Consider the following 115,343-nt stretch of genomic DNA (forward strand, 5'->3'; position numbering starts at 1 on the left):
AAAAGCTAACAATTCCAATTCTTTATCGAAATCTATCGCTCCAATCTTCAATTTTATACAATTGAATCCTTGGGCTAATTTTTCCTCGATTTGCTCCTTCATAAAAGAAGGTTCTCCCATCCATACAAGTCCATTGATTTGAATTGATTTTTCACCCGCAACAAAGTCCGAAGGAAACAATTCAAAAGGTGTTACACTTGCCAAAGATTGAAAGGCCATTTCCACCCCAAACTGTATTGAGGGAAACTCAATTAAAGCTTCCCAAAGTTGCTCTTCACCCAGATGAATATTAGCACAAGTCCATCGCAATTTAATTTCATAATCTGGTCGATCATCCATACTCAAACCGCGCAAAACACCACACTCTCCTATTCCTTTTTTACCGTCTTTTTCAAGCACAATAAACCAAGTTTCTTTTTGAGTTAATACGCCACGAGAAGTCCCAGACGGACGCTTGAAGTCGAGAATATATTTGTGGTAAGTAGCTTTCATTTTAATGCGAACTAAATTGTTTTTAAAGAATTACGATTTTGGTTTCATCAAGTAGGAGATTCCAATTAATAAAATTCCGAAAAAACTCAATATAGTAAACATATAGGTTGGACTTTCCACCAATAGATACATTTTAAGATTTAAAACCACGCCAATAAATAGCATAAATATCCCAAAATAACGTGTAATTGTAATTGCTGTTTTCATAAATTATTTATTTTTTAAAGCATTTAAAGTTCTTAGCTCTATAATTCAAACGTATAAGTCATATAAGTTTTATTATTGCAATCGAAAACCTATTTTAAGTAATAAATCTAAAACTATATAAGCCATTTAAGGACATCTGAGTTTCCTCAACATCTGCTAAACTTAAATGACTTATATGGTTACAAAAACTATTTTTCCATCAACTTCAAAACTCTTTCAAAATCTCCCGAAGGCAAACCTACTTTCTTGAAGATAGCAAAGTCACTATTGATTTTTTGAATCCAACTTAAGCTATCCGTTACGTTTTGAGTTTGATATTCTTTGTAAATAGTTTTAGCACTTCTATACTCGTCATTGAATAAATAAGCATGTGCTAAATTTAGTTTAACTAACAGTTCAGTATCATCTAGCTTCACTCCTTCTTTTAAAGATTTGATTGCTTTACCATATTGCTTGGTTAAAATATAAGTGTACCCAATTGCATTATAATCTAATGCTGTGGCTTTACCTTCATTGATAATTGTATTGTATTGTGCAATTGCGTTGCCATAATCTCCTTTTTTAATGAAATTGGATGCTTGTGTACGTAAATTATCCAAAACACCTTTAGAACCGTTTATTTCATTAAAACAACTATTGCCAAAATCTTTGTATGCTTTTGCTTGTTCTATAGCGAGTAGTTTTTGGAATTCCTGAAACTTGTACTGCTTTTGAATTTTTTCTTCAATACAAATACAAAAATCATCCGAGTTAGATAGTTTTCTAGCCAAAGCAGATGTTTTACATTGATTGATAATGTATTTTCTATTTTCTAAAGTCCATCCTCTACTAAGCTTATTATCTACCCAAGGCACTACTTCAAGAATTATTTTTTGTTTCATAATCCAGTTGCTGCTTTTGAAACCAAACCATAAATTAGTCGTATTGGATTTCAAGCAACTTGATTTATCGATGGACAATCGGTTAGCATCTTTGCTTAATGGTACATCTTGAACTACACAAGCCTTATCTGTTTTATCGTCTTTTTGATACGCTAAAGCGAGCTCATTTGATGAAAAAACAGCATAATTACATTTATCCGTTCCTGAAATTTTAGATAAAATAAAGACCGCTCCTGCTGAGCCTTGACTAATACCTGTTGGGTCAGGAATGGCTTTCAATAGAGAAACTAAACTACTGGCCATTTGTTGATTTTCATCCAATAAAGTAATGCGATAAATCAACTCTGTAGTTCCTACAGGAAAATCATCTGTTTTTACAATGACTCTGTCTCGTGCTGAAACAATAATTTCCTTAGTAGTTGCTCTGTCTTTGTCCCAATAGCCTTCTTTTTGAGCAAAAGCCGACTGATAAAAAATGCTAATAAATAGCAATGCAATGATTTTTTTCACTTTGGTTTCTTTTATTGCAATTGGCGTAGCTCAGATGGAAGTGAAAATCCTTATGCGCCAGGTTTTGGCACATAAGATTACTCCACTTAACTTTCATTTACATAGGAGTTCAGTGAACTTTGTTTGTAACAAACAGCTGGAAATAGCTCCTTCCTTCGACTACGCTCAGGATAAAAATTATAATTCGATACTATCTCCTATTTCCAGAAGCATTAGGTCTTTCCCTTTATCAAAAAACTTTTGAATACTTTCCTTATGATCAATTTTGATATAACCAAAAGTATCGTAGTGATATCCTAGGATTTTGTCACAATCAAGAAAGTCTGATGCAATAATCGCGTCACCAACATTCATGGTGAAATTATCACCAATTGGCAAAATCGCTAGATCTAATTTGGTTCGCATTGGAATTAATTTCATATCCATTGTCAAAGCAGTATCTCCAGCTATATAAATATTTTTATGTTCTCCTTCAATTACAAAACCTCCTGGATTTCCACCGTAAGATCCGTCAGGAAATGAACTGGAATGAATCGCATTTACATACTTCACTTTTCCAAAATCAAAATTCCAACTTCCGCCGTGATTCATAGGATGCGCGGTAAAACCTTTGGCTGCATAGTGACCCGCAATTTCAGCATTTGAAACAATAACGGCTCCAGTTCTTTTGGCGATTACTTCTACATCTAGAATATGATCTCCATGAGCATGCGTCAATAAGATATAATCAGCTTTTAAAGTTTCGATATCAATATGTGCGGCCAATGGATTTGCTGTGATAAATGGGTCCACTAAAATGTGTTTCCCTCCTACTTTGATCCCTAAAGATGCGTGTCCGTAAAATGTTATTTTCATAGTTTTATTTTTTATCTACCCCCCATAAATGTGTTCACAATAATATCCGAAAAAAAGTAAATCATACACAAAGAAAGCAATACTGAAAGTGCAAATGTACTTAGTGCTAGTTTTTTTAATTCAGGATCTAATAACTTTGGGTCTTGGTTTTTATAAACGTTAATTAAATGTTTTGTTAAAGGTATGTATGCCAGTAGGAATAAGTATTGGTCAAATTGAAAGCTATTGAGTAAAGCAAAAATCAAGACTAAAGCCATTGAAAAAAGAATTAAAAAGTAATGGTATAATTTTGCTTTTTTACCTCCAATTTGTACAACCAGCGTATTCTTCCCTACTTTTTTATCAGATTCTTCATCCCGCATATTGTTTAAATTCAACACTCCTACGCTTAAAAAACCTATTGCCATTGCTGGTAAAAAAAGTTCTACATCAATTTGTTTTGAATATAAAAAGTTCACGCCCAAAGTACTTACTAATCCGAAAAAGATAAATACAAATACATCTCCAAAACCACGATATCCGTATGCTTTACTTCCTACTGTATAACGTATCGCCGATGCAATTGCTAAAATTCCCAGTACTAAATAGAAAAAAGAATAGAACAGGTTTGTATCACCAAAAGCAAAATAAATTAGTAACATCGCTGAAAGCAACGTAAGTCCCGAAGTAATGATTATAGCTCGTTTCATGGCTTGTGGTGAAATTACTCCACTTTGTATGGCACGTTTTGGTCCCACACGATCTTCATTGTCGGTTCCTTTCATTCCATCGCCATAATCATTGGCAAAATTAGATAAGATTTGTAATCCAAGTGTAGTTAGTATTGCAAAACCAAAGAGTCTCCAATTAAAAACTTCAGTTGGGGTAAGTATATTATCTGTTGGGTTAGCCAAGGCGTACATACTTCCCACAATTATTCCTGATACCGATAAAGGCAACGTGCGCAAACGGGCCGCTTCAATCCAATGTTTCATTTTATATATTTAGTTTAATGTTTAAAGTTTAATCGTTTAAAGCGTTTTAAATAACTTTAAACATTAAACCTGAAGCTATTTTTATGGTAACCATTTTTTTTCAAAATTAGGTTTTCTTTTTTCCAAAAAGGCATTTCTTCCTTCTTTGGCTTCTTCAGTCATATACGCTAATCGAGTAGCTTCGCCAGCAAAAACTTGTTGCCCTACCATACCATCATCGGTAAGATTCATGGCAAATTTTAGCATTTTTATTGCCATTGGCGATTTTCCTAAAATTTCCTGCGCCCATTCGTAAGCCGTATCTTCCAATTCAGCATGAGGAATTACAGCATTCACCATTCCCATATCCATTGCATCTTGAGCAGAATAATTGCGTCCTAAGAAGAAAATTTCACGGGCTTTCTTTTGTCCCACCATTTTAGCCAAATATGCCGACCCGTATCCTCCATCAAAACTCGTTACATCAGCATCTGTTTGTTTGAAAATAGCGTGTTCTTTACTAGCTAAAGTTAAATCACAAACTACATGCAAACTATGTCCTCCTCCTACGGCCCAACCGGGAATTACAGCGATAACTACTTTTGGCATGAAACGAATCAAGCGTTGTACTTCTAAAATATTCAAACGATGTTGCCCATCTTCACCAACATATCCTTGATGCCCGCGTGCATTTTGATCTCCTCCACTACAAAAAGAGTACACACCATCTTTAGATGATGGCCCTTCAGCTGATAGCAAAACTACACCTATCGAAGTATCTTCTTGTGCATCATAAAAGGCATTGTATAGTTCTGAAGTAGTTTTAGGACGGAATGCATTGCGTACATCTGGCCTATTAAAAGCAATTCGTGCAACACCATTGCATTTTTTATAGGTTATATCTTCATATTCTTTTACAGTAATCCAATTCATTATAATTGTTTTAATTATTATAGTGTAAAAATAAATCATTTTTTAGACTTTTAGCAATTGTATGGGAGTCTATATGTAAGTAAAATTTTATCTAGTATCCATTTTAAGAAAAAAAAATCAACTAATCTTTAAATTTAACAATCCCTAAAAAAAATATTTATTATCTTTAAACATTACTAATCAACATTGTATGATTTTTTTGAGACCTGATTGGTAAAATTAGTTCACTGATTTATTAATTAAAAAAAAAGAATAATTTGAATTCAATTCATTTTTTTGTCACTCCTTTTTCCTTGGTAGTAAGTTATAAAAATATTTCTAAAGCTAAGATTAATGAGTATAAAGGTATAAGCATTTGCCCTAAAGTAAATAATAAAGAGTAACACCTACGGTTAAAATAAAATTTCTATTTGATTGCAAAAATAAGTTTAGCATTTAGCATAATTATTATTTTCGAGAAAACTGATCTTTCAATATATATACAAAACCAATGGCTTTAACGTGAAATTAATTCTTAACTCAAAAAGCATCTATTTGTGCACTTAACGACAATCCATTTTATAAAGTAATTTGCGCTTAATTCGATATTTTTAAAATAGTATTAGCATACTATTCCTTCTAAAAGTGAATAAATCTACTTTAAAGAATGACAATACATTTATTTTATTGTTGTCTTGCATTTTTATAATCCAAACCAACATAAAAGAAGAAAGACTAACCGGTATGATTAGTCTTTCTTTTTTTATGTATTAAATTGTATTTAATTATTCTTTAACCAAATAAATTCCGTCTTCTTTTATTTCAATTAATTTCTCTCTATATAAAGCACCTATCGCCTTCTTGAAAGTTTTTTTACTCATTTTCAATACCGTCTTGATATCTTCTGGATGCGAATTATCGGTCAAGCGTAAAAAACCTCTACTCGCTCTTAACTCATCTAGTATTTTATCCGCATTAGGTTCAATACTTTGATAGCCTTGAATTTGTAGTGCTACATCAATTTTATTGTCAGGACGAATGTTTTTTATGTATCCTCGCATACGATCTCCTGTACGAATAGCATCATCATAAACCTCATCTTTATACAACAACCCTTTATGGCGCTCATTAATAATAACGTTAATTCCTAATTCAGTAATGTGTGAAACAATCAAGTCGACTTCTTCTCCTTTTTCAATAGTCAATTCGTCATTTTTTAAGAATTGATTGGTTTTACTTGAAGCTACTAAACGATTCGTTTTTTCATCCATATAAAGATAAACCAAGTAACGTTTTCCTTTTTCCATAGGACGCGCTTGCTCTTTAAATGGAACCAAAATATCTTTTTCCATTCCCCAATCCATAAAAGCACCTATCTGATTGACATAATTTACACGTAAAAGTGCAAATTCATTCAATAAAATATATGGTTCTAATGTAGTAGCAACAGGGCGTTCTTCATGATCTAAATAAACAAAAACAATAAGTTCTTCTCCTATTTCAAATTCATTTGGCACATATTTATTAGGTAAAAGCACATCGTGAATTCCCTCTGGATCAGTTTGAGGACTACCCAAAAATAAACCAACTTGGGTATCACGAAGTATTGTAAGCGTATTGTATTTTCCTATTTCAATCATTTTATTCAATTTTCTAAGGCGCAAAGGTACGAAGTTTGAAGATGGGATAGCAAAAAATTACTTCACAAAAAAAGCGCCTCTAAGGCGCTTTTACATTTTTATATCAATTTACTAATTGTAAACACTTTCTTTTTTAAAATGAACTGCTAATAAATAATAAACTACTGCTCTGTATTTATTTGCATTTGAGCGACCATACTTTTCAATAACTGCATCAATTCCGGCATCTAAATCCGGACCATCTTTAAGACCTAATTTTTTGATTAAAAAGTTATTCTTCACTGTATCCAATTCTGATTGTTGACTTCCTGCAACAGTTGAAGAGTCTTTATTATAGATTGAAGGCCCACAACCAATAGTTACTTTTGTCAATAAATCCATATCTGGATTAACTCCGCATTTGTCTTTTAAATCCGCGGCATACTTTACAATTAAATCTTCTCTTGCACTCATAAATAATAGTTTACATTTTTTGTTAATATTCGAATAGACTCAAATTTAAAAAATAAATCTTTATAAACCCATTTAAAGACAAAGAAAAAAGTGATTTTACATTAAAATAAACTCCCATTAAACTAATTCCTTAAAATATTGAAGTAAAATTCGATCATTATCTAAAGTTGGAGTGAAAATCTCTAAAATAGACGGTTTTTCATTCTGCTCGTATAAATTACTTAAACTATTTTTTAACGAAGTTTCATCACTGGCGATACTATATTCAAATCCATACATTTTAGCCAAATGTTCAGCAGTAAGACAATGCGATGTTTCAAAAAAGGTATTAAAAACGGGAGTTTCCTCATGTCCAGGTAAAATTCTAAAAATTCCCCCTCCACCATTATTAATCAAAATTATCTTAAAATCCTTAGGAATATAATTATTCCACAACCCATTACTATCATATAAAAAACTAATATCTCCGGTAATAAAGGTAGTTTGTTTTTTATTGGCAACAGCCGCACCAATAGCCGTAGAAGTACTTCCATCGATTCCACTTGTTCCTCGATTGCAATACACTTCAATCGAAGGATCAATATCGATTAATTGTGCATATCGAATGGCAGAGCTATTACTGATTTGTAATTGGCTGTTTTTAGGTAAACTAGGAATTACGGTTTCGAAAACTTTAAAATCTGAAAAAGGAATTTTAGCTAAATAAAGATTGCTTTTTTGCTTTCGCAAAAGGGTAACTTTTTCTGTTTTTTCAAAATAATCACTGACAACTATTTTGGTAAGTGGTAAAAACGCATCAAAAAACACATTGGTATCTGCTTCAAAATGCTCCGTTAAAACACCAAAAGTATCGTAAGCCCTTAACGGATCAATATGCCAATGGTGTTTTGGTTTGTATTTACGTAGAAAGGCTTTAATGCGTTTGGACACAATCATTCCTCCAAAAGTTACTAAAATATCTGGACAAAATTCTTCAAAATCTTCATTTGAGAATGGTGTAATAATAGTATCAATATTGTTGATAAAAGAGGGATGATGCAGATTGGAAGTGGTTTCTGTTAAAACAACTACCGAATTGTCATTGGCCAAAGCCTCTACTGTTCTCTCGTTCAAAACGTTTGGATCATTGACACCTACCAAAACCATTTTCCGATGAGAATTGTTCCAAATAGTTGCGAATTTTGCTAAATCATCATTAGAAATCGTCTGGGTTTCATTTGCGGAAGCAAAAACATTGACAGCAACTGAAAGTTCAGAAACCGTTTCGTATAAGGGTTCTTCAAAAGGAGCATTAATATGAACTGGACCTTTTTTATCTATTGCAGTATTTATTGCCGCATTTATTTTTTGATCGTTTTCAGTCGAGGGTCCTTCTTGTAAATTAGCATTATAAACGGAATGATTTTGGAATACATTTTCTTGACGAATCGTTTGTCCGTCGCCGATATCAATCTTACTCTGTGGACGATCAGCCGAAATTACAATCAATGGAATCTGACTGTAAAAAGCTTCCGCAAAAGCAGGGTAATAATTCAACAATGCGGATCCCGAGGTACAAACCAGGGCTACTGGTTGCTTCGTTTGTTGCGCTATCCCTAGTGCAAAAAAAGCCGCGGAACGTTCATCGGCAATACTATAACATTTAAAAGCTGAATTACTAGCAAAACCAATTGTCAACGGGGCGTTACGAGAACCTGGAGATATAACTATTGTGGTGATTCCTTTGCCCAAACAAGTTTGAATGATACTTTGAGCTAAAGGTATTTTGGGGTAAATCATTAAAATTTAGTTTAAAGTTCGAGGTTCAAAAAACAATAAATTGTTTAAATCCTCAATAACAGCAAAGTTACAAACTTGCGTTCTCTTTTTAGTTCGTTTTAGTTGATTTTTATTAATTTTGACAACAAATAATTACTCTATGAAAATCAAGTTAAGAGCTTATAAAACAGAAGACACACAAGCGATATTAGATATCATCAATTATAATATTCTGAATTCAACCGCTTTGTATGATTATAACCTCCGAAATTATGATCAACAAAAAGCCATTTTAGAAGACAAAATAGCGAAAAACTTCCCTGTTATTGTAGCGGAATTGAATGGTGTAGTCACTGGTTTTGGGATGTATAGCGAGTTTCGATTTCGCGAAGCATATAAATTCACTGTAGAGCATTCTGTGTATGTGAATAATGACTTCCATGGTCAAGGAATTGGAAAAATATTGCTTCAGGAATTAATCGAACTGGCTAAAAAACAAGGTTTACACACTATGATTGCCGTTATTGATGCCGAAAATCAAAGTAGCGTAGACTTTCACGAAAAATTTGGTTTCAAAACAGTAGGAATAATAAAAGAATCAGGATTTAAATTTGACCGTTGGTTACATTCTGTTTTTATGCAGTTGATTTTAGAATAAAAAAAAAGCTAATTCACTATTTGGATATCCAAATAGTGAATTAGCTTTAACTCTATTTTTTTTATTATTAGGCTTTAATCCAATTGATAACAGAAGCATCTGTTGGTAACGTTTTTGGAGAAATTACTTTTTCAAGTTCCCCTTTTTCATTTATTAGATATTTTTGAAAATTCCATTCTACATCAGAATCCTGCAATCCATTTTTAGATTTTTGTGTCAAAAACTGATACATAGCACACATATCATCACCTTTTACGGATACTTTGTCCATCATAGGAAAAGTTACTCCATAATTTAATTGGCAAAAAGAGGCAATTTCTTCATTTGTTCCTGGCTCTTGTGAAGCAAAATTATTTGCAGGAAAACCAACAATTACAAATCCTTTATCCTTGTATTCTTTATAAATAGCTTCCAAGTCTTTGTACTGTGGTGTCAATCCACATTTTGAAGCCGTATTTACAATCATTACCTTTTTTCCTTTCAAAGAGGCAAAATCAAAAGTATTTCCTGATAAATCTTCTACCTTAAACTGGTAAATGTTTTGTTTTTCCATAGCCATTTCGGTTTTGTTTTTATCTGCTTTTTTGCTTTGAGCTTCATTTTTGCAACTAAAAAGTAATAGTGCTGAACAAGCTATAAATAATAGGTTTTTCATATTTAAATTTTTTATAAAAATAAACAAATTGTATTTAGAATAGTTCGTATTAACTTTTTATTAATAATGAACAACTGTTAAAAAAAACCTAGTGCCAAACAAAAAAACACTAGGTTTTCCAACCAAAAACAAACTATCACTTTTATTATTATTAGAATGCATAAGTAATCTTTCCTTTCATATAAAACGGTGTTCCAGGGGTAAAGTGAATTTCTTCTACACTATTGGGCTCGTTTTGTAATCTTGATTCTGTTGCAAACTGTGTTTCGTTCCATTTTGAATTCAATATATTCTCAATAGACACCCCAAAAGTCACCTTGCTATAGGTATAGTTTATATTGAAATCTGCTATAGCATATCCTTTTGCCACTATAGAATTATCTTCATTGGCAGGGCGACTTTTTAAATAACGATACCTCACTCCTCCCGAAAATCCGTTCCATTTTTGAAAACTCAATCCACCAGTAGAGGTGAAATCTGGAGCCAATGGAATGTAATCTTGACCTTTCGGCTCATCAATACTTCGAGCATAAGTATAATTTGCATCAGCATCAAAATACAAATAGTCATTTAGCTGATAACGCAAACCTAAATCGACTCCCATGCGTTTTGATTTCCCGCTTGGTTCAATGATTCCAGCATCACCCACATAAACAAATTCTTGTTCTAAATACAAATACCACAAAGCAGAATTCACAATTAGTTTAGGAAATGGTTTCCAAATGGTACCAATATCAGTACCAATAGCTGTTGGTAGAATTTCTTTTCCATTATTTTGAACCACAACGCGTGTATCATTAGAATGAAAACCAATACCCGATTTTACAAAAAACTGCAAATCATTATTTTGAGAATAGATAAAATTCAACTTTGGCGAAATTTTCACTTCCGTTTCTAACTGTGTTTTATAAATTGCAGCTAATTTATCTTGGTAATTGAATTTAAAATAGTCTAAACGTACGGCTGGATTGATTAGCAGTTTTCCGAATTTAATTTCTGAATTTAAATACGTAAACCCATTTGCTTCATCAATATCACCTAATTTTATTCTTTCTAATGTTGTACTTCTATTTAAAGTATGTGACAATTCGGTATCCGTTGTTGCATCGGCACGAAAACCTACACCCAACTGAAACAATACATCCCAATCGCTACTTTTTAGTTTTTTGTTTAACTCTGCATTCATACCGTAAATATTTCTGTTTTCTTTTTGTCTAATTTGATCTCCATTGATAGGATCATCTAAGAAAAAAGTAAAGTTAGAATACAATTCAAATTCATACTTAGAATAAAAAGCATTTGCTTTCAAAAACGTATTTTCATCAATGGGTTTACTTAATGTCGCAATGATATTAGTTCTTGCCGTAGTTCCGCCCTCCGTATCATCAACTGATCCAAATCTAGAAATAGTACCGTTATCTACCAATCGTTGTGGTATTTGGCCACTAGCATCCCACTTACTGGAAAAACGGGAAGCAGAAATAGAAAATTTACTATTATCATCTAATATAGCTGAATATTTTCCTAACAGATTGACCCTATTAAAATTTTGGGGGGAATCAAATGGGCCATCTGTTAGAATATATTCAGTAGCTAGATAGGCGGATTGTTTTTTTTGTTTACCCAATAAGTTGAATAAACCTACTGTTCTTAGTGTATTAAACTGGCCCGCTTCGACACTGATGCTACTTTTGTCTAATTTTTCTTTAGTTTGGAAGGCAACGTATCCTGCGGTTGCAAAATCCCCTTTGTCCGCATAATACGTGCCTTTTCCAAAATCTATTTTTTCTACTGTTTCAGGAATCACAAAATGCAAATCGGCATAACCTTGCCCATGCGCATGCGAAACCATATTTACTGGCATACCATCTACCGAAATGGCAATATCAGTACCATGATCAATGTCAAAACCTCTCAAGAATATTTGTTCAGCCTTCCCTCCACCAGCATGTTGTCCTATGAATAATCCAGGTACTTTTCTAAGAATTTCTTGAGAAGAATTCACTGGAGTAGTTTGCAAATCTATTTTTGAAATAACATTCATCGCTGATAACTTTTGCTGAATAACAATTTCATTCAGTCTAAAAATATCATCTCCCAATACGATTCTAATTTCAGAGTTGGTAATGGTATAATTCTGTTTTTTATAACCCAATGCGCTAATCTTTAAGACATCTGCCAATACCGTTTTATCAATACTAAACATTCCTAATTCATTCGTATGTGCATGACTTTCTGAATTTGTATTTACTACATATGCGTTCTCTATTGGGTTACCAAATTCATCAACTATAGTTCCTTTTTGAACTTGACTGTGGGATACTAATCCAGTTATAGACAGTAGAAGTGCTAAAAAATATCTCATCTGTTTTATAATTGATTTACCTTTTTTTCAAAATTGGGTCCCAATTCATATATACTAGAAAGCAATTCATTTTTTATAGGAGCTACTTTTTGAGTGTCATTATTCGCTTTGTAAATCATAGCCAAATGGTATTGGACATTAGGTTCAAAAGATTTTCCTAGTACATGTTCTTTAGCAATTTCTAAAGCTTTTTCCTGCTGCCCCATGTTTAAATAAGACCAAGCCAATAAGTCATATGAATCTGGTGTAGGTCGATGATCTACTTCAATTTTTGCAATTTCTAATGCTTTTGCAGCATTTGCTTGATCGTCGGCATAAATTAAAGTATTGTACTTATTATACATTGCACCATAATTAGTAGCATTCAACATATCGAAATACGCTTTTTTATTTAGATCAGCTTCTTTTTTATCACCTTCAAATTGAGCAATTTGAGCTTTCAATAAAAAGAAATCTGGGGCATTATGTGTAATTTCAATAGCTTCCACAATTCTTTTTGCTTCGGTTGTATTTCTTTCATGAGAAAATACAATCCAAGCAATTCCTTTTAAAGCATAGGAATAATTGGGATCTATTGCTAATGTTTTTAAATAACTATCATATGATTCCTGGATCATTCCGGCATGACCGTAAAAATCTCCAAGATTTGAATAAGACCATATTTTTAGTGTTTTATTGTCTTCTTTTTCTGCTATATCTCTTGCTTTTTCCATGAAAGTAATAGCGGTTTTCAAATCGCCTTTATGGTCATTCCATTTCGCTAAGCGAATCAAATAATCATAATCATTCATGTCTTTTAAAGCATTCAAATTTGTTAATGCTTCAGGAAAATTCCCTAATTCCATTTGAACATCAAAAAGTAATTTTTGAGTTTCGTTACGTCCTTCACCAATGGCAAATGCTTTATTGGCCAAAACTAACGCTTCTTTAAAGCGATGTTGTGCAATATAATTTCTTCCTAAAGACCGTAAAGTTGAAACTTTTGAATAGTTATTTGCTTCATTTGATTGGATCAATAAATCTTCGGTTTTATATAAGTTTTTTATATCACCATTATATTCAAAAAGGGTAGCATATTTTGATGCAATTACATCTAAAAATGTTTTTTGATTTGGTGCTACATCATATTTAGATTGCCAAAATTCAATTTCTTTATTTGCAAAATCTATTGATTCATTTCCTGTAATATGCAAGTATTTATTGTAGTCAGCGGCTTTTGTAATTTGAGTTGTTTTATTATCGCAAGCAAAAATAAAAAGGATTGTAAAAACAAAAATGGGGATTAATTTATACGTTTTCATAATCTATTGTTTGTTATTCATTATTAAAAAAAACAGAGTACTTAATTTATAAAAGCACTCTGTTTTTTTGTTTTCTATTACCAAGCAGCTGCTAAGTAAGGGAATGAAGCTGTAAATGGTTTATCATTTGCATCCACGTGATCAGAAGTAAGTCCAGAGTTAGCTGCACCATTTGTACCTCCAAAGATCAATATCAATTCTACATCAATAACGTCATCAGCCAATGCTCTACCTGTTAAAACATTTGTTCCATCGAAGAACGTAGTTTTACCAGTAGTTTTTACGTTTAAAACATCTGTTGCTAGTACTCCAGTAAATTGAGCAGCTGTTAAACCTAATGCATTAGTTGTAAATGCAGGGTTTAAAGCCATTAATCTAGATTGAAAAATAGATTGGTATTTTGCTCCCATTGCAGAAGGAATGGCTGCATTAAAATCGTCTTTAGGTTGACCTGAAGCGATAAAAACAGTATTTATTGCTGGTCTAGCCATTTGATCTTGTTGTACATATGTTCCTGAGAAGTCGGCACTTGCCATAGGATCATTATTATCGTCTTTGTTACAGCTTACTGTAGCTACTGCACATACAAGTGCAAAAGTTATGATTTTGAATTTATTTGATTTCATAATTTTCAATTTTTAAAATAAAATTTATTATTGTTTTTTCTTAGTTTCTGCCCATACATTTAAAGTACTTGCTGTACCTAACATTGCTTTTGGAACCTCAACAACTACTGAAAGTACATTAGATCCTGCAAAAGTATCTGTACCTGGATTGTTGAATCCTGAAGCTGTCCCTCCAAGGATTGCTTGAAATTGACCTAAGTCAAAAAAGAATGGATCGTCTCTTGGTCCAGCGAAAAATTTCATTCCGTTTTCTGTTGAAGTTACAGCTGAAGCTCCGTATTTAGAAATTGCTACACTTCCAGAAGCTGCACTTGTTTTAATCGTACTAGATGTACCAGTTGTTGTAGGTGCATATGGTCCGAAGAAATACATTTTATCTCCTTTTCTAATTGCTTGTATTACTAAGTCTTCTACATTATCACCTGTATTATCGATATTAATTTCAATCATTACATTTTCATTAAAGGAAGCAGCTGCTGTAGCATTCGGACTTAATAATCCTTGTGTGTTAACTGCAAAAACTAAATTACTAGTTTCTTGTCCTTGAAAAGTGTATACGTCTGTAATGTCTGCTGCATTACCTGTTACTGATGGAGCATCTACGTGATCCGCTGCTACTAGAATTAGACCTGAAATCGCAATTAGCGACAGACCCAATATCATTTTTGTTTTTTTCATTTTGTTATAATTTAAAAGGTTATAAAAGCATTTACGGGAATGTTTCCGATTTGGTTTTAAAATAATTAAAAAAAACTTAATTTTTTAATCAACTTATTGTAAATCAGTATTTTACAATATTAAAAAAAACACAAAATTTTTAAATCCCATTTTTTTTAAATTAGATATTGAATTATTTAATTTAAATCTGAATAAGTTTGTATAAGTTTGTAATAGTTAAACTTATACATTATGACCCAAGAAGATTTATTAGTATTGATTTACAAAAAAGACGAAAGAGCATTTACACATCTATATGATATGTATTCAAAAAGTTTATTTTCTGTCATTAATGTTTTAGTTAGAAATAGAGAAGAGGCCGAAGACGTTCTTCAAGAAGTCTTTGTCAAAATATGGAAAAACATTGATTCCTATAATGAAAGCAAAGGCCGATTTTATACTTGGATTCTAAATATTGCCAGAAATACTTCTATAGATAAACTAAGATCTAAAAATTTTAACAATAGCCAAAAAAACCTTTCTTCAGATAATTTCGTAAATCTATTAGACGACAGTAACAAACTCGTTAATAAGGTGGATACAATAGGGATTCAAGAATTTGTAAAAAGATTGAAACCCAAATGTATTCAAATAATAGATTTACTGTTTTTTAAAGGATATACTCAACAAGAAGCTTCGGAAGAGTTAAATATCCCTTTAGGAACGGTAAAAACACACAATCGAAATTGTATAAATGATTTAAGAACTTATTTGAAAGTATAATGGAAAATAAAGAATATATAGACTCCGGTATTTTAGAACTTTACGTGTATGGTCTTCTTAGTGAAACCGAAAGTGAAGCCATTGCCACTAAGGCAAAAAACGACAATGAAATTAATGATGAAATCATCGCAATTGAAAAGTCAATTGTAGCATTATCATCTAGCTTCTCCCCTTTTCATTCGGTCGCAAATTATGAAAAAATTAAAGCCAAACTCGAATTAAAACATGCTAAAGTAATCGAATTGGAACCAACTAGAAATTGGTCACAATATATTGGTTGGGCTGCAGCTATACTCGTAATGGTAGGTGTAGGTTACCAGTACAATCAATTAAACCTGACTAATAATCAAGTCGTTAAAACTGAAGTGGAAAAAGTAAAAATGGAGAAAGAACTTCAAACATTAGAACTTCAAAATAAAGCTACTGAAACTAGTTTAGCTGTAGTAAGAGATGTGAAAAATACGGTAGTAGCACTTGGTGGTCAAGCGGTTGCACCAGAGTCGTCTGCCAAAGTATATTGGAATAAAGAGACACAAGTGGTTTATGTAGATGCTGCTGGATTACCAGAACCTCCAAAAGGAATGGTGTATCAAGTTTGGGCATTAAAACTAAATCCTTTAACTCCTACAAGTATTGGATTACTTGATAATTTTGATAAAAACAACCAACGTATTTTTGCTGTAAACAGTACTGGTGATGCTGAAGCTTTTGGAATTACGCTGGAGCCTGCCGGAGGAAGCTTGACTCCTACAATGGAACAATTATACACGTTAGGAAAAGTATAATTATTATAAAATTTCAATTCATAAAAAAGCCAGACTTTCTATTTAAAGTCTGGCTTTTTCCATCTTATCAACTTCTTTTTTTAGATGCATTAAAAAACCTAAAAAGACCTCAAATAACATAACTGTTAAATGAAAAGCATTACAATCTAAAGTATGTTATATTTGCATTTTTAAATACTACATGAACTACACCTTACTTTCCTCCCCTTTACAAGGATTTACCGATTTTCGTTTTAGAAACGCACAAAACAAGATTTTTGGTGGAATTGACACTTATTATGCTCCTTATATCCGTTTAAATGGAAAACTAGTTATAAAATCCTCTTATCAGCGTGATTTATTGCCAGAGAACAATTCCGAATTAGAAGTTATTCCACAAATCATAACTAATGATGCCGATGAGTTTTTGTTTGTTTCAAAGTATGTTCAGGAACTAGGCTATAAAGAACTAAACTGGAATTTAGGTTGCCCCTACCCAATGGTTACTAAATGTGGTATGGGATCAGGTTTAATTAGTAACACCGAAAAAATCGAACAGATTTTGCATAAAGTGCAAAACGAATCAGACATTATTGTTTCGATGAAAATGCGCTTAGGCTATGATACTACAGAGGAAATCCTGGATGTATTGCCAATTTTAGAAAAGTACGCAGTAAAAAATGTGGCTATACATGCACGATTAGGGAAACAATTGTACAAAGGTGGAGTACATTTAGATGCTTTTCAAACTTGCGTAGATCAAAGCAAGGTGAAACTGTATTACAATGGAGACATTACATCCGTAACTAAATTCCATGAAATGCAAGAGCGCTTCCCATCTATTGACCATTGGATGATTGGAAGAGGTTTAATAGCCGATCCCTTTTTACCTAGCATGATTAAAAATAACACCACCGAATATCCAAAAAATAAAATGGAGCTATTTAGTGAATTTCATGAAACATTGTATCAAGGATATAGTGAATCGTTATCTGGTTCCACGCATATTCTATTGAAAATGCATCACTTATGGGAATACTTCTCTGTTATTTTTTCTAATCCACACAAAGTGCATAAGAAAATCAAAAAAGCGAAAAGCATCCGGAATTATGAAGCGGCTGTTAAGGAGGTTATAAAAGAGGGCTAAATAATGTACTAAACATGAGTTATGCAATTTTTATATAATTATAATTTGCAGTAAATTTTAAACCACAGCTACAGGCCATACCTTATTTTAAAATGGTTAAAATTTTGAGCAACCTCTGCTGGAGTCAAAACTCTATTATGAGCTTGGAAATTCCCAATAGCACCGTCCCACTGATATCCACCGGTAGTACCTCCGATATATAAGTTAGTATTAGCCGAGGCATTTTTATAAACGGCAGTTCCATAAAGCACTCCGTCATAATACACTTTTGCTGTATTAGACACAGCATCGTTAACCACCACATAATTATGCCAATTACCATTTGCTGAAGTTGCAGGTATATTTCCAAAAGGATTATTGGAGCTATCCCAGGTATTCCAACTCAGAACGTTGCCACTGAAAAATAAATCTGGACCAGCACCATCATTTCCAGCGTTAAACAACATTTTATTTGAATTAGTATTAGTTGATTTTGCCCAAACTGAAAATGTACATGAAGCTGTTTTTGTAAGTGGTGCATTTACATAAGTATTGGAACCATTAAACACTAGTTTACCACCATCAGAAGAATTATAAACAGGGTTATTTATTAATATCCCATTATTTCCCAAACCACTTAAATCCGTCCAAGTCGTTCCAGAACCAGGATAACTGGCGGTATTGCCAGCATCTAAATGCATAACCAAGTCAGTTGTTAAATCGTACGTTTTTGATTGTATAGTGAGCCCATTTTTATCAACCCCAAAATTACCACCTATAGCTCCATTTTTATTTACATAATTAGTTTTAGAGGTCGTTAGCTCCCCATTTTTAGTTAAAACTGAAATATTATTTACCGTCAAAATAGATGTGATACTTCCACTACAATAGGTTCCATCAAGATCTTGAGTAGCTGTTATTGTTGTACTCCCAGCGGAAATAATATTTATTGTTGTTCCGCTTACTGTAGCTACTGATAAATTACTACTAGTATAAGTAAAGGCTCCAGAACTATTACTAGTTGGCTGATAAACAGTATATTTACCATCAAAATATGTCTTATTAACAGCATTAAAATTACTAAGAGCAGGCGATAAACAGCTAATAATAGTTACTGAAATTGCTTTTCTTGTACTTTCACAACTACTAACCGTTTGAGTTACATAATAAGTCGCTGATGTTAAAGTAGTATTTGCTTGCAAAGGACTTCCTCCTGTATCAGCTAAGTACCATTTAATATTTGTACCTGTTGCAACCAAATCTGCAACCGTAGCTGGAGAATTATGATTTTGATCGCTTGCTATAGGCTCTGATGGTGGGGTGCAAGGAGTAGTTCTAGAGTACGAAAATCCACCTCCATTTCCGGAGTCAGTCCATGAAAGAAATTTTAATTCTAAAAAAATATTTTCAGCTATTAAATGAACCACATACGTTTTATTTACACTAGTAGGAGGAGAATAATTAACAGCTTGTTGCCAAGTTCTATAAGTTAAGTTTGCATAGTTTGACAATAAACCCTCTGCCCATTCCGTATTTGAAGGAGAACTTCCTCCGAACCTACTTTCTGCAGCGATATTAAATAAGCCTTGGTCATCTGCTCTAGTAATCTTTACCGTATTAGTTAGAACATCCTGATTTTGAACTAGGTTATAATTAGCATAGTCAGCCTTACTAAACGTTATTATATTTCCATTCCAAATTATAGGATTTGTAGTAATTTTGATTGCTCCTGATGGATTACTTACCAAAACAGTATTATTACCAGAGATAACGACGTAGTAATAATTAGTACCTAAATCAGTACTATCAGGGGTATAAGAATTATTTGTAGCTCCAGTAATTAGTGTTCCACCAGTATTGGTTTTACTTACGTTTTTATACCATTGATAAGTAATACTACTTCCTGTTGCTACAACACTTAAACTATTTACAGTATTATTTTGAATTACTGTTTGATTACTAGTTGAAGGCTGACTAGTAATTTCAATACCAACTCGTACATATCCAGAAACATTGCTAGAACAGGTAATTGTTGCTGTGGAAATAATTGCATAGTAGTATAAAGTTCCCTCATTAGTGGCACTTGGTGTATAATTGTTATTTGTTTCTCCAGAAAGTAATGTTCCTCCTGAATTAGATTTTATATTATTACTATACCATTGATATGTTGCTGTAGGATCATTAGATAAAACACTTAAAGTAGTAGGAGACCCCCCCAACACAACTGACTGGTTATTTGAGTTAGGTTGGGTATCTAATAAGCAAATACTGTAGTAATTACCTTGATTGTTTTCAATTTTTTGACGTGGGTTAGCTAATACTGCCGCAAATAATATTAACTCACTAACATTTCCATTGTAAAATACTTGTCCACCACTAAAAGTTTGATTTGCCCCTATTGCTACCGATGTCACAGCAGAAGAAGTTCCAGTGTTAAGATTTACAGTGCCATCACTGGCACTATTGGCATATAAATTCATTTGCCCATTTATACTATTTCTGGTCCAGGAATGTATCCTTATAACATTATCGTTTACTGCGGCATTTCCTCCTAATGACTTATCAGAGGGACCGTTTCCTGCAGTGAATTTATTATTGTAAATACCGTACGCGAAGTCAGTAGTACCGCCAGGTTGTTCAGAACCAAAGATACCGTTCATATTATACCAACTTCCGCCACCGCCACTTCGTGTGTTTAAACTCGAGGCTTTATAAACAAGACAACCTGTTAAATCATTATTAAACGTAGTGGATGTTACGACTAAAAATTGCGAACCTGAAAAAATAATACTAGGTAATCCATTCGCTCTTTCAATAACTCCTGCAGTAATAATTTTTGGTTGATTTAGGAGTATATTTTGAACTGCATTTTTACCATTACCACTTTGATCATACCATATAGTTACAAAACCATCATTAGCTCCTACAAAGGCCAATAATGAAGCTGTATCTAAATCTCCATTACCCTCAAAACTTATACCTTGAGTAGCGTTATCGTTACTACGACGAACTTGAATGGCATCGCCAACGTAGGAGGAACTTAATTTCCGTAAACTATAGGCTACAGCAGCTGGTGTTGTGTTGTCTAAACCTAAAACATCTAAAGAATTTTGAGCATATCCTTGAGAAATGACAAAAATCAAAAAAAAGTAAAATATTTTTTTATAAAACTTCATAGTGTAACTATTTTATTAGTGCTGTATTAATAAAAATAATCAAACTGAATTCTATCACTTACGGATAATGAATATCCACCATTATTAGTTGGATTATACGTTAATGTACCAGTTGACAAGGAATAAGCTGTATTACTAATTCTAATTCCATTCACATACATCTTTACTATACTATTTAATGATGGAACTTGAGTCAAAGTAAAACTAGTTTGACTAGCTGTTGCCGAAAATTCATCTGCAACTTCTCGAACAGGAGTTGCTGCCAAAGAGACAGAACCATCAGCCATTAAATATTGTGATGATGTACCTCCTGATTTTATATAAGAAGCCGCGGTTAGGTCTCCGCTAGTATTTAAATCTGAATCAAATGTCTTAGTTCCAGATATTGTTTGGGTAGTTGTCAGGTCCACAAAATTTTGACTTGACGACCCCGTTCCTCCATTAGCAATTGCAACTATTCCTGTTACATTAGTAGCATTATCACTGCTTGTGAGGTAAACATTAGTATCAGTACTTCCATCTGCTTTTAAAAATTGGGAAGAAGTTCCTCCATCCATTATAAAAGAAGTTGCAGTTACCGAACTAGTGAATCGGCCATCACCTTCAACATCTAATTGATACAATGGGGTATAGTTTGCTCCTATACCAAATCTTCCATTATTATCAATTGTTAATCTTCTACAACAACCGCCCTGAACCAATGTAACTCCAGATCCAAACGGTGCAAAATCCCATAAACTAGATCCCATTAAAGTTAATGACGAAACTTTAAAATTAGATGAAAAGTCTCCCGTTGTACCGCTTAAAGAACCACTTAAGGCTCCACCGGTCAAGGGTAAAAAATTACTACCAGAAGTGGTAATTGCACTTGTTACATATTCAGTTGTTGCTATTTGTGCCGAATTAGTTGAAGATGCAGCTGTTGGAGCAAATGGAGTTCCCGTAAAGGTTGGTGAATCCAAATCAGCTTTCAATAAATCAGCATTGATACGATTTGTAGTTTCTGTAGCCAAATTGGTCTCGATAGCAGATTCAGAGGCTAAGGCTCTACTGCTTTCGTCTGCGATTGCTGTAGTATTTGCCGTTTCAGCGGTTGTTGCTCTTGTGCTTTCGTCTGAGATTGCTGTAGCATTTGCCGTTTCAGCTGTTGTTGCTCTGGTACTTTCGTCTGAAATTGCTGTAGCATTTGCCGTTTCAGCCGTTGTTGCTCTGGTACTTTCGTCTGAAATAGCTGTCGAATTCGCCGTTTCGGCTGTTGTTGCTCTAGTAATTTCGTCTGTGATCGCCGTAGCGTTTGCAGTTTCTGCTGTTGTTGCTCTAGTACTTTCGGCTGTAATGGATGTAGCGTTCGCCGTTTCAGCGGTTGTTGCTCTAGTGCTTTCGTTTGAAATACCTATAGCATTTGCGGTTTCGGCTGTCGTTGCTCTGGTACTTTCATCTGAAATTGCGGTAGCGTTCGCCGTTTCAGCTGTTGTTGCTCTAGTGCTTTCATCTAAAATAGCTGTGGCATTCGTCGTTTCGGCTGTCGTTGCTCTAGTGCTTTCGTCTAAAATGGATGTAGCATTTGCCGTTTCAGCTGTTGTTGCTCTAGTGCTTTCGTCTAAAATGGCTGTGGCATTTGCGGTTTCGGCTGTCGTTGCTCTGGTACTTTCGTATGCGATTGCTGTAGTATTTGCCGTTTCAACTGTTGTTGCTCTAGTACTTTCATCTGAGATTGCTACGGCGTTTGCCGTTTCGGCTGTCGTTGCTCTGGTACTTTCATCCAAAATGGCTGTAGCGTTCGCCGTTTCTGCCGTTGTTGCTCTTGTGCTTTCGTCTGAAATTGCTGTAGCGTTCGCCGTTTCAGCTGTTGTTGCTCTTGTGCTTTCGTCTGAAATTGCTGTAACATTCGCCGTTTCAGCCGTTGTTGCTCTGGTACTTTCGTCTGAAATAGCTGTCGCATTTGCGGTTTCTGCCGTTGTTGCTCTAGTACTTTCGTCTAAAATGGCTGTAGCGTTTGCCGTTTCAGCTGTTGTTGCTCTAGTACTTTCATCTAAAATGGCTGTAGCGTTTGCCGTTTCTGCTGTTGTTGCTCTAGTATTTTCATCTGAAATGGCTGTAGCGTTCGCTGTTTCAGTGGTTGTTGCTCTAGTGCTTTCGTCTGAGATTGCTGTAGCATTTGCCATTTCAGCTGTTGTTGCTCTTGTGCTTTCGTCTGAAATTGCTGTAGCGTTTGCCATTTCAGCGATCGTTGCTCTAGTACTTTCGTCTGAAATGGCTGTAGCGTTTGCCGTTTCAGCTGTTGTTGCTCTAGTACTTTCGTCTGATATTGCTGTAGCATTTGCGGTTTCAGCGGTAGTAGCTCTGGTACTTTCGTCTGAAATAGCTGTAGCGTTTGCCATTTCAGCGGTCGTTGCTCTGGTACTTTCGTCTGAAATGGCTGAAGCATTTGCCGTTTCAGCGGTTGTTGCTCTTGTACTTTCATCTAAAATAGCTGTGGCATTAAATGTTTCAGCTGTTGTTGCTCTAGTGCTTTCGTCTAAAATGGATGTAGCATTTGCCGTTTCGGCTGTTGTTGCTCTAGTACTTTCGTCTAAAATGGCTGTAACATTTGCCGTTTCAGCCGTTGTTGCTCTGGTACTTTCGTCTGAAATAGCTGTCGCATTTGCGGTTTCTGCCGTTGTTGCTCTAGTACTTTCATCCAAAATGGCTGTAGCATTTGCCGTTTCAGCGGTTGTTGCTCTAGTTGTTTCTGAACTAATTGCAGTAGCATTTGCCGTTTCAGCTGTTGTTGCTCTAGTACTTTCGTCTGAAATAGCTGTAGCATTTGCGGTTTCGGCTGTCGTTGCTCTGGTATTTTCATCTGAAATTGCGGTAGCATTTGCCATTTCAGCTGTTGTTGCTCTAGTACTTTCGTCTGAAATAGCTGTAGCATTTGCGGTTTCGGCTGTCGTTGCTCTGGTACTTTCGTATGCGATTGCTGTAGTATTTGCCGTTTCAACTGTAGTTGCTCTAGTACTTTCATCTGAGATTGCTGTAGCGTTTGCCGTTTCAGCGGTTGTTGCTCTGGTGCTTTCATCTGAAATTGCTGTAGCGTTTGCCGTTTCTGCTGTTGTTGCTCTAGTTGTTTCTAAACTAATTGCAGTAGCATTTGCCGTTTCAGCTATAGTTGCTCTAGTTGTTTCTGAACTAATGGCTGTGGCATTTGCTGTTTCGGCAGTTGTTGCTCTTATTACTTCTACAGCTAAAGCTAGTGAAGCAGAACTTGAACTAGCATCAACATATGTTTTAACTGATTTTACACTTGGGTACTTTGTATCTGATGCCCCATCAGTAGTAACATCTAAACTTTTATTAACTAAATCTTCTTTTAATAAATCTGCATTTGTACGACTAGTAACCTCTGTAGAAAGCACCGTAGCGTTTGCCATTTCGGCTGTCGTCGCTCTGGTGCTTTCATCTAAAATGGCTGTAGCGTTTGCAGTTTCTGCAGTTGTTGCTCTGGTACTTTCGTCTGAAATGGATGTAGCGTTTGCAGTTTCAGCTGTTCTTGCTCTGGTACTTTCGTCTGAAATGGCTGTAGCGTTTGCCGTTTCAGCGGTCGTTGCTCTAGTGCTTTCGTCTGTAATGGCTGTAGCATTCGCCGTTTCCGCTGTTGTTGCTCTGGTGCTTTCGTCTGAAATGGCTGTAGCATTTACTGTTTCTGCTGTTGTGGCTCTGGTACTTTCATTTGAAATTGCCGTAGCATTTGCCGTTTCAGCGGTCGTTGCTCTAATTACTTCTGCCGCTAAGGCTACTGAAGTAGAATTTGAACTATTATCAATATATGTTTTAACTGATTTTACGCTTGGGTACTTTGTATCTGATGCCCCATCAAAAGCAACATCAATGCTTTTATTAACTAAACTTTCTTTTCCATTTAAAGAAGATAGTGTTAAACTACTTATTGGTTTATCTAAATCGCTGGTATTGTCAACATTTTCAATTTCAAAATTAGTTTTAACACCATAAACCGTAGTCGCATTTGTTCCACCATTTTCAATAGAAACAATACCTGTGACGTTTTCAGCATTTTGAGACGAAAAAGCAAATGGAACGTAGTTAAACGGCTGGTTGCTAATCTCTGTATAACTAGAACAATTCCCATCTGTACCTATTCCAACAACTAAACTTTTATTTGATGAGTTCCAAACCACTGCTTTGAAAGAATCGGCATAGCCACCTGTTTGTATACCCGAACCAATAATTAAGTTAACCATTCCAAATAGATCGGTTGTGGTTTGAACTGTTTCCTGGTATTCAATATTTGAAAATTCATCAATGAATTTAAAAACCATACAAATATCTTTTTCAACTAAAGGCAGGTTGGGATTGATTACCCCAGAAGATTGGTTAGCCTGAGTATTCATTATTACGGCTTGGTATGTAATTCCATTAGTTTGTGCAAAATTTTTAGTTGCAACAAAAAACAGTAATAGTATAATTATTTTTTTCATGATGAAATGAATTAATATTGAAATGAACTTTTAGAACTAATTGATGTGTAGTTAATAATGATCTTATAAAATCATGTTGATTTATGATTCAACCCAAAATATAATCTACTATTTGGTTAAAACTATCTCAACAAAAATCAACTAATCCCCTTAGTGTAATTAAAGATTAGTTTAGGAAAGGTTTTTTTCTTATTATGTTTTGTAGATTTTTCATAAAAAAACAGATCTGTTTTTTGAGAAAACAGATAATAACATCCTATAATAAAAGCAATTAAAGAGTAGTTTTTTATCATAGTTTTATAATTTGAGTATAATATGTGAATGCATTAGACTTGAGACTAACTAAATAAGGAGAGGTAGGTAAATTTGATAAATCAACACTCAAAATTGTACCATTTGCACTCCTATTTCCTTGAAAAACTAAACGCCCGCTACTATCATAAACATGAATAGCTATTGGTTCCGTAATTGATTTAGAAAATTGAAAATTAATAGTATTTGCAAATGGATTAGGGTAAGTTTTCGTCGAAATTACAGCTACAGTATTGGTAGCAATATAGTTACTCCAAAGGCTTTGTTGAAAACCTTGCATAACAACAAAACCATCTTTTGAAGTCCCAATGATACTTTGCTGACCAATAGTTTGATTAATAACTATTCCATTTGAAAGTTTTTTGGTATTACCTTGCGACGATAACATTTGATGATGTAGAACTTGTCCTTGAAAGGTCACGGTAAAAAACAATAGTATATACCTCATAAGCAACTAATTAAAAAAAAATCTATATAAAAGTCGCTCAATGGAACTTTAAAATTAAGAAACTCTTAACAAATATAGATTAAATACCAATTAATCCGATGAATTACATAATTTTTATTGATATAAACCTAAAAACAAACTTTTAATTAATTAAAAAACGTTAAAACCTTGAAATTTCAACAATAAAGCATGTATTCTATAGCAATACCAACCGCAAAAAAAAGGTTCAACTTTGTCAGTTGAACCTTTTTTTAATTAAACAAAAAATTATTTCTTGTAATACTTTTTATATTTTGGATAAGTAACAGCTCCTATAAAAGAAATTGTTCCAAGAGAATACCAAATCCAACTTAGAGAATGTGCTTCACCACTGGCGTAAGAGTGTAATCCTACTAGGTGAAAATTCACACCATAATAGGTGAACAATATAGACACAAAAGCAAACATGCTCATCAAGTTAAAAATCCATTTCCCTCTTAAAGAAGGAACAAATCGAGCGTGAATCACAAAGGCGTAAACCATTATACTGATTAATGCCCAAGTTTCTTTTGGATCCCATCCCCAGTAACGTCCCCAACTTTCATTGGCCCATTGTCCCCCAAGGAAGTTACCAATAGTTAACATAATCAATCCAATAGTTAATGCCATTTCATTGATATAGGTGATCTCTTGAATATTCAAATCCATTTTAGCTTTGTTCTTTTCATTGGTGAAAAAGATCAATAACAAGGAAACAAAACCTAATATCATTCCGAGTGCAAATGGTCCATAACTAGCCACAATAACGGCTACGTGAATCATTAACCAATACGAATTAAGTACAGGCTGTAAATTAGCTATTTCTGGATCAATCCAGTTGGCATAAGCAGCTGCAAGAATCATTGCCGATACGAATGCTGCAGACGCCACAGTCAGTTTCGATTTAATATCAAATGCTAGCCCAAAAAACATCGTTGCCCAAGCTACGTAAACAATCGCTTCATACGCATTACTCCATGGCGCATGCCCTGAAATGTACCAGCGTGCTACTAGAGTTACCGTATGCAGTACAAACAAAGTAGCTATAACAATATGCATCGCATTTACTAGAAAACGCAATACTTTTTTATCCTTGAAAATTTGAAGGATAACAAACAACATCATTAATATGGCAGCATATAAATAAGCGAATGGTAATTTTTGAAGTAAATCGTATTTGTTGTACAGTATCTCCAATGAAATTTTGTCATCACTTGGTAACACTTTGATCCCAAATTTCTTTTGATACCCATGAATACTTTCCACTAAATCATCCGCATTTTTATAATCATTTGATATAGAAGCATGATTTAAAGCGCCAAAATACAACGGTAAAACACTTTTAGTATACGTAGAATCCATGCCTTTTAAACCAGCATGTTCCAACTCTAATGTTGAAATCCACTTATTATTAGGATCATTTGGTATGGGGAATATTTTTAAAATACTACCACTTAATGCTGATTCCATTAAATTTACTTTCTTATCCGTCTCAATAAAGTCTTTTTCAAATTGATTTGGATTAGCCGCCTTGTAAGCCGCATCCAAATAAGGTGATAACTTATAATTCCCTTTGGCATCAAAAAAGGCTATAAAAGGAGCTGTTGTAGCTTTAACATCTACACCTATTAATTTTCGGATACTATCGTTTCCACTTCTTAAATAAATCAAAGGCACTTCAATCCATAATTGAGCATATTGAGATATAGATAAGAAAACTTGATCAGAATTCATCCCTTTATAATCATTAGAATGACTTACTTTTCGTAATAATTCAGATGAAAAAGTATTAATAGGCTTCATTCTACCACCCGCATCTTGAATGACCAATCGTCCAAACTTGGAAGCATGTTCTTCAGATACTTTGAATTTATTAATCAAGGAATCTATTTGTTTTTCCGTAGGAGCTACTCGCATGTGGCTCTCATTTTCAGCATGATCGGCATGATTTCCATTGGCATCATGATCGTGATTATGAACTTGCGCAAAACCATTAAAACTTAACAATAAAACTAAAACAGTCAGCAGTTTTGCTTTTTTATCTTTTACCACTTCTAATTTTCTTTTTATATCAGTAAATCGAGAATGCTTCGTAAACATTATAGCCATCATCGCAAAAAACAACATGAAATACCCAGCATATGTAATCCCTGTTCCCCAAGAATCATGATTTACTGAAAGTACAGTCCCTTTCTCATCTGGATCAAATGAAGACTGAAAGAAACGATACCCTTTGTAATCCAAAACATGATTCATAAAAATTCTGGCGTCAAAAGTTTCAGTACTATCTTGAACCGTAACTTTACTTTCAAATGAAGAATAGCTTTTCTCCGTACCAGGATATTTTTGAGCTATAAAATCATTCAATTTTATTTTAAAGGGTAAAACATATGCTTTACTACCATAGAAAAAAGTATAATCTATCGCACCAATTTTTACGGTTTGAAACTGCCCTACTTTTCCTTTTGAACCTACAATGGTAACTTCTTTTTCTTGACCTTCGGCTTTTACTTTCAACACTAAAGCATCTTCATGATTTTTAGCTTTAAAATCGTTACTCGATTCATAATCTATCACCCCTTTTACAGCTGGATCAGGAAATACAAAACGTTTTTCTCCAATACTATAAAGAGATCGCATCATTAAAGGTTGTACAATATCTTTAGTAACAGCTCCCTGAAGTTTATCAGCCATTCGCATAAAATTACCTTCAAAAGGAGTCTGGATTGTATATGCAGTTCCAGTTGTATTGATGTTTATAGCTCCTTCAGTAGGTTTATTTAAAGCAAATAAGACGTTGTGAATATTTTGAACTTCTCCTTCTTTCAAGAAATGTTCTTCACGACCACCATCACCTGCTTCAACTAATTTTAAATATAAAATACCTTTTGAATCTGCCTTTACATATTCCTTGGCTCCCATAATAAAATTCTTGTATTCTATTTCAAAAGGAGTATCTGCAAATTTATCAGAAATTGTAAAATCATTATTAGTAACTGGAGAAAGCAATAATTTTTTCTCAAAAACTCTACGTTTCATTTCGCCTTTGTATTCCCCATCAACAAAGACAGTAAGAAAAGTTTTATCAGAATAAAATTGATTTTCGGCAGCACCTTCACGTATTGGCATCATTCCTTCATAACTGATATAGCGAGTTACAAAAGCTCCCAAAAGAATAAAAATAAAAGCCAAATGAAGTAATAATGTAGCCCATTTTTCTTTCTTTAATAACTGATAACGCTTTATATTTCCAATGAAATTAATCATAAAAAACACCATTATCGCTTCAAACCACCAAGTGTTATAAACTAAAATTCGAGCAGTGTCAGTATTGTATTTACTTTCGATGAAAGTTCCTGTACCCATTGCAATCGCAAAAGTCAAGAACAAAATGGCCATTAATCGTGTAGAAAATAAAATGGAGAATATTTTTTTATTCATTTTAAAGGAATTGTGTTTTTTAAAAGTGCCACAAAAGTACTTAAAAATGTTGACTTCTATATTTGAGCAATTGTTAATTTAATCTAAAATTAAGCCTTTTACAACAACTAATCGATTGTTTTTTTAGGGATTTTATAAAAAATGCAACGTAAGAATAGTTGTAAAGACTTTAAAAAAAATTGCTAATTTTGTCAAATGGTTAAAGTTATTATTATTGGCTCTGGAAATGTTTCGCAACATTTGATAGCTGCGCTACAAAAATCCCAAAACAATGGGAACGAGATTGAATTAGTTCAAGTATATTCAAGAAAAAAAGAAACTCTTGCTCATTTACTTGATTACAAAAAAATTGTTACTGATTATGCTGAGCTGCAAGAAGCTGATTTATATATAATAGCCGTTACTGATGATGCTATAACCAAGGTTTCTGAACAATTACAGTTCAAAAACAGATTGGTTGTTCATACTTCTGGTAGTGTTTCATTGGATAATTTAAATAATAACAATCGAAAAGGGGTCTTTTATCCGCTACAAACGTTTACTAAAAACAAGGAAGTCGATTTTAAAACCATCCCTATTTGTTTAGAAAGTGAAAATGCAACGGATTATCAATTATTAGATAAAGTAGCAAAATCCATTTCCGAAAAAGTGTATACCATTAACTCTGAACAAAGAAAAGCCTTGCATGTAGCGGCCGTTTTTGTCAATAATTTCACCAATCACTTATACCATTTAGGAAATGAAATCTGCAAGGAACACCAAGTTCCTTTTGCTATTTTACAACCACTAATTCAAGAAACCGCTCAAAAAATAATGACCCTATCACCAGAGGAAGCACAAACCGGTCCTGCGATACGTAATGACAAGCAAACCATTGAAGCACATCAATTATTTTTAACAAATAACAATCAATCCAACATTTATAAAATACTAACACAATCAATACAAGATAATGGCAAAAAGTTATAAAGAATTAATGAATGACATCACTACGTTTATTTTTGATGTTGACGGCGTACTTACAGACAGTTCCGTATTTGTAACCACCGAAGGTGAAATTCTAAGAACTATGAATATTCGTGACGGTTACGCTTTGAAAGCAGCTGTGGAAAGCGGGTATAACGTTTGTATTATTTCTGGAGGAAGTAATGAAGGGGTTCGTGTGCGCTTGCGTAATTTAGGTATTACCGACATTCATTTAGGAACACCCGATAAAGTAGAAACGTTTAAAGAATATACAGAACTGTATTCGATAAACCCAGAGCAAGTACTGTATATGGGCGATGATATTCCAGATTATCACGTTATGAAATTAGTAGGATTACCAACCTGTCCACAAGATGCTAGTCCAGAAATTAAAGGGATTTCAACTTATATTTCGCATAAAAATGGAGGGAAAGGTGCTGCCCGTGATGTTATTGAGCAAGTGATGAAAGTACAAGGAAAATGGATGGAATATTTTGACGGAAAACACGATTAAATCGGTTTTGATTACCATTTTCAGTCATCATTAATTAGAAAAAGAGAACTCGCACAGAAAAAAAACAACCATGAATTTTCTAAAACTTATTCGATACCAAAACTTACTTCTGCTTGCTTTCATGCAACTCGTTTTTAGGTTTGGTTTTTTGAAAATGCAAAATATTCCTTTGGCATTAAACGACTGGCAATACCTTTTACTTGTATTAAGTACGGTATTGATAGCTGCTGCAGGATACGTGATTAATAACATTTTTGACCAAGATACAGACTTAGAAAATAAACCAAATAATCTAATTGTAGGGAGAAGCATTTCGGAAACATCAGCATATAATATTTATGCTGTTTTAAACGTAACTGGTGTTGCGATAGGTTTTTATTTATCCAATGTAATATCTAAACCAGGATTTGCCTCCATTTTTATTTTAATTGCCGCAACACTATATATTTACGCAACCAGCTTGAAGCAAATGTTGCTAGTTGGTAATTTTGTCGTTGCGTTATTGCTATCATTCAGTGTCGTGATTATTGGAATTTTTGATTTATACCCCGCCATTACTTCTGAAAACCAACAAATAATGGCCGTACTTTTTTCCATACTACTTGATTACGCTGTATTTGCTTTCTTAATTAATTTTTTAAGGGAAATCATCAAAGACTTAGAAGATATAAATGGAGATTCTAATCAGGGAATGAAAACACTACCAATTGTTTTAGGAGTTAAAAGGACATCAAAACTAGTTTTTGCTTTAAGTTTTATTCCAATAATTTCACTTCTTGTATATATCAAGAATTATTTTATGGCTAATAATTTACAATTTGCAGCCCTTTATTCGATTGTATTTGTCTTGGCACCACTCATTTACTTTTCGATAAAAAGTTGGGAATCAAAAAACAAAAAAGACTTTCATAAACTCAGTATCCTTTTAAAATGGATTCTTCTTTTCGGAATTTTATCAATTGTAATTATTACTTTAAATATAAAATATAATGCTTCAAAATAAATTAAATCAATACAAGCTCATTTTAGCATCTGGATCACCTAGAAGACAACAGTTTTTTAAAGATTTAGAATTGGATTTTGAAATTCGATTAAAAGAAATCGAAGAGATATTCCCTTTAGAATTAAAAGCAGGTCAAATCACTGATTATCTAGCTAAACTAAAAGCAAGTGCATTTGAAGGAGAATTAAACGAAAATGAAATATTGATTACCAGTGACACCATCGTTTGGCATAACAACAAAGCCTTAGGCAAGCCAAAAGATAAAGAAGATGCTTTTGCCATCTTAAAATCATTATCAAATTCTACGCATGATGTAATTACATCCGTTTGTTTTAAAACTAATGTAAAAACTGAAGTTATATCCGAAACTACAAAAGTTACTTTTAACGAATTAAGTGACGAAGCTATTTTGTACTACATAGATAATTACAAGCCATATGATAAAGCAGGTGCATATGGAATTCAGGAATGGATTGGGTTCATTGGTGTATCAAAAATTGAAGGTTCGTATGCTAATGTTATGGGATTACCAGTTGATAAAGTGTACGAATATTTGAGTAACTTAGCATAAAACGTATCGTATGACTTTCTTTAATAATTTTACAAAAGAAGTATTCGCAACTGGGATTCTCCTATTTGTGTTTTTTTTATTGCGGATTATTGTTTCCAAATTAGTTAGGCGTTTTGCAGAAAAAACAAATCGAATTGTACATCGAACCAATCTGGTCATTAAGTATCTTAATTTGCTTACTAATATACTGGCAATAATAGCATTAATACTTATCTGGGGAGTACAAACCAAAGATATCATCATTGCAATTTCCTCTATTACAACTGTTGTAGGGGTAGCCATGTTTGCCCAATGGTCCATTTTAAGTAACATCACATCTGGAATTATTTTATTCTTTTCGTTTCCTTTTAAAATTGGAGATGTTATCCGAATACATGATAAAGATTTCCCTATCATTGCTGAAATTGAGGATATTCGTGCATTTCATGTAGCATTAGTTACAAAAGACGGTGAAATAATTGTCTACCCCAACAACCTCCTTTTTCAAAAAGGAATATCAATAATGAAAATTCATTTTGACGATAACGAGTTTGTAGACTAATATTTAGATATCTAACATTTGTTTTCAATATATTCTATCCAAAAGTTTCTTTTTTAAGTGGTAATTATATAAAAAATATAAAAAAACATATAACTCAAAATTAGTATTAAAACATCAAATTTGCTTGTTGAATAGTAAGTGATTTCAGTAGAATTTATTGTTTATTTTAAAAACAAACATAGCATGAACAACACCATTAAATATCCTTTTTACATCAGGCTTAGCTTTACTTTAATAAGCATAATAAGTATCACCTATATTTTTTATATGGGAAAAGATGTTTTCATTCCTGTATTATTAGCCTTTTTATTTGCGGTATTACTATTACCAATTGTTTCTTTTTTAAATTTAAAATTACGTTTCCCTAATGCATTGGCAGTGAGCATCACCGTACTCCTTTTTGTTTTGTTTATTTTAGGAATTCTAGCGTTTATCTCTTACCAAATTAGTGATATAGCCAGTGACTTTGAAAAAATCGGAAAAAACATTAACCTATTCATTACTGACATACAACGCTTTATAAGAACCAATTTTCAGGTAAGTCTATGGGAACAAAGGAAATACATTGAAGACGTTACTGAAAACTCTGTAAAAAAAGGAAAAGAAAGTATTGGTACAACTCTGCTATCAGTTACTGATACTCTTATGAATATTACTTTAATTCCTATTTATACCTTCCTCATTCTTTTGTATAGAAAACATTTTGTTTTGTTTTTAACTAAGTTATTTAGAGCTGAATTTCATGAAAAATTACAAAGCATTTTATCTCAAATAAAAGGAGCTGTACAAAACTACATCTCTGGTTTAATTATAGAAATGATTTTAGTTTCTATTTTAACTAGCATTGGGCTTTATTTTATTGGGATACAGTATTATATATTACTAGGTATTATAACCGGAATATTAAACCTTATCCCTTACATAGGTATTTTAATTGCAGGTTTTTTGACATTTTTAGCATCACTAACTGGAACGCCCGATTTATCAATAATATTGGGAGTTGTAGGAGTAAATGTAGTTGTTCAGATAATAGACAATAATATTCTTGTACCTTTAATCATTAATACCAAAGTACAAATTAATGCTTTCGTTTCAATAATAGGGATAATTATAGGTGGTGCCATTGCAGGAATTTCAGGAATGTTTTTGGCTATACCAATATTAGCTGTTTTAAAAATTGTTTTTGACCAGATAGAAACTTTAGAACCTTGGGGCTATTTAATGGGCGATAATTTACCTAAAAAAATTATTTGGGAAAATAAAAAAGACGCCAATTATAGTTCTAAAAAAACAAATAATTCAGGAGAAAATAAATTGACTGATGATATGGTTTTTGAAAATGATATAGAGCAGGTTTAACAAAAATTAGACCACTCGATTTAAATTAATGTCGCAATCATAGATTCTAACTCATCAATTTTGACAACATATCGCTTTTTAATTCTTGTAAATTAAAAATATTTATAAATGTCTCCTAAACAAAAAATAGCGCTATTATTTTTGATGCTTTTTTGCTGTCAATTATCCTTTTCACAAATAAACAAAGTAGAGAAAGACAGTGCAGACATGTACAAATCTATTCAAACGTATTCAAAAAAAAATAAGTTTACGAAATTTATGCATGGTTTGATTTTTCAGCCTATAAGAGCTACAGCAAAAGCTAAAATTCCAAAACAAAAAACACACAAAAACCTGCAAGGGAAAATTATTCGGAACATAACAATAGTGACACTGGATCCTTTTGGGTATTCTGATTCTGATACAACTGCTTATCCCCGAAATTGGTCAGAAAGAACAGGAAACAGACTCCATCTTAAAACGAAAGAATTGGCTATTAAAAATTTACTGCTATTTAAAAAAAACAGTGAGTACAATTCTTTCATAATTCAAGAGTCTGAACGTATCATTAGATCACAACGATTTGTTAACAGAGTAACCATTTCGGAAGAATTAATTAGTAAAACAAGTGACTCTGTTGATGTGTACATTCGGGTATTGGACTCATGGAGTACCATCCCAAAATTTGAAGTTTCAAATTCCCGTATTTCTGTGGGACTAAATGAAAATAACTTTTTTGGTACTGGACAACAATTTGACTATCGTTTTACAAATCGCTTTAGTGATGGAAAAAATGCGAATAACTTAGCTTATACCATCCCTAATATTAAGAATACTTTCATTAAAACAAAATTAAAATACCAAACTGATCTTGAAAATAATTATACTAAAAGTATCGATATTGAAAGACCATTTTATTCTCCACTAACTAAATGGGCTGGAGGTATTTTTTTAGAACAACAATTTAGAAAAGATACCTTACAAGGAAGAGACTTGATTTATGTAGAACAAAATTTCAAATACAGCTCTCATGATTTTTGGTTAGGAAAAGCATTTAATATATTTAAAGCAAACTCAGTAAATGAAAGAACAACAAATCTGATTTTAGCAGGGGGTTTTATGAATAAGAATTATATTGAAAGTCCTTCAATTGATTATGACCCAATCGATTTTTATTCGAATGAAAAATCATTACTAATGGGAATAGGTATCAATACCCGAAAATTTATTGAAGACAAGTACATCTTTAAAAATGGAATCATTGAAGATGTTCCCATTGGAAGAATTTACGGAATAACTGCAGGTTATCAATACAAAAATAAAAGTTGGAGGCCTTATCTAGGCGCCCAAATTTCGTTTGGTAATTATCATAAATGGGGATTTTTGAGTACCAATTTAGAAGTTGGTACTTTTTTTAATCAGTCTAAAACAGAGCAGTCAGCCTTTTCCTTTCAAGCCAATTATTTCACCCACTTAATAGAGCTGGGAAAGTGGAAATTTAGACAGTTTATAAAACCGCAAGTACTTATTGGATTAAATCGGAAAAACTCGATTGGGGATCAACTTTCAATTAATGAAAATTATGGGATCCAAGGATTTAATAGTGCGGTGTATGGAACAAATAAAATGGTCTTGACACTACAAACACAATCCTATGCTCCAAAAGATATTGGTGGGTTTCGCATGAATCCTTATTTTAATTATACCATTGCCGTTATTGGAAATAGTCAAAGTAGCGTACAAAAAAGCAAGGCCTATTCTAAAATTGGAATTGGCGTTATAATAAGTAATGACTATTTAGTTTTTAGTTCCTTTCAATTTTCACTTTCGTACTACCCAACAATTCCTTTTGAAGGGGACAATGTTTTTAGAACTAATGCTTTTCAGACCACAGATTTTGGTTTTCAAACCTTCGAGTTAGCTAAACCTAGAACAGTCTTGTTTAAATAATCAACTTCTATTTAGCTTTCATATGTTTAATATTCAATAAATTAAAATTTATTTTAATTTTAAATATGTGTGAATATTATAATTTTTGTTGTTAATTATACAAATCTAATTATAAGATTATTATTATCTTTATATCAGTTAAAAAAACAAAATTAAAACCAAATAACTATGAAAAAACTAAGTTTTTATTTAATGATAATGGTATTATCATTAACTGCCTGTCCAAGTTCTATGTTTGCTGCTGAAAAAAATGTACCAACTTCAGAACCAAAAGAAATTCCTGCAGAAGTTCAAACAATGCTAAACCGCTTAGAAGAAATAAAAGAGATGGACAAATCATCTTTAAAATCTTCAGAAAAAAAAGAACTTAGAAAAGAAGTTCGTGAAATAAAAGAAAACTTAAGATCATCTGGAAATGGATTGTACCTTTCCGTAGGAGCAATTATTATTATTATACTTTTATTAATTTTATTACTATAAGTACATAATTAACAACTACATAAAAAAAAGAAGTGTTTATAACACTTCTTTTTTTATGTAAATATTCGACTTAAATAACTGTTAATATAAGTGTTTTGGCATCATAGTTGTTTTTAGTATTATGTATTGAAAATTCAATACTTTAAAAATTAAAATAAAAAATAGAAAAAATGAAAACTATAAAATTAATTGCAATTGGAATAGTTCTATTGGTAACAAGTGCTACACAAGCACAGGTTTCAGTAAACGTAAATATTGGTACACCTCCTTCCTGGGGACCTTCTGGTTATGATCAAGTTGATTATTATTACTTACCAGATGTCCAAGCTTATTATGATATTCGAGCTTCTCAATTTATTTATTTTGGAAGTGGTCAATGGGTAAGATCAAGATATCTTCCGAGACAATATAGAAACTATGATTTATACAATGGATATAAAGTAGTATTAAATGATTATCACGGAAGAACACCTTATACCTATTACAAACAACACAAAGTAAAATATTACAAAGGGTATAAAGGACAACCTCAAAGATCAATTGGCAACAGGAATGACAACCATAATGACAGTCATAGAGATAATGATAACCATAAGGATAATGGGAATCATAAAGGAGGAAATGGAAATAAAGGTCACGGAAAAAGCAAACATTAATTTATAATTACATTGTTAAAAAGAAACGTATAATGCGTTTCTTTTTTTTTGGCATATACCCAATTAAACGTTAATAAAATCATTCTGGCACAGTTGTTGGATTCTATCTTAAAGTATATACTAAATGAATAAAAATTTAAAAAAATTAATTTAAAAATATAGAAAAGATGAAATCATTAAAACTAATTGCCGTTGGAATAATTCTACTCATATCAAGTGCTACACAAGCTCAAGTTTCAGTAAGTTTAAATATAGGTACAGCTCCATCATGGGGACCTTCAGGATATGCAAATGTTGATTATTATTATTTACCTGATGTTCAAGCGTATTATGATATACGTGCTTCTCAGTTTATTTATTTTGGAAGTGGTAGATGGGTTAGATCGAGATATTTACCAAGACAATATCGTAATTACGATTTAAACAGAGGATATAAAGTAGTACTAAATGACTACCATGGTAACAGACCTTACTCAAATTTCAATCATGATCGAGTAAGATACCACAAAGGATATAGAGGTGAAAATCAAAGATCTATTGGATATAGAAATAATGATAGAAGATCAGATAACCATAGATACACACAAAATCGTAGATATGCTGATAACCATAGAAAATCAAATAATTATAGAAATGAAAGACATGATGAAGGACATGGAAACAGTCGTGGAAAAGGTCATGGAGAAGGAAACAATAAACATAATAATAGAAGAAATTAATCCTTTTATTTAAATTAAAAAAGAGCATCGTAAATGATGCTCTTTTTTTTGCCATATCCTTTTTGGTTAAGAAAATTAAAAAACAATTAAATGAAAAATATATAATTACTACATTTGAGGTAATTGTAAATTAATTTCCGAAAAATGATTAAAAATAAATATATTTTAACCTTACTAATTCTAATTTCCTTTCAAATACTTTTAGCACAAAAACCTCAAAAAGTAACTTCCGCTGAAATCTATAATCAAATTGAAAAACTCAATTTCCTAGGATCTGTTCTCTACATTGCAGCACATCCTGATGATGAAAATACCCGATTAATTTCTTATTTATCAAATGAAACCAAGGCCAGAACAGGGTATCTTTCCTTAACACGTGGTGATGGAGGTCAAAATTTAATAGGCCCGCAATTAAGAGAACTATTAGGTGTAATACGTACTCAAGAATTGATAGAAGCTAGAAAAATTGATGGTGGTGAACAATTTTTCTCAAGAGCCAATGATTTTGGTTTTTCAAAAAATCCTGATGAAACATTACAAATTTGGGATAAAGAAAAAGTACTTTCCGATGTAGTTTGGGCAATTAGAAAATTCCAACCCGATGTTATCATCAATCGTTTTGACCATCGCTCACCAGGTACAACTCATGGTCATCATACCTCTTCGGCAATTTTAAGTACTGAAAGCTTTAGCCTAACTAATAATCCTAGCATATTTGCAGATCAATTAAAATTAGTAAAACCATGGCAACCCAAACGCCAGTTTTTTAATACTTCTTGGTGGTTTTATGGAAGTAAAGAAAAATTTGATGGGGCAGACAAAACCAATTTAACAACAATACAAACTGGTGTTTACTATCCAGATTTAGGGAAGTCAAATCAGGAAATTGCAGCTTTAAGTAGAAGTAGACATCAGTCACAAGGTTTTGGAAGTACTGGAAGTCGTGGAGAGGATTCTGAATATCTTGAATTGATTAATGGTGAATCCTTAAAAGATAAATCTAATATATTTGAAGGAATAGACACGAGTTGGAATCGCATTAAAGGCGGAAAACCTATCGGGGATTTAATAGCGGAAATTACGTCTAAATATGATTTTACAAATCCTTCGGCTAGTATTCCCAACTTGGTCAAAGTCTATCAAATGATCCAATCATTAGATGAAGACCATTGGAAACCGGTAAAATCAGAAGAACTGAAAAAAATTATTACAGCTTGTGCTGGCTTATATCTAGAAGCAGTTGCGACAGAGCAAGAAGCAACTCCTGGAAGTATTGTTGGTTTAAAACTGGAGGCTATAAATAGAAGTACAGTATCAATACAATTAGTAAGTGTTGAAACTTTACCAGAGCAAAAAACGATTGTTCAAAACAAAGATTTAAAAAACAACATTTTAGAAAACATAAATCTCAATTTACAATTACCTTCAACAATTGATTACACTCAGCCGTATTGGCTTAAAGAGAAAGGAACTGTAGGGATGTATACGGTAAATGATCAAAAAAATATTGGAATCCCAGATATTATTCGAGAGGTAAAAGTAATTTTCAATATGAAGATTAATGGAGTCGAAATTCCTTTTGATCGCACTGTTGTTTACAAATACAATGATAATGTAAAAGGAGAAATGTATAATTATCTAGACATTGTTCCTGCAGTTACAACAAGTATCCTTGATAAAGTGTCGCTTTTTAATACAGGAAGTCATAAAGCAATAGCTGTAAAAATTAAATCTGGAAAAGACAATATTAAAGGAGATTTGCAACTTGATTTACCTGAAAAATGGATTGTTTCTCCAACATCAATTCCATTTAATTTAGACAAAAAAGGAAACGAAAAAATTGTTTACTTTGAAGTAACTCCTCCCAAAGAACCATCTGAAGTTATTGCAAAAAGTATAGCGGTAATTGACAATAAAATTTATAATACGGACCAAGTAATAATTGACTACAGTCATATCACGAAGCAGCAAGTATTAGCGCCAGCAGAATCAAAATTTATTAAATTAGATTTAAAAATTAATAATCAAAAAATTGGATACATTATGGGCGCTGGTGATGAAGTTCCTGAGAGTTTAACTCAAATGGGATATATCGTTACCCTATTGAATCCAGATGAAATTTCCCCTGAAAAACTAGCCCCTTTTGACGTTATTATTACTGGAATCCGTGCCTATAATACCGTACAAGTATTAACAAACAAACAAAAAATTCTTTTTGATTTTGTAAAAGGAGGAAAAACAATGCTGGTACAATACAACACACCTGATTTAAATCCCGGTCTAGAAATAGCTCCTTATCCTTTAACCATGTCTCGTGATCGTGTTACTGAAGAAGATGCTACAGTAAAATTTCTAGCACCTAATCACCCCATTTTAAATTATCCAAACAAAATTAGCGCTACTGACTTCGAAGGATGGACGCAAGAGCAAGGTTTATATTACCCAAGTGAATACGATAAAGCCTTCACTCCTATCTTATCTTCAAATGACAAAGGAGAAACACCAAAAAATGGTGCATTACTAGTAGCTCCTTATGGAAAAGGATATTACATTTATACAGGTTTGAGTTTATTTAGAGAATTACCCGCAGGAGTCTCAGGAGCTTATCGATTATTGTCCAATATGATTTCATTAAAAAATCCAACAACAATTCCTGATCAGAAAATAAAACCCTAATACTATGGAGGCAAAAAAAACAAAAAATTGGAAAAAAAATTATACATGGGTGCTTATAGCAAATGCCATTTATATTTTGATCTTTTATCTAATAATGAAATTATACTCTTAAAATATGCAACTATTCGATTGGATTGTACTTATTGTAACCCTATTATTTATAGTAATTTACGGAGCTTGGAAAACCAAAGGAAGTAAAAATGTTGAAGACTTTATTCTAGGTGGTAACGAGACCCCATGGTATACTGTAGGGCTTTCGGTTATGGCTACACAAGCTAGTGCTATAACCTTTTTGTCAACTCCAGGACAGGCTTATCATGACGGTATGGGATTTATTCAGTTTTACTTTGGATTACCTATTGCTATGATCGTTATTTGCCTCACTTTTATTCCAATATATCATAAGTACAAAGTCTATACTGCTTATGAATATTTAGAAAAAAGATTTGATTTAAAAACCCGTTCATTAGCTGCAATCCTTTTCTTATTTCAAAGAGGATTAGGAACAGGACTTACCATTTATGCACCTGCTATCATCTTGTCAGCAATATTAGGCTGGAATCTTACTTATATGAACATTGTTATTGGTGTTCTAGTAATTATATATACATTTTCGGGAGGAACTAAAGCGGTAAATGTAACCCAGAAACAACAAATGTTTGTGATTATGTCAGGGATGTTCATTACCTTTTTTCTCATATTGCATTTTTTACCAAACGAAATGACTTTTAGTAATGCCTTGCATATTGCTGGTGCAAATGATAAAATGAATATTGTAAATTTCTCTACTGATCCCGAGGAAAAATATACTTTTTGGAGTGGAATAACGGGAGGATTTTTCTTGGCATTAGCATATTTTGGAACAGATCAATCACAGGTAGGACGTTATTTATCAGGAAAATCAGTCCGAGAAAGTCAGATGGGATTGATTATGAATGGCCTTTTAAAAGTTCCAATGCAGTTCTTTATTTTGTTAACTGGAGTAATGGTTTTTGTCTTTTTTCAATTCAATCCAGTTCCTTTAAACTTCAATCCTAATAATAAAATAACGATTGAAAAATCACAATACAAAGAAGAATATCATGGTTTAGAAAAACAATTGGATGCACTATCAGAAGATAAAAAAGTAATCAATCTATTATATATTGACCAACTCAACCAAGATTATGACAATCCAATTCTTAGAAAGGAATTAATAGCCTTATCCTCGAAGGAAAAAGATTTAAGAGAAAGAGCTAAAGAGATAATTTTAAAAGCGGATAGCCATAGTGAAACGAATGATAAAGATTATGTATTCTTTCATTTCATTCTAAATTATTTACCAAAAGGGCTTATCGGGTTATTACTAGCAGTTATTATATCAGCAGCTATGTCTTCTACCGCATCGGGATTAAATGCATTAGCATCCACAACAGCTATAGATATATACAAGCGTAACCTAAAAGAAGAAAAATCAGAAAAGCATTATCTAAATGCCACTAAGTTCTTCACTTTATTATGGGGTATCATCGCTATTCTTTTTGCTTGCATAGGGACCTTATTTGAAAATTTAATACAGTTGGTAAACATAATAGGCTCCATATTCTATGGTACAGTATTAGGGATATTCCTTGTAGGTTTCTATATTAAACATGTACAAGCCAAAGCAATATTTTATAGCGCTTTAGTAAGTCAAATGACAATTTTTATAATTTATTATTTTGCCATTCATGTGTATCCAAGTGGCGAGGCCAAATTAGGATATTTATGGCTTAACTTTATTGGAGCTATGTTGACTATAATTCTGTCATCATTACTGCAATGGACTGTTTGTAGAAATTCTAAAAAGTAAATTCAGTTATTTCTTTACAAAATGAGAATTGAATATATTCACCAAAGCATTAGGGTTAAATGATTTTAAAAGTATTTTTCCATCTTTATCTAATAAAAAGAAATTTGGATTTGAATAGGCATTAAAATCTACTAAATATTGTTTTTCATCGTCAGTGTTTTTTAAGTTAATCCAGTCTGTCAATTTATTGTCAGTGATAAATTTAATCCACTGACTTTCATCACTGTCATTTAATACCGATACAACTTGAATCTTTCTGTCTTTAAAATAAGCTTTAAATTGATCAAAATAGTTTTTAACTAAAGGTACAGTTTCCATACAATGATGACATGTAGGGCTAAAGAAAACCAAATACGTAAGCTCATTTTGTGCATATATATTAGACAGATTGAATTTTTGACCATTTTGATCTTCCATACTGAAATCAGGAATTTTAGATAACCTAGGTAAGACTTTATTGGTGCTAATTAATGCTTTTAAACCACTTTTTTCCTGATCCGTTAACACATCACAGGTTACTCCGTCTATATATTTTTTAGAAAAATATTCTAACGTTTGTTCTAAATTTTCGTCATCAAAATAATATAAATTAGACATAATCCATTTAGAAAAAATGCCGTAAGCACCTGTTTTACAATTCATACCATCAAACAAAATATCTAAATCCTTTGAATAGTTTTCATTATTTAGAGGTAGCACTCTAATGTACGTGTATAGTAACGTATAGACATTAGGCATCAATATCAATTGCTTATCATTTTTATTTATAAAACTGAAAAATGAATCTCGGTATTTGTATTTTGAAGCTAAATCATCTGGTTTTTTCTCAGCAATTTTATTTTCAATTTTTAAATACAAACTTAGAGATGAATTGGGATACTTAGCAATTATTGATTTACCTAATGCTATTTTTTGATCTACTGTAAGGGTCTTAGAATTGATTTTTTTCTGGTAGTCCAGAAAGTCGATAGTACTATTAGAATACAAACATTTTACATTTGCTATCGCTTTCTCATTCAATTCTAATCCTATTCTATCACCGTTATCTATTGACAGCTCTACATATTCTGTAGGCTTAGATTGAAGCATTAATTTATAAATAACTCCAATAATTTTATTTTTTTTTGTAAAAACAACTTTCTGTTTCGGGGACTTGACAGTAATGCTATCTAGAATAATATCTTGTTTTTTAATACCATAAGTATAGCATAACAGTATTTTTTCATTTACAAGATTCTCTGTATCAATTGTTACAACATACCCGTTTGAGTCTGTATTGACAATAGCTTTCTTAACTACTTGCGAAAAAACTGGATTAATACAACAAAGACTTATAACAATGAAGAAAGATTTTAACGTAGAATACATTACCTAGACTTTATATTTTAAGTCAAATTATGTGACTTAATTACTGATTTCAAAAACAAATATGTTCATGCTTAAAGCAGAATAATTTAATTACTTACTCCAATCAGAAATACTGTCTTTATTCATTTTAACGTAATCTTGATTCCCCGCTTTTTCAGCTGCAACTAAAGATAATTTTGCCGTTTCAATTGCTCCTTTTTTATCACCTTGTTTCGCTTGAATCAATGATTTTAGACGCAAATAGAAGAATGGTTTTTCAGTGCTTAGTTCTAACGCTTTATCCATATAAGTTCTAGACTTTACAATGTCACCGTTCGATTGAAAAAGGTATTGAGCTGATGTAAAATAATCACCTGCGTTAGGCCCTGCTAAAGCTTTTTCTATACTTGCAGTAGCGATTTTTTGTGTAGGCACTTCAAATTTTAAAGCAGCATAAGAATTTTCCCAATACATTTCTAAATACCCATAATTAGTATCTAAACCGCTAAGTCCAATAGTGAAAGTCTCCGCTGCTTTTGGCATAGATTCTTCTTTTACAGTTGTTCTTAATGCTACATTTGCTTCATTAAATTCTTGTGGAGTTCCCCAGTTATCTGTAGTTGAATAAAAAATCACATCCCAGTTTTGGCTACTTGGAACTGTATATAATGCGTATTTTCCCTTTTTCAACGTTTTTCCGTCAATTACAACATCATCACTAAAAGATACTGTTGTGTTTTCATTAGCACCTGTTCTCCATAATTTACCAAAAGGAACTAAATTACCAAAAACAGCTCTACCACGAGCCGAAGGTCTTGAATATACAATCTCAACATTTGTCAATCCAACCATTTGGTTTATCGTAGCTTTAGGGCTTTGTTGTGGAGTTTGTACTTGTGCCTCAATTGTAAATTGAGTAATGATAATAGCTAAAGCAATCAGTATTTTTTTCATATTTAATAAATTATGTTTTTTCAAATTTACAAATTCAGGCATTTGTAAATGTTAATTATTCCTTAATTCCATTTTTATATTGTGAAACAGTCTCAAAGTTAATATCTGAAAAATGATTGATGATCACATCAGCTTCTGATAGATCTTGATCTTTGGAGTGAAAACTATTGTAAGCAACACAAAATATTCCAGCAGCTTTTGCTGCTTTTATTCCATTTGTGCTGTCCTCTATCACAATACAATTATCTTTAGGAGCTACAGATAATGAAGCAGCATGCTCAAAAATAGCAGGATGCGGTTTGGATTTTGGGAAATCTTCCCCACTTACAATATGCGTAAAATAATCATGCAATTTGAATCGGTTAAAAACGCGTTCTATTGTTACTTTTGAAGCCGAAGAGGCTAAAATTAATTGCATCCCCTTTTGATGAAAATCTTTAATTAAGTTTTCTACACCTACTAATAATTCTAAATCTTCCTTTTTATCAAAAGCGTCATTAAAAATAGTGCGTTTTCTCTGAATCATATCTTCAACATCATTTTCAAGCTGAAAAATATCTTTTACTTTTTGAAATGTATTTCTAGTCGAATTTCCTGTAAATGAGGTAAACATTTCTTCGGTGACATCAATTTGCAATTCTCCAAATTGCTGAAAATAAGCATAACGGTGTACCGGTTCTGTGTCTACAATTACACCATCCATGTCAAAAATTACAGTTTGTATCATTTTATAAGTTTATTTTTTTAGTTCTAATTTCTTAAAACAGCATATTATTTTTTAAGCAAATAACGAATCACAGTTTCTGCAGCATATAACCCAAATAATCCTGGCATATAACTGTTTGTTCCATAAAATGATTTTTTATAATTAGAACCATCTGTCATTTTTAAACTTTCTTCATCTTGAATTTCTGAAGAGAAAACGACTTTTAGCTTGTCTATTTTATGTTCTTTTAATCGTCTTCGAATGGTTTTAGCCAAAAAACAATTTTCTGTATTATTAATATCAGCTACCTTCACTTTTGCCGCTTCCATTTTTCCACCGGCACCCATACTAGAAATAATTTTAACTCTTTTTCGCTTGGCGCCAATTATTAAATTTAGTTTTGGTGTTACGCTATCAATACAATCCAAAACGTAATCAAACTCATCAGAAACAATTTCAAATGCGCGCTCTGGTGAAAGGAATTCCTGTACACGTGTCAATTGTAGTTCCGGATTAATATCCATCAATCGATCGCCTACAATAGTGATTTTCGGTAGCCCTACAGTAGAATGTAGTGCCGGTAATTGCCTGTTTATATTTGTAATGTCTACAACATCTCCATCCACAATAGTCATCTTTCCTACTCCTGCTCTTGCTAAAAACTCAGCCGCAAAAGACCCAACACCACCCAGTCCCACGACCAAAATGTTAGCATTTTGTAATTTATTTAATCCTTCTTTTTTAAATAAAAGTTCCGCTCGTTCTGTCCACTCTGCCATTGTTTTTTGTTTAAAGTTTAAGGTTTAAAGTTCAAAAAACTTCACCTTTTGAATATTAGTTATCTTAAATCAAGTCTGTTTTAAAAACAACTTGAACATTATTTTTTATTGTTTGTTGCAATTCGGCTGCCGTGCATCTTTTATATTTTGCCGCCAACGCATATACTTCATCAATTGTTTCTACTACTGTATCTGTTTCTAAAAAAAAACGATCGCTAGGTGTAGAACTAAAAACAGTTTCTAATTCAGGATTTCGCAATAAATATTTCCCAAAAGAAATATAAAACCCATTATCGATTAATATCTTGGCCACTTTTGCATTTTTGGAAAAACCATGAATAATCATGGGAACCGAAATATGCAAGCGTTTTTTGGTCTCTATTACTTCTTGAAAAGCAGCTACACAATGAAGTACAACTGGTTTCTTGTATTCTTGAGCTAAAAGCAATTGTTTTTCGAAAACCGTTTGTTGCAATTTCATTGGAATTTCAATTCGTTTATCAAGTCCACATTCGCCAATAGCAAGGCAATTGGGCTCTTGTAATTTACTTTCAATAATTTCTAAATCGGATTCAAGACGCTGTTCGTTAATAAACCAAGGATGAATTCCTATGGAATAAAATGGAATATTGGCATCAAATTCCCAAGGATATTGATTGACCAACTCCAACACATTTGGATTATTAGTCGAATTATGAATATGTAAATTAAAAAAATCCATTAGTCGTGAAATTTTTTGACTCCTGCTTTTATCTCTATATTCAGGTCGTTTTCCAAAGGCACTTTTGGACAAGAATATTTATGACTATAGGCACAATATGGATTGTATGATGTATTAAAATCAATTGCGATTGTATTGCCTTTTGGTGTTTTTAAATCAATGTACTTCCCTCCTATATAACTCTCATTTCCACAAGTTAAATCTGAAAATGGTAAAAACAAATAGTCTTTGTATTTTTTTTGTTTTGATAACTCAATATTCTTGTAAATATTAAGTTTCATCTTTTTACCGTCGATGGTAAAATGTGCTTCACCATATTTTACATAAACTGGTTTCCTATCTGTTGACGTTTTCATCTCGAAAGGTTTCTCATTATCAGTTCTAATAAATTGAGCGATAACAGCGTATTTTTTATCAATAGGATAAAAGTCTAAAGTTTTAAAAACAGCTAAATCTTCAGCCATCAAAGGACTCGTTTTTGCATCAGCATATTCACTATTGATTTCCTTTTGAAATTTTTCAGCGTCACTACTATCATATTTTTCTTGGGCAAAACCAAAATTTAACTGAAGCAGTATTACTAAGGATAAAAACTTTTTCATTTTTTTTTGTTTCAGCAAAAATAGTTTAAAAGTTACAAAGGGACAAAGACTCTAAGTTACAAAGTTTTCTACCTTTGTAAAAATTTACTATTTAATAATGCTAATAACCGCTTTTCAACGTTACATCAATAATTTCAAGGGATTTTCAAGAGAAATTTGGATTCTTACACTCATCACGTTTATCAATAGAGCGGGAACGATGGTATTGCCCTTTTTATCTAAATATTTAAAGGAAGACTTACAGTTTTCGTATGGTGAAGTAGGTTGGATTATGGTCGCATTTGGTCTGGGTTCCATGTTGGGTTCTTGGCTCGGAGGAAAACTATCTGACAAAATTGGCTTTTATAAAGTAATGGTTTTTAGTTTATTTAGTAGTGGTGTTTTCTTTTTTGCGCTCCAATATATTACCAGTTTTTGGGGATTGTGCTTTGGAATGTTTAGCATTATGACTTTGGCTGATATGTTCCGACCAGCGATGTTTGTTTCATTAGGTGCTTATGCAAAACCCGAAAATAGAACACGCTCTTTAACATTAGTTCGATTGGCTGTAAATCTAGGTTTTGCAGCTGGCCCCGCTTTGGGTGGTTTGATTATCATGGGAATTGGATATCAAGGTTTGTTTTGGGTTGATGGTAGTTCCTGCATTGTGGCGATTTTGATTTTTGCTCTTTTGGTAAAAGAAAAGAAAAAATCCTCACACCATGACCCACATGCCACCATACTGGAGGCCGCTTCCGTATTTAAGGATACCATTTTCTGGATTTTTCTATTTGTTAGCTTTGTCACGGCAATGATTTTCTTTCAATTATTCACCACTTTACCTTTATATCATAGTGAAAAATTTGGTTTGAGTGAATTGCAAACCGGTTTATTGATGACCTTAAATGGTTTATTGATTTTTGCATTAGAAATGCCTTTTGTGGGTTATTTTGAAAGAAAAAAAGTGCAGAAACTCAAAATTATTCTTTGGGGAGCATCAATAATGGCAGCTAGTTTTTATTTATTACTCATCAATGTTTGGGCAGGAATACTTATAATTGCCATGATTATGATGTCTATTGGTGAAATATTTGCTTTTCCGTTTTCGAATACTTTTGCGATGAGTAGGGCACCTAAAGGACATGAAGGGCGTTATATGGCATTGTATACCATGAGCTTTAGTTTAGCTCATATTGTGAGTTCTAAAGTTGGACTTGAAATTATTGCTCGATTTGGTTACCAAGTAAATTGGTTCGTTATGGGAACTTTTGGTATTTCGGCAGTTTTATGTTGTATTTGGATCCAAAAACTGCTAAAATTAGAAAATAAACTAGCCTGAATCTAAGTTTTCCTACAGAACTCCTATTCAATATATCGCGTTAAAATTGATGAAAATTAACTGATTACCAATATTTTACTTTTTTATAACTATAAAAATAGTTTTATAACTGCAATTTTAGTTGTAAAACTAAAAAAATAGTTGTAAGTTTGAATTGCGTTAAGGATAGTAGGCGATATCCTCGTAGTGAAACGAAGAGATAAAGCCGAATAGCCTGCCCCCGCTTTTTTTGCGGGGAACGCCCAAATAAAACTTGAGCTATGCAAAAACTGACAAACAAAGAAGAAGAGATCATGCACATTTTATGGAAGCTAAAAAAAGCGTTTGTAAAAGAAGTCATGGAAGAAATCACAATTGATCCACCACATTATAACACTTTATCGACTATTATACGGAATCTAGAAGAGAAAGGATATGTATCGTATCATGCTTATGGAAAAACTCATCAATACTTTCCTATTGTTACTATTGAAGAGTACCGAAAAAAATTTATGAATACCGCTATTGATAATTATTTTAATAGTTCCTATAAAAACATGGTTTCCTTTTTTGCCAAGGAGGAAAAAATTTCGGCAGCGGAGTTGCGAGAGATTCTGGAAATGATTGAAAATAAAAAATAAAGGTATGGAAACGCTATTTATTTATCTCATCAAATCCAGTGGATTACTTGCGTTGTTTTTTGTAAGCTACCATTTTATGTTGCGAAAGGAAACTTTTTTTACCAGTAATCGTTGGTTTTTATTAAGTGGATTAATTACGTCCGTGGTTTTACCTCTTGTAATTTTTACAAAAATAATTTGGGTGGAGCCTGTTGTAACAAATACAAATTGGTCCAATATTCCTGCATCGAATTATATAGAAGAAAAATCATTTGAAGACTATTTACCAATACTAACTATTTTAACTTACAGTCTTGGGATACTTTTATTGCTAGCCAAATTTGCCTATGATTTTTATAGTTTACAAAGGGTCTTAAAAGGAAAATCGACTCAACAACAGGCTGATTTTAAACTTATTGACATAAAAGAAAATCTAGCACCATTTTCATACTTTAATACTATTGTTTACAATTCGGCATTATACAGCCCTATCGAGTTAGAAAATATTTTAGAGCATGAAAAAATTCATAGTGAACAACACCATACTGTTGACGTTCTGATTTCGAGATTGTTTTGTATTGTTTTTTGGTTCAATCCATTTATTTGGTTGTATAAAAAAGCGATTTTGCAAAACCTTGAATTCATTGCTGACAGTGAAGCATTAAAAAAAATATCAGACAAAAAAGCCTATCAAATCACGCTTCTAAAAATAACAACACAGGAAAATTGTGTTGCCATTACCAATCATTTTTATCAATCATTAATCAAAAAACGAATCGTTATGTTAAACAAAAATCAATCAAAAAAAAGGAATTCTTGGAAGTACTTATCAATACTTCCTGCTCTAGTTGCCTTTGTATTTCTATTTCAAATTGAAGTAGTTGCACAGGAAAAAGTAAAAGAAACAATGACTACGGTAAAAGAAAGTCCAGATAACGACTTAAAAACTGAACTTAGCCAAAGTAGCCCTGACCCCATCAAAAAAACGAGAACTGTCACCGTGCACTCTACAAAAGATGGCGATAATGAAAAAGTAAAAACTATCTATATTGATGGTAAAGAAGCAAGTCAAGCTGACTTAGACGCATTAGATCCCAGTGTAATTAAGACTATGGACGTTAATAAAAATGACGAAAAATCAACCATTAAAATAATCACTAAAAATAGTAATGGTATTCCAAATGACACCGAAATTTTTATAAACGGAAAAAAAATGAGTAAAAAGGAATTAGATGAATTGGATTCAAAAGATATTGAAACAATGGATGTAAGAAAATCTAATGCTACGAATTCTAACAAAAATACAATTAGAATAATTACTAAAACAAGAACTCAATATTCTGACAATAAAGACATTCCAACTCCTCCAACTCCTCCAACTCCACCTACTTTTAATTTTAAAGCTCCAAAAGCCCCTAATTTTCCCAAGGCTCCAAAGGCTCCGAAAGGAGATCCAATCACAGGAGATAAAAAAGCTTGGAAAGACTTTGATATAAAAATGGAAGAGTTCAACAAAAAAATGGAAGCCATAGCACCCGAAATGGAAGCATTTGACAAAAAAATGGCAGAGTTTGATAAACAAATGGAACCTTTTAATGCTCAAATGGAAATTTTTGAAAAAAAAATGAAAGTGTTCGAAAAGCAAATGGAAGAATACGAAGTCAAGCTAAATGAAAATAAATAGAAATTATAAATCATTGAAGACGGTCAATATCAAGACCGTCTTTTTTTATATCTTTGAAAAAAATAAATCCAACTATGTTTAAAATAGTAGCTCAACTCAACAAACTTATCCTACCCAGTTTTACGAAGCAAAGATTAGATTTGGCCAAAGCCAAAAAATGGCAAATGGCAATTATTGGATTTAGATATTATGTAACTACAAGAGCATTAGACTAGTGCAAATAACATGAAATAAATTTTAATTTTATTTTAAAATTGACTTGCAAAACTAATAAGATTGCTTATATTTGCACCCGCATTAAGGCCTCGTGGCGCAACTGAATAGCGCACTTGATTACGGCTCAAGAGGTTACTGGTTTGAATCCAGTCGAGGTCACAAAAAAACGCAATTATCTACTTATTTGATAATTGCGTTTTTGCTTTTATATAATTCACACCAGAACCAAATGCCAGAATACAACCTTGATTTACAATACAATGATATCACCTACGGTGTAGAAGATGTCAATTTCAAGGAATTTGAATCTTGCACATTTACAAATTGTGATTTCTCACAATGCAATTTTATAGCGGTTACCTTTATCGATTGTAGTTTTAACAATTGTAATTTTAATACCTCAAAAATAAACCATGTTGCTTTGCGAACCGTTTATTTTAATAATTGTAAAGTAAAGGAAGTTAACTTTGCTATGTGTGACAAACTAATTTTTGAAATCCATTTTAAAGACTGTATTCTTGACTTTTCTAAATTTTATACCCTAAAGTTAAAAGGAACTACTTTTACGAATTGTAACCTTGTAGCAGTCGATTTTATGAGTGCCGACCTGACCGAAGTACAATTCAATAATTGTGATTTATATCGAGCCGAATTTGAGAAGGCGAATGCCAACAAAGCTAATTTTAGAAGTAGTTATAATTACACTATTGATCCCACCAAAACGAAGTTAAAAAAGGCTATTTTCTCTCTAACTACCGTAAAAGGACTTTTGCATAAACACGATATTGTTGTGGTATAATTACAATTGTTTCTCCATTTTGTAATCTTCCATTAAGTAACCATGACCAATTTCTATATCTTCTTCCCCGACTATTGTAAAACCCATTTTTTGATAAAAAGTGCAGGCATTATTAAATCTATTTACATTTAGAGAAATACAATTAGAATCATTTTCAGTAGCATAAGAGGCTACTACATCAATTAAAGCTCTTCCTGCTCCTTTACCTTGTGCTTCTGGAAGTAAATATATTTTATGCAAACGAGTTTCTTTTTTACCCAAATAATTATGCTCATAGGACGCAAAACCAAGACAAGTAACGTCGTCATAAACCAATATAAAATGATGCATTTTATTGATCATATTATCCGATAAAGTCTCTTCAGAATAAAAAGCAGATAACATAAAGTCTAATTGTTCTTTAGACAAGATTTTACCATACACATCTGGCCAAGTAGCGTATGCTATATCTTTAATTAGTTTTAAATCTTTAGAAGTAGCATTAGAAATCGTAATCATAGTTTATGTTGTAAATAAAATTATTAATTTGAAAAAACTCTGTTTTCCTGTTCACTCACTCTAATAAAAGTGGTTCTTTTAGTCAATTCTTTTAACCTTGAAGCGCCAACATACGTACATGCACTTCGCAATCCTCCAAGAATATCCAATAAAGTATTGGCTACATTTCCCTTAAAAGCCACCTCAACGGTCTTTCCTTCACTTGCTCTATATTCAGCCACACCACCAACATGCTTGTCCATTGCTGTTGTAGAACTCATTCCATAAAACTTTTTGAATGGCTGTCCGTTAATATCAATTAGTTCTCCACCACTTTCTGTATGTCCTGCCAGCATTCCTCCAAGCATAACAAAATCGGATCCTGCGCCAAAAGCTTTGGCTATATCTCCAGGAGTAGAACAACCTCCATCACTTATGATGTGTCCTCCTAAACCATGAGCCGCATCCGCACATTCAATAATTGCTGACAGCTGTGGATATCCAACACCTGTTTTCACTCGAGTCGTACATACTGATCCTGGACCAATACCTACTTTAATAATATCTGCTCCCGCTAATAACAACTCTTCAACCATTTCGCCAGTAACTACATTTCCTGCAATAATTACTTTGTCAGGATATTGCTTGCGGGTTTGTTTCAAGAAATTTACAAAATGCTCCGAATAGCCATTGGCTACATCAATACAAATAAATTTAAGTAATGGGTTTGCTTGTAGTATTTCGGCAATTTTTTTAGAATCATTTTTACCTGTTCCTGTACTTATAGCAATGTATTCATAAAATTCTGGTGCAACTTCTTTTAAAAAAGTAGTCCATTCATCAACAGTATAATGTTTGTGAATAGCCGTAAATAATTTTTCTTTGGCTAATGCACTTGCCATTTCAAATGTACCGACCGTATCCATATTTGCAGCCATAATGGGAATCCCATTCCAAGTAGCCGTACTATGTAAAAATTTAAATTCTCGTTCTAAAGAAACCTGAGATCTACTTTTTAGTGTAGAACGTTTGGGTCTTATCATTACATCTTTGAAACCTAGCTTAAGATCCATTTCTATTCTCATAATTTTCTTTTTTATAAAAAATTAAACTTTCTTGGGTATAAAAATAGAAAATTCAGAGCCTACATTAGGTTCTGATACTACTTTTATAAATCCATCGTGATTTTCAACTATTCGCTTGCATATTGCTAAACCAAGTCCCGTTCCAGAGTACTTCGAACCAGTTTCTAAACGTTGAAATAAAATAAATATTTTTTCGGCATATTCTTGTTTAAACCCAATTCCATTATCCTTTATTACTATTTTATAATAATCTTCATTAGTAATAATTTCATTATTATATACCTCATTTTCATCAATTTCTCCAGAAAAGATTGATATTATAGGCGCTACATCTTCTTGACTGTATTTAAGTGAATTAGATATTAAATTTATAAAAAGTTGTTCCATCTGAAATGAAATCACTTTAACAGTAGGCAAATTTTCTACATTTATTTCTGCTTTTTTATCTTCAATATCCGAAGATAAATCATCCACAACCTGTAGAACTAATTCTTTTAAATTTGTCTCTTCAAAAACTTTATCACCTTTAATTGTTCTGGAGTAATTTACCAAGTCGATTAGCAAGGTTTGCATTTTATTAGCCGAAGTTCTAATTTTAGAAAAGTATACTTTCCCTTGGTCAGATATTGCACCTAACTCTTTAGATTCAATTCTGGAAATAAACATTTGAATTTTATGAAGAGGTTCCTGTAAGTCATGACTCACAATATTATTAAAAGACTCTAATTCTTCATTGATGTTTTTTAATTCTTTATTATTTTCCTCTAATTCAATTGTTTTTTTAAATTGATCAGTCATATCATAATTGACACCTGTTTTAACCATTTCGCCTTTACCATTCTTGGTAAAACTACCTACTGACATTACGTATCTTAAATCACCATTTGGTAATACAAAACGGAACATCAATGAAGTAGGTTTATAGGTCTTTAATGAATCCAAATGCATTTGGGTTACATAATCGACATCTTCCGGATGAATATATTTTGAAATGTTCTCTAAACTAGGAGTAAATGATTGTGGCTCTAAACCCAACAGACGAAAGAAATTGTCAGATAATGTATAGGTATTTCTCTCTAAATTAATCTTCCAATGACCAAAACCAGCAATTTTCTCCGCTTCATTAAAAGAACGATTTAAAAACTGTAATTCATCATTGGTTTTCTTCAGTTCATAAATATCAACATTCATTTTATTAAAGGACAATAGCAAAATCAATAGTGAAAGAATAACCAGTAAAAAAGCACTTATTATAGAATCTTGCAATTCAAACTGATGATTGTCATTATGGATTTTAACTTTATCCCCCTCAGCGTTTATTGTTTTATAAACGAAGTTTTTCATGGACTCCGTAAAATTATTGCTTTCTTGAAGCTTTGCGTTTAATACTTTACTATCTGGATTACTACTTTTTGCTAAAAGTAGCGTTTCTCTGAAAAGTGCAAATCGAAAATCAATTAGTTCTTTGAGCCTTTTAACATCTTTAACTCGAGCTGGATTATTAACTACTAATTTATTAATGCGTTTAAAATTAGACTCAATTTCCCCTTTTCTCAAAAATCTATTTTCTAAATAAGACTCATCCTTAGTGATAATATAACTTCTAAGATTAGCTTCATAAATACTAATAACAGACAAGACTTTTTCTAATTCTAATTGCGTTTCGGTAGCATTTGCAATTAAATTAACAGAAGAGTCTAAGCTACGCATTTGAGTATAAAAAACCGAAGCTATATAAACCACCACCGCTATAGCAATACCTAATGCTATTTTGAAGACTTGTGAGTTTTTATACAGTTTTATTAACTTCATGGTTTTGCTTCTTATATGCTAAAGAAAAAAGTTTCTTTATTTAATCCTGAAGAATGAAATTGCCAATTGATATTTAAAACCTCTTTAATTACTTTTTTAAGTTTAGTAAAGTCATTTGGTTTTTTGATGTAAATATTTGCCCCTTCAATAAAAGTTTCTTCAATATCTTTTTCTGATGATGAAGTGGAATATATAGCAATGGATACCTCCTTAAATCTAATATCCGATCGTATCTCTTTTAAACATTCAAATCCCGATTTACGTGGCATATTTAAATCTAAAAAAAGTAAATGCGGCAAAATAATATCTGGATTTGCTAGATATTCCATTAGATCTTTACCATCATTAAATAAAGTTAACTTATTATTCATTTTAAGTTCCATCATTGCATCACTAAAAAATGTGCGATCATCTTCATCATCATCAGCAATCAAAATACGCATTGAATCTTTATGTGAAATCATATTATTGGGGTGTTTTTTATTTATTAATGGGATAAATTTCGTCTTTTATCTACAATCCTTTTAAATGCAGATGGAGTCAATCCTGTAACTTTTTTAAATTGACTTGATAAGTAAGCTACACTACTATAGTTTAATTTATACGAGACCTCCGTTAAGGTCAATTGATCTTCAATAATTAACTTTTTGGCTCTTTCTATTTTTTGGATAATAATGAAATTTTCTATCGAAGAATACGTGTTTTCAGAAAAAATATTAGTTAAATATCCATAACTAAAATTTAGTTTATCCGATAAATATTGAGAAATAGTTACCGCTGGTAATTTATCATTCTCATAAATCATTTCAACAATAGTATCTTTTATCCTTTGAATGAGCTGACTTTTTTCATTATTGACAATAAAAATAGAATATCGATTTAATGAATCTTGAAGTTCAGCAAAACATTCATCCGAAACACTATCACTAATCTCAATTTCTCCTAAATCTAGCAGCTTGTGTTTTATATCTAATCGTTCTAATTGTTCTTGTAAAATTACTCTACAAGCAACGATTCCATCATATTTTATATAGAGTTTCATTTAGGCTACAATTTAATTTTTTTGAACATTCAAGTGATAAATATATATTAAAAATAATAATTGGAGAAAAAAACATACTCATTAAACAAAAAATATATTTTTTTATTATTACAAATAATTGATTCTAAATTGTTTCTCCTTTATAGATGAAACAATTTAAAACGCCTTTTTTATCCATGAATTGTTTCGCCTTTACCATAATTCGCAATAACCGAAGCTTCAAAGTCAATCCATTCTCTCCAGCGCTTCTCTACATCAATTCCCGTACCATATTTTCGAGCATAAGTAATAAATGTAGTATAATGCCCCGCTTCACTTTCCATTAAATCTCTGTAGAATACCGATAATTCTTCATCTTGAATGTTTTCTGAAAGCACTTTAAAACGTTCACAACTTCTTGCTTCAATCATAGCGGAAAACAATAATCGTTCTACCAAACTAGAAACTCTACTACCATTTCCGCTTTTCTTCATATATAAGTACAATTCATTTACATAATCATCTTTGCGTTCACGTCCTAGCTTCAATCCTCTTTTGATAATGATGTTATGTACCATGTCAAAATGTTCAATTTCTTCTTTGGCTAAAGCCAATAAGTCCTTAACCAAATCTTGATGCTCTGAATTATTGGTAATGATTGTTATTGCATTTGTGGCTGCTTTTTGCTCACACCAAGCATGATCTGTCAAGATTTCTTCAATATTTTTCTCCACTATATTGACCCATCTTGGATCTGTTGGCAATTGTAACCGTAATACACCCATTTTTCTTTTGTTTAAGGTTTAAAAAAATGTTTAAAGTTTAAAGTTAAGTAAATAACAAAAAAAGTTTAAAGTTTTGCAATGATTTTAGGCAATCACAAAACTTTAAACTTTAAACTTGAAACTTGAAACTATAAAATTAAAAAACGAAGATCGCTCTTTCGCTCATCATTTCGTTCACTTCATTTGCTACTTCTTCGATGATAGCTTCATTAGTATGGTTCATTAATACTTTATCAATTAAAGCAACAATTGTTTCCATATCTTCTTCTACTAATCCACGAGTTGTAATTGCTGGAGTACCTACACGAATTCCTGAAGTGACAAATGGTGATTTATCATCAAATGGAACCATGTTTTTATTTACTGTGATTTCTGCTTTTACTAATGCATTTTCAGCATCTTTACCAGAAATATTTTTATTTCTTAAATCGATTAACATCATGTGGTTATCCGTTCCTCCAGAAATGATATTGTATCCTCTTTTTACAAAAGCATCTGCCATAGCATTTGCATTTTTCTTTAATTGCATTGCATAAGTAAAGAATTCATCTTGTAATGCTTCTCCAAATGCAACCGCTTTAGCAGCGATAATGTGCATTAACGGTCCTCCTTGATTTCCAGGGAAAACAGCTAAATCTAATAATGATGACATCATTCTGATTTCTCCTTTTGGTGTAGTTAATCCCATTGGGTTTTCAAAATCTTTACCCATCAAGATTAATCCTCCTCTAGGTCCACGTAATGTTTTATGTGTTGTAGTTGATACAATATGACAATGAGGAATTGGGTCATTCAACAATCCTTTAGCGATAAGACCTGCAGGATGAGAGATATCAGCAAATAGAATTGCTCCTACACTATCAGCAATTACTCTAAAACGCTCAAAATCCATATCACGTGAATAAGCCGAAGCTCCTGCGATAATTAATTTTGGTTGCTCTTTAGTAGCAATTTCTTGAATTTTATCATAATCTAAACGTCCTGTCTCAGCATCCACTCCGTAAAATACAGGAGAATATAAACGTCCTGAGAAGTTTACTGGTGATCCATGAGTTAAATGCCCACCATGCGATAAGTCAAAACCTAAGATTTTGTCACCAGGCTTCAAACAAGCATGATAAACCGCAGTATTTGCTTGTGAACCAGAGTGTGGTTGTACATTTGCATAAACGGCTCCAAACAATTCTTTAGCTCTATCAATAGCGATTTGTTCAATTACATCTACTACTTCACAACCACCGTAATATCTTTTACCAGGATAACCCTCAGCATATTTATTAGTTAATACAGATCCAGCTGCTTCCATTACTTCGTCACTTACAAAGTTCTCTGAGGCAATAAGTTCTAATCCGTGTATTTGTCTTTCTTGTTCTTCTAGAATAAGGTCAAAAATTTGTTCGTCGCGTTGCATTTCTTTGATTTTAGTTAATTTGAAGCAAAAATACAAAAAAACGTTTGCTAAACTGCTAGATTATGATATATTTGAACTATAATTTTCAACAAAACAATTAACATATTATGCCGATATCAGCCAACGATACTAACAGAAAATCATGGATTGAAGTCCCTGAAAATAGTGACTTTCCTCTTCAGAATATTCCTTTTGGAGTTTTTCTTACCAAAGAAAATGTTGTTACAGTAGGAACTCGAATAGGTGATCATGCAATTGACTTAGGTGCTTTACAACAACTAAATTACTTTGCAGGTATTGAATTAACTGATGATATGTTCATGCAAGACACGTTGAACGACTTTATCTCTGATGGTAAAAAAACATGGAGATTGGTTCGTAATCGTATTGCTGACATTTTTGACAGCACAAATCCAAAACTACGAGACGACCAAAAACATAGAGACATTGTAATTTTTAATATAGCCGATGTAGAAATGCAATTACCAGTTCTTATTGGTGACTATACTGACTTCTATTCTAGCAAAGAACACGCAACAAATGTAGGAAAAATGTTTCGCGATCCTGAAAATGCTTTATTACCAAACTGGCTTCATATACCTGTAGGATACCATGGTAGAAGTTCTACTATTGTACCTTCCGGGATTCCTGTTCACAGACCTATGGGACAAACATTACCAGCTGGTGAAACCACTCCTGTATTTGGTCCTTCTCGTTTAATTGATTTTGAATTGGAAACTGCCTTCATCACTACTGATGCAAATATAATGGGAGAAATTATTCCTATCAACGAAGCCGAAGACTATATCTTCGGAATGGTTTTATTAAATGATTGGAGTGCCCGTGACATTCAAAAATGGGAATACGTACCGTTAGGTCCTTTCTTAGCAAAGAACTTTGCTTCGTCAATATCACCTTGGATTGTAACTATGGATGCATTAGAACCATTTAGAGTTCCTGGACCAAAACAAAATCCAAGTCCGCTACCCTATCTACTACAAAAAGGAAAACACTCTTTTGATATCAATTTACAAGTAGCTATTCAACCTGAAAATGCTGAACCAACAGTTGTGAGTAACTCTAACTTTAAATACATGTATTGGACTATGAACCAACAATTAGCGCATCATACTTCAAACGGTTGTCGCGTTAATTCTGGTGATATGATGGGGTCAGGAACTATTTCTGGACCTACTCCAGATAGTTACGGCTCTATGCTTGAATTGACTTGGGGAGGTAAAAATCCTATCACGTTAAATGATGGTACGGAGCGTAAATTCATCAATGACAACGATACAGTAATCATGAAAGGATTCTGTAAAAACGGACAAGTACGTATTGGTTTTGGAGAAGTTTCTTCAAAATTATTACCGCCGTTTGTACGAAAATAAAAAAACATAAAAGTATAAAAAAGGCCCGTTTCAATTGAAACGGGCCTTTTTTTATAAGTAAAAAATATTATTTATTTCCTTTTTCAAAATCAGCGACGAATTGTGCCAATCCAATATCAGTTAATGGGTGTTTCAACAATCCGTAAATAGCCGAAAGTGGTCCAGTCATAACATCAGCACCAATTTTCGCACAGTTTACAATATGCATCGTGTGACGTACAGAAGCTGCAAGAATTTGAGTTTCATAACCGTAGTTATCATAAATCAATCTGATTTCTTCAATCAAAGCCAATCCATCTGTAGAAACATCATCTAAACGACCAATAAATGGAGAAACATAAGTAGCTCCCGCCTTAGCAGCTAATAATGCTTGACCCGCTGAGAATACTAAAGTTACATTCGTTTTAATTCCTTTATCTGAGAAGTATTTTGCCGCCATAACTCCTTCTTTAGTCATAGGTAATTTTACCACAATTTGCTCATGCAAATCAGCTAATTCCTCCCCTTCTTTAACCATTCCATCATAATCAAGCGCATTTACTTCAGCACTTACATCACCGTCAACAAGATTACAAATGTCAACATAATGCTTCATAATGTTGTTTTTTCCAGTAATTCCTTCCTTAGCCATCAATGATGGATTAGTCGTAACTCCGTCCAAAACCCCTAATGCTTGCGCTTCCTTAATTTGAGCTAAATTAGCCGTGTCAATAAAAAACTTCATACTATTTCTATATTAAATTGTGTGTTCCTTTTTTTGGGCGTGACCACAAGGGTCAGGCTCTACGTTACAATCTCCCTAAAAAACGGGAGGATTTTCACTGCGATCCTTCACGCAATTGCAAAATCAATAAAATCCGGTGCAAAATTACAACTTATAATGATTCATTAGCATTTTTTCATACATTTTATCCGGAAGTATTCGTTTCAATACAATCGAAAACTTTTGCATAAAAGCCCCTACTTTATAATGAATTTTAGGATCTTTTGTTTGAATAATAGCATAAACCGCTTCAGCCATTTCATTAGGATTACTGCCACTGTCCACATGTTCATCCATCGTTTTTAGCGTATTCCCATAAGGAACTTCATAAGCCGATCCTGGAATTACAGGAGCGTGGTACCGTCCCGAAGCAATATTAGTAGCAAAATCTCCAGGTGCAACATTAGTAATATGAATCCCAAAAGATTTCACCTCCATACGCAAAGACTCCGTAATTAATTCAAGTGCGCCCTTTGAAGCCGAGTACATCGAGCGGTACGGCAAACCCATATAAGCCGCTATGGAAGTGATATTTATTATTAAACCTGATTTTTGTTCCCGCATTTGTGGTAATACCGCTTGCATCACTGCAATAGGACCAAAGAAATTAGTGTCAAAATGATTCTTCATTTCCACAGTTGGAATTTCTTCTAGTGGACCTGTTATCCCAACACCAGCGTTATTAATAACAATGTCTAATCGTCCTGAAGTAGCAATAATCTTGGCTACAGCCGATTGAATAGATGCTGTATCTCTAACATCTAATGCAACAAGTGGAAAAACCGAATTCAAAACCCGCTCTGGATTCCTACTCGTTCCATAAACAACAAACCCTTTTTGATGTAAAAACTCCCCAATAGATTTCCCTATTCCTGAGGAACCTCCTGTAACTAAAACTACTTTACTCATAATTGATTGTTGTTTAACTGTATTTTAGAATAGACCAAAAATAAAAAAATCCTCCATAAGGAAGACTACTATTCTATATATTTTGAAAATATTTCAAAATTGGCAAAAAAAAATCTGAAACAAGTTCAGATTAAAAAAAAATGGCAAGCGACCTACATCGCACCGCTCAACCACGTACCCTTGCTATGTTCCCATCCTGGGGGAGTCTGCAGGAGCTGGTCGTGTAGGACTTGCCGGTGCAAATATACAATCTTTTTATATTTTTGCAAGCGCTTTGTGCTCTTAAAATAACATTGTATATTGGTCTATTCAAAATTTAAACCATGAAAAAATATAACTTACTATCTATCATTTTATTAGGAATGACACTTTCTAATTGTGGAGATACAAAAAAAGGAGAAAATACTTTATTTACCTTCGATATTACCAATTTTAAAGAAAAATATACACAACAAGACCAACTTAATTTAGCAATAACCAACTCCAATTCGAAAACTATTGACAGCATTGTATATTATGTAAATGATGTAAAAGTGGGTTCAAAAAAAGGAGGAGATCCGATTTTATTTGAACTAAAAGATCAAAAACTAGGGTACCAAAACCTCAAAGCATTAGTATATTATGGCGGAGAAAATGCTGAAGCCACTTCTAGAGTTGAACTCGTGTCCAATGTAAAACCAAAACTTTTGAATTACAAAATCGTGAATAAATACCCACACGATACAATGTCTTTTACGGAAGGTCTAGAATTTCATGGAGACACGCTATATGAAAGTACTGGTAATCCCGAAGGTAGAAAATCATACCTTAGAAAATACGATTATAAAACAGGAAAAGTATATAATCAAATAGATTTAGATCAAAAGTATTTTGGTGAAGGAGTTACTATATTAAACGATAAGATATACCAATTAACATGGCAATCAAAAGTAGGATTTATCTATGATTTAAAGACGTTTAAAAAAATCAAGACGTTTAATTTTGACAAGGAAATTGAAGGTTGGGGAATGACAAATGACGGTAAATACATTTACCAAACTGATAAAACAGAGAAAATTTGGAAGATGGATCCTGAAAACCAAAAAATGATAGATTATATCAATGTTTATTCTGGAGATTCTAAAATTAAATCCATCAATGAATTGGAATGGATTAATGGTAAAATCTATACTAATGTATGGCAAAAAGACGCCATTGCAGTTGTGAATCCAACATCTGGAGCAGTAGAAGGAATTTTAGATATGTCTGGCTTGAAAAAATTTATTAAAAATGCTGATGCAGATGTTTTAAACGGAATTGCTTACAATCCAAAAACCAAAACCATTTTTGTAACTGGAAAAAACTGGGATACGCTTTTTGAAATAACGGTTTCTGAATAATTTTAAATGACAACACTACTTATCAATATTAAGGAATTACTCCAAGTACGGGAAACTTCGGTCGCTAAAGTTTCAGGTGCCGAAATGGGAATGCTTCCAACTATTAAAAATGCCTTTTTAGTAATCAAAGATAATTTGATTGCCGATTTTGGTTCGATGGAGAATCTTCCTAAACTAATAGCTGACAAAACCATTGATGCAACTGGAAAAATGGTTTTACCTACTTGGTGTGACAGTCATACTCATATTGTATATGCGGGGAATCGAGAGCAAGAATTTGTGGATCGCATCAATGGACTTACTTATGAAGAAATTGCCAATCGTGGTGGTGGAATATTAAATTCAGCTCAAAAGCTAAATGCAACCACCGAAGAAGAAATATACAACCAATCCAAAGAACGGCTGGAAGAAGTCATGCGTTTAGGAACGGGCGCTGTTGAAATCAAATCGGGTTACGGACTTACAGTTGAAGGGGAATTGAAAATGCTGCGAGTAATCAAGCGTTTGTCGCAAAACTATCCTATAGCTATAAAAGCAACCTTTCTTGGTGCTCATGCCTTTCCTTTAGAATACAAAGAAAATCATCAAGGATATATTGATTTATTAGTCAACGAAATCCTTCCTGAAATTGCACAAAATAAACTCGCAGATTATATTGACGTCTTCTGTGAAACAGGTTATTTTACTGTTGCGGAAACGGAGCAAATTATGGCAGCGGGAATTCGCTTTGGCTTAAAGCCAAAAATTCATGTCAATCAATTCAACTCCATTGGAGGAGTTCAAGCAGGAATAAAACACAATGCGCTATCTGTAGATCATCTCGAAGTAATGAAGTCAGAAGATATCGAAGCTTTGAAAAATACTGAAACAATGCCAGTTGCTTTGCCATCTTGTTCCTATTTCTTGAGCATTCCATATACTCCAGCACGTGAAATGATAGCTGCAGGATTGCCATTAGCACTAGCTACAGATTACAATCCAGGCTCTACACCATCTGGAAATATGAATTTTGTAGTTGCAACTGCTTGTATCAAAATGAAAATGACACCTGAAGAAGCAATAAACGCCGCTACAATAAATGGAGCTTATGCTATGGGAGTTTCAGAAACTCATGGTAGTATAACGATTGGTAAAAAAGCAAATCTTATTCTTACCAGACCTATCCCCTCTTATTATCAACTGCCTTATGCATTTGGCAGTAATTTAATTGAGACTGTTTTTATTGAAGGAAACGGTATTGAATGATAAAAGAAACTACCTCTAAAGTTGTTTTTGAGACTGCTACTTTTTATATCTTTATCACTAAATTATTTTTTAATGATTACATCAAAAATAATCTCAAACGGGATCTTAAGAGCATTACTAACTATTGTAATAATATGTTGTGTTTTGTATTTTTTATATGAAATACAAACTGTAATTCTCTATTTGTGTATTTCACTCATCCTTTGTTTAATCGCAAACCCATTTCTCTTATTTTTAAATCAAAGACTTAAATTCAAAAAAATATTTGCAACAATAACAACCTTGTTACTATTTGTATTTATACTTGTAGGTTTTGTACTTCTTTTTGTCCCACTTATCATTTCACAAGCAGAAAACTTATCCCTATTAGATACTAATTTACTTCAAAGTCAACTTACAATATTAGAACATAATATAGAAAACTACTTTAACATACATAATTTAGATCTACAAGGAATCTTAAATAACTCCAATTTGTCTTCTAAGATTAATTATAATTTTTTTACTGACTTTATCAATACAATAATTAATCTTGTTGCTGGGTTTGGGATGGGATTAGCATCTGTTTTCTTTATTACTTTTTTCTTTTTAAAGGACCAGAAAATTTTTAAGGAAAAAGCAAAAAAAATACTTCCAGATTCCAATGAAGAAAAAATTCTAAACTCAGTTGAAAAAATAAATCAGTTACTCACTAGGTATTTTATTGGTCTACTGGTTCAATTGACTGTAGTATTTATACTTTATTTCATAGTTCTAATCATTTTTGGAAGTAAGAATGCTTTTATTATTGCATTCTTATGTGCCCTACTAAACGTAATTCCTTATATAGGCCCTATAATAGCTACAGTTTTATCAGCCATACTAACACTTATCAGTGCTATTGGAACCGATTTTAAAACTGAAATGCTTCCTACAACAATATATGTAGTAATTGGTTTTCTCATTGTTCAAATTTTAGATAATAACATCAGCCAGCCCATCATTTTTTCAAAAAGTGTTAAGTCACATCCATTAGAAATATTTTTGGTCACGCTAATTAGCGGAATAACTTTTGGAATTTTCGGGATGGTCGTGGCAATCCCTATTTATACAATTATGAAAGTTATCGCCAAGGAATTTTTCCCAAACAACAAAATCGTGTCTGTTTTAACTGAAAAAATATAAAATTGCAACATTCCATTTTAGATACTGAAATTCAAGAATTTATTGACAAAAATTTAGAAGTACCAATTTCAAAATTAGCGCTTCAAAGAAACCCTTTTCCTACTATTGAATGGATTACAATTTTGAATCAAATAGAAGCCAAAACAAAATCAAAAGATAAATTACCAACTTGGTTTAACACTAAAAATATAATTTACCCTAGCAAAATTTCTGTTGAACAAACCTCATCTGAAAAAACAGCAGTTTACAAGAGTACTTTAGTTTCAGGAGAAAAGTTAATTGATCTTACAGGTGGTTTTGGTGTCGATGATTATTATTTTGCAAAAAAAATTACAGCGGTCACTCATTGTGAAATTAATCCCGAACTTTCATCTATTGTTAAACATAATTTTGAGCAATTAAATACTAAAAATATTAGTTGTTATGCAGCTGACAGTTTAGAGACCTTAAAATCATTTAATAGCAAATGGGATTGGATATATATTGACCCTTCAAGACGCAACGATGCCAAAGGAAAAGTTTTTATGCTTAAAGATTGTTTGCCAAATGTTCCTGATAATCTTGATTATTATTTTAAAAACTCAAATGCTATTCTTATAAAAACAGCCCCTTTACTTGATCTATCAGCCGGATTATCGGAATTAAAGCATGTACAAACAATCCATATTGTAGCTGTTGACAATGAAGTAAAAGAATTATTATGGGAATTACACAAAGACTACCTTGGGGAAACAACTATTAAAACAGTTAATATTCTAAAAGATAAAACAGACTTTTTTGAATTTGTTTTCAATAAACAAGGCGTCATTCCAAGTTACGCCTTACCTCAAAAATATTTGTACGAACCCAATAGTGCAATAATGAAATCAGGAGGGTTTGATGAAATTGCTGTTTTTTTTAGTTTAAATAAATTACATAAACATTCTCATTTATACACTTCTCAAGAAAAAATAGATTTTCCTGGTAGAATTTTTCTAATTCAAAACTGCTTTTCTTATAGCAAAACAGAAATGAAAAACTTTCTATCCAACACTAAAGCCAACATCACTACTCGTAATTTTCCAGATACAGTCGAAACCATTCGAAAAAAATGGAAAATAAAAGAAGGTGGGAATATATATTGTTTTTTTACTACTGATGAAAATAACAATAAAATAGTTTTAATTTGCAACAAAATATAATAAAATGAAACAACTAATTGTAATAGCATTCTTCTTATTTACTGGAAATTTATTTGCTCAAACACCTTGTGATTATAGCTCAAACGTCACTGACTCCATAGGAACTTACAAATCGACCAAAGAATACTTAATGAGTGAGAAAATTTTTGCCGGAAACTCCAGTTATATTTTTTATTCATTGGCATTAACCGACGGATTGCCAACATTAAATGTGCAACTCATTCAAAAAAGTAAAGGCTTTCTTAAAGCAAATTGCTTTGATAAAAATTCAAAATTATTCTTACAATTAAATAATGGTAAAATAATTACCATGATACATATCGATCAAGAAAATTGTGGAACTATGCTTAGAGATGAGAATGGTTTTGACAATCGGGTAACCTCTGGAATATTTATGTTTATGAAAGGAAGTTTAGAAGACTTAAAAAGCTCACCATTTTCGATGATGAGAATAAAATATTTAACGGAAAGTGAGGACTATGTAATTAGGAAAGAGTTTAAATCAGAACTAAACAGTCAAGTGTATGAACCTGATACGTATTTCATCAAAAACTTACGTTGTGTAGAATAAATAATTATTCTACACAACTCCATTTTACGTTGGATACTTTATCATTTAAAGCCGATTTTAAATTATAATGCCACCATTCTGAATCAAAGGAATTGAAATTAGCTTTTACCATTACTCTTTTTAGCAGTTTCCTGTTATTAATAACTTTTTTTGAAAGATTAGAATAACCATGACTGGCTTCTTCTCCAAAAAAATCAAAAGGAGTTCCCATTTCAAGTTCTTTTCCGCTACGCTTGTCAACTAAAGTGATATCTACTGCACCTCCTCTATTATGGATTGATCCTTTACTTGGATCAGCAACATATTTTGGATTGGAAACTATTTGCCACATCTTTTTTTGAATATCTAAAGGCCTGTAACAATCAAAGAATTTAATTCTATATCCTTGATCCATGAACAATTTATTAGCTTCTATGATTGCATTTACCGTTTTCATTCTTAGAAAACACTCGGCACAATCATACACTTTGGCTTTTAAAAAATTATCCTCGGTAGCATATTTCATATCATAAGCAAAATCAGTACTATAATCCTTTAAATTTACAAATGTGGTGTCGTTTACTAGTACTATATCTTTTATCTGTTTGTTAGGAATAGCAACTTGTGCTTTACAAGAAATAAATAATAAAAAGAAACCTATTAAAAAACCAAGTTTAAAAGAAGAATTCATAAATATATTTTTTTTATAAAAATAAAACATTTGAAGTGATTTAAATAGTAAAACAAAAAAAACGCTAGTGTTAGCGTTTTTTTTGTTTTAATTACGGAAAATATATCTTTATTTTTTTAAAACTTTTTGACTTATCATTCCTTTATTAGTATTAATTTTTACAATATAAGTTCCTCGTTGTACATTGAAAGGAATTTCAATTGTATCTAAACCTGATAAATTGTCAACTCCAATTAATTTTTGACCAAGAATGTTATATATTGAAACTTCATCAATTATTACATCTGCTTTTTTAGTTATATTTATCTTCTTTTCCAAGTCATTATTATAAATCAATAAATTCGAATTCTTTAATTCATTCTTTTCAACAGCAAGCGTCTTAGCCGTTTCAAATGTTAATTCAAATCGATTGTTATAAGATCCTGCAACTAAATCAATTTCAGCAGTCCCATTTGTGATATCGTAATAAGTAGATGTTTCTTTATCATGAATACTTATATTAGTATTTGAAGGTAAGAATTCTACTGCATCAATCATAAACTGAACAGCTCCTGGTGTATCAACTACAACTCCCAACGGATATGTTTTTGATGTGTCAAACGATCCAACTCCTTGTATAGTATATTCTAAATTATTAATTAAAAAATAAGAATCATTATCTTGAGTGTCAATTTGATATGCATCGTACCCTACGTCTACACCATCGGTTGCGTACTCATTCATAAATCCTATAAGTAATTCTCTGTGGAATTTATTAACGGTGTTAAAGCCCAATCTAATTTTAGTGTTATAATTATTATATACGATATCATTACTATTATCATTAAAATGATCTGTTTTTTTAGTTTTATTTGAAACACTATTCTTAAATAAAGTATTAGAAATTGGAACTGACAAATCATCCACGTCACTTTCTTTAACAAAAGCCCGTTGATTATTATTAAAGATAATTGGTTCTGAAGTACCAATACTCACATCTCCATTTACAAAAAAACCTTGTCCAACCGGAATATACTGGTATGAAATTTTAGTACTGGTACCCACACCACTAATCCCCACCGGCGCAACTGGGGCAACCCCTCCTACTAAAGTCAATGTCGCGTATCCTCCTGTATAACCTGACAATATATGAGTGCCATTGCTAGGGGAATGTTGCCAAAAATAAAGCGTTCCATCAATTATATTTACCGAATTATTTCCTCCATTTGCAACAGAAATGTTGTCTCTTATAAACTCAAAAGCATCTAAAGCAGAAGGATAAGGATTACCTACCAAAAATAAATTATCTGCCAAAACCGTATTGCTATTTATTAATCCATTAAAAGGTTTTCCCTTAAATGTATAATTTTGGGTAGATCCAGAAACACCAGCTCCTTTTAATGTAAATCCTTGAGAAGGTCGAATGGGATCCGTTTCAATAAAATGAATCCAATTAGCATATTCAGAACCGTTTTCAAATTTATACAACCAATACCTTGCAAGGCTTAAAGGGGATGCACTACCATCATAACCAGAAACCCAATTAATCGCTAACGGAGTTGTTGTAGTTCCATCTTTAAAAACACCATCTACGGTATAGTTATTATTAATTGCCGTACCATTTATAGGTCCTACAGGAGAAGACCAATAGTTATAATTATATTTATTTACCGTTCCTTGTTGGTCTCTTTTTATAAAACCTATGCTTGAAACATCGAGCTCACTATTCAAAGTTTGAACTAATTGGGATTGCCCAGTTAAATCTATTAAACCATCCAATTTTAAATAATGTGAAATTTGTATTTTAGTATCGTTATTAATTGATAATTTTTTATAAGTAGTTGCGTCTGTACCTTCCACAAACAATCCTAAAACTGTTTTATTTCCGGTAGAAGTTACATTATGTTTAATTTTTACAATGTTTCCATTTACTGTTAGTCCAACATTAACAATTGAAACTGCATTAGGAATAGTTTGAATTGCGCCATTTTTCCAAATAGACGAATCGTTCCATGCACCGTCAGCGATAGTTTCATAGGGCAATGGAGCGGTTTGAACCCCAGCTATAATTTTATTTTTATTTAGATATTTGATTCTTAAAAAATTTCGTTCATCTGTCAATCCTTCAATGGTTGTTCCATAAAATGTATTAAAATCATAATAGGCTTTTAATGTAGTCCAAGGAATTGATTTAATCTCATTACTGGAAATATTATGTGGTAATATGGCACCATCAGCAGTATTATCAACAAATTTATTAATTTCCTGATTCATCAAATAATTGAGTTGATTTGATGTTAATGCCGTATCCCAGATATGAATTTCATCAATTTCACCATAAAATGGAGTTCTAATATCGTTTTTATTTACATAAAGTGCACCTACAGAATATCTTGAATAATTAGGTGTTGGATTTTGAAGATTAAAAGTGGATGAATCCAATACTCCATCTATATAAAGATCTGCACTACCTAGATAGTAAATTGCTACTATATTATGCCATTTTCCATCTGCAACTGCAGTATTTGAAACAAATTTCAAACTACCGTCCCATAAAGCTTCAATTTTATTAGCGGAATTTAATCGTAATTCTAAATTAATTCCTTTACTCATTATGGTTTTATTAGCAGCTACTGTACCGTCATTTCTCAACCAAAAACCAATAGTAAAAGAACCACTATTAAGATTCAAAGCATACTCACCTACTAAAAAATTACTAGCTCCAATACTTACCAATTCTTTAGATTCAACTTTAGGCACTTTACCAAAAGTGAAATACTTAGTTCCGTCAAAATCATACCAAGTTTGTAAATTACCATTACCATCGGATTTTAGTGGAATTACATCAACTATGTCGCCATCATTAAACGCACTATTGTCACTAACAATCAATGCATATTCTTCTGTTGCTAATTTTGAAAATGCACTAAAAGCTGCTACCGGAATCCCAACAAATACATTCCCAACATCTCCTCCAGTTTCTACCACTTTCCATTTTTTATTAATTTTAGTTACTGAACTAGTTAAACCAGTACGTATTGTTGTAACATTTGAACTACCCGCAGAATAAGTACCGTTATCTGAACCCCAAACTAAAAAATTTTTATCTATTACAAATTCATTGATATTAGCACTATTGGTACTTGCAATGACCCCTAAACCAATTGTTACCTCATTATTGTCATTGGAACTTCTTGATTGTTTTTGATATAAATCTGATGCTATATCTCTACCTATTCCAGCAATGTTATAATTAAAACCTGCATTTGAAGTACTATTCCAAATGATTCCCCCAGCAGAATTAATATAATCTTTACTTGTACCATTAATTCCTAAAGTAATTCCATATTTTATAGCAAGATATGTTTCAATCTTTGGACGATTCCCATCTAAAACACGAGAAGCATATGATAATATTTCTGCGACCCTACCATTTAGATTCCCATAATTCGTCCCGCTATTTATATTTTTACCAATATTATATGGAGTACCTTTCCAAGTTGATCCATCAAGATAACCCAAATTAGAAAAGCTAACACTTGAACTAACCAAAGTTCCAACTGTATTTGTATTAAACAGTAAATCGACACCATCTGAAGCAGTAGTTGTTTTATTTCTAGTATTGATTATTCCTGCTTTAGAATAATTCCCTATTACGTCTCCAGTACTAAAATAAGGAGTAGTCGTAGTTGTTTGCCATTGATTAAACCATAATCTTTCATTGGTTAAACGAGTTGAAAAATTTCCAAATCCAATTCCAGTATGTTCACCTGAAATTATAGGATAAGATGGGTTTGCTGCCGAAGTTCCTGAAATAATTGTCATAGGCGATGTAGATCCATCAATAGTAACATCTGGCTCCATTACTATAAAAGTTTCATGGGTATAATATCCATTATCAATATTGTATAAAAATTGACTAATTCCTGAACCATCATTTTGAAATTTCACAACAGGATTGTAATTTATATTGCCACTGGCTGCATCAATAAAAGTGGGCTGATTTGCAATCGTAGTTTGTGACGCATCTTTTCCAAGAGATCCTAAATCCTTCCATAAAGGGATCTTTACCCCAGTAGCTAAATTAACTCCTCTTGTAGCTTTAAGCCAAAGTCTAAAATCAGGATTTCCTCCTCCCGGACCTGTTATAGTTGGGTCATATCCTTCACCACTCACAACATAAGTGTAAATAGGATTTGCAGAATCATTACTAGGAATTGAAATAATAGCTTCTTTAGTACCAGTTGATTGTGGTGTGAATTTCACCATCAAATACGCAACACCACCTGGATTTATTGTAGTTGCAGTAAGAAGTACTATTGAGAAATCTGCTGATTGTACTCCAGTTGAAGGGTTATAACCAAAACAAGTTAAACTCCCCAATATCAAAGGACAAGTTCCTGTATTAACGATTGCATACGTTCTTGAAGCAGATGCTCCCACAGTAACCGTTCCAAATAAGGTTCCAGTAGCCGAAGTAGGTACTGTTTGTCCATTAGAAATTGGCTGTGTTGGCGTTCCTCCTAAAACTGAAATAGAAGGTCTATTATCAAAACTTACCGTAAAAGAAAAAAGTCCAATATTTGAATCTATAGTAATAACAGAAGAACCTGTACCACAACTATACGAATTCCTTTTTATTTTAAATTTACCAACATCTCCTTTTTTAATTTTATCATCAGAAATGTAAGGAATAGACGAAATAACAAAATTTAAATTGCTAGAAGAAATACTTTGAATATTTAAAGTAGGATTTCCATTTGTAGGGATATTGGTTACTGAAAACTCAATTTCACCAGATAAACCAAAGGCTACAGACCCGCCATTTGAAATATTGATTGCAGGACTACCATAACTTACATTTATAGTTGCTGTTTGTGCAAAATTAATTAATGAACTAAGTAACAAAATTATAAAAAAAAGTTTTTTGAGTAATTTTAACTTCATGGCGATTGTAATTAATTATAATAAATATCACTTAATAGTCCTTAAAATTAAACAAAACACTTACGAAAAACAATAAAATAAACAAAATTATTTCGACTAAATACTAAAATAATCGATTAAAAACATTTTTTCTAAAATAGAATCAAGTCAGATTAGAACAAATTTAAAAGAATCAACTTTCAAAACACTACAAATAAACGGGTAACTACTTTAAAACTAGAACAAAAAAAACCCTTGTAAAATACTGACTACTAGTATTATACAAGGGTAATTAAGTGAAGGCAGAAGGATTCGAACCTTCGACCGCCTGCTTAGAAGGCAGGTGCTCTATCCTTCTAAACCCTTGAAAACAGTACATTTATTAATTTTCATTAGGAGATGTGCAAACTATATGCAAACAAAAACCTAGTTAAATAATTTTATTGTTAAACTTGATCCAAATGTATTCTATTTTTTCAAAACAAAAAAAGAAAAAAAAGAAAGCTCTACAAATTGAGGAAATGATGAACGAGAATGGAGGGAAGAATAACCGACTGAAAGTGAAGAATGCACTCTAAATTTGCTTGTATTTTTTATCTTAGAACAAAATAGGCTTGTTTGGAATAACAACCCCAAGCACCGCAGTAAAAAATGGAATTTTTATGGAATTTTTTATGAGGAGCGATGTGGCGTTGTTGCGGCAAATGACCAGTAGCCTCAGGATGGGAATAGAACGAAGTTTACGGAGTGATATGTAATACTGAGAGCGTTTCGTTGGGAAAAAATAAACAACAGCGTAGCGTTCCTTAATTTAATGCAAAGTGATAACGGAGCAAACCCAACTGCTGGTCATAGGAGCAACCGCTGAATTAACATGGGGCGAAATACAACAATACTGCTTTAATGTAGTAGAACGGAATAAAGCTGTATTTTGGATTTAGTAGCCCCTACGAACGAAGGAAGTGATTGTGTGGAATGATGAACAAACAGCTGAAATAATAGCTGCTTATTTTCAAGCTGCTTTTATTTTGTGCTGTGAAGTGTTCTTTGGAATGGAAGGAAGAATGACTGACTGGAAAAGCATCATGTAACAAAATGAACGACCAAAGTGAGACCGCTTGATTGCACGTGATAAGAAAACTTAACTAATTTAATGATAAATTGTAATTACGTCCACAAAATAAACTTAGGGGATGGGTCGAATGTAAAAATATCATCAGGGGGGCATTGTTGGGAGTACTATACTTTTTCCTTCATATAGAAAAAGAAAAAATAAAGAAAAAAAATTATAATTTATAACTGAACTGATTATACATTTTAACCAATAATTTATTTAGTTATTTTTATTAAAATTGATTAAAAGAGCAATTAATGCTATATTAAAATATTGCAACACACTCTTAGTTATTCTATAGAAAGGAATATTTTAAAGGGTGTATGTATACTGCTTGAGTTTAATATTCGAAATAAAAGTTAAATTTAAAACAAGCCTATCATTTCAAATTTTTAATATAAGGTTGTAAAGCTTTTTCAAACTTTGGAAGATTTAAAACTAAAAATTCATTCATTATTTCCCAATCTGATTCATTAAATAAGTTGACCTCTTGTTTTTCTATTTTGATACGACTCATTTTATTTTCAGGGAGTTCTTCCCAAAAAAATGTACTACCAAACTCTTGTTCTATTACTTCTTTGTTTTTATGTAGTTTCTTAAAGTACATTTTGTTTATTTCTTTACTTGATGTAAGAATGGATAATTCAATTCTTACATAAGATTTAGTTGCAACAAATGCAAATGAGACTCCTGCAGTACCTGCCCCTGAAGCTATCCAGTGGTCTTTAGATGCATTTACATTAGCAAATAAGGCAGTATTTTTTATTAATGGCAATAGTTGTTGCCAATACCTTTTTCTAACATTGAAACGATTTGGTTCTGATTCGTTACCATTTCCTGAAGAATATTTGATTAATAAGTCCTCCTCCATTTCAAACAAGGTAAGCAATCTTTTTAAACTACTAAACTTGTTATTACTATCCATGTTAGCTTCAACAAACCATCCGTTAATTACTTCTTGCGGAGATCTAAAATCAGATGTGTTTCTTGTTATTTTGAAAACCTCTTGATTATTCACCAATAATTGTGAATTCTTTTCATAAAGGCTTCTAATTACATAAACATACATTTGGGAAACTGTATCCTCTTCAATTTTAGTATTTTCAAAAATAAAATATTCTAGTTTTTTATTCTTTGGACTTTCAGTATCAAATATGTTTTGTTCATCTAAAGAATCTTCATTTTCAAGAATTACAACATCAGGGTATTCCCATATTTTTAAAAACCTATTATAAATTCTTTTTAAGCGGTCTTCATATTTGGAAACATCCCAATTGTCTATTGTTTGTAGGTAAGAGTTCAACCACAGTCTACTGTACTTATAACCTTGTGCACCTTCATCTTTATTCATTTCTTTTTTAGCTAGAAATGATTTATTACTTAGCGTTCCATTATTTCCTGAAAGCGTAAGATTACCAATGGTATTTAAATGTTTTTCCTTGAATAAAAAATACTCTTCTGATGATAAATCAGTACTCCAAACTTCATTTGGGTTTCTTGGGAAGATGTGTTCTATTGTAATATTTTCATTTGTAGTATTTACATGTTCTCGGTTGTTGTAGTTCTCGAGCATTTCAAACAGATAATTTCTGTTTTTTGGCTGGGTGTTGTACAAATCCTTATCCTTTAAAGCTGTTTTAATATCTTCATTGCTAGGGAATTTGGCACTTCCTTTCTTTTTAACTAACACTTTAGCAATAGAGTCATAATATTCCTCTGTATCTACCTCAGCATACAGGCTCATAAATATTTTATTTAAGGCATTAGTTGGTAAACCTACAACAAACCTTCTCCAAGCGTAGCTTTGAATCAATTTCAGGACTTTTATTAAATCCTCTTTGCTTAGCAAACCATTTTCTGCATCCTCAAATACTTGCAATAAAAAAGGGTAGGCTACATTTATTTCTAAACGATTGATGTATTCTAATTCTTTCCTGATGCTTGCATCTGAAACTGTCGATGGGTTTACTAATTTTTTATAGTGAATTGATAATGATTTTATGTTTTCTAATTCCTGATGGTAAGCCTCTTCTTTTTTGTTTGAATACAGACTTTTAAACTCCGCGTACACCTTATTTTTATTGGGTATTTTCTTGTTGCGTAGTGTTAGGTAATCTCTGATAAATTCTGAAACCAAAGAGCTTTGTTTTATTAGGTCTTTAGCATTTTCTTCGATAGGGTTCCATATGGTTTCAAAAATTCTATTTTGGTCTTTTGGAGGTAAGTCCATTAAAATGAAATTACGAATCAAATCTGATTGGGATAAATCTAATCCTGTTGAATTTAAACTCTCAAAAATACGCTGGGGATCGTCTTTGTCTCTTTCTAATGAAATTTCTACAAATATTAATCGATTTAAACCTCTTAGAATCACTTCAAAATTATCTTCGTTGATAGCGCTTCTGAAATAGTTGTAATTCTCAATCACATTTGAGAATGTACCAAATTCATTTTGTGTCCCTCGCATTATGGCTTGAAATGCTAATGAATTCGTATCTGTTTGTTTTAGCTTTAACTTGCTTGATTCATTTTGAACATATTGATTGGTCAAAAACATATTGTACAATCTGTCAGCATCCTGTGGTTTACTGTTTTCTTTTGCAAAACGATACAATGCCACATACAAAATATTGATAGTAGTCAATCGTTGTTGTCCATCTATAATTACCAATTCTTTTACTTCGCTGGTGCTATAAGTACCTTCGTGAACAAAGACTATGCTTCCAATAAAATGAGTTCCTCTATTTTCAGTTTCAACAGAGATAATATCGTTTAGTAATTCTTTGCACTCTTCATTTTTCCAATCGTAATTTCGCTGATATACTGGAATGACAAATTGTACATTAACGGCTTGTAAGAAGGTAATTATTGGTAATTCGTTTGCTTTCATAGTTATTTATTTTCTACAATCTAAATAATCTCCTAGCTCAATTATTTGTGATTTTTTTATTATAATTTGTAATATAATCTTTTATAGTTTCTTCATCATCTTTTAACTTGTCATCACTACTTGTCCAAACTTTTACTATTTTCTCAATATAAATCGGCTGATTATTTATCAAAATATTCCCAGTCTTACTAAAATCTCTAGCCAATAGATTCCATTTAATTAATATATCTTCTCTATTAGAAAAAGCTTTTATAAAAAAAGAAAACGTTCTAGTGTCGTTCTGTATTAGTGGTGAATTATTTATGGGTAAATATTTAATTTTTTTCTCTTCAGTATTTTCATAGGTAGTCCTATTAGCGTACATCATATTTTTTAATGATTCTGAAAGCATCCAATTAACATTAAATCCATCACTTATTTTCTCTACATTATTAGAAATTTCTAAATGTAACTTCCAATCTTCAATTACAATTGAGCCAGTGTTTTTAATAATAATATCTAACATACACCAAGTATGATTTGTTTCATTTGAACCATAAAGAGAAAAAGCCTTGGGCGAGATTATCATAAATGGTCGCATATTTAAAGGAGGGTTTCCTCTTACATTTTTTGTAATTGTCTTTTCAAACTTTGGGTTAATAGTTTCTTCAAATCTATTAAGTTCATTTACAAAAACTTCCGCGTCAAACTTCTCTCTGAAATTATTTTCATTAACATACCAATTAAAACTTTCTTTGTTATTTTCAATTAAATCCGCAATGTCTTCCCAGCAAAAAAGTAAAATTTTAAAGCTTCCTTTTTCCCTGCTTTCAGCATCAATTACTCTTATATATTCTTCAGTTTTACTATCTTTATTTGCTGTAGTTGCAATAATAAATACCTCTAATTTAGGTTCAAAAGTCCTAGCCTTGCTTAGCTCATTTTCAATCTCTTTAAGGTCTAATTTTGCATTTGAATAATCATCTTTACCTTTGGCTTGAATTCCAAAATAGTTGTTTTTTCCTTTTGGAACTCCATAAACATCAACACCTGATTGTGGTTGTCCAAGCCTTCCATTTTTTTTTATTTCAAAAGGGATTTCCCATAATTCACCCCATAACTTTTTACATAAGCTTTCAAAATCTTGCCAATGTTCAGGTTTTCTTATAGTTTTTTTCATATTTAACTATTTTCTACAGTATTTATCTCCTCCGCACTCAGCCCATATAACTCATAAACCATCATATCTATTTGTTGTTCTAAATCGCTAGTATCTGCTTTAGCGTCTTGGGATTTATGGAAAAGGATTTTATCTACAACTTTAGATATATTGTTTTTTGCTTTAATATAAGGCAAGTTTTCAATTTCATAAGAATTGACATTACTATTTGTACTAGTTGTTTTAAAAAGCCAATTATATAATCTTGAATTTAACAAGCCTAATAACTCTAATTTTTCTTCTTTACTGAAAGCATCTATTAAAAAATAATTACAAGAATGTCCACAGAATGAATTTTTATCTAAGAATGAAGCTTTGATTCTGTATTTTTCATTTACCCCAGTAATACCTTGCATAACAATTCTTTCAAAAGAATAATGATTTGATTTTGGAGAACTATTTTCGGATAAATATTCTTTTTTGTTAACGTATTCTATATTTCCTTGACTAGGTTTTTGAGTCAAAAAATATTTTTGAACTTGTGCACCCTTAATTAAAATATTTTCGTTTTTCTCATTTAGAAAATATTTTTTATGTGTTGAAATATTTAATTCTCCTTGATAGCATTTTATTATGTTTTTAAATTTCTGTTTATCTTTTTGAATTTTTATAAGTAGAGAAATTTCTTTATTATTAGCTAGAGGAATTGAATGTGTCTCAAAATCAATGGATTCGATAATTTTATAATTTAGTAGAATTGGGGAGGAGTTTATTTCTCTTAGATGACTTATGTTTAATTCAAAATCAGTATTTATACTTTTTTTATTTTCTGACAATAAAATACAAACACTCATTTTAGCTTCTTCAAATACTCTATTATTTTCATTATCTCTTTCAGGAAAAGCATCAATCTTTAGAATTGTTTGTTCTTTTAAATAATATTCTCTTATTTTTTTTGCTTGATTATCAGCTAAAAATGAAATTTGAAATATTTGACAATTTAATCCATTTTGTTTAAGTATTTCAGGTGCTAATGATAGGAATAATTTAAAAGCATTCAATTTTCCTCCTTGTGAATTTTTATATTTATTATCTAATTTAAAATAATTTAATTCGTTTTCACCAATATTGGTAGATTCAAATACAAAATAAGGCGGATTTCCGATAACCACATCAAACCCCACAAAATCACCATTGTCATTCAATACATCAGGAAATTCAAAACGCCATTCAAAAGCATTTTCATAAATCTTGTTGCTTTTTATTTCTTCTATTTCGGTATCTAGTTTTTTGGTATCTACTGCCAGTACATTTACTCTTTTGTTCCAAGCGGTTTGCTCTTTCTTGCTACGCTCAAATAATCCTGTTTGTTGGGTTAAATTAAAGAGTTCGCCTTTTAGTTTTTCGAGTTTAATTTTCTTAGGATCGTTAATCCCTATTTCGCTTCTAAAATTCCCTTTAATATCTAAAATCAAACGCTCCATTTCGCGCTTTTGCTCTTTGCTTTCGGCATTACGGTAAGTATCTACGGCTAGTTTGTAACTTTCAATATTCCACTTGCTTTGTTTGAGTGCTTTTTTCAAATCAGCATCTAATCCAAATCGAGATATTAGGGAGTTCCCGCATTTTATATTAATATCAATGTTAGGTAAGGTTTCCAGTTCATTGGTATTGGGTTTGTAATAGGCATTTTTCAATAACTCAATCCACAATCGCAAACGACAAATTTTAACGGAGTTGGGATTTATGTCCACACCAAACAAGCAATTCTCTATTATGGTTTGTTTCTCGTGAAATAAGGTTTCCTGTACGCGTTGGCTTTCTTTATTTTTAGGGTTGTATTGAAACGGAACTCCATCTTCATCCGTTACCATCAATTCATCATTGACTACTTCAAATTGGTATTCTTTCAAGCGATTCCCATTATGATCTTGCAAAACACGCAAGTCATTTTTAATGGCAATGATTTCATTCAGGGCCGAAACCAAGAAATGTCCCGAACCAACGGCAGGATCACATATTTTTAGTGTGTTTATTATGCCATTAGCTTCTTTTCTATCTTCGATTTTATCATAGAGTTGTTTAAATTCAGTACAATCCCAGTATTTAGTTTCATTAAATTTTTGAACAACAGCCCTACGAATCGTTTCTTTACACATGTACATCGTGATGAAACTGGGAGTAAAGAAGGAACCATCTTTGTAGCCGTTAATTTTTTCGAAAATTAAACCTAAAACAGAAGCATTAATCAGCGTTTTATTATCCTCTTGAATGTCTTCACTTCCTTCGCTGGCAAAATCGTAAGCATCCAGAAATGAGAAGAAATAGTTCAGGGAATCTATTGTTCCTGTTTTCTTTTTTCCAGTGGTATTTTTGATTACAGTTGATGATAATAATTCTAGTGGAACATGATCTTGCAATTGCGAGATAAAAAGGGCATTGTGTTCTAACTCTGTAGGTTCAAAAAGGGAACTGTTTAAGTATGGTACTTTTGCAAATTTAGTTGCCACTCCAGCGTTTCTTTCCTCTGGCTTTTTTGCGAGAACCTGAAAGAAGAGACCGTTTAAATTATCATAATCATTTATTAATTGGGGATTTAGAAAGGAATAACTTTTGTCGCCTTTATGATAGGTTATTAGTTGCGCTTCCAGTAATTTCAGAAATAGAATTCGATTTACCCATGTAATGATCAACTCTAAAGCAACATTAAATAATTTTTCTTCATAGGTATCACCATATTGTTTGGCGTTATCCAGACGCGATATTTTATCTAAACTATCCAGTTGTATAATGGTGTTTTCTAAAAGGGAACCTAAATATCTATTTTCTGGTTTGTGTCGCCCTATTAATTTTTTCCCGCCTTCTTTTACTTCTGTCAGTCCAATGATATGTAAAAGCTCACTATAAAAGTTTTTGTCTAATGTGTTACTGTCGTTTGCAAAAGACAATTTGAGTAAATGCTCAGGAGAAAGTAATTTGAAAAGGGCAACTAATTTTTTATCGTCCTCTTTATCTTCATTTCGTAATGGCTTGTCGTATTTACGAATATCAAAATGAGCAAATTCAATGGTAATTTGTAATCCTTCGATAAAAGGTTTTGCAATCTCTTTGTAAAAATAATCGGTTGTTTTACCTGACAATCGTCCTTCTTCAAAATCAACAAATTGCTTTGTAAAAGGTTTGTTATCTGCAAATAATTTATTGAAGAGTTGGGCATCAAAAACAAACCATTCGTGAATATTAGTAACGACGAGGTGTTTTAGTTCGGTGTTTTTATGGGTGATGCGTTCTCGCATATAATACAAAACTAATTCTTGCAATGCTTTTCCGTTTAAGTTAGCAACGGTAATCATTTCAGTTTTGTTTATAGGGCTTTTGGCTTCCATGATGACACCAACGTTGCTTTTAGCATCTTTTCCATTATGAATCACCAAATCATTACGGCCTTTTGTATTTACAGAATAGTTAAGGTCGTAATAGGTTTTTTTTAAGAAATCAATCACTAAGTTTTTATGAAACTCTTCGCTTTCCTTTTCATTTATGCTATCTAAAATCTTTATCAAATTCGTTTTAAACTCCTCAATATGGGTACGGTTTGGTTTTATTTTTAGAAAAGCTTTATTGAGTGCTTTACGTGGTTCTAGAAGTATAGTATTCATAATTTAATGTCGGGGTTCTTTAATCTCAAACTTACTATTAAAAAGCGAGAACTAAAATTTTACTACAATATCTAATTAGTTTTAAATATTGATATCAAATGTACTAATCAATTCAGTGAACAGTTTACGGTTTTCCTCATTTCAGGAAAATCATTGACTTATTTATATTTCTATTAATGGTTCTAATGACTTTTGATTCTGTTTTTGTAAATAAACGACATTTTGTAGGATTTTACTATACCCACTTTTAGTTATATTTATCATTTAAAAAGGAAGTGGTTTTTTTATAAAATCTTAAAATAAGTTAAACAAAAAGTATCAAACTGCTTGATTAAAAAACAAACAACTTCATACTTTCCATCAAGTAACTTAAAACCACTTTAGTTTGTCACATTTATTTTATAGTTAGTTTAAAGAGTTTATTCTCATACCCCCAAACTTGAGCATGTTTTGGATTTCCTACACCAGATAATGAACCAACATAATAAACATCATTATTGTTCTCTTTTAATATTTGAAACACTTCTTTTTTCAACATTTCATACTCCTTGAAAAGTTTGCTTGGGTGATTACCCCAAGCAATTATTACTCTGCTGTTTTTTGATGAGTAATTTTTAATCACGTTTAAATTTGCAGGGTCGATAATTTCTTCCTTTAGAGCAAATAATTCTTTTGAATATGTTTCATAAAAAGGAATTAAATTCAGAATGATAATTTTCCCTACGTTTTTAAGTTCCTCTCTATCATTTTTATTCTTAAAGATGTAATTACAAACATTAAAAACTGTTTTATCAGAAACCTCTAAAGTGGCTCTACTTGGGTTTTTCATTATTACAATAATATTTTCAGTACGATCTTTATTTATGGTTAACTCTAACCAAAATCTCTTTTTATCTGTTCGATGATAGTTTTTATCTACAATAAAATCTGGGTGTTTATAAACTGGTTTTTTCATTTTTTTAATTAGTTTTTAGTTGGAAAAGTTTTTTAGTTGGTTTTAGTGAATTCATGAATAGTATCATTAGAATTAAAAACCTAACTAATATAATTAAGATATTTAATTCGTTTCAATATCTACTGCTAAATGTGAAATTCTAAAGGACAATAATGATAACAAATGAATTTACCAAAATTATAATATTTATTCTATATTAAGGAACCACGAAAAGCTCAACTTTTAAACTAAGCGAAATTCTAACATAATAATAAAGAGTTAATTTTTAAGTAGATAGAACACAAATTTAGAGTTAGAAATAAAGCTCATTTATAACTAAAACAGTTATTTTAATTTACTTAAAAAATAAGATAATTTAGCATTTATAGTGGTAATTTATTAATTTTGTAGTCAACCCTTTCTAGAAATAGAATGGACAGCTGTAGAAAGAACTTGATGAAAAGAGTAACAAATAGCTCAGAAGTTGGATTGTAATTACGCCTTGAAATAACAGGTAATATAGTAGTGAGGTTTCTCCGATAGGTTGGAAAATGGAATCAAAGTGAAATCAGTAGGTTGGAACATAACACAGAGTAATAAGTGTCCTGAATTAACAGGAGTTTTAGTTTCCAGCGTGGGTGTAGTAAGATAATAACTTATGACGTACAGTACTGTATAAGCATGATTTTAAAAGCAAAATAGAACTATTCTGCTTACCAAAGATAAAATTTGGCAGGGGTTTTTTATGCTTTTTTTATAACGAAATTTGATAATTACACTTTTATATATTCCTTCATATCCATAACCTTGAAATGCATTTCATCAATTACTTTCGTTTCAAATGCATCTAAATAAATGTTAGTTATTTTATTTCCATATTCATGTCCCAAAGCTTCTGCAATTAACTCATTAGAGTATCCCAAACGTTTAGCAATTGTTGCAAATGAATGTCTACTTGTGTATGTGGTAATTGGGGTACAAAAATCATTTGCAATAGATAATCTTTTTAAATATTTATTTGTTGTTTTAATGCACTGACTAATTATCTTCTTAGCTCTTATAGTGTCTTCAGGAACATCATTTGGCAATATTGGTAACAAATACTTGCTACCCACTACATTGAACTGAAAAATTATTGATAATGCTTCAGGAAAAAGTTTTATACTATAGTTTTTATGTGTTTTACGTCTTTTGTAGGTTAATCTACCGTCAATAATATTTAATGGTGTCAGATAGGCTAAATCAGTAAATGATATTCCTCTCAAATAAAAGCTTAAAAAGAATAAATTTAACGACTTTGAAGTTATCGTATGACCAGTTTCTTTACACAGTAGTATTTTATAAAGATCTTCCTTTAAAACAGCTCTTTTTGTTGTCTTTTCACTCTTTATACTGATATCGTAAAAGGGATAAAAAGATCTGTCAACCACTTTTAGCTTAATAGCTTTGTTGTAAATTGCTCTTATAGTCCTAATGTAGTTCGAAATGCTATTCAACTTTAATCCTGCCAACAAAAGATGGTGTTCAAATTGTTTTAAAACGGAATAATTAATATCCGTAAAAACAAAATCATCTTTACCATAGAAATCAACAAATCGATTTAATGCAGTTTGATAAACTAAAGCGTTACCAGTTTTAGTAATTTCAAGCATTTGATAAATTAAATTATCAGAAAAAGACTTAAAAGTAACTTCTTTACAAGATTCAGGTTTGCCTTCTACTCTATTTCTTAATTCCGATATTGTAAAATCAATATCGAGTTCTAAGATTACCTTTTGAATTTTGAAAAACTGATTTGATAGTTTAATGTTTAGCAATTTTGAATTAGGATGTGTTTTATCAATTTCACTCTTTTGCTTATTCCAATGAAATTCAGCAGCAGAAATTCCAGAGTTAAGCGTATAGACTTTTCTTTCGTGAGTTATTCTAAAGATAATATTGAAACATCCATCTGATTTTTGTCTTCTAGTGTCCAAAAGAGTTTTCATACTTGCCATAATTGAGTTGAATTATGGTTTTCATGTGCAAACTATGTGCAAACAATTACTTCAAATGAAGTAAATAACATCCTAAAAGAATAAAAAAATGTAATTAATACAAAAGGTATAAAAACAGAAAACCCTCATAATCAAAAGATTATAAGGGTTTTGAAGTGAAGGCAGAAGGATTCGAACCTTCGACCGCCTGCTTAGAAGGCAGGTGCTCTATCCAGCTGAGCTATGCCTCCATTGCTCGTGTAAGAAAATTAGTCGGGGTGGCAGGATTCGAACCTGCGGCCTCCTGCTCCCAAAGCAGGCGCGATAACCGAGCTACGCTACACCCCGAAGTGCAAAAAATATAAAGCGGAGGGACAGGGACTCGAACCCTGGCACCGATTACTCGATGACAGTTTAGCAAACTGCTCCATTACCACTCTGGCACCCCTCCAAGCTCAAAGAAACGTGTCTCGTTTTGCGGTTGCAAATTTAAGACAACTTTACGTTTCCCACAACTATTTTAAGGCTTTTTTTTATGTTTTTTTGACATTATTCTAAAAACAGTTCACAATCAAACATATAGCTTGAAATAAAAATTCACTTTAATTTTGAAAAAATATAATACTTAGTCAAAAACAAAAATTTGTTCAAAAAAGAGTAAATTTGCTATATAAACCAACATTTTATAAGTTATGAACAAAAGAGTTGTTATCGTTTCTGCCGTTAGGACACCTATCGGAAGTTTTATGGGGGGATTATCTACCGTTTCTGCACCAAAATTAGGTGCAATTGCAATTAAAGGAGCTTTAGACAAAATAAATCTAGATCCAAATTTAGTTGACGAAGTTTTTATGGGAAATGTCGTTCAGGCAGGTGTAGGACAAGCTCCTGCGCGTCAAGCAGCAATTTATGCTGGCTTACCTGATAGCGTAGCCTGTACTACAATAAATAAAGTATGTGCATCTGGTATGAAATCAGTAATGTTAGGAGCCCAAGCAATTCAGTGTGGTGATGCAGAGATCGTCATAGCTGGAGGAATGGAAAACATGAGCTTGATTCCACATTATATGAATTTGAGAACAGGAACCAAGTTTGGTCCATCAACCATGGTTGACGGAATGCAAAAAGATGGTTTAACGGATGCTTATGACAACAACGCAATGGGAGTTTGCGCTGACTTGTGTGCATCTGAATACAAGTTTACAAGAGAAGACCAAGATAATTACGCAATCCAGTCTTATACTCGTTCTGCTAAAGCATGGGAGGCTGGTAAATTTGATAATGAAATAGTTCCAGTTGCTGTCCCACAAAGAAAAGGAGACCCAATTATAGTTTCTAAAGATGAAGAATTTACAAACGTAAAAATAGATCGCATCCCTACATTAAATGCAGTATTTACTAAAGATGGTACGGTTACAGCTGCAAATGCTTCTACTATTAATGACGGAGCTGCTGCATTAGTTTTAATGAGTGAAGAAAAAGCATTGTCATTAGGACTAAAACCACTTGCATACATAAAAAGCTATGCAGATGCGGCTCAAGAGCCAAAGTGGTTCACTACAAGTCCATCAAAAGCATTACCCAAAGCATTAAAAAAAGTAGGTCTAACAACTAGCCAAGTTGATTACTTTGAATTCAATGAAGCGTTCGCGGTTGTAGGGCTTGCGAATGCCAAAATTTTAGGTTTAGATAATGACAAAGTAAACGTAAACGGTGGCGCTGTCTCACTAGGACATCCATTAGGTTGTTCTGGGGCACGAATTATAGTTACGCTACTCAATGTACTAGAACAAAATAACGGTAAGATTGGAGCAGCTGCTATATGTAATGGTGGTGGTGGCGCTTCTGCCATTGTAATTGAAAGAGCTTAAATAATCATAAATTATGGGTTTTAAGCACCAAAATCTTACAACCCATAATTTCAACTTATAAATTGATCTAAATGTTCGGAATTTGTAATCTAGCAATAATCCCCTTACGATTTGAACCCAGTGATAAAAGCGAAATTGTTTCTCAAGTTTTATTTGGTGAACATTTTGAAATTATTGAACAATTTAAACAGTGGTCTCGAATCAAAATGCAATTTGATAGGTATGAAGGCTGGGTAGATTCTAAACAATATCAATTGATTTCCGAGGCTAATTACATCCAACTTTCAAATGATACGATTATTCTCAATGGTGACTTGATTGAATACATAACTGGAAATTCTAATTTATTAATTCCTATTCCTTTAGGATCGTCATTATCATTTATAAATAACAATGAGATTAACGTCAATAATTTTTATTTCGAAGGCACAAAAATAAATGGCATTAAAGACAAAAAAGAACTGATCAATACTGCTTTTTTATATTTAAACGCTCCCTATTTATGGGGAGGAAAAACTCCTTTTGGTATAGACTGCTCCGGTTTTACTCAAATGGTATACAAACTAAATGGTTATAAACTATTAAGAGATGCTTCACAACAAGCAACTCAAGGGGAAGCGTTAAGTTTTATTGAAGAGAGTGAACCTGGAGACTTGGCTTTTTTTGACAATGAAGATGGAAATATTATCCATGTAGGAATCATCATGGAAAACAACTACATCATTCATGCAAGTGGAAAAATAAGAATAGACAGATTAGATCACTTAGGCATATACAATCCAGAAATAAACAAACACACACACAAACTTAGGGTTATCAAAAAAATTATATAACAAAAAAAAACCTATCTGAAACAGATAGGTTTTTTTATGCATATGTAAGATTTACATTTTATCTTTTAATGCTTTTTTCTTTTCAGTCATTTCTAAAGCACCATAAACACTTATCAACGTGTTTTTAACCTCTTCATTTTTAGGATCCAATTCATTTGCTTTTTCTAAATATGGCAAAGCATCTTTAAAAACTACTTCTCTTTGTTTTTTAAGAACTAAGTAACGCTTGTTATCTTTCTCTGAGTTTCCTAATTTATTCATTTCATCAAAAATAACTTTGTCACCGTCCAGTTTCATAATAGCCAAATTAAGATATGCATTTACATAATCAGGCTTAATTTCAATTGCTCTTTTATAATACTTCTCAGCATCAACTACATTTTTAGCATTATAGCTAACAACTCCTAAATTAAAAACTAAATCTGCATCATTAGGATTTTTTTCTAAAGCTTCAGAGATTAATTTTTTATATTTATCAAAATCTTTAGTTTCTAAATACAAGTTAGCTTCTGTCAAAATTAATGAATCATCATCAGGATTATTCGCTCTAGCTTCAGCAATTGCTTTTTTAGCTTCATCAGTTCTCCCTTTTTCAACTAAAATTAAAGCCATATTTTTATATATCTCTCCTCTTTTTGATGGAATAACCTCAGTTCGTGGTTTTTCATGTGTTCCCATTTTCACCATTCTATCTCTTTCTTGAACGGTAGCAAAAAGATCTTCTTCACTAGTCAATTTATTTACAGCCAAATAACTTGTTCCTTTTCCAGAATAGTTCATTGTCTTCAAATCATCGTACAATTTCAACGCTTTGTCATATTCTTTTGCATTTACATAAGTAGACGCTGCATAATATAAATTTAAAGTGTCTTTTTTATCTAATAAATAAGCGTCATATAATTTTTGAGCACTTTCAAGATCTTTGTTCACTTTAGAATCAGCTATCGCACTATTTATCAACTTATATTTTATTGCTGTAATTGAAGTAGCTGCTTCAGTTGAATATTTTGATTTTCCTGAAGCTTTCTCAGCTGCCAGCAAATCCAAATAAGCCGCAGATGCTATAGATAAATTTTTATCAGTATCTATATTTTTATTTGCCAAGTCCAAAAAAGCATTTCCTTTCACAAAGAAAAATTGTGCTTTTTCAGAGTCTGATGCATTTGAAATTAAAGACTCAGCACCTTTCAAAATTGTAGCAGCTTCTTGAGAATCGCCTTTTTTTAATGCTTTTTCTGCCGCTTTAATTTCATCTTTTTGAGCAAAAGTAGCTACTGATATCAATAATGCTGATGCAAGTATTACATATTTACCTTTCATAATATTCATTTTTGTTATTTAATAATTATTCTTTTTTTATTTATTTAAACTATGCTTCATCGTCGTCTGAGTCATCCTCTTCAGCCTCATCTTCAACTTCCTCGTCTTCTTCGTCATCCGAATCATCATCAACTCCTACTTCTTCTTCAAGAACTTCAAGAACAGGTTTCACCCTTTCAATTGTCTCTACTTCGATAACATTTCCGTCTTCGTCAACAACAACCTCTTCTTCATCATCCTTCATTACTTTTGTAACTGCAGCAATAGAATCTTTCCCTTTTAGATTAATCAGTTTCACACCTTGAGTAGCACGTCCCATCACTCGTAAATCTTCAACCGCCATTCTAATAGTCAATCCTGATTTATTGATGATCATTAAATCATCTGCATCAGTTACTGCATTAATAGAAATAAGACTTCCTGTTTTCTCAGTGATATTTAAAGTTTTCACTCCTTTACCACCACGATTAGTTATACGGTAAACATCTTCTCCATCTTCATCAACTAATTTAGTACGTTTTCCGTATCCATTTTCAGTTACTACTAAGACTTGAGAATCGTTTACAGCATCCTTATCTACAGTAATCATGCCAATCACTTCATCATTATCGTCTTTAAGCGAAATTCCACGTACTCCAGAAGCTGTTCTTCCCATTGGACGGGTCTTTGTTTCTTCAAAACGAACTAACTTACCTGACTTAACAGCTAATATAATTTGGCTTTCACCATTTGTCAATTTAGCTTCTAATAATTCATCACCTTCTTTAATAGTAATAGCTGCAACTCCGTTTATTCTAGGTTTAGAATATTTCTCTAATGAAGTTTTCTTAACCTGACCCTTTTTAGTCACCATAACTAAGTTATGACTCTTAATATAATCTTGGTCTTTTAGATCTTGAGTACAAATAAAAGCTTTCACTTTATCATCACTCTCTATATTTACCAAATTCTGGATTGCTCTCCCTTTAGCCGTTTTACTTCCTTCAGGAATTTCATAAACACGCATCCAGAAACATTTCCCTTTTTGAGTAAAGAACATCATATATTGATGATTTGTTGCCACAAACATATGCTCTAAGAAATCTTGATCTCTCGTTCCAGCACTTTTTTGTCCAACTCCTCCTCTATTTTGAGTTTTATATTCCGTTAGATTTGTACGCTTAATATATCCTGCATGTGAAATTGTAATTACTACATTTTCATCAGCAATTAAATCTTCGATACTTACATCCCCACCAGAATACTCTATTTGAGAACGACGTTCATCACCATATTTATCCCGAATTTCTTCTAATTCTTCTTTGATCAATGCAGTTCTTAAGTTCACATCTGCTAATAACGCTTTCAAATGTTCAATTAATTTCATCAATTCGTCATACTCAGCTCTTAACTTGTCTTGTTCCAGACCAGTTAATTGACGCAAACGCATTTCTACAATTGCACGCGCTTGAATATCTGACAATTTAAATCTTTCGATTAATTTTTCTCTAGCTTCCTCAGTGTTTTTAGAACCTCTAATTAAGGCAATCACTTCGTCAATATTATCAGAAGCAATGATTAATCCTTCTAAAATATGTGCTCTTGCCTCGGCTTTTTTTAGTTCAAATTGAGTTCTTCGAGTCACTACATCATGACGGTGTTCTACAAAATAATGAATCAAGTCTTTCAGATTCAACATTTGAGGACGACCTTTTACAATTGCAATGTTATTAACACTAAAAGAAGATTGCAGTTGGGTATACTTATACAAAGTATTCAAAACTACGTTAGGCGTAGCGTCACGTTTCAAGATATAAACGATACGCATACCGTTTCTATCTGATTCATCACGAATATTTGCAATACCCTCTATTTTTTTTTCATTTACTAAGTCAGCAGTACGCTTAATCATATCTGCCTTATTGACTTGATAAGGAATTTCAGTTACAATAATAGATTCTCTACCATCCACTTCTTCAAAGCCAACTTTGGCGCGCATCACTACTCTACCTCTACCTGTTTTAAAAGCTTCTCGAACTCCTTCATAACCATAAATTATACCACCAGTAGGGAAATCTGGTGCTTTAATGTGGTTCATTAATTCATCAACCTCAATGTCATTATTGTCCATATAGGCCAATGTCCCATTAATTACTTCCGTAAGATTGTGAGGAGGCATATTAGTAGCCATACCTACTGCAATACCTGTGGCACCGTTTATCAATAAAGTAGGAACACGAGTTGGCATTACTGTTGGCTCTTGAAGCGTATCATCAAAATTTAATTTAAAATCAACTGTTTCTTTATCAATATCCGCTAAAATTTCTTCCGAAATCTTACGCATTCTAGCCTCCGTATAACGCATGGCAGCAGGACTATCTCCATCTACTGAACCAAAGTTACCTTGACCATCAATTAATAAATAACGCATACTCCATTCTTGAGCCATACGAACCATGGCGTCATAAACTGAGGTATCTCCGTGAGGGTGATACTTACCTAAAACTTCTCCGACAATTCTTGCGGACTTTTTGTGCGCAGATCTTGAATTAACTCCTAAATCATGCATACCAAATAGTACTCGACGATGTACTGGTTTCAAGCCATCTCTAACATCTGGAAGTGCTCTTGATACAATTACTGACATCGAATAATCAATGTAAGCCGTTTTCATTTCATCTTCTATGTTAATAGGAATTAACTTTTCTCCTTCAGACATAAGTTGTTATATTAAATAATTATATTAGTTTCAAAACGTGCCAATATACGGCTTTCTGAAATTTTTCAAAGCATTTTAACTTACTTATTTCAATGATTTATTAACAAATTAACATTCGCTTTTGTTTAATAAATTAACAAATATTCAACATTATTTTATCTTTTTTTTTGTCAATTAGCTGACACGACTTCTTAGGAACGATTTTTGTTTTTCAAATAGTAATTCACTAAATTTACATATACTAAATATATATTATGGATGATAATTTTTCACCAAGAGTAAAAGACGTTATAACCTATAGCAAAGAAGAAGCTTTGCGATTGGGTCATGACTTTATAGGTACTGAACACTTGATGCTAGGTATCCTTCGAGATGGTAATGGTAAAGCAATTCAAATATTAAATAACCTTTCTGTTGATTTAGATCATTTAAGACGAAAGGTCGAAATACTTAGCCCCGCAAACCCTACTTTAGATACTAATGTAGAAAAGAAAAACCTACACTTGACACGTCAAGCCGAGCGCGCATTGAAGACTACTTTTCTAGAAGCAAAAGTGTTTCAAAGTTCCTCTGTAAGTACTGCACATTTATTATTGTGCATATTAAGAAATGAAAACGATCCCACAACCAAGCTATTAAATAAACTTAAAATAGATTATGACGTAGCTAAAGAACAGTACATAAATATGACACCAAACGAAGAAGAATTCTTAGAAAATTTACCAAGAGCAACCGACTCCTACAATGAAGATTCAGGACAAGATGACAGTCTTAAAGAAGGTAATTTTAATAATCCCGCCAATAAATCTAACAAAAAATCCAAAACACCTGTTTTAGATAATTTCGGAAGAGATTTAACCGAAATGGCCGAAGAAGGAAAATTAGATCCTGTTGTAGGACGTGAAAAAGAAATTGAACGTGTTTGCCAAATTTTGAGCCGACGTAAAAAAAACAATCCACTACTTATAGGAGAACCTGGAGTTGGTAAATCTGCTATTGCAGAAGGTTTAGCTTTACGCATCATACAAAAGAAAGTATCAAGAATCCTATTCAACAAAAGGGTAGTAACATTGGATCTAGCTAGTCTTGTTGCGGGAACTAAATACAGAGGTCAGTTCGAAGAGCGCATGAAAGCGGTAATGAATGAATTGGAAAAAAATGATGATATCATCCTTTTCATTGATGAAATTCACACCATTGTTGGTGCTGGAGGAGCAACTGGTTCACTAGATGCATCTAACATGTTTAAACCTGCATTAGCAAGAGGAGAAATCCAATGTATTGGAGCAACTACTCTTGATGAATACAGACAATATATTGAAAAAGACGGTGCTTTAGAAAGACGTTTCCAAAAGATAATTGTTGAACCAACATCAGTTGAGGAAACGATTACCATTTTGAATAATATCAAAAATAAATATGAAGACCATCATAATGTTACTTATACACCCGAAGCGATTGAGGCTTGTGTAAAGTTGACAAATAGATACATGTCTGAACGATTTTTACCGGACAAGGCTATCGATGCTTTAGACGAAGCAGGTTCACGTGTTCACATTACCAATATTGAGGTACCTAAAAAAATTCTTGATTTAGAACGTCAATTAGAAGATATCCGTGAACTAAAAAATGTTGTTGTCAAAAAACAAAAATATGAGGAAGCAGCTAAACTTCGTGATGATGAAAAACGCATCGAAAAAGAATTAGCAATTGCTCAAGAACAATGGGAAGAGGATGCTAAAAACAACCGAATCGAAGTTACAGAGGACAATGTTGCCGATGTAGTTTCGATGATGACAGGAATTCCTGTTAATCGTATCGCTCAAACCGAAAGTAACAAATTAGCCAAACTACCGGAGCTCATAGAAAGCAAAGTAGTTGGACAAAATGAAGCTGTACTTAAAATTGCGCGTTCAATTCAAAGAAATCGCGCAGGATTGAAAGACCCAAATAGACCTATTGGTTCATTTATCTTTCTTGGTCAAACAGGAGTTGGAAAAACACAATTGGCCAAAGTTCTAGCTAAAGAATTATTTGATTCCGAAGATGCATTGGTTCGTATTGACATGAGTGAATACATGGAGAAATTTGCAATTTCGCGTTTAGTTGGAGCGCCTCCAGGATACGTTGGATACGAAGAAGGTGGACAATTAACTGAGAAAGTACGTCGCAAACCTTATTGTGTTGTTTTATTAGATGAAATAGAAAAAGCACATCCTGATGTTTTCAATATGTTGCTACAAGTTCTTGATGATGGGTATTTGACAGATAGCTTAGGCCGAAAAATTGATTTCAAAAATACAATCATCATCATGACTTCTAATGTAGGAGCACGACAATTGAAAGATTTTGGTCAAGGTGTTGGTTTTGGTACCGCTGCCAAAGTTGCTCAAGCAGATGATAATTCAAAAAGTATTATTGAAAATGCGCTTAAGAAAACATTTGCACCCGAATTTTTAAACAGAATTGATGACGTAATCGTTTTCAACGCTTTAGAAAAACACGATATTGATTTGATTATCGAAATTGAATTAAAAAAATTATATGCTAGAGTTTCTGAATTAGGATACCAATTAACCCTTTCTGATAAAGCAAAATCTTTTATTGCTGAAAAAGGATTTGACAGACAATTTGGAGCTAGGCCTCTAAAAAGAGCCATTCAAAAATATGTTGAAGATGCGCTTGCTGAAGAAATTATAACTTCAAAAATTACATCAGGAGATGAGATTTTTATGGATATAGAAGATGGAGCACAAGAATTAAATGTACATGTACATAAAGCTGGTGAACCAACAAACCCATAAGCATACAGCCTCTAATTTATTAAAAAGTCCGTTACTTTATATAAAGTAACGGACTTTTTCTTTACGTTAATTATACCCAATATTAAAAACATATATTTACATTTGAATTTTATAATACAAATCAAACAAAAATAAAAATATGCCTCTAAATAAAGTAATACTAGGGAGTGAGGAATGGTGTTCTTTTCCTGAATTAGGAATCCCCACGATTAAAGCACGTGTAGATTCGGGCGCAAAAACATCGGCTCTACATGCAATAAATATTGCTCCTTTCATAAAAAACGAATCCAATTGGGTACGATTTGACATAAATCCTATTCAAAACAACCTTAAGACCGTTATTCATTGCGAAGCTCCTTTAATCGACAAAAGAATAGTCAAAAGCTCTAGTGGATTTAGAGAACAACGGTATGTAATTCAAACTAATTTACAAATTGGAGAATCAACATGGCCTATCGAAATGACATTGACCAACAGAGATTCAATGGGGTTTCGAATGCTTTTGGGTAGAGAAGCCATGAGTGGTCGAGTCCTTGTTGATCCAGAGCAAAAATACCTTTTAGGTCAACCCACTTCAGAAGCACTAAAAGAATTATATGTAAATGCTGAAAAAGCACCAACAGGTCTCCGCATTGGTGTCTTGGCCAGTAATCCTGAATTATACTCTAACAAACGTATCATGGAAGCGGGTGAAATGCGTGGTCACGAAATGCATTTTTTAAACATTAAAGAATGTTATATGAGACTAGACGCTCAAACTCCCGAAATTCATTATAGAGGTGGTATCATTTTAAATCAATTTGACGCTATTATTCCAAGAATAAGACCAAGTATCACTTTTTATGGTTGCGCTTTAACTAGGCAATTTGAAGCATTAAAAGTATTTTGCTTAAATTCTGCAAGCGCTATTACACAATCTCGCGACAAGTTATATTCCCTCCAATTATTATTAAATAGCGGTATTGGTATTCCTACTACTGGATTTGCGAATTCTCCATTAGATACAAATGATTTAATAAAAATGGTAGGTGGTTCTCCATTAATTGTAAAGTTATTAGAAGGAACTCAAGGAAAAGGAGTTGTACTCGCTGAAACAAAAAAAGCGGCAGAAAGTGTTATTAATGCATTTAAAAGTGTAAATGCCAATATTTTAGTTCAAGAGTTTATCAAAGAAGCCGATGGAAAAGACATTCGCTGTTTTGTGATCGACGGAAAAGTAGTCGCTTCTATTCAACGTGAAGCTATGCCAGGTGAATTTAGAGCGAACATACACCTTGGCGGAACAGCCACAGTAATAAAAGCAACTTCTGAAGAAAAACGCATAGCCATAAAAGCGGCAAAAGCGATGGACTTAAAAGTAGCAGGTGTAGATATTATTCGTTCTGCAAAAGGGCCATTACTATTAGAAGTAAATTCTTCTCCAGGACTTGAAGGAATCGAAGGCGCCACAAACAAAGATATCGCAGGCGAAATGATTAAAGCCATCGAGAAGAATTTTAAGATAAAATAAAAAGTGAATCCTTATCTTGACATAGTCATTCGAAGTGCAACTGTATATTTTTTTATGGTGATTGCTTTGCGCATCTTTGGTAAGAAAGAATTGTCACAGCTCAATACAGCCGATGTTATTTTGATATTACTAATTAGTAATTCGGTTCAAAATGCAATGGTTGGGAACAACACGAGTCTTTACGGAGGCTTAGTTGCTGCGACAATTTTATTTGGCATCAATTTTATTTTAAAAAAGTTAATGTTCAAATATCAAAAATTCAATAATTTCTTTATAGAAAAGCCTGAGATTTTAATTCACAATGGAACATTAGAATTTAAAACTTTAAGTAAGTTAAACATCACCTCTGAAGAATTGAGAGAAGCAATGAGAGAACATGGAGTGGAGCATTTTAAGGACGTGAAATTATCAATGTTAGAGATTGATGGCAACATTAGTATTATTACTGGCAATATCAATTTGAAACAGAGTCTTTATAAAAGAAAGAAAAAAGTAAAAAAAACAATCCACTAGTTTAAAAAAAATAACTTTTACTGACTTATAAAAACAAAAAGAGATCCAAGTTTAATTTAAAACTGGATCTCTTTTTTTTTAGTAAATATTTATTTTCAGATTATATAAACAATCTTAGAATATAATATACTAACCCTGCCAATAATCCTGAAACCGGAATAGTTAAAACCCATGCCCATAACAAACTTACCGTTACACCCCAACGAACAGCCGAAATACGTTTAGTCAAACCTACCCCTATTATCGAACCCGTTATAGTATGAGTTGTACTTACTGGAACTTTAAAATGCTCCGTAAAATAAAGTGTCAAAGCTCCAGCAGTTTCTGCAGCAACTCCTTCAAATGATGTTACTTTAGTGATTTTTGACCCCATTGTTTTTACAATTTTCCAGCCACCACTTAAAGTTCCTATAGCAATAGCAGTATAACAAGCCAATGGAATCCATTCTGGCATTACTCCTTTAATTCCTTTTTCATCATTTGGCAAAACCACTTGCAACCATTCAGGAAGACTTACAATATCAACACCGCTGGTCTTAATATAAACAGCTACTGCTGCTGCAATAATTCCCATTACTTTTTGCGAATCATTTCCTCCATGTCCTAAACTAAAAGCTGCCGAAGACAACAACTGCATTTTTTTCAAAACCGCATCCGCTCTATGTAAATTTAAACTACTAAATACTAAAGCGAAAATGGATATCGATATGATTATAAAAGCTACTAAAAACCACTTTATATTGTGTGATTCAAATACTATACTCCAAAAAACAGAAGTTGCAAATCTTGGGTTTTCTATTTTTTCGAAGGGTACCATTTGGTTATAAACAAATAAAACAGAGCCTATCATTAATGCTAATGTAAACAATTTAGGCAACAAACTCTTCTTTGAGGCATTGAGTAACCAAATAGAAATAAAATACGACATGACAGCTCCTAAAAGAGGTGCCAATACAATAAATGCAATGATAATAACGACACCTGAAGGCATCCCTCCATCTTTACCTGCTTTGTACCAACTTACAATATTATACCAATGCTTGATGTGTTCTACTCCGTCTTCAACGATAACATAATCAGAAAATCCGTGTACAGCAATGGCATGAGCAATAGCCGCTCCAGCAAAACCTCCAATCAAAGTATGAGAGGAACTAGAAGGTATCCCTTGCCACCAAGTAATTAGATTCCAGATGATGGCCGCAACAACTCCCGCAAGAATTACGGTCAAGTTAATCTGGCTAGAATCAGCCGTTTTTGCAACAGTATTAGCAACACCTAAACCAAAAACCCAGTACGCTAAGAAATTAAAAAAAGCAGCCCATACAACTGCTTGAAATGGGGAAAGAACTTTGGTTGCAACTACGGTAGCAATGGCATTTGCGGCATCGTGAAAACCATTGATGTAATCAAAAATCAAGGCCAATACTATAATAACTATTAGTAGAGTAAACATAATTTTAATTGAAAGATTGAGAAATTTTCGAAATTTTTAAGAATGCTTAACGGCAATTGATTCTAAAACACTTGCAACACTTTTACATTTATCAGTCGCAGTTTCTAAAATAGATAATACTTCTTTATATTTAATTATGTTTTTAGCATCTGTTTCATTTTCAAAAATCTCAAAAACAGCTTTATTATAAACTGTATCTGATTTATTTTCTAATTTCGAAATTCTAGCACAAGCTGCAGTAATATTTGGAATATTTTTTAAATTCCTCAACTCCTTAACTGCTGCATCAATATTTTGACAAGCGTCAAGATTGATTTCTGTTAATTTTCTAATTGACTTCGTAATTTTATCCACTTGATACAAGCGCATAATACTAGAAGCACCGTGCAAACGGTCTGCCACATTATCAATTGAAGTCACTAATGAGTGAATATCTTCTCTGTCAAATGGAGTAATGAAATTTCTACTCAACTCTAGATTAGTTTGGCGTGTAATATCCTCTCCTTTTTGTTCTAATGCATCAATCTTTTGAAAAAGAACTTCTCTTTCCTTCAAAGGAAGATTCACTGCCTCATGTAAATTGGAAGCTAATTCAATTAAATTACTAGATGCCTCTTCGAAAAGAGGAAAGAATTTTTTATCCTTCGGAACTAAAAATTGGAATATACTATTTAATGACATTTTATATTTTTTTAGGGTACAAATTTAATTGATTTATTTTTTGGAAACCAACCTTAATTTAACAAATCATCTTCTATTTGAAAACTGTTTAAAAAAGCAACAGTTTTCTCAATATCATAATGTAAAATTCTATCTTCCTTTACAAATGAGACTTCTTCTCTATAAGAACTCAAGAACATTTCAATAAAATCACTCGATTTTAAAGGTCTTCTAAATTCAATTGCCTGAGAAGCATTCATCAATTCAATGGCTAAAATCCGCTCCAAATTATCCATTACACGCAATGCTTTTGTAGCACCATTGGCACCCATACTCACATGATCTTCTTGTCCATTACTTGAGACAATACTATCAACACTTGCCGGTGTTGCTAATTGTTTATTTTGACTTGCAATACTTGCAGCTGTATATTGAGGAATCATTAATCCCGAATTTAATCCTGGATTATCAACTAAAAAAGCAGGTAGATTTCGCAATCCAGATATTAATTGGTACGTTCTTCTCTCAGAAATACTCCCTAATTCAGCCAAAGCAATTGCCATAAAGTCTAATGCTAATGCCAAAGGCTGACCATGAAAGTTTCCTCCTGATATAATTTGGTCACTTTCGATAAATATATTTGGGTTGTCTGTAACGGAATTAATCTCTGTTTTAAACACTTTTTTCACATAATCCATCGCATCTTTTGATGCACCATGAACCTGAGGAATACATCTAAAAGAATACGGATCTTGAACATGAGTTTTTTCTTGCTCAATAATTTCGCTTCCTTCTAAAAAGTCTTTCACGCGATTTGCCGTTACTATTTGTCCTTTATGAGGACGAATAAAATGAATTAACTCATTAAAGGGTTCTATTCTACCATCAAACCCTTCCAAAGACATTGCTCCAATTAAATCGGCCAAATACGAAAACTTATTCGCTTTCATTAAAATGTGAGCACCATAAGCACTCATAAATTGTGTACCATTTAATAAAGCCAGTCCTTCTTTGGATTTCAAAACGATGGGCTCCCAATTGAAACGTTCCATGATTACTTTGGAAGACACTTTATTTCCTTCAAAATAAACTTCTCCTTCTCCCAATAATGGCAAAGATAAATGAGCTAAAGGTGCTAAATCTCCAGAAGCTCCTAATGAACCTTGCGTATAAATTACTGGTAATATGTCATTATTATAAAAAGCGACCAATCGCTCTACTGTTTGCAATTGTATCCCTGAATGTCCATAACTCAACGATTGAATTTTAAGTAACAGCATTAGCTTAACAATCGCTGTTGGCACTTCTTCACCTGTACCGCACGAATGCGATTTTACTAGGTTTTCTTGCAATTTTGATAAGTTTTCATTTGAAATTTTTACATTACAAAGAGAACCAAAACCAGTATTAATTCCATAAATAGGTTCCGAATGGGAAGCCATTTTTTTATCTAGATAATCTCTACACTTTTGAATATTAACTTTTGCTTCTTCTGAAAGTTCTATCGATTTATGTTGTGCTATAATTTCTTGAACTATTTCTAGGGAAAGTATCTCGGTACTTATGTAATGTGTATTATCCATTTCGTATTGAATTTTGAGTAGCCAAAATTCAATAAATCAATATTAAAAAGCAACATATATTGCTAATAATTTAAAATACTTATCAAAACATACCTGCATTATAAATTTACCCCATAATTTACTCACAAAACCATTATAAATAAGCACTAAAACTAAAAAGCACACCCTTTTTTGCATTCAAAAAATGAAAAATGAATCAATAGAGTGGCTTATTCTTTAGCTTATACAAGCAAAAAACACCTGTTTGAATGGTTTCAAATAAAAAAAACAACAAAAAAACTACTCAAATTCTTTCCTACTTAAAAAAAAATCAACAATAGTTACAATAAAAAGCCTTTATAATAAGGAATACATAATCAGAGGTGAATAATATCCTTATTTTTGAAATATTCGCAAAAACGGAATAAAGGTTTTTCATTTTTATAAAAAACTGTATTTTTGTCACATCATAATGAACAATAACAGAACTACATATCATTCTTCGATAACAACTCAAAACAGAGTTGCCATTTCTGTTACTTCTACTTTTACTACAACAACTACTACCCCTTAGGGGTATACATTTTACATATAATCCAATTTTATATTTTTCTTTTTTAAGAAAGAAAGGTATTGGATGTATAAAAGACATTGCATTTTTTTAAATTAAAACAAATAAAATGAAAGTATTAAAATTTGGCGGAACTTCGGTTGCCAATGCACAAAATATAAAACTAGTCCTAGACATAGTCCAAAAACAAGCAAAACAAGATCAATTAATCGTAGTCGTATCTGCACTAAGTAAAGTAACTGATTTACTTCAGTTGGCTTCCCAAAAAGCAGCTGCAAATGATGAAGGATACAAAGAAATAGTTGCTGAAATTGAGAAAAAACACTTAGATACATTAAAAGAATTTATTCCAGTAAGCGAGCAAAGTAGTTTGTTGAGCCATATTAAAAGAATCATCAACCATCTTGAAACATTATTGGATGGCTGTTACCTTTTAGGAGAACTTTCTGCTAGAACAGCTGATACTATTTTAAGTTTTGGTGAATTATTGTCTTCTTATATTATTGCAGAAGCTTTAAAACAAAATCTAAAAAACAGCAGTTACAAAGACAGTCGCGAGTTGATTAAAACCAATACTAATTTTGGAAAAGCAGCAGTAAATTTTGAAATAACAAATCAATTAATTGTTGATTATTTTGCTTCTAATGAAAGTCAAGTAGTGGTTATGCCTGGATTTATTGCTTCGTCTGTCGATGGAATCATTACTACTTTAGGTCGTGGTGGATCCGATTATACTGCAGCAATTTTAGCTGGAGCATTAGACGTAACTGATTTAGAAATTTGGACAGATGTAAACGGAATGTTTACTGCCAACCCTAAAATTGTAAAGCAAGCGCAACCTATCGCAACAATTTCGTACCAAGAAGCAATGGAATTGTCACATTTTGGTGCCAAAGTATTATATCCCCCAACAATTCAACCTGTTTTAAGAAAAAATATTCCTATTCATATCAAGAATACTTTTGAGCCAGATGCGGAAGGAACATATATATCCAATAATGCTACTGCAAATGGAAATCCAGTAAAAGGAATCAGCCACATTGATAACATCACTTTAATCACACTGGAAGGACCTGGAATGATTGGTGTATTAGGATCTTCAAAAAGATTGTTTGAAGTTTTATCACAGGCCAATGTGAATGTTATTTTTATAACTCAAGCCTCATCAGAGCATTCTATTTGTATCGGAATTTTAAATTCAGATGCTAATGCTGCAGAAGAAGCCATCAATAAAGCTTTTGAAATCGAAATTTTACAAAACAAAATCGAACCTTGTATTGTAGAAAAAAACTTATGCATTATTGCTTTAGTGGGTGAGAACATGAAAAACCACCAAGGACTAAGCGGTAAAATGTTTAGTACTTTAGGAAAAAACAATGTAAACATTCGTGCGATTGCTCAAGGTGCTTCTGAAAGAAACATATCGGCAGTAATTAATGAAAGAGATGTTAAAAAAGCCTTGAATACGCTTCATGAACGCTTTTTTGAAGACAACACTAAACAACTAAACCTTTTTGTTATGGGTGTTGGAAATGTAGGCGAAAAATTCATCGATCAAATCAGCCAACAAAAGAAGTTCCTAAAAGATAACTTAAAAATAAACCTAAGAGTTATTGCTTTGGCCAATTCTAGAAAAATGCTTTTTGATGAAGATGGAATTGATCTAAAATCATGGCAAACACTTTTGGACAATGGAGAAAAAGCAGACCAACAATTGTTCATTGAGCAAGTAAAAAACCTCAATTTACGCAACAGTATTTTTGTAGATATTACAGCAAATGCAAGCGTTTCTGAAACTTATGCACACTATTTAAGAGAGAGTGTTGCCGTAGTAACTTGTAATAAAATAGCATGTTCATCAGCGTTTGACAATTATAAAAGTCTAAAAAGTTTATCTCGTAGATACAATGCTCCTTTCTTGTTTGAAACGAATGTTGGTGCAGGATTACCGATCATTGACACGGTTAAAAACTTAGTTGCATCGGGTGATAAAGTAAATAAAATACAAGCAGTTTTATCTGGAAGTTTGAATTTTATCTTTAATAATTTTGATTCCAATAATTCTTTTCATGATGTGGTAAAAGAAGCAGGTGTGCAAGGATTTACGGAGCCAGACCCAAAGATTGATTTGAGCGGAATTGATGTTGCTAGAAAGATCTTGATTTTAATTCGAGAAAGCGGTTATAAAATGGAAATTGAAGAAATTGAAAACAAATCTTTCCTTCCAATCGAATGCATGGAAACAGCAAATAATGAAGAATTCTTTAAATCCCTTACACAATATGCTAGCCATTTTGAAGGAATTTTGGCGGAAGCCAATGCCAAAGAAAGCCGCTTAAAATTTGTTGCTCAGTTTGAAGATGGAAAAGCAAGCGTAGGTTTGCAATTCATCCCAAAAGACCATCCATTTTACAACTTAGAAGGAAAAGATAATATCGTATTGTTCTACACTGATCGTTATGTAGACCAACCTTTATTGATAAAAGGTGCTGGTGCTGGTGCTGCGGTTACTGCTTCGGGAATTTTTGCCGATGTAATTAGGATAGGGAATGTTTAAAAATTAGTTTCAAGTTTAAAGTTTCAAGTTAAATCTTTATTTCAAAGCACTTTTTTAACCTGAAACTTTAAACTTGAAACCTGAAACAAAAAATCATGAATGAAATAAAAATATTTTGCCCCGCTACAATTGCCAATCTATCTTGTGGATTTGATGTCCTAGGATTGTGTTTAGACAATGTGGGTGACGAAATGGTTATTCGAAAATCAGATCAAAAAGGAATACGCATCACTAAATTAGTAGGTGCCGACTTGCCTCTTGAAACCGAAAAGAACGTTGCTGGAGTTGCCGCTTTGGCGATGCTAGAAGCCTTAGATTCGGATGCAGGATTTGAAATCGAAATTTACAAAAACATCAAAGCCGGAAGCGGAATTGGAAGTAGTGCTGCCAGTTCGGCAGGAGCGGTTTTTGGAATTAATGAATTGCTAGGAAGACCTTTTGAAATCAAAGATTTGGTTCCATTTGCCATGCAAGGCGAAAAACTAGCTTGCGGAAACGCTCATGCTGATAATGTGGCTCCTGCTCTATTGGGTGGTTTTACATTAGTGCGCAGTTACGCGCCGCTGGATATAATCAAAATCGAAAGTCCGTCAGAGTTATACGCTACAGTGGTTCACCCACAAATTGAGTTAAAAACATCGGATGCACGCTCGGTATTGAAACAAACTGTTTCCCTAAAAAGCGCCATTATGCAATGGGGAAATGTAGGTGGATTAATCGCTGGTTTGTATACCAAAGATTACGATTTAATAGGTCGCTCATTACATGACGAAATTGTGGAACCGTTGCGCTCTGTATTGATTCCGGGATTTGATTTAATCAAACAAACTGCCTTAGAAAATGGTGCTTTGGGTTCTGGGATATCAGGTTCTGGTCCTTCTATTTTTGCTTTAAGCAAAGGAGAAGCTACCGCAAATAAAATTGCAAAAGCCATGAGTGCTGTTTATGACGAAATGAAATTACCGTACGAGATTCATGTTTCAAAAGTGAATCCTGATGGTGTGAGAATAATATAATATTAAATAAAAATTTAAGGTTTTTGATTAACTATTTTTGATTTTAGAAGTAACTACTGTTGCGAGAAAATCATAAATCTAAAATCGTTAATCTCCAATCAAAAATCATTTTTACCAATGAAATACTACAGTTTAAACCATAACGCCCCAAAAGTTTCTTTTCAAGAAGCCGTAATACAAGGATTAGCAAGCGACAAAGGATTGTATTTTCCAGAAACGATAACGCCTTTACCGCAAGATTTTTTTGATACTATCGAAAATCTTAGCAATGAAGAAATAGCCTTTCTAGCGATTCGTCAATTTGTAGGGGATGAAATTCCAGAAACCAAACTAAAAGAAATTATTGCCGAAACCCTTTGCTTTGATTTCCCAGTAGTAGCAGTCGAAACAGGAATCTATTCCTTAGAATTGTTTCATGGACCTACAATGGCTTTCAAGGATGTTGGTGCGCGATTTATGTCCCGTTGTTTGGGGTATTTTAACAAAGATAAAAAAGACAGTAAAAATACGGTTCTAGTAGCGACCTCAGGAGATACAGGTGGTGCTGTAGCTAGCGGTTTCCTAGGTGTAAATGGCGTTGAAGTGATTATCTTGTATCCATCAGGGAAAGTGAGCGACATTCAAGAGCGTCAATTGACCACTTTGGGACAAAACATAAAAGCACTTGAAGTAGATGGAGTATTTGATGATTGCCAGGATATGGTAAAAAAAGCGTTCTTAGATGAGAGTTTAAAACACCACAACTTGACCTCAGCGAATTCGATTAATATCGCGCGTTGGTTGCCACAAATGTTTTATTTCTTCTTTGCTTATAAAGCCTTAAAAAGCCAAAACAAACCGTTGGTTTTTTCTTGTCCTAGTGGAAACTTTGGGAATATATGCGCTGGAATTATCGCCAAAAAAATGGGATTACCTGTAGCGCATTTTGTTGCCTCAACTAATGTGAATGATACGGTACCTCGTTTCTTAGAAAACGGAATCTACGATCCTAAACCTTCTAAAGCAACGATTTCGAATGCGATGGATGTTGGGAATCCAAGTAATTTTGTTCGAATTCAGGAAATGTATCAAAACGATTTGGAGCAGTTCAAAAAAGATTTCTCTTCGTTTACGTTCTCAGATGAAGATACTATAGAAGCCATGAAAACCATTTACAATACCGATGGTTATATTGCAGAACCGCATGGAGCTGTAGGTTATTTAGGATTGAAAAAAGAATTACAAAACCATAGTAATGCACTTGGGATTTTCTTAGAAACGGCCCACCCAATCAAGTTTTTAGATACGGTGGAACCAACATTAAATGTAAAATTACCTATTCCTGCACAAATTGAAAGTGTGTTAGGAAAAGAGAAAGTAAGTACTAAAATAAAAACCTACGAGCAATTCAAAGCATTTTTAGGATAACACTTAAAACAGCTATTATATACAAACGACCGCGAAGTGATTCTCATTCGTTTTTTTATGGACTAACCTGACTGATTATTATTTTAAAATTGGAGTAGTTTAGATAAAATTCTTTTTTTAATCCAAAATAATTTCTAATAATTTGATTATTTTGAATTATTTTATTTTCGAATAGTAAAAAAAGAACAATAAAGGTCAAAAGACTTATTTACTGGAGCTGGTGGTATTAACTTTGTGCTTTGCTTTTAAAGAATTATATTTATTAAAAAAAATATGACAAATATTAAAGAATTAGGTAGATTCCAAATTAGATCAAAAATTGCATATAATTGGATTGAAACAAAAGATGCTTTTATTACAGATAATTTACAAATTTATTATAACGAAAATTTTAACAATTGGAGATTAAAAGATACTACACTCCCATCATCAACGGATCTTACAATTATTATAATACCTTTGAAAAACGAGGAAATTAGAAGAATAAAACAATTTATATAAGAAATTATAATGCTCTTTGAAGTGTACCCCACTCGTGAGCACAAAAATAGAATGATAATTAAATAACAACGCAACTGCGTAAGGGATTGCGGCGGTATCCTTTATTTTTTTTCTTTAAAAAAATAAAGATAAAGCCAAAAGCCCGACCCCAAAGTAGCAGTTTCATTCTTTTTAAAATTAACTTTCTGCTTTGGGGTTACGCCCAAAATGTACTTGGAAAAAAGTGTTACAATTTGTTAAAATCAAACTTTTGGCCGCCAATGGAGTATTTGTACATGAGTCCGCCTTTTTGCATGGTGAATACCATCACGCCATTAGTATATTTTACATTTGCGGAAGTGCCTGCCGTTACCGCAACGGCCGAGGCTTGGGCCGCAAACTCCCTAAAACTTACCCCTTAATAATCAAGAAGTACTCATTGCACGAGCGAAACCAACAGTATCGCGATACATTTGAGGAGAGACAGCTGCATTGTTTTTAAAGAAACGACTAAAATAATGTTCGTCGTCATAGCCTAACTCATATGCGATTTCTTTTACTGCTTTATTAGATAAATACAATTCTCTTTTGGCTTCGATAATAATTCGTTCCGATATTAGAACAGTTAGGGTTTTATTGAAATGGTTCTTGGTAATTTTGGCTAATGCTTTTGGTGTGATGTGCAACAAATCGGCGTAATCACTTGCAGAATGTTTAGTTCTGAAATGCAATTCGATATAATTTTTTAAATTTTGAAGGATAAACGGTTCTTTAGTATCTGGCGCTTCCTTTGGCTCTTGAATTCCCTGCTGGTCTTTTAATCGGGAGGCCGTGATGAGCAAAATTTTTAGGTACGAAATCAACAGTTCGTACTGTGCCAAAGCTGGATTTTGCATTTCTATTTTTATCTGATCTATTACCATACTCAGCGTATTTGAAGCAGATTCATCAATCAATACAAACGGTGGTTCGTATATGTTATTGAACAAAATACCGTTACAAGCTACTTCGGCTTGATGTTTATGAATGCAAAAAAAGTCTGGATGAAAATGCAACACTACACCTTCCATTTTTTCATGGGTAGACAACATAAAAGGTTGATAGGGTGCAAAAGCTAATAATGAATTTGCTGAAAAATCATATTCAGAGAAGTCTACTTTTACTCTGCCACTCCCCTTTTTAATCCAAATCAATGAATAATAATTAAGTCGTTGCAAGTGATCAAAAGAGCTGTTGTCTTCAAAAGTGAAAATTTTGAAAGCCAAATTCCCATTTTGAGGATTGATTAATGTAAAAGTAGCGTCGTCTAGCATCGTATTCTTTTTTTGTAAATTTAATTAAAACCCTGCTTCTTTCAATTTGGCGGCAAGCAATTTATTTTCTTCTTCCAGTTTGTTTATATACGCTTGCTGTGGTTGTAAGGCAATTTGAATTTCGTCTGCCGTAAAGCGAGCTGTAATATGTTGCGGGCAATTCCAATCATAAGCTTCAATATGAAAGACCATTATCCGCTCTCCACGAAATTTATAATCGCCTAAATCGAGTGTAGTGTAAAACTCAGGATTGTCTTTGAGTGCTACAATTTCAGTTTTAGCATAGATTTTCAGCCGTGCTTTTGCTGGATAATCCATCAAGATCAATGATACATTAGCATTGTCTACCAGATTTCCCACCGTTATATACTGTTTATTACCTGAGAAATCAATACATGCAATACGATCTTTATCCAGCACTTTTAAAAACCCTTTTGGACCACCACGGTGTTGAATGTACGGATAATTATTAGTGCCTATCGAAGCCATATAAAAACTATCCCGATTGGCAATAAATGCCATTTCGTTATGTGTCAATCCATCGACCTCGTTTAATTTTTCCATTCGTTCATAGCTATTGCGGCTACCATGAGCCTCTTGTAATGCTTTCACTGCATCAGTAAAAGCAATTTTATGGAAATGCAGTGCCATATCGATTATCTAAACTTTCGGTTTTTTTCTTCGATAGGTAAATCGTTGATGCTCGCAAAACGTTTGCGCATTAAACCATTTTCGTCAAATTCCCAATTTTCGTTACCATACGCTCGAAACCATTGCCCTTCAATGTTATGGTATTCGTACTCAAAACGAACTGCCATACGGTTTTCACGAAAACCCCACAATTCTTTTTTAAGAGTATAATTTAGCTCTTTCTCCCATTTTTGCTTCAAGAATTCCTTTACAGCTTCCCTGCCATTAATGAACTCAGTACGGTTGCGCCATTCAGTATCAATGGTATATGCTAAGGCAATACGTTCTGGGTCTTGGCTATTCCAAGCATCTTCGGCCAATTGTACTTTTTGTAAGGCAGTTTCCATATTAAAAGGCGGAAGTGGTAATTTCTGTTCCATGGGTTATTATTTTTACGATTATTATTGTTCAAATTTTAGAATATCAAAGTTATCAGATATTGGCAATCCAAAACTTAGATAATGTACGCATATCCATGGACAATTTTCTCATTTAGGGATTTTATTGGAAGCTGCCCATCCTATCAATTTTTTGGATACGGCAGAACCCACTTTAAACGTAAAACTTCCAATTGCTGCACATATTGAAAGTGTGTTAGGAAAAGATTAAGTAAGTACAAAGATTAAGTCGTACGAGCAATTTAAAGCATTTTTAGGAAAACACTTGAAACAGCTATTCTATACAAGCGACTGCGAAGTGATTCTCATTCGTTTTTTTTATCAAGACCATAACGACCTCTATTTAAGTACAATATTAGTTTTTAATAAGAAAAAAACTTAATTTTGAATCTAAAAAAAAAATTTTATTTATAGCATAAAGTCAACCCATCTTTGATGTATTGAGCCATTTTATAGCTAGTATCAACTAGCAAATAAACTCTTGTTTGAATCCAAATTAAAACGAAGAAAATGAATAGAAGGAAATTTATTGAGAAATCAGGAATAATAGGGTTTGCTGTAATTCTACCTGGATCTTATTTATCTACAATTAACAATCCAAAATACAAAATGGGTTATCAACTCTATTCTATACGAGATGAAATGGCTAGAGATCCGTTGAACACCTTAAAGTATTTAAAAAAAATAGGTTATCAAGATTTTGAAGTCTATGGTTTTGATAATGAGAAAGACATGTATTATGGATATAAATCTTTGGAATTTAAGCAAATATTAGATGATTTGAACTTATCTGTTAGTAGTGGTCATTATGGCTTTTCTCCCTATTTAGAAAAATCTGAAGACGAGCTAAAACGTTTTGTTGATCAGTGTATCATTGGAGCGCAAACTTTAAACAGTAAATATATCACTTGGCCATGGATAGCTCCACAACAACGGACCATTGATAACTTCAAGTTGATGTCTGAAAAACTTAATGTTATAGGCGAGCAAGTAACTGATGCGGGACTCGGATTTGCTTACCACAACCATGGTTATGAATTTATAGACCAAGGCGGCGAAAATGGATTTAATATTATTATTAATGAGACAGACTCATCTCTAGTTAAACTACAGATGGATATGTATTGGGTAATGCATTCCTCCAAATACACTCCCAAAGAATTGGTACAAAATCAACCAGGTAGATATACCATGTGGCATATAAAGGACATGGATAAAGTTACTAAAGATTATACTGAGCTAGGTAACGGTTCTATAAACTATGAAGAAATATTACCCGATGCCAAAAAATCAGGTCTAGAATATTATTATTTAGAACAAGGTGGCAATTTCTTGGACAATTCTATGAAAAGTGCTTCTGATAGTGCTATTTATTTTAAAAAAGAGCTTCAGAAATATTTTTGATTATACATTTATAAAAGTTAGCTGCAAACAAGCTAAATAATTGAATACACATCTCCACAAAGTGTTATCACTGCGCAAATGACTCTGACTTTGCACAGTTTTGATGTATTATTACAAACTAAATAATTATAGGATTCAGGAGACTTTGTGATGCTATGTTTTCATAACTTGCAAACCACTTTTAGCAAGAAAACATTAGATTTCATTTTAAATCGTCACATCACTCTAATAGAAAGATAAAATGAACAATGACTTTGAATACATACAAATCCAACCAGACAAAGCACTATCGGATTATGTAGAAAGTTTTTGGTGCCTTCACAATCGAACAGACAGCAATAAAGAAACTATTGGATTACCCGATGGACGCATTGATTTATCGCTTTTCGAATCGGCTACAACTTCTTTTCGCATCTCACTTCTTGGCGTAGGTACTCAGCGACACGATCATGCCACAATTCCTGCTCATGGATTGCTATTTGCCGTTAGCTTTAAATTACTTGCTGTAGAGTACTTATTTCATGAACCAGTTGCTGACATTCTTAATAGTGGGAAACACTTACCAAACGATTATTGGGATTTCGATTCAGATGATTTGAAAGACTTTGATCGTTTTTGCAAAAAAGCATCAAAAAAAATTTATTCTCTTTTACCTGAAACAATTGATGCACGCAAACAAAAATTATTCGAACTAATTTATCTCACAAATGGAGCTATTACTGTAAAAGAATTTAGCGAAAAAATTGGTTGGAGTAGCCGTCAAATTAATCGGTATTTCAATCATCAATTTGGGCTTTCATTAAATGCCTTTTGTAAAATATTACGATTCAGAGCATCACTAGACCATATTGCTAAAGGGAAACTATTCCCCGAAATGAACTTTGCAGACCAAACTCATTTTATAAAAGAAATCAAAAAATTTGCGGGTGTGGTACCCAAAGAATTATTTAAAAATAAAAACGACCGATTTATACTATTATCAACACTCTCTTCAAAATAATTTTGTAAAATAATTTTTAGAGACAAAAACATGTTAATACAAAATAAAAAAATTGCCATAGTTGGCGGTGGGCCAGGTGGTCTTACACTGGCAAGACTTTTACAGTTGAAAGGCTCCAATGTAAAAGTGTATGAAAGAGATTTAAATGCAACTGCTCGTGTGCAAGGATCACCACTAGATTTACATGATGAATCAGGTTTGGCAGCGCTACGTTCTGCTAATTTACTCACCAAGTTTAAAGAAAATTTTCTTGCTGGCGCCGATAAAATGCTGATTGTAAATGAACAAGCCCAAGTATTTTACAGCAACCATGAGACAAAACCAGATGAAAATTTTGACAACATAAATTTTCGTCCAGAAATAGGTCGTGGTGCATTAAGAAAGATACTATTGGATTCCTTAGAATCGGAAACCGTGATTTGGAACTGCCATTTTGTTTCAATGGAACAACAAAACGAAGGTTGGTTGATGCATTTTAAAAATGGAACCTCAGCATATGCTGATTTGGTCATTGCTGCTGATGGAGCCAATTCCAAAATACGTCCGTATCTAACTGAGGTTGTTCCATTTTATTCAGGAATAACCATGCTTGAAGGAACAATTTATAATGCCAAAAAAATTGCTCCACAAATATCAAACTTACTTCGTGGCGGAAAAGTAATGGCTTTTGGCAACAAAAAAGACATTTTATTAGGCCAAAAAGAAAATGGTGAAATTGGTTTTTACATCAGTTTTAAGACCAATGAAAATTGGGGAGCTACAAGTGGCTTGGACTTTACAAATAAAGCACAATTGTTAGACTGGTTTAAAAGAGAATATGGTGACTGGGGTAGTATTTGGTATGAGTTAATTGAAAAAAGTGCAACACCATTAATCCCGCGACCAATATTTTGTATCCCATTTGACCAAAATTGGAATACACTTCCAAATGTAACACTAATTGGTGATGCTGCGCATGTGATGCCTCCTTTTGCAGGCGAGGGAGTGAATATGGCGATGCTCGATGCATTGGAATTGAGTGAATTTTTAACTACTAATAAATACAATAGCATCCAAGAAGCGCTAGCTTTCTATGAAAATGCGATGCAAAAAAGAGCAGTAATTATTGCAAAAGAATCACTTGAAAATGGCGAACTAATGCATTCAGAAAATGCATTGGATAGCATGTTGGGGTTCTTTGGCGGACACTAAAAAGAAAATGGAATAGCGGTTTTCAAAAGTAGGATTTGAAGCTTTTAACAATGAGTAAAATAGAAAAAATAAACTTTCACCACTTCTCACTGATAAAAATCGCTCCTTTTAAAGAGTTCGTATCCCAGAAGATATTTTCAATTAACAGATATTAACATTCTCTTTTGTAAGATTTAACACTATCATTTTATAATAACACCACTGTTCCATTTTATAATGTTTAATTTTACAGTAAACATTAAAAAAGTAAATCAAAATGAAAAACTTAAAACTGATTGCTCTAGGAATGATTCTGATTACAACTATTAGCTGTAAGGATACTAAAAAAAGTAATGAAGAATCAACTCCAGAAGCTCAGACCACTGAAGCTAACTACAGTCTAATTAATGATTCTACAAAAGTGAGTTTTACCGCTTACAAAACAACCGATAAAGTAGCTGTGGGAGGGAAATTTAAAGAAATAACATTAACCAATTCTGGTCAAGGAAAAACAGCATTTGAAGCTTTAAACGGGACTAAATTTAGTATTCCAGTAAGCAGTTTATTTACCAATGATGCTACAGGAACAAGAGATCCTAAGATTTTAAAATTCTTTTTTGGAGTAATGAAAAACACGGAACTTATTTCAGGTGAGTTTAAAGTTACTGGTGAAAACAATTGTTCTATCGATGTGACATTGAATGGAAAGACAGCCAACATCCCTTTAAAATTCACTGAAAATAGCGATACAAGCTTGGCTTTTGATGGAGTGATGAATTTAGAAAACTGGGATGGACTTGCAGCAGTTGCATCTATCAACAAAGCATGTGAAGCCTTGCATACAGGTAAAGACGGGATAAGTAAAACATGGAGCGAAGTGGCAGTGCATGCTGATGTTTTATTGAATAAAAACTAGATAATAGGAGTTCAACATTCAGAACAAGTATTGAATTACTCTATATTTAAACGAATACAACATAAAAAAGCGATTAACTTACAATGAGTTAGTCGCTTATTTATGACTTGATTTATTTATGTTCAAAAGTGAGTAGAAGCCTAATCAACTACTTCTAAAAATCATTAGAGTTTATTAAAATTAAACTTTTGACCACCAATAGAAGCTTCATACATGAGTCCCCCTTTTTGCATGGTGAATACCATGACGCCATCAGTATATTTTACGTTTGCTGATGCGCCTGCAGTTACCGCTACAGCTGAGGCTTGGGCTGCAAACTCAAATCGGCTGTCTTTGAATCTTTCCAGTTCATTTTTGGATTCAAAAAATATAACCTCTCGGTACGCTTGTCCCCCTGCTTGAAAACCGATGCTTAGTTGTGATAATTTGGCCAGACCAACAATCTTATTGTGTTCATATACCGTTCCATTACCAGCAGCACCACCAATACCAAACCCTCCTTTACCCACATTAGGGAAAATGACATAACCAGTTGCTTTGTCAAAAAGCCCTTTCATTAGCGGATCACTTTTAATGAACTCTACTTTTGCTGCATTACTGTCGGCAATAATTCTATTCTTTTTGGCTTTTGATTGCCCTATTGCAGGCGTAGCATTGATTGCACATGCCAATACTATTACCCAAATAATATTTAAATTTTTCATGTCTTAAATAATTTAATTGTTGCTATTTTTCTATATTAAAGATAACGAAAAAATCATTTAAATATTTAAAACCTACTGATTATCAGTGTTTTAATTATTAATACCCTAACTATATTTACTAATAGTTTGCTTTGAGTGTTTTTATCAATTGTCTGTATTTTATTTAAAAAAAATAGGCTTATAAAAAACAGGTATTTATACGTTATAAAAAATATTATTTTTTATAGAAATTTGATAAATAAAACATTCTAATCTATTACTATTCAGCTAGATTAAAAAGTAAGAACAATAAATGGTCCTTTTATTAGAACTCAGAAATTACATCTCAATTCTAAAATAAAGACGAGTCTAGTACATTCTCAAAAAAAGGTTCCATTAGAAAAGCCAAAGGAGTAGAAACTAAAGCAAATGTTATGAAAGTACAGGGTAAAAAAATCGATTTGTCAGATATTCATTTATCAAAAACTGATGAAAAGCAACACAAGGTTTTAAGTTACATGAACAATTCTACAGATGGAGGGTATTTATCTCCACAGCAAGTACAGTCCCTGATGCAAAGTTTGCACCTAAATTTGCAGGAATTAATGAATTATTTAGTACCCTATGCCACTAAGTTCGCCATGTCCCCTATATCAGGTTTTAAAGTGGGTGCTGTTGCACATGGAATTTCTGGAGCTATTTATTTTGGTGCTAATATTGAATTTCAAGATCAGGCATTGTCTTTTACCGTTCATGCTGAACAAGCATCTATAGCGCACGCTATAAGTTATGGGGAAACAGGTATCGACTATCTTGCTATTTCTGCTGCTCCATGTGGGTATTGTCGCCAGTTTTTGTATGAAATTACAAATTGTCCTTCAACAAAAGATATTACCATTTTAATTAATAATGAGAGTAATTCCTTGTCTAATTTACTTCCACAAGCATTTGGTCCACAGGACCTAGGGGTTACTACCCGATTAATGTTGGCACAAAATAATAATTTACAAATGATTCCCGTTCATGCAGATCCATTTGTAATTGCAGCCTTTAATGCTGCCAATACATCCTACTCTCCATATACATGTGATTATTCTGGTGTTTGTATAGCTACAAATTATGGTGCTTATGTAGGTTCCTATGCAGAAAATGCCGCTTACAATCCAAGTATGTCTCCTTTAGAAGCAGCAATCGTTCTGTTAATAATGAACGGAGATTCATACAACAATATTTACCGTGCTATTTTAGTTGAAGCTAAAAACAATAAATACAGTCAACTTTCGGCTACTAAAGATGTCTTAGCAGTAGTAGCCAAAAATATTACTCTGGAATACTACTCTGTTAATAGTCAAAAAAATGGTTCAACACTAAACATTAAAGAAATGGTGTAATTCTATTCCTTTTTTTTTACTTGAATTTTATCTAATATTCCATTTCTTGCACTACAGAAAACTTGTGCGTAAGGGATTGCGGCGATATCCTTTATTTTCTTCTTTCAAAAAAATAAAGATAAAGCCAAAAGCCCGACCCCAAAGCTGAAGACGCATTCTCACTACATACAATCTGTCCGATTTGGGGTGACGCCCAAATAAGTTTTG

General features: G+C 32.6%; 90 protein-coding genes, 4 tRNA genes, 1 other RNA gene and 1 pseudogene (1 of these 96 cut by a window edge). 44 read left to right on the forward strand and 52 right to left on the reverse strand.

Translation table 11 applies throughout. The features are described 5' to 3' along the window. From AB3G33_RS13890 to menD, 9 genes are all read right to left on the reverse strand, one after another. Positions 1–492, reverse strand: partial view of an o-succinylbenzoate synthase gene (locus AB3G33_RS13890; protein WP_367770573.1) — the 5' portion only. It extends 561 nt beyond the left edge of the window; the window shows 492 of its 1,053 coding nt (coding positions 1–492); its start codon is at positions 490–492; its stop codon lies beyond the left edge, outside the window. A 30-nt stretch (positions 493–522) separates the two neighbouring features. After that, positions 523–699 carry a hypothetical protein gene (locus AB3G33_RS13895; RefSeq protein ID WP_367770575.1) on the reverse strand — a complete coding sequence of 59 codons (177 nt, stop codon included), beginning with the start codon at positions 697–699 and terminating at the stop codon, positions 523–525. Between the two features lie 188 nt (positions 700–887). Then, positions 888–2,090 (reverse strand): tetratricopeptide repeat protein, encoded by a 1,203-nt coding sequence (locus AB3G33_RS13900; protein ID WP_367770578.1) that lies wholly within the window; start codon positions 2,088–2,090, stop codon positions 888–890. A 177-nt stretch (positions 2,091–2,267) separates the two neighbouring features. Next, positions 2,268–2,945: a metal-dependent hydrolase gene (locus AB3G33_RS13905; RefSeq protein ID WP_367770581.1), complete on the reverse strand. Its 678-nt coding sequence runs from the start codon at positions 2,943–2,945 to the stop codon at positions 2,268–2,270. A gap of 11 nt (positions 2,946–2,956) precedes the next feature. After that, positions 2,957–3,919, reverse strand: coding sequence for a 1,4-dihydroxy-2-naphthoate octaprenyltransferase (gene menA, locus AB3G33_RS13910; protein ID WP_367770584.1), 963 nt, complete (start codon positions 3,917–3,919; stop codon positions 2,957–2,959). Positions 3,920–4,000: 81 nt separating this feature from the next. Further along, positions 4,001–4,831 (reverse strand): 1,4-dihydroxy-2-naphthoyl-CoA synthase, encoded by an 831-nt coding sequence (locus tag AB3G33_RS13915; RefSeq protein WP_367770587.1) that lies wholly within the window; start codon positions 4,829–4,831, stop codon positions 4,001–4,003. Between the two features lie 764 nt (positions 4,832–5,595). Then, entirely contained in the window at positions 5,596–6,450 is an 855-nt protein-coding gene (locus AB3G33_RS13920; protein ID WP_367770590.1) for a S1 RNA-binding domain-containing protein, read from the reverse strand. A gap of 111 nt (positions 6,451–6,561) precedes the next feature. Then, positions 6,562–6,903: a DUF2853 family protein gene (locus AB3G33_RS13925; protein WP_367770592.1), complete on the reverse strand. Its 342-nt coding sequence runs from the start codon at positions 6,901–6,903 to the stop codon at positions 6,562–6,564. 117 nt (positions 6,904–7,020) lie between these two features. Next, complete coding sequence (gene menD, locus AB3G33_RS13930) at positions 7,021–8,682, reverse strand: 2-succinyl-5-enolpyruvyl-6-hydroxy-3-cyclohexene-1-carboxylic-acid synthase (protein WP_367770595.1); 1,662 nt, start codon at positions 8,680–8,682, stop codon at positions 7,021–7,023. 139 nt (positions 8,683–8,821) lie between these two features. Here menD and AB3G33_RS13935 point away from each other — a divergent pair, with 139 nt between their 5' ends. Continuing rightward, complete coding sequence (locus AB3G33_RS13935) at positions 8,822–9,319, forward strand: N-acetyltransferase family protein (protein ID WP_367770597.1); 498 nt, start codon at positions 8,822–8,824, stop codon at positions 9,317–9,319. A gap of 67 nt (positions 9,320–9,386) precedes the next feature. Here the strand turns inward: AB3G33_RS13935 and AB3G33_RS13940 are convergent, their stop codons facing one another. From AB3G33_RS13940 to AB3G33_RS13955, 4 genes and pseudogenes are all read right to left on the reverse strand, one after another. Continuing rightward, the gene (locus AB3G33_RS13940; protein ID WP_367770599.1) at positions 9,387–9,974 is read right to left on the reverse strand and encodes a glutathione peroxidase; all 588 of its coding nucleotides are present in this window, start codon (positions 9,972–9,974) and stop codon (positions 9,387–9,389) included. Between the two features lie 151 nt (positions 9,975–10,125). Beyond that, on the reverse strand, positions 10,126–12,339 hold the full coding sequence (locus AB3G33_RS13945) for a TonB-dependent receptor (protein WP_367770602.1): 2,214 nt from the start codon (positions 12,337–12,339) through the stop codon (positions 10,126–10,128). 5 nt (positions 12,340–12,344) lie between these two features. Continuing rightward, positions 12,345–13,640 carry a tetratricopeptide repeat protein gene (locus AB3G33_RS13950; RefSeq protein ID WP_367770605.1) on the reverse strand — a complete coding sequence of 432 codons (1,296 nt, stop codon included), beginning with the start codon at positions 13,638–13,640 and terminating at the stop codon, positions 12,345–12,347. 77 nt (positions 13,641–13,717) lie between these two features. Then, a pseudogene (locus tag AB3G33_RS13955) lies at positions 13,718–14,944 on the reverse strand (DUF4331 family protein). A 231-nt stretch (positions 14,945–15,175) separates the two neighbouring features. Here AB3G33_RS13955 and AB3G33_RS13960 point away from each other — a divergent pair. The 3 genes from AB3G33_RS13960 to AB3G33_RS13970 all read left to right on the forward strand — a co-directional run bounded on the left by AB3G33_RS13960 (position 15,176) and on the right by AB3G33_RS13970 (position 17,617). Further along, complete coding sequence (locus AB3G33_RS13960; protein WP_367770607.1) at positions 15,176–15,706, forward strand: RNA polymerase sigma factor; 531 nt, start codon at positions 15,176–15,178, stop codon at positions 15,704–15,706. Continuing rightward, positions 15,706–16,491, forward strand: coding sequence for an anti-sigma factor (locus AB3G33_RS13965; RefSeq protein WP_367770610.1), 786 nt, complete (start codon positions 15,706–15,708; stop codon positions 16,489–16,491). Before AB3G33_RS13960 ends, AB3G33_RS13965 begins: the two co-directional genes overlap by 1 nt. Before the next feature lie 181 nt (positions 16,492–16,672). Beyond that, entirely contained in the window at positions 16,673–17,617 is a 945-nt protein-coding gene (locus AB3G33_RS13970) for a tRNA dihydrouridine synthase (protein ID WP_367770613.1), read from the forward strand. Between the two features lie 68 nt (positions 17,618–17,685). Here the strand turns inward: AB3G33_RS13970 and AB3G33_RS13975 are convergent, their stop codons facing one another. The 4 genes from AB3G33_RS13975 to ccsA form a co-directional block, all read right to left on the reverse strand. Continuing rightward, the gene (locus tag AB3G33_RS13975) at positions 17,686–20,772 is read right to left on the reverse strand and encodes a LamG-like jellyroll fold domain-containing protein (protein WP_367770616.1); all 3,087 of its coding nucleotides are present in this window, start codon (positions 20,770–20,772) and stop codon (positions 17,686–17,688) included. A gap of 26 nt (positions 20,773–20,798) precedes the next feature. Beyond that, positions 20,799–25,247, reverse strand: coding sequence for a hypothetical protein (locus tag AB3G33_RS13980; protein ID WP_367770619.1), 4,449 nt, complete (start codon positions 25,245–25,247; stop codon positions 20,799–20,801). Between the two features lie 289 nt (positions 25,248–25,536). Then, a complete protein-coding gene (locus AB3G33_RS13985) occupies positions 25,537–26,007 on the reverse strand; it encodes a T9SS type A sorting domain-containing protein (protein WP_367770622.1) in 471 nt (156 codons plus the stop codon). 267 nt (positions 26,008–26,274) lie between these two features. After that, a complete protein-coding gene (gene ccsA / locus AB3G33_RS13990) occupies positions 26,275–29,466 on the reverse strand; it encodes a cytochrome c biogenesis protein CcsA (RefSeq protein WP_367770625.1) in 3,192 nt (1,063 codons plus the stop codon). Positions 29,467–29,661: 195 nt separating this feature from the next. Here ccsA and AB3G33_RS13995 point away from each other — a divergent pair, with 195 nt between their 5' ends. The 12 genes from AB3G33_RS13995 to AB3G33_RS14050 all read left to right on the forward strand — a co-directional run bounded on the left by AB3G33_RS13995 (position 29,662) and on the right by AB3G33_RS14050 (position 42,711). Further along, positions 29,662–30,435, forward strand: coding sequence for a Rossmann-like and DUF2520 domain-containing protein (locus AB3G33_RS13995; protein ID WP_367770628.1), 774 nt, complete (start codon positions 29,662–29,664; stop codon positions 30,433–30,435). Beyond that, complete coding sequence (locus AB3G33_RS14000; RefSeq protein ID WP_367770631.1) at positions 30,419–30,946, forward strand: KdsC family phosphatase; 528 nt, start codon at positions 30,419–30,421, stop codon at positions 30,944–30,946. Before AB3G33_RS13995 ends, AB3G33_RS14000 begins: the two co-directional genes overlap by 17 nt. A gap of 70 nt (positions 30,947–31,016) precedes the next feature. Then, the gene (locus tag AB3G33_RS14005; RefSeq protein ID WP_367770634.1) at positions 31,017–31,949 is read left to right on the forward strand and encodes a geranylgeranylglycerol-phosphate geranylgeranyltransferase; all 933 of its coding nucleotides are present in this window, start codon (positions 31,017–31,019) and stop codon (positions 31,947–31,949) included. Further along, positions 31,936–32,520 (forward strand): Maf-like protein, encoded by a 585-nt coding sequence (locus tag AB3G33_RS14010; RefSeq protein ID WP_367770637.1) that lies wholly within the window; start codon positions 31,936–31,938, stop codon positions 32,518–32,520. The genes AB3G33_RS14005 and AB3G33_RS14010 overlap by 14 nt, the downstream gene beginning before the upstream one ends. 10 nt (positions 32,521–32,530) lie before the next feature. Beyond that, the gene (locus AB3G33_RS14015) at positions 32,531–33,061 is read left to right on the forward strand and encodes a mechanosensitive ion channel domain-containing protein (protein ID WP_367753714.1); all 531 of its coding nucleotides are present in this window, start codon (positions 32,531–32,533) and stop codon (positions 33,059–33,061) included. Positions 33,062–33,244: 183 nt separating this feature from the next. Further along, positions 33,245–34,420: an AI-2E family transporter gene (locus AB3G33_RS14020; protein ID WP_367770640.1), complete on the forward strand. Its 1,176-nt coding sequence runs from the start codon at positions 33,245–33,247 to the stop codon at positions 34,418–34,420. Positions 34,421–34,528: 108 nt separating this feature from the next. Beyond that, complete coding sequence (locus AB3G33_RS14025) at positions 34,529–36,349, forward strand: hypothetical protein (protein ID WP_367770642.1); 1,821 nt, start codon at positions 34,529–34,531, stop codon at positions 36,347–36,349. Positions 36,350–36,517: 168 nt separating this feature from the next. Beyond that, a complete protein-coding gene (locus tag AB3G33_RS14030) occupies positions 36,518–36,829 on the forward strand; it encodes a hypothetical protein (protein ID WP_367753719.1) in 312 nt (103 codons plus the stop codon). A gap of 170 nt (positions 36,830–36,999) precedes the next feature. Then, positions 37,000–37,485 (forward strand): hypothetical protein, encoded by a 486-nt coding sequence (locus tag AB3G33_RS14035; RefSeq protein ID WP_367770644.1) that lies wholly within the window; start codon positions 37,000–37,002, stop codon positions 37,483–37,485. Positions 37,486–37,652: 167 nt separating this feature from the next. Beyond that, positions 37,653–38,204 carry a hypothetical protein gene (locus AB3G33_RS14040; RefSeq protein WP_367753723.1) on the forward strand — a complete coding sequence of 184 codons (552 nt, stop codon included), beginning with the start codon at positions 37,653–37,655 and terminating at the stop codon, positions 38,202–38,204. 144 nt (positions 38,205–38,348) lie between these two features. Further along, positions 38,349–40,880: a PIG-L family deacetylase gene (locus AB3G33_RS14045; RefSeq protein WP_367770647.1), complete on the forward strand. Its 2,532-nt coding sequence runs from the start codon at positions 38,349–38,351 to the stop codon at positions 40,878–40,880. A gap of 115 nt (positions 40,881–40,995) precedes the next feature. After that, positions 40,996–42,711 (forward strand): sodium:solute symporter, encoded by a 1,716-nt coding sequence (locus AB3G33_RS14050; protein WP_367770649.1) that lies wholly within the window; start codon positions 40,996–40,998, stop codon positions 42,709–42,711. 6 nt (positions 42,712–42,717) lie between these two features. Here the strand turns inward: AB3G33_RS14050 and AB3G33_RS14055 are convergent, their stop codons facing one another. The 6 genes from AB3G33_RS14055 to AB3G33_RS14080 all read right to left on the reverse strand — a co-directional run bounded on the left by AB3G33_RS14055 (position 42,718) and on the right by AB3G33_RS14080 (position 47,820). Continuing rightward, positions 42,718–44,079 carry a TlpA family protein disulfide reductase gene (locus tag AB3G33_RS14055; protein WP_367770651.1) on the reverse strand — a complete coding sequence of 454 codons (1,362 nt, stop codon included), beginning with the start codon at positions 44,077–44,079 and terminating at the stop codon, positions 42,718–42,720. A 90-nt stretch (positions 44,080–44,169) separates the two neighbouring features. Continuing rightward, complete coding sequence (locus tag AB3G33_RS14060) at positions 44,170–45,012, reverse strand: DUF2911 domain-containing protein (protein ID WP_367770654.1); 843 nt, start codon at positions 45,010–45,012, stop codon at positions 44,170–44,172. 55 nt (positions 45,013–45,067) lie between these two features. Then, on the reverse strand, positions 45,068–45,739 hold the full coding sequence (locus tag AB3G33_RS14065; RefSeq protein ID WP_367770657.1) for an HAD family hydrolase: 672 nt from the start codon (positions 45,737–45,739) through the stop codon (positions 45,068–45,070). 44 nt (positions 45,740–45,783) lie between these two features. Next, positions 45,784–46,497, reverse strand: a complete 714-nt coding sequence (locus AB3G33_RS14070; protein WP_367753735.1) for a ThiF family adenylyltransferase — start codon at positions 46,495–46,497, stop codon at positions 45,784–45,786. A 64-nt stretch (positions 46,498–46,561) separates the two neighbouring features. Continuing rightward, the gene (locus AB3G33_RS14075; RefSeq protein ID WP_367770660.1) at positions 46,562–47,218 is read right to left on the reverse strand and encodes a TatD family hydrolase; all 657 of its coding nucleotides are present in this window, start codon (positions 47,216–47,218) and stop codon (positions 46,562–46,564) included. Then, positions 47,218–47,820 (reverse strand): DUF1684 domain-containing protein, encoded by a 603-nt coding sequence (locus AB3G33_RS14080; RefSeq protein WP_367770664.1) that lies wholly within the window; start codon positions 47,818–47,820, stop codon positions 47,218–47,220. Before AB3G33_RS14080 ends, AB3G33_RS14075 begins: the two co-directional genes overlap by 1 nt. Before the next feature lie 97 nt (positions 47,821–47,917). Between AB3G33_RS14080 and AB3G33_RS14085 the strand changes: the two genes are divergently transcribed. The 6 genes from AB3G33_RS14085 (at position 47,918) to AB3G33_RS14110 (ending at position 52,436) form a co-directional block, all read left to right on the forward strand. After that, entirely contained in the window at positions 47,918–49,138 is a 1,221-nt protein-coding gene (locus AB3G33_RS14085) for an MDR family MFS transporter (protein ID WP_367770667.1), read from the forward strand. Positions 49,139–49,398: 260 nt separating this feature from the next. Then, positions 49,399–49,758, forward strand: a complete 360-nt coding sequence (locus AB3G33_RS14090; protein WP_367770669.1) for a BlaI/MecI/CopY family transcriptional regulator — start codon at positions 49,399–49,401, stop codon at positions 49,756–49,758. 4 nt (positions 49,759–49,762) lie between these two features. Further along, positions 49,763–51,421, forward strand: a complete 1,659-nt coding sequence (locus AB3G33_RS14095) for a M56 family metallopeptidase (protein WP_367770672.1) — start codon at positions 49,763–49,765, stop codon at positions 51,419–51,421. Between the two features lie 74 nt (positions 51,422–51,495). Then, the gene (locus AB3G33_RS14100; RefSeq protein ID WP_367770674.1) at positions 51,496–51,636 is read left to right on the forward strand and encodes an SsrA-binding protein; all 141 of its coding nucleotides are present in this window, start codon (positions 51,496–51,498) and stop codon (positions 51,634–51,636) included. 86 nt (positions 51,637–51,722) lie between these two features. Beyond that, a tRNA-Arg gene (locus AB3G33_RS14105) sits at positions 51,723–51,796 on the forward strand. Between the two features lie 70 nt (positions 51,797–51,866). Then, complete coding sequence (locus AB3G33_RS14110; protein ID WP_367770677.1) at positions 51,867–52,436, forward strand: pentapeptide repeat-containing protein; 570 nt, start codon at positions 51,867–51,869, stop codon at positions 52,434–52,436. On the opposite strand, the gene AB3G33_RS14115 is transcribed toward AB3G33_RS14110, so the two are convergent. From AB3G33_RS14115 to glyA, 7 genes are all read right to left on the reverse strand, one after another. Next, positions 52,437–52,934 (reverse strand): GNAT family N-acetyltransferase, encoded by a 498-nt coding sequence (locus AB3G33_RS14115; protein WP_367770680.1) that lies wholly within the window; start codon positions 52,932–52,934, stop codon positions 52,437–52,439. It abuts the gene before it with no gap. A gap of 23 nt (positions 52,935–52,957) precedes the next feature. Further along, positions 52,958–53,998, reverse strand: coding sequence for a GMP reductase (locus tag AB3G33_RS14120; protein WP_367770682.1), 1,041 nt, complete (start codon positions 53,996–53,998; stop codon positions 52,958–52,960). A gap of 21 nt (positions 53,999–54,019) precedes the next feature. Beyond that, positions 54,020–55,810 carry an ATP-binding protein gene (locus AB3G33_RS14125; protein WP_367770685.1) on the reverse strand — a complete coding sequence of 597 codons (1,791 nt, stop codon included), beginning with the start codon at positions 55,808–55,810 and terminating at the stop codon, positions 54,020–54,022. Between the two features lie 11 nt (positions 55,811–55,821). Further along, positions 55,822–56,274, reverse strand: coding sequence for a response regulator (locus AB3G33_RS14130; RefSeq protein WP_367753881.1), 453 nt, complete (start codon positions 56,272–56,274; stop codon positions 55,822–55,824). Positions 56,275–56,297: 23 nt separating this feature from the next. Beyond that, positions 56,298–56,852: a helix-turn-helix domain-containing protein gene (locus AB3G33_RS14135; protein WP_367770688.1), complete on the reverse strand. Its 555-nt coding sequence runs from the start codon at positions 56,850–56,852 to the stop codon at positions 56,298–56,300. Positions 56,853–57,022: 170 nt separating this feature from the next. Then, a complete protein-coding gene (locus AB3G33_RS14140) occupies positions 57,023–57,616 on the reverse strand; it encodes a tRNA-(ms[2]io[6]A)-hydroxylase (RefSeq protein ID WP_367753885.1) in 594 nt (197 codons plus the stop codon). Positions 57,617–57,752: 136 nt separating this feature from the next. Continuing rightward, positions 57,753–59,027, reverse strand: coding sequence for a serine hydroxymethyltransferase (gene glyA / locus AB3G33_RS14145; protein ID WP_367753887.1), 1,275 nt, complete (start codon positions 59,025–59,027; stop codon positions 57,753–57,755). 107 nt (positions 59,028–59,134) lie between these two features. Here glyA and fahA point away from each other — a divergent pair, with 107 nt between their 5' ends. Then, the gene (gene fahA, locus AB3G33_RS14150) at positions 59,135–60,418 is read left to right on the forward strand and encodes a fumarylacetoacetase (protein ID WP_367770690.1); all 1,284 of its coding nucleotides are present in this window, start codon (positions 59,135–59,137) and stop codon (positions 60,416–60,418) included. Between the two features lie 67 nt (positions 60,419–60,485). Here the strand turns inward: fahA and fsa are convergent, their stop codons facing one another. The 3 genes from fsa to ffs all read right to left on the reverse strand — a co-directional run bounded on the left by fsa (position 60,486) and on the right by ffs (position 62,326). Then, positions 60,486–61,142 (reverse strand): fructose-6-phosphate aldolase, encoded by a 657-nt coding sequence (gene fsa, locus AB3G33_RS14155; protein WP_367770693.1) that lies wholly within the window; start codon positions 61,140–61,142, stop codon positions 60,486–60,488. Between the two features lie 144 nt (positions 61,143–61,286). Continuing rightward, on the reverse strand, positions 61,287–62,090 hold the full coding sequence (locus tag AB3G33_RS14160; protein ID WP_367770696.1) for an SDR family oxidoreductase: 804 nt from the start codon (positions 62,088–62,090) through the stop codon (positions 61,287–61,289). Positions 62,091–62,228: 138 nt separating this feature from the next. After that, positions 62,229–62,326, reverse strand: an RNA gene (gene ffs, locus AB3G33_RS14165) — signal recognition particle sRNA small type. Positions 62,327–62,413: 87 nt separating this feature from the next. On the opposite strand from ffs, the gene AB3G33_RS14170 reads away from it, so the two are divergent. The 5 genes from AB3G33_RS14170 (at position 62,414) to AB3G33_RS14190 (ending at position 67,630) form a co-directional block, all read left to right on the forward strand. Beyond that, positions 62,414–63,469, forward strand: a complete 1,056-nt coding sequence (locus AB3G33_RS14170) for a glutaminyl-peptide cyclotransferase (RefSeq protein WP_367770698.1) — start codon at positions 62,414–62,416, stop codon at positions 63,467–63,469. A 6-nt stretch (positions 63,470–63,475) separates the two neighbouring features. After that, positions 63,476–64,714, forward strand: a complete 1,239-nt coding sequence (hutI, locus tag AB3G33_RS14175) for an imidazolonepropionase (RefSeq protein ID WP_367770701.1) — start codon at positions 63,476–63,478, stop codon at positions 64,712–64,714. A gap of 72 nt (positions 64,715–64,786) precedes the next feature. Continuing rightward, a complete protein-coding gene (locus AB3G33_RS14180) occupies positions 64,787–65,878 on the forward strand; it encodes an AI-2E family transporter (protein ID WP_367770704.1) in 1,092 nt (363 codons plus the stop codon). A gap of 2 nt (positions 65,879–65,880) precedes the next feature. Continuing rightward, a complete protein-coding gene (locus AB3G33_RS14185) occupies positions 65,881–67,059 on the forward strand; it encodes a class I SAM-dependent methyltransferase (RefSeq protein WP_367770707.1) in 1,179 nt (392 codons plus the stop codon). A 4-nt stretch (positions 67,060–67,063) separates the two neighbouring features. Continuing rightward, positions 67,064–67,630: a hypothetical protein gene (locus AB3G33_RS14190; RefSeq protein ID WP_367770709.1), complete on the forward strand. Its 567-nt coding sequence runs from the start codon at positions 67,064–67,066 to the stop codon at positions 67,628–67,630. Between the two features lie 4 nt (positions 67,631–67,634). On the opposite strand, the gene AB3G33_RS14195 is transcribed toward AB3G33_RS14190, so the two are convergent. After that, entirely contained in the window at positions 67,635–68,300 is a 666-nt protein-coding gene (locus AB3G33_RS14195) for a M15 family metallopeptidase (protein ID WP_367770711.1), read from the reverse strand. Between the two features lie 108 nt (positions 68,301–68,408). Further along, positions 68,409–73,226, reverse strand: a complete 4,818-nt coding sequence (locus tag AB3G33_RS14200; protein ID WP_367770714.1) for a LamG-like jellyroll fold domain-containing protein — start codon at positions 73,224–73,226, stop codon at positions 68,409–68,411. Positions 73,227–74,167: 941 nt separating this feature from the next. Between AB3G33_RS14200 and AB3G33_RS14205 the strand changes: the two genes are divergently transcribed. Continuing rightward, complete coding sequence (locus AB3G33_RS14205) at positions 74,168–74,296, forward strand: hypothetical protein (protein ID WP_367770717.1); 129 nt, start codon at positions 74,168–74,170, stop codon at positions 74,294–74,296. A 402-nt stretch (positions 74,297–74,698) separates the two neighbouring features. On the opposite strand, the gene AB3G33_RS14210 is transcribed toward AB3G33_RS14205, so the two are convergent. The 8 genes from AB3G33_RS14210 to AB3G33_RS14245 all read right to left on the reverse strand — a co-directional run bounded on the left by AB3G33_RS14210 (position 74,699) and on the right by AB3G33_RS14245 (position 85,367). After that, on the reverse strand, positions 74,699–77,209 hold the full coding sequence (locus tag AB3G33_RS14210; protein ID WP_367770720.1) for a DUF4268 domain-containing protein: 2,511 nt from the start codon (positions 77,207–77,209) through the stop codon (positions 74,699–74,701). A 37-nt stretch (positions 77,210–77,246) separates the two neighbouring features. Next, the gene (locus tag AB3G33_RS14215; RefSeq protein ID WP_367770723.1) at positions 77,247–78,368 is read right to left on the reverse strand and encodes a hypothetical protein; all 1,122 of its coding nucleotides are present in this window, start codon (positions 78,366–78,368) and stop codon (positions 77,247–77,249) included. Positions 78,369–78,370: 2 nt separating this feature from the next. Further along, positions 78,371–82,006 carry a DNA methyltransferase gene (locus AB3G33_RS14220; RefSeq protein WP_367770726.1) on the reverse strand — a complete coding sequence of 1,212 codons (3,636 nt, stop codon included), beginning with the start codon at positions 82,004–82,006 and terminating at the stop codon, positions 78,371–78,373. 394 nt (positions 82,007–82,400) lie between these two features. Then, the gene (locus AB3G33_RS14225) at positions 82,401–82,961 is read right to left on the reverse strand and encodes a DUF1643 domain-containing protein (RefSeq protein WP_367770728.1); all 561 of its coding nucleotides are present in this window, start codon (positions 82,959–82,961) and stop codon (positions 82,401–82,403) included. Positions 82,962–83,713: 752 nt separating this feature from the next. Further along, positions 83,714–84,928 (reverse strand): phage integrase SAM-like domain-containing protein, encoded by a 1,215-nt coding sequence (locus tag AB3G33_RS14230; protein ID WP_367770731.1) that lies wholly within the window; start codon positions 84,926–84,928, stop codon positions 83,714–83,716. Positions 84,929–85,093: 165 nt separating this feature from the next. Further along, positions 85,094–85,167 (reverse strand) — tRNA-Arg (locus tag AB3G33_RS14235). A 22-nt stretch (positions 85,168–85,189) separates the two neighbouring features. Further along, positions 85,190–85,264: transfer RNA gene (locus AB3G33_RS14240), tRNA-Pro, on the reverse strand. Positions 85,265–85,283: 19 nt separating this feature from the next. After that, positions 85,284–85,367: transfer RNA gene (locus tag AB3G33_RS14245), tRNA-Ser, on the reverse strand. 241 nt (positions 85,368–85,608) lie between these two features. On the opposite strand from AB3G33_RS14245, the gene AB3G33_RS14250 reads away from it, so the two are divergent. Together AB3G33_RS14250 and AB3G33_RS14255 are read left to right on the forward strand one after the other, a co-directional pair. Then, positions 85,609–86,787, forward strand: coding sequence for an acetyl-CoA C-acyltransferase (locus AB3G33_RS14250; RefSeq protein ID WP_367770733.1), 1,179 nt, complete (start codon positions 85,609–85,611; stop codon positions 86,785–86,787). A 71-nt stretch (positions 86,788–86,858) separates the two neighbouring features. Next, positions 86,859–87,620 (forward strand): NlpC/P60 family protein, encoded by a 762-nt coding sequence (locus AB3G33_RS14255; RefSeq protein ID WP_367770735.1) that lies wholly within the window; start codon positions 86,859–86,861, stop codon positions 87,618–87,620. A 51-nt stretch (positions 87,621–87,671) separates the two neighbouring features. Here the strand turns inward: AB3G33_RS14255 and AB3G33_RS14260 are convergent, their stop codons facing one another. Further along, positions 87,672–88,940 (reverse strand): tetratricopeptide repeat protein, encoded by a 1,269-nt coding sequence (locus tag AB3G33_RS14260; protein ID WP_367770737.1) that lies wholly within the window; start codon positions 88,938–88,940, stop codon positions 87,672–87,674. Between the two features lie 49 nt (positions 88,941–88,989). Further along, the gene (gene gyrA / locus AB3G33_RS14265; protein ID WP_367753913.1) at positions 88,990–91,638 is read right to left on the reverse strand and encodes a DNA gyrase subunit A; all 2,649 of its coding nucleotides are present in this window, start codon (positions 91,636–91,638) and stop codon (positions 88,990–88,992) included. A 254-nt stretch (positions 91,639–91,892) separates the two neighbouring features. On the opposite strand from gyrA, the gene AB3G33_RS14270 reads away from it, so the two are divergent. The 3 genes from AB3G33_RS14270 to AB3G33_RS14280 all read left to right on the forward strand — a co-directional run bounded on the left by AB3G33_RS14270 (position 91,893) and on the right by AB3G33_RS14280 (position 96,465). Continuing rightward, positions 91,893–94,442, forward strand: coding sequence for an ATP-dependent Clp protease ATP-binding subunit (locus tag AB3G33_RS14270; RefSeq protein ID WP_367753915.1), 2,550 nt, complete (start codon positions 91,893–91,895; stop codon positions 94,440–94,442). 139 nt (positions 94,443–94,581) lie between these two features. Then, entirely contained in the window at positions 94,582–95,952 is a 1,371-nt protein-coding gene (gene rimK, locus AB3G33_RS14275) for a 30S ribosomal protein S6--L-glutamate ligase (RefSeq protein WP_367753917.1), read from the forward strand. Between the two features lie 3 nt (positions 95,953–95,955). After that, positions 95,956–96,465, forward strand: a complete 510-nt coding sequence (locus AB3G33_RS14280) for a DUF421 domain-containing protein (RefSeq protein WP_367770740.1) — start codon at positions 95,956–95,958, stop codon at positions 96,463–96,465. Positions 96,466–96,565: 100 nt separating this feature from the next. On the opposite strand, the gene AB3G33_RS14285 is transcribed toward AB3G33_RS14280, so the two are convergent. The 3 genes from AB3G33_RS14285 to hutH are packed head-to-tail and all read right to left on the reverse strand — an operon-like array spanning position 96,566 to position 100,161. Next, on the reverse strand, positions 96,566–97,918 hold the full coding sequence (locus tag AB3G33_RS14285; RefSeq protein WP_367770742.1) for an anion permease: 1,353 nt from the start codon (positions 97,916–97,918) through the stop codon (positions 96,566–96,568). 36 nt (positions 97,919–97,954) lie between these two features. Continuing rightward, positions 97,955–98,599, reverse strand: coding sequence for a DUF47 domain-containing protein (locus AB3G33_RS14290; RefSeq protein ID WP_367753923.1), 645 nt, complete (start codon positions 98,597–98,599; stop codon positions 97,955–97,957). Between the two features lie 53 nt (positions 98,600–98,652). Next, a complete protein-coding gene (gene hutH / locus AB3G33_RS14295; RefSeq protein ID WP_367770745.1) occupies positions 98,653–100,161 on the reverse strand; it encodes a histidine ammonia-lyase in 1,509 nt (502 codons plus the stop codon). 659 nt (positions 100,162–100,820) lie between these two features. Between hutH and thrA the strand changes: the two genes are divergently transcribed. The 5 genes from thrA (at position 100,821) to AB3G33_RS14320 (ending at position 106,593) form a co-directional block, all read left to right on the forward strand. Continuing rightward, positions 100,821–103,268 (forward strand): bifunctional aspartate kinase/homoserine dehydrogenase I, encoded by a 2,448-nt coding sequence (gene thrA, locus AB3G33_RS14300; RefSeq protein WP_367770748.1) that lies wholly within the window; start codon positions 100,821–100,823, stop codon positions 103,266–103,268. A gap of 95 nt (positions 103,269–103,363) precedes the next feature. Continuing rightward, on the forward strand, positions 103,364–104,284 hold the full coding sequence (locus AB3G33_RS14305; protein ID WP_367753929.1) for a homoserine kinase: 921 nt from the start codon (positions 103,364–103,366) through the stop codon (positions 104,282–104,284). Positions 104,285–104,401: 117 nt separating this feature from the next. Next, positions 104,402–105,691, forward strand: coding sequence for a threonine synthase (gene thrC, locus AB3G33_RS14310; protein WP_367770751.1), 1,290 nt, complete (start codon positions 104,402–104,404; stop codon positions 105,689–105,691). A gap of 273 nt (positions 105,692–105,964) precedes the next feature. Then, positions 105,965–106,192: a hypothetical protein gene (locus AB3G33_RS14315; protein WP_367770754.1), complete on the forward strand. Its 228-nt coding sequence runs from the start codon at positions 105,965–105,967 to the stop codon at positions 106,190–106,192. A 233-nt stretch (positions 106,193–106,425) separates the two neighbouring features. After that, positions 106,426–106,593: a hypothetical protein gene (locus AB3G33_RS14320; protein WP_367770757.1), complete on the forward strand. Its 168-nt coding sequence runs from the start codon at positions 106,426–106,428 to the stop codon at positions 106,591–106,593. Positions 106,594–106,596: 3 nt separating this feature from the next. Here AB3G33_RS14320 and AB3G33_RS14325 read toward each other — a convergent pair whose 3' ends face one another. From AB3G33_RS14325 to AB3G33_RS14335, 3 genes are read right to left on the reverse strand one after another with little or no spacing between them, the layout of a single operon-like run. After that, on the reverse strand, positions 106,597–107,484 hold the full coding sequence (locus AB3G33_RS14325) for a helix-turn-helix domain-containing protein (RefSeq protein WP_367770760.1): 888 nt from the start codon (positions 107,482–107,484) through the stop codon (positions 106,597–106,599). A gap of 24 nt (positions 107,485–107,508) precedes the next feature. Continuing rightward, entirely contained in the window at positions 107,509–108,135 is a 627-nt protein-coding gene (locus AB3G33_RS14330) for a pyridoxamine 5'-phosphate oxidase family protein (RefSeq protein ID WP_367770763.1), read from the reverse strand. A 5-nt stretch (positions 108,136–108,140) separates the two neighbouring features. Further along, complete coding sequence (locus AB3G33_RS14335; RefSeq protein WP_367770766.1) at positions 108,141–108,554, reverse strand: DUF1348 family protein; 414 nt, start codon at positions 108,552–108,554, stop codon at positions 108,141–108,143. Between the two features lie 528 nt (positions 108,555–109,082). Here AB3G33_RS14335 and AB3G33_RS14340 point away from each other — a divergent pair. The 4 genes from AB3G33_RS14340 to AB3G33_RS14355 all read left to right on the forward strand — a co-directional run bounded on the left by AB3G33_RS14340 (position 109,083) and on the right by AB3G33_RS14355 (position 113,062). Next, positions 109,083–109,976, forward strand: coding sequence for a sugar phosphate isomerase/epimerase family protein (locus tag AB3G33_RS14340; RefSeq protein WP_367770768.1), 894 nt, complete (start codon positions 109,083–109,085; stop codon positions 109,974–109,976). Positions 109,977–110,217: 241 nt separating this feature from the next. Further along, entirely contained in the window at positions 110,218–110,976 is a 759-nt protein-coding gene (locus AB3G33_RS14345) for a helix-turn-helix domain-containing protein (protein ID WP_367770770.1), read from the forward strand. Between the two features lie 30 nt (positions 110,977–111,006). Beyond that, a complete protein-coding gene (locus tag AB3G33_RS14350) occupies positions 111,007–112,167 on the forward strand; it encodes an FAD-dependent oxidoreductase (protein ID WP_367770772.1) in 1,161 nt (386 codons plus the stop codon). Between the two features lie 256 nt (positions 112,168–112,423). Beyond that, entirely contained in the window at positions 112,424–113,062 is a 639-nt protein-coding gene (locus AB3G33_RS14355) for a hypothetical protein (RefSeq protein ID WP_367770774.1), read from the forward strand. A gap of 164 nt (positions 113,063–113,226) precedes the next feature. Here AB3G33_RS14355 and AB3G33_RS14360 read toward each other — a convergent pair whose 3' ends face one another. Next, positions 113,227–113,766 carry a YSC84-related protein gene (locus tag AB3G33_RS14360; protein WP_367753947.1) on the reverse strand — a complete coding sequence of 180 codons (540 nt, stop codon included), beginning with the start codon at positions 113,764–113,766 and terminating at the stop codon, positions 113,227–113,229. 413 nt (positions 113,767–114,179) lie between these two features. Between AB3G33_RS14360 and cdd the strand changes: the two genes are divergently transcribed. Next, complete coding sequence (cdd, locus tag AB3G33_RS14365) at positions 114,180–115,136, forward strand: cytidine deaminase (protein WP_367770776.1); 957 nt, start codon at positions 114,180–114,182, stop codon at positions 115,134–115,136. Positions 115,137–115,343: the final 207 nt, after the last annotated feature.

Source organism: Flavobacterium sp. WC2421 (assembly GCF_040822115.1).
GTDB lineage: Bacteria > Bacteroidota > Bacteroidia > Flavobacteriales > Flavobacteriaceae > Flavobacterium.

What these genes read in the sequence shown, in the direction of transcription:
- AB3G33_RS13895 (WP_367770575.1), bottom strand. Translation starts at nt 699, where the DNA reads ATGAAAACAGCAATTACAATTACACGTTATTTTGGGATATTTATGCTA.
- AB3G33_RS13905 (WP_367770581.1), bottom strand. Translation starts at nt 2,945, where the DNA reads ATGAAAATAACATTTTACGGACACGCATCTTTAGGGATCAAAGTAGGA.
- menA (WP_367770584.1), bottom strand. Translation starts at nt 3,919, where the DNA reads ATGAAACATTGGATTGAAGCGGCCCGTTTGCGCACGTTGCCTTTATCG.
- AB3G33_RS13915 (WP_367770587.1), bottom strand. Translation starts at nt 4,831, where the DNA reads ATGAATTGGATTACTGTAAAAGAATATGAAGATATAACCTATAAAAAA.
- AB3G33_RS13920 (WP_367770590.1), bottom strand. Translation starts at nt 6,450, where the DNA reads ATGATTGAAATAGGAAAATACAATACGCTTACAATACTTCGTGATACC.
- AB3G33_RS13925 (WP_367770592.1), bottom strand. Translation starts at nt 6,903, where the DNA reads ATGAGTGCAAGAGAAGATTTAATTGTAAAGTATGCCGCGGATTTAAAA.
- menD (WP_367770595.1), bottom strand. Translation starts at nt 8,682, where the DNA reads ATGATTTACCCCAAAATACCTTTAGCTCAAAGTATCATTCAAACTTGT.
- AB3G33_RS13935 (WP_367770597.1), top strand. Translation starts at nt 8,822, where the DNA reads ATGAAAATCAAGTTAAGAGCTTATAAAACAGAAGACACACAAGCGATA.
- AB3G33_RS13940 (WP_367770599.1), bottom strand. Translation starts at nt 9,974, where the DNA reads ATGAAAAACCTATTATTTATAGCTTGTTCAGCACTATTACTTTTTAGT.
- AB3G33_RS13945 (WP_367770602.1), bottom strand. Translation starts at nt 12,339, where the DNA reads ATGAGATATTTTTTAGCACTTCTACTGTCTATAACTGGATTAGTATCC.
- AB3G33_RS13950 (WP_367770605.1), bottom strand. Translation starts at nt 13,640, where the DNA reads ATGAAAACGTATAAATTAATCCCCATTTTTGTTTTTACAATCCTTTTT.
- AB3G33_RS13960 (WP_367770607.1), top strand. Translation starts at nt 15,176, where the DNA reads ATGACCCAAGAAGATTTATTAGTATTGATTTACAAAAAAGACGAAAGA.
- AB3G33_RS13965 (WP_367770610.1), top strand. Translation starts at nt 15,706, where the DNA reads ATGGAAAATAAAGAATATATAGACTCCGGTATTTTAGAACTTTACGTG.
- AB3G33_RS13970 (WP_367770613.1), top strand. Translation starts at nt 16,673, where the DNA reads ATGAACTACACCTTACTTTCCTCCCCTTTACAAGGATTTACCGATTTT.
- AB3G33_RS13975 (WP_367770616.1), bottom strand. Translation starts at nt 20,772, where the DNA reads ATGAAGTTTTATAAAAAAATATTTTACTTTTTTTTGATTTTTGTCATT.
- AB3G33_RS13980 (WP_367770619.1), bottom strand. Translation starts at nt 25,247, where the DNA reads ATGAAAAAAATAATTATACTATTACTGTTTTTTGTTGCAACTAAAAAT.
- AB3G33_RS13985 (WP_367770622.1), bottom strand. Translation starts at nt 26,007, where the DNA reads ATGAGGTATATACTATTGTTTTTTACCGTGACCTTTCAAGGACAAGTT.
- ccsA (WP_367770625.1), bottom strand. Translation starts at nt 29,466, where the DNA reads ATGAATAAAAAAATATTCTCCATTTTATTTTCTACACGATTAATGGCC.
- AB3G33_RS13995 (WP_367770628.1), top strand. Translation starts at nt 29,662, where the DNA reads ATGGTTAAAGTTATTATTATTGGCTCTGGAAATGTTTCGCAACATTTG.
- AB3G33_RS14000 (WP_367770631.1), top strand. Translation starts at nt 30,419, where the DNA reads ATGGCAAAAAGTTATAAAGAATTAATGAATGACATCACTACGTTTATT.
- AB3G33_RS14005 (WP_367770634.1), top strand. Translation starts at nt 31,017, where the DNA reads ATGAATTTTCTAAAACTTATTCGATACCAAAACTTACTTCTGCTTGCT.
- AB3G33_RS14010 (WP_367770637.1), top strand. Translation starts at nt 31,936, where the DNA reads ATGCTTCAAAATAAATTAAATCAATACAAGCTCATTTTAGCATCTGGA.
- AB3G33_RS14015 (WP_367753714.1), top strand. Translation starts at nt 32,531, where the DNA reads ATGACTTTCTTTAATAATTTTACAAAAGAAGTATTCGCAACTGGGATT.
- AB3G33_RS14020 (WP_367770640.1), top strand. Translation starts at nt 33,245, where the DNA reads ATGAACAACACCATTAAATATCCTTTTTACATCAGGCTTAGCTTTACT.
- AB3G33_RS14025 (WP_367770642.1), top strand. Translation starts at nt 34,529, where the DNA reads ATGTCTCCTAAACAAAAAATAGCGCTATTATTTTTGATGCTTTTTTGC.
- AB3G33_RS14030 (WP_367753719.1), top strand. Translation starts at nt 36,518, where the DNA reads ATGAAAAAACTAAGTTTTTATTTAATGATAATGGTATTATCATTAACT.
- AB3G33_RS14035 (WP_367770644.1), top strand. Translation starts at nt 37,000, where the DNA reads ATGAAAACTATAAAATTAATTGCAATTGGAATAGTTCTATTGGTAACA.
- AB3G33_RS14040 (WP_367753723.1), top strand. Translation starts at nt 37,653, where the DNA reads ATGAAATCATTAAAACTAATTGCCGTTGGAATAATTCTACTCATATCA.
- AB3G33_RS14045 (WP_367770647.1), top strand. Translation starts at nt 38,349, where the DNA reads ATGATTAAAAATAAATATATTTTAACCTTACTAATTCTAATTTCCTTT.
- AB3G33_RS14050 (WP_367770649.1), top strand. Translation starts at nt 40,996, where the DNA reads ATGCAACTATTCGATTGGATTGTACTTATTGTAACCCTATTATTTATA.
- AB3G33_RS14055 (WP_367770651.1), bottom strand. Translation starts at nt 44,079, where the DNA reads ATGTATTCTACGTTAAAATCTTTCTTCATTGTTATAAGTCTTTGTTGT.
- AB3G33_RS14060 (WP_367770654.1), bottom strand. Translation starts at nt 45,012, where the DNA reads ATGAAAAAAATACTGATTGCTTTAGCTATTATCATTACTCAATTTACA.
- AB3G33_RS14065 (WP_367770657.1), bottom strand. Translation starts at nt 45,739, where the DNA reads ATGATACAAACTGTAATTTTTGACATGGATGGTGTAATTGTAGACACA.
- AB3G33_RS14070 (WP_367753735.1), bottom strand. Translation starts at nt 46,497, where the DNA reads ATGGCAGAGTGGACAGAACGAGCGGAACTTTTATTTAAAAAAGAAGGA.
- AB3G33_RS14075 (WP_367770660.1), bottom strand. Translation starts at nt 47,218, where the DNA reads ATGGATTTTTTTAATTTACATATTCATAATTCGACTAATAATCCAAAT.
- AB3G33_RS14080 (WP_367770664.1), bottom strand. Translation starts at nt 47,820, where the DNA reads ATGAAAAAGTTTTTATCCTTAGTAATACTGCTTCAGTTAAATTTTGGT.
- AB3G33_RS14085 (WP_367770667.1), top strand. Translation starts at nt 47,918, where the DNA reads ATGCTAATAACCGCTTTTCAACGTTACATCAATAATTTCAAGGGATTT.
- AB3G33_RS14090 (WP_367770669.1), top strand. Translation starts at nt 49,399, where the DNA reads ATGCAAAAACTGACAAACAAAGAAGAAGAGATCATGCACATTTTATGG.
- AB3G33_RS14095 (WP_367770672.1), top strand. Translation starts at nt 49,763, where the DNA reads ATGGAAACGCTATTTATTTATCTCATCAAATCCAGTGGATTACTTGCG.
- AB3G33_RS14100 (WP_367770674.1), top strand. Translation starts at nt 51,496, where the DNA reads ATGTTTAAAATAGTAGCTCAACTCAACAAACTTATCCTACCCAGTTTT.
- AB3G33_RS14110 (WP_367770677.1), top strand. Translation starts at nt 51,867, where the DNA reads ATGCCAGAATACAACCTTGATTTACAATACAATGATATCACCTACGGT.
- AB3G33_RS14115 (WP_367770680.1), bottom strand. Translation starts at nt 52,934, where the DNA reads ATGATTACGATTTCTAATGCTACTTCTAAAGATTTAAAACTAATTAAA.
- AB3G33_RS14120 (WP_367770682.1), bottom strand. Translation starts at nt 53,998, where the DNA reads ATGAGAATAGAAATGGATCTTAAGCTAGGTTTCAAAGATGTAATGATA.
- AB3G33_RS14125 (WP_367770685.1), bottom strand. Translation starts at nt 55,810, where the DNA reads ATGAAGTTAATAAAACTGTATAAAAACTCACAAGTCTTCAAAATAGCA.
- AB3G33_RS14130 (WP_367753881.1), bottom strand. Translation starts at nt 56,274, where the DNA reads ATGATTTCACATAAAGATTCAATGCGTATTTTGATTGCTGATGATGAT.
- AB3G33_RS14135 (WP_367770688.1), bottom strand. Translation starts at nt 56,852, where the DNA reads ATGAAACTCTATATAAAATATGATGGAATCGTTGCTTGTAGAGTAATT.
- AB3G33_RS14140 (WP_367753885.1), bottom strand. Translation starts at nt 57,616, where the DNA reads ATGGGTGTATTACGGTTACAATTGCCAACAGATCCAAGATGGGTCAAT.
- glyA (WP_367753887.1), bottom strand. Translation starts at nt 59,027, where the DNA reads ATGCAACGCGACGAACAAATTTTTGACCTTATTCTAGAAGAACAAGAA.
- fahA (WP_367770690.1), top strand. Translation starts at nt 59,135, where the DNA reads ATGCCGATATCAGCCAACGATACTAACAGAAAATCATGGATTGAAGTC.
- fsa (WP_367770693.1), bottom strand. Translation starts at nt 61,142, where the DNA reads ATGAAGTTTTTTATTGACACGGCTAATTTAGCTCAAATTAAGGAAGCG.
- AB3G33_RS14160 (WP_367770696.1), bottom strand. Translation starts at nt 62,090, where the DNA reads ATGAGTAAAGTAGTTTTAGTTACAGGAGGTTCCTCAGGAATAGGGAAA.
- AB3G33_RS14170 (WP_367770698.1), top strand. Translation starts at nt 62,414, where the DNA reads ATGAAAAAATATAACTTACTATCTATCATTTTATTAGGAATGACACTT.
- hutI (WP_367770701.1), top strand. Translation starts at nt 63,476, where the DNA reads ATGACAACACTACTTATCAATATTAAGGAATTACTCCAAGTACGGGAA.
- AB3G33_RS14180 (WP_367770704.1), top strand. Translation starts at nt 64,787, where the DNA reads ATGATTACATCAAAAATAATCTCAAACGGGATCTTAAGAGCATTACTA.
- AB3G33_RS14190 (WP_367770709.1), top strand. Translation starts at nt 67,064, where the DNA reads ATGAAACAACTAATTGTAATAGCATTCTTCTTATTTACTGGAAATTTA.
- AB3G33_RS14195 (WP_367770711.1), bottom strand. Translation starts at nt 68,300, where the DNA reads ATGAATTCTTCTTTTAAACTTGGTTTTTTAATAGGTTTCTTTTTATTA.
- AB3G33_RS14200 (WP_367770714.1), bottom strand. Translation starts at nt 73,226, where the DNA reads ATGAAGTTAAAATTACTCAAAAAACTTTTTTTTATAATTTTGTTACTT.
- AB3G33_RS14210 (WP_367770720.1), bottom strand. Translation starts at nt 77,209, where the DNA reads ATGAAAGCAAACGAATTACCAATAATTACCTTCTTACAAGCCGTTAAT.
- AB3G33_RS14215 (WP_367770723.1), bottom strand. Translation starts at nt 78,368, where the DNA reads ATGAAAAAAACTATAAGAAAACCTGAACATTGGCAAGATTTTGAAAGC.
- AB3G33_RS14220 (WP_367770726.1), bottom strand. Translation starts at nt 82,006, where the DNA reads ATGAATACTATACTTCTAGAACCACGTAAAGCACTCAATAAAGCTTTT.
- AB3G33_RS14225 (WP_367770728.1), bottom strand. Translation starts at nt 82,961, where the DNA reads ATGAAAAAACCAGTTTATAAACACCCAGATTTTATTGTAGATAAAAAC.
- AB3G33_RS14230 (WP_367770731.1), bottom strand. Translation starts at nt 84,928, where the DNA reads ATGAAAACTCTTTTGGACACTAGAAGACAAAAATCAGATGGATGTTTC.
- AB3G33_RS14250 (WP_367770733.1), top strand. Translation starts at nt 85,609, where the DNA reads ATGAACAAAAGAGTTGTTATCGTTTCTGCCGTTAGGACACCTATCGGA.
- AB3G33_RS14255 (WP_367770735.1), top strand. Translation starts at nt 86,859, where the DNA reads ATGTTCGGAATTTGTAATCTAGCAATAATCCCCTTACGATTTGAACCC.
- AB3G33_RS14260 (WP_367770737.1), bottom strand. Translation starts at nt 88,940, where the DNA reads ATGAAAGGTAAATATGTAATACTTGCATCAGCATTATTGATATCAGTA.
- gyrA (WP_367753913.1), bottom strand. Translation starts at nt 91,638, where the DNA reads ATGTCTGAAGGAGAAAAGTTAATTCCTATTAACATAGAAGATGAAATG.
- AB3G33_RS14270 (WP_367753915.1), top strand. Translation starts at nt 91,893, where the DNA reads ATGGATGATAATTTTTCACCAAGAGTAAAAGACGTTATAACCTATAGC.
- rimK (WP_367753917.1), top strand. Translation starts at nt 94,582, where the DNA reads ATGCCTCTAAATAAAGTAATACTAGGGAGTGAGGAATGGTGTTCTTTT.
- AB3G33_RS14285 (WP_367770742.1), bottom strand. Translation starts at nt 97,918, where the DNA reads ATGTTTACTCTACTAATAGTTATTATAGTATTGGCCTTGATTTTTGAT.
- AB3G33_RS14290 (WP_367753923.1), bottom strand. Translation starts at nt 98,599, where the DNA reads ATGTCATTAAATAGTATATTCCAATTTTTAGTTCCGAAGGATAAAAAA.
- hutH (WP_367770745.1), bottom strand. Translation starts at nt 100,161, where the DNA reads ATGGATAATACACATTACATAAGTACCGAGATACTTTCCCTAGAAATA.
- thrA (WP_367770748.1), top strand. Translation starts at nt 100,821, where the DNA reads ATGAAAGTATTAAAATTTGGCGGAACTTCGGTTGCCAATGCACAAAAT.
- AB3G33_RS14305 (WP_367753929.1), top strand. Translation starts at nt 103,364, where the DNA reads ATGAATGAAATAAAAATATTTTGCCCCGCTACAATTGCCAATCTATCT.
- thrC (WP_367770751.1), top strand. Translation starts at nt 104,402, where the DNA reads ATGAAATACTACAGTTTAAACCATAACGCCCCAAAAGTTTCTTTTCAA.
- AB3G33_RS14315 (WP_367770754.1), top strand. Translation starts at nt 105,965, where the DNA reads ATGACAAATATTAAAGAATTAGGTAGATTCCAAATTAGATCAAAAATT.
- AB3G33_RS14325 (WP_367770760.1), bottom strand. Translation starts at nt 107,484, where the DNA reads ATGCTAGACGACGCTACTTTTACATTAATCAATCCTCAAAATGGGAAT.
- AB3G33_RS14330 (WP_367770763.1), bottom strand. Translation starts at nt 108,135, where the DNA reads ATGGCACTGCATTTCCATAAAATTGCTTTTACTGATGCAGTGAAAGCA.
- AB3G33_RS14335 (WP_367770766.1), bottom strand. Translation starts at nt 108,554, where the DNA reads ATGGAACAGAAATTACCACTTCCGCCTTTTAATATGGAAACTGCCTTA.
- AB3G33_RS14340 (WP_367770768.1), top strand. Translation starts at nt 109,083, where the DNA reads ATGAATAGAAGGAAATTTATTGAGAAATCAGGAATAATAGGGTTTGCT.
- AB3G33_RS14345 (WP_367770770.1), top strand. Translation starts at nt 110,218, where the DNA reads ATGAACAATGACTTTGAATACATACAAATCCAACCAGACAAAGCACTA.
- AB3G33_RS14350 (WP_367770772.1), top strand. Translation starts at nt 111,007, where the DNA reads ATGTTAATACAAAATAAAAAAATTGCCATAGTTGGCGGTGGGCCAGGT.
- AB3G33_RS14355 (WP_367770774.1), top strand. Translation starts at nt 112,424, where the DNA reads ATGAAAAACTTAAAACTGATTGCTCTAGGAATGATTCTGATTACAACT.
- AB3G33_RS14360 (WP_367753947.1), bottom strand. Translation starts at nt 113,766, where the DNA reads ATGAAAAATTTAAATATTATTTGGGTAATAGTATTGGCATGTGCAATC.
- cdd (WP_367770776.1), top strand. Translation starts at nt 114,180, where the DNA reads ATGAAAGTACAGGGTAAAAAAATCGATTTGTCAGATATTCATTTATCA.